Below are 113831 nucleotides of genomic sequence, written 5' to 3' on the forward strand. Positions count from 1 at the left end.
TCCGGCAAACGCGAATACTTGTCTGGCTAAAAAACTAACGCTGAATCAGCAGCTTGCGAGTTCTTCACGGACGACGAATTAGAGTGCAAAGTGCGGTTTCTCCGAACCGCGCTTTTTCTTCTCCGGGCTTCGCTACGTCTCGCGCTTCGAAGTGATAGCGGCAAACCGCAAGACGCTTCAGCCGCCGCAGCCTCCGCCACCACCGCAACCGCCCCCACCACCATCACCGTCACCGTCACCTCCCCCGCAGGAGCCGCCGCCAGCCTTGGCGGCCAAGGCCGGCTGGCTGGTGACAAACAGCGAAAACGCCGAGAGGCCGAGGCCGGCCAGCCCGACATGGCCGTGCAGGGCAACCCATTCGGTCAAGCCCGGACTGCCGGCGGCGGGCTTGCCTCTGGCTTGCAGGGTCCGCTCGACTTGCCGGAGCAGCTTTCCGCCGGCCCGCGTGCGCGGCGGCTGCCTCATCGCCGCGACCGCAATCACGACAGGCGTCACCACCAGGCAGAAGGCCAGCAGGGCAATCGGGCGCCCATGGCCGATGCCGAAGAAAAAGCGAATGAGGGCCAGCAACAGCAGCGGGCCGATCAGCAGGAGGGGGATTTGCTGCGTCCGGGCCAGTTCGTCCGGCCCCGGCACCAGACCGGCGGCAAGCAGATCCCGCCGGATCGGTTCGACCGCAATCTCGATGGTGGTGGTTCCTATCCGCAGCGGCCCCTCGGCCAGCTTGTCGCCGATCAGGCGCTCCACGGCAGGGGCCTGCCGCGGAACCGGCCGAAGCAGCACCGCCTCGTCCGACTGCATGGCGATCGTCCCGTCAAGATAGAGCTGCATCAGCGCCGTCTCGAGCACCCGGTTGGCTCCGCCGGCCAGATAGGCGACATGATAGGGGCCGAGCAGAACGCCGGCATCCTTGGGCATGGCCGGACCGTTCACCCTGTCCTGCAAAGCCCGGCTGAGCATGAAGGCGCCAGCCAGAAGCACGACATAGAGCATCAGGAAGGCTGGTCCTTGCAGGGCACCGGGACTCGAAGAATCATAGATGGCGGCACAGCCCGGCACCGCCAGCAGCAAGGCCAGGAAAGCCAAAGGCTTGACGGCACGCTTCAGAAGCTCCTGCAGGCGCGCTAGCAAGGCCTGCCGGCCCGATGGTGTCAAATCCGCGGGACCTGGCGCATCCGGGTCCGGCCAGATCTCGGTCGGCGGCTCCTCGCCGAAGAAGCGCCGGTAGTCGTCTAGAGTTTGCCGGTAGAGGCGATCGAAACGCAAATCCTCCGCGATGCCGCCGCGGCCCGGCTCGTGGTGAAACTCGCGCTGCAGCACCTCGCGGCAGAACTCGCCCCAATAGCGTCTCGTATCGATCAGATGCAGGTGCCAGGCTTCGTCCACCGCCCGCGAGGGACAGGCGCCATGACCGCTGGAAAGAGCAATGGCAACGAAGCGCTTATATTCGAAAACAACCCGGCGCGCCTTCTCATAGCTCCAGCCGCACTCGGCCGCGAGCTTCGTCGAGAAGGGAATCACATCGTCAGGCTTATCGAGGTCATAGGTCTCGAGCCGCGTCCACAATCGGGTGAAGGCCGCCTGCCTCTCGGCTTCGGAGAACTTCACGGTCGTTCTGGCTTCACCGGCATCCGACAAGAAGCACCGCAGCGGCTCTGGGACGTGAGAGATATTATATCATATGCCACGAGCGTGGCTATATCTGCTGCCGAGACGCGCTTTGCCGGATGCGCCGATATTTCAAGCTGTTCGCAATCGCGTCGGGCCAGTTGCGAAAGCCATGGCGCATCCTATGGTCAGCACGGTGCCGCATGGGAGAATCGTCATGATCGGCCGCAGGGCATTCCTGGCGAATATCGCCGCCAGCGTGGCGGTACCGGCCTTCGCCCGGGATGCAACCCCTCTGGATTCGAACCGCACCGTGCTCGGCCCCTTCCGGGTAGAGCCTCTGGAGGGGCTCGCCGACATTCCCGCGCCGACGCTCGAGGCGTTGAAGGACCAGGTCACCGTCCTCAACTTCTGGGCCTCCTGGTGCCAGGCTTGCCGCGAGGAGCACCGCTACCTCGTCGATCTCCAGAGCAAGGGCGTTCGGATTGCCGGTGTTGCCGTCCAGGATCGGGCCGAGGCGGCGTTGCATTATCTGGAAAAGGCGGGCAATCCCTACGGCCTGGTCGGTCTCGACAACAAGCGGGAGCTCGTCACCATGCTGTCCTTGCGTTCGATCCCGCAGACCTTCCTGATCAGCCCGCATTGCGAGGTCGTCTGGGAGACGGACGAAGGCCTCGACAATGGTCTGGCGACCGAACTCCTCGACAAGATCGGGGCGATCAGCGGTTAGCACGACAGTCGTAATTCGCTCGCAATGACGCGAGAAAATCGACTGAAAATCTAAATTCCAGCTGGAGGGCGGCCGTGCCTTCTCACAGCGCCGCGACCTTGCGCCGGATCTCGGCGATCTCGTCGGCGTGGTCGCCGCTTCGGGAGAGCAGGTCGATCAGCGCCTCATAGGCGTCGGCCTGATTTTCGACCGCGCCACCGCGCAGGCGCGCCAGCCTTTCCAGAAGCTCGATCTGGCGACGCCGCGTGGCGATGGCCGGCTCGACGCGGCCCAGCTCCTGCTCGGCCCTGGCGATCTTGTCGAGAATGCGGGCACGGCGGCGCAGGAGGCTGTTGTTCTCCGGATCGTCGGCGACGCTCTTGTCGCTCGCCTCCAGCGCCTGGCCGAGATGGGTCAGCGCCGCCTGGTATTTGCCAGCTTCCAGATAGGTGTCGCCGATATTGATGCTCGACACCGCAAGGAAGTCCTGGTCGAACTTCTTGTCGCCGAGCCTGTCGAGATGGGCAAGATTGGTCGCCTGCGCCCGCTTATAGTGAATGAGCTTCATCATGGTGGTGCGAGCCGCATGGCCCATCGCGACCTGGATTGCCGACATCGCCTCATAGGAGCCCCCCTTGTCGGGGAAGCGCTCGAGCAACATCGCCCCGACCTGCGCCCCCTCCTGGTAGCTGGCCTGCGCGCCCTTGTCGTCACCGACATGGCGCTGCTCGTCGCCAAGATCGCGCAGAGCCCAGACATAGTCGCTGAGTTCGTCGAAGCCGGCCGGATTCTTCTCCTTCTGCTCGCGCCGTATCTCCGCGCGCTTGCGGGCGTGGTCGAGCGCCTCCTTCTCCCGATTCGCCGCATCGAAGGCGTCGGAGAGGTCGCGATAGGCATTTGCCAGGCCTTCCAGGCGGCCTGCCCGCAAAGCGGGATCGCGCACCAGCGGCTCGCGCAGGGCGACCTCGCGCTCCAGCAGGCCGATGCGGGGCGCTTCGATGCCGGCCTCCTCCAGGCGTTTGGCCAGGGTATGCAGGGCATCGGCGATCTGCAGGAGCAGGTGTGCCCTCTCCTTGCCGTCCTGCCCGTCGAGCGCCCGCAGGCGGGGCTCGGCGGCATAGTCCAACAAGAGGCGCGCATGCGCGTCGGCATCGAAGCTGCGGGCATCCCGCCGGCCGAGATCGAACAGGCTTCGCGCCGCAGCGAAAAAGCGCCAGCTCCGCTCTGCGTCGAGCGGCACGGCCGCCAATTCGGCCATGGATTGGCGATAGCGCTGCATCGCGGCCTCGATCTTGCCGTTCGCCTGATAACGGCCGGCGATCATGTCGCGCAATTGCGCCCGGCGCCCGGGTTCGGCTAGCACGGAGAGCAGCTTCGTTTCGATGGCTTCGGCCGCAACCGGATCCTGCTTGTCGATGCGCTCGCCCGCCTGCGTCACGGCTGTCAGGATCAGCTCGCCGCCACTATTCAGGGCGGGATCGTCCTGCGTCTTCACGCGTAGCCGCTCCAGCCCCTCGGCGAGGGTCGCGGCGGCCTGGACAGGCTCGGCCTTGCCCTGCGCCGTCGCCCTGACGCGATAGCTGGCGACGAGCGCCTCCACCTGAATCTCGTCGAGGCGCAGCGACCCCGGCGCCGGCTCGGCCAGGACGGCGAGCGCCTCGGCGTCGGCGAGGGCCAGAGCTGTCCTGTCGGCGGTGTTGCGTTCGTCGGCCCGCGCCGCCAGCGCGCTCACCAGGAACCTGCGCGCCGTCGGATCAGCGGGCGCGATGCCGGTCCAGCGGCGGCAGATCTCGACGAGGCGATCATGCCTGCCCTTGTCATAGTAATTGTCGCGTAGCGCCTCGGCCAGGAGCGGGAAGCGCGCCGGGTCGCGCGGGGCCCGTTCGAGCCGGGCCGAGAAGGCTTCGATCGCCGCCTGCAGCATGGCTGCATGGGCCTTGCCGACATCGCGGTCATAATCCTCGATCGCTTCGTCGAGATCGAAAACCGCCCGGCGGGCAATCAGGCCAGCCAGCAGGTCGGCGTCATCCGCCGTCAAGGCGGCCTGTCCGCCCCGTGTGGCACCATTGCGTATGGCGCGGAGATCGGCGCGCGCCGCCTCGACCACTGCCGTGATCTTGGCGTCGGCTTCCTCCCCTTCCGCATCGATGGTGGGGACGCTGAGCAGGCGTGCCAGCGCCGCGACCGCCGGATCGCCCGCCTTGCCGGCCTTGGCGAGGAGATCGGCCAGGGAGGCGGCGATGGCGTCCTGCTTGCGGTCGTCGCCGCCCAGCATGATCAGCTCGAGCCGGGCAATGTCATCCGCGGGATTGGCCTCGAGAGCCTTGCCCAGACGCTCGATCCGGGCCTTCCGGTCTTTCGCGTCCATGTCCTGGAGGATGGTGAACGCCGTCCGATAGGGCAGGCCAAGCGCTGTTCCGCCCGTCGTCACGCAGCCCGCCGGCTCCCCCGCATAGGACGCGGCGAATGCCGGATACGCCGTGAAGGTCAAGCCCAGAACCAACCAGACGCCAACTCGCCACTCGGACCGCATATATCCCTCCCGCAACCGCAGAACGTTAAGTCATCGTGAGGGCGAATGGAAACAGGAGCGTGACCCCGGTTCAGGAGAGACGGCGCGCCGCGTTGCAGGTGTCGAATCGCACGGAAACGCCGGTGCCGCAGTGGCATCGTCATGCCATCAGAGCAAGCGCAACCAGCGCAAGATGAGAGATGGGAACGAGACGATGTTCAAGAAGATCCTGACCGGAGCCCTGGTTGCCGCTACATTGGCCGGCACCGCCATTGCCACCACCGGCACCGCCGAGGCCCGCAACGGCCGCCATGGTGCCTTCGCCGCGGGCGCCGGCATCGGCCTTCTGGGCGGCCTGCTGGTAGGTTCGTCCTACAATGGCGGATATTATGGCGGCGGCTACTACGACGACTACCGTCCCGTCTATTATCGCGAGTATCGCCGCTGCACCATTCAGAAGCGCTGGGTCGAAGATTACTATGGCGGCCACTGGGCCCGCGTACGGGTCTGCTACTGAGTTGCGTTGCGTTTGAGTTGCGTCAAGTGGCGTTGCATCATGTCGCATTGTGTTTTTGGGCCCCGCCACGGCGGGGCCTTTTGCTTGCCGGCCTCGGCACTTTCGCTCGGCGCAGCGCGCTGCCCTCGCCGCCAGGCGATGGGGCTGACCCCCGTTAGGCGCAGGAATTCACGGTTGAAATTGGACTTGCTGAGAAAGCCGGCCTCCATCATCACCTGGATGACGGAGCTATCGGTGGTCGCCAGCAGGTGGCAGGCCTCCTCGATCCGGTATTTGTTGACATAGTGAGACACGCTCATGCCGTGGACGCGGTTGACGGCCGAGGAAACGCGCCGCGCCGGCAGGTTGAGCCGCCGGGCGAGCCGGGCAAGATTGAGATCGGCATCCTTGTAGAGCTGGCGTTCCGCCATCAGGGCGTCGAGCGCCAGCGCCACCGTGCGGTCTTCGTCACTGCCCGGCCGGGTGGGCGGCTCGACCGCCGATGGCTCGTCCTCTTCCACAGGCGCCGCCGATCCCGCGGAGGCGGCCGCCGCTCCCAGCACCAGCAGCACCACGACATTGCCGCCGGACACCATGGCCTCGGACATGAAGCCTCCCATCCAACGCATATCGAGGCTGATGACGATATCCATCACTCCGGAGAGAAGGCAGGCCACGGCGGTGATCTGCAGCGCGCGGTGCGACCGCAGCACACCGTCCAGCCGGGGCGCTATCAGCACGTCCGGGCCGGCCAGCGCCAAGCGGGTAAGGGCAAGGCCGTAGCCGAGGAACGCCAGGATGACCACGAGGTCGATCGAGACGGACGAGATCGTAAAGAGCAGCCCGACCAGGCCAGCAGGCACGAGATGGGGCCAGACCTTGGCCCAGCGCAGCGCCGGACCTTCGGCGGTGAGACCGCGAAAGGCAAGCCAGGCCAAGGCCGGCGTCAGCGCGGCCAGCGTGGTCTGCAGCGGGATGAAGGTCCTGATCCCGTAGCCCCAGCGCAGGCCCAGCAGCACCGAGAGCGCCATGAAGCCGAGCAGCAGCAGGAAGAAGGCATTGTCGCGCCAGGGACGATCGCCCTGTCGCACCATCTGCACGAGGAGGATGGCAAAGAGCAAAGCGCTGACGAAGGGCAAGGGCACGAAGATCATTTGGTGCTTCCGGGACGGGACGAATCTACACCATTTCTGGCCCCGATCACGTTCGCATTCGTCCCCGATCGCGATCGAGGTCGCCGAATGTGGCGAATTCCGGCCTGGTCTTTCCATGATTCCTCGAGGAAAGACAGCCATGCGCACGCTTCTGATCATTGCCGCCTTGGTCATCGCCGCCAGCTGGATGGCCCCCGGCGGGGCTCGGTCCAGCCTTGGCCAGCTCGATGCCGGCTCGGTGACTTCGGTGACCATCACCGGCCCCGCCGGCTTGATCCGGCTGAGCGCCGGTCGCGACGGGCCCTATCGCGCCGAACTCCGCAGCCGGCCCGAGGGCTGGTTCGCCTTCTGGCGCTCGAGCTGGGCTTCGAGTGGCTGCGAAAATGCCGGATCGATCCGGCTCGATGGCACGCAGCTGCGGGTCGACACCGGCAGCCGGACCTGGTTCGGGAATTCCGATTGCCGGCTCGAACTCACCGCCACCCTGCCCGAGAACGTCGCCGTCTCCATCGAGCAGGACGCCACATCGAGCCACCTGTCGGGCAGCTTCGCCTCGCTCGACGTCAAGAGCCGGGCCGGCGACATCGCGCTGGACGGGCATGCGCGCCACGTCTCGATCGAGGGCAATGCCATCCGCGCCCGCCTCTCCTACACCCGCATCGAGCAGGACGAGGACATTGACCTCGGCGGCAACGCCATCGACGCCGAACTCACCTTCGCCGGCGCGGAGGCGGTGAACTACGCCGTGAGCGGTCATGCCTCGCTGGTCGACAGCACCCTGCCGAACAGGCCCGGCGCCAAGCCGAGCATCGCCATCAAGGGCGATTTCCTGCGGGTGCGCATCGGCGGCTGAGGCCGGCCTCTTTCGACATGGGTCCGGCCAGGAACCCAGCCAGCCCCGTTACTTCTTCACGCCATAGGCGGCCATGAACATCCGCACGGCCGACTGCGCCACCTCCCGGATGCGTGCTTTGGTCGGTGGTGTGTTGTTGGCCATGAAGAACATCGGCTTCAGCAAGGGACCGTGCGACATTTCAAGGAACTGGGCGGCGGCCAGCTCGGTATCGTCGATCTCGAGCTGCCCGGCGGCCACGCGCAGATCGAGATATTTCGCCAGTTGCTTGCGGGAATGGCCGGGCCCCGAATTGTAGAAATGCGCTCCGATGTCGGGCATGCGCTCGGTGATGCCCATCACGGCTCGCATCGCCGAGATGATGCGCGGCTGGCAGATGAAGGCGGTGATGGCGGTGGAGAGCTCCAGCAGCGTGCCTTCGACGTCGGGCGAGTTGTAGTCGAACTCGAAGATGCGCTCGACATGGGAAGAGCGCTCCTCCTCGACGATCGCCGCGAACAGACGCTCTTTATTCTCGAAATAGACATAGAGAGTGCCCTTGGAGACGCCTGCCTCCTTGGCGATATCGTTCATGCTGGCGCCCTCGAAGCCATGGGCCAGAAAGACGCGACGGGCGCCATCGACGATCTGGCGGCATTTGGCATTGTCGGTGGCCGGCGGATCGGTAGCCGGCTCTTTCGTAGGCGCCGGGCTCGCGGCGAGCATGGCTGGAATCCTTCCAAAAAAATGACTGAACCGTTCGGTTCGATTTTTATTGCGTATCGCAGCGCAACATGATAGTCAACGAAAACTGACTGAACCGTTCGGTTCGATCCTGACAGTCCCAGCCAGACGGTATTGATCTTGTCGACCGGAGCAAAACGCGTTTCCCACGGAAGCGAATTTTACTCTAAGCCTTTGTTCTAATGCATATTTGCGATCCTCGGTATAGCTAACCAAATCGTAGAATGCTTCGGGGCAAGATCAACACGGTCTGGTTTTGCAGGCAACTTTTTCGAGTTGTCCAGGGGCGTCTCACCTTCCGGTTGGGAGACCACAATGGACGCAGCTCGCGATCACAATGCCATGTCGGGTGGCCAGGGGGCCACCGGCTCGGTTGATGCCACCGACAATGTCGTGACCTTGGAGCGCCAGCGGACCGACGCGCCTGCGGCGCCCGAGCCCGGGAAAGCCGAGCCCCCGAAGGCCGAGGCTCCGGCTGCTCCGGTACAGTCCAAGCCTGCCGCCACTGCCGGCAAGAAGAAATCCAAGGCCCGCACCGTCCTGCCGATTCTGCTGGTCGTCGCGCTCGCCGCCGGTGGCTGGTACGGTTACGACTGGTGGACCAATGGCCGCTTCATGGTCGAGACCGATGACGCCTATGTACAGGCCGACGTGTCCACCCTGGGCGTGAAGGTCTCGGGTTATGTCGACAGCGTGCCGGTGCAGAATGGCGACAGCGTCAAGGCCGGCGACGTCATCGTCAAGCTCGACGATACCGATTATCGCACCGCGCTCGAATCCGCCAAGGCCAAGCGCGCGACCCAGAACGCCACCATTGCCCGTATCGACCAGCAGATCCTAGCCCAGCAGGCGGCGATCGAAACCGCCAATGCCGGCGTCGCCTCGGCCAAGGCGGGCATCGAGTCGGCCCAGGCCGGCGTCGCCTCGGCCAAGGCCGAAATCGTGCGTGCCAATGCCGCCTTCGACCGCGCCGACGCCCTGGCGGCCCGGGATTTCGGCTCCAAGGCTACGCTCGACCAGGCCACCGCCGACCGTGACAAGGCCAATGCCGGTCTTGCCAGCGCCAATGCCGCCCTCACCAATGCGCAGGCGAGCCTGAACAGCGCCGAGGCCAGTGTGATCGCGGCCAAGGCCAATCTCGCCGTGACGCAGGCCCAGAAGGCCGAGGCCGAACAGGGCGCCAAGGAGCTCGACGTCGCCATCACCAAGGCCCAGAACGACCTCGACGCCACCGTGGTGCGCGCGCCTACCGACGGCGTGGTCGGCAACCGCGCCGCCCAGCCCGGCCAGTTCGTCTCGCCCGGTTCGCGCCTGATCGCCCTGGTGCCGCTCAAGAGCATCTATGTCGCCGCCAACTTCAAGGAAACGCAGCTCGCCCCGCTGGTTCCCGGCCAGAAGGTGGAAGTCTCGGTCGATTCCATGGACGGCGATACCTTCGAAGGGGTCGTCGGCAAGTTCTCGCCGGCTTCCGGCTCGGTCTTCAGCCTGTTGCCGCCCGAGAACGCCACCGGCAATTTCACCAAGATCACGCAGCGCGTGCCGGTGCGTATCGAGGTTCCCGCCGACATCGCCCTCAGCGGCAAGCTGCGTCCCGGCCTGTCGGTGGTGGTGACGGTCGACAGCCGCACAGGCCCGAAGGGATAAGGCAACAAGAAGCCTTCTCCCCTTGCGGGAGAAGGCTATCTGCTTCCAGGGAGGCCGCCATGGCCACCGCAACAGCAACCGCCATGCCCGTTCCCGCCGAGGACAAGATCGACAAGCGCAAGCTGGTCGCCTTCCTGGCCATGGTGTTCGGCATGTTCATGGCGATCCTGGACATCCAGGTCGTATCCGCCTCCCTGCCGCAGATCCAGGCCGGCCTCGGCGCCTCCGGCGACGAGATCCCCTGGGTTCAGACGGCCTATCTGGTCGCCGAAGTGGTGATGATCCCGCTCTCGGGTTTTCTCTCCCGCGCCTTCTCGACGCGCTGGACCTTCGCGGTGTCCTGCGCCGGCTTCACCTTCATGAGCTTCATGTGCGGCACCGCGACGAACATCAACGAGATGATCATCTACCGCGCGCTGCAGGGCTTCATCGGCGGCGGCATGATCCCAACCGTGTTCGCGGCCGCTTTCACCATCTTCCCGCGCTCCAAGCAGGCCATCGTCTCGCCGATGATCGGCCTGGTGGCGACACTCGCCCCCACCATCGGCCCCACCGTCGGCGGCATCCTCACCGACGCGATTTCCTGGCATTGGCTGTTCTTCATCAACGTAGTGCCGGGCGTCATCGTCACACTGATGACCTTCGCCATGGTCGATTTCGACGAGCCGGACCTGTCGCTGCTCAGCAATTTCGACTGGACGGGCCTGATCTCGATGGCGGTGTTCCTGGGCGGCCTCGAATACGCGCTGGAGGAAGGACCGGGGCATGACTGGTTCGCCGAGACGCCCGTCCTGGTGATGTCGGTGCTCGCGGCCATCGGTGCCGTGGTGTTCTTCGCCCGCGTGCTGCTGGCGAGGCAGCCCATCGTCGATCTCTACGCCTTCAAGGACGGCAACTTCGCCACCGGCTCGCTGCTGTCCTTCGTGCTGGGCGTCGGCCTCTACGGCCTGACCTATCTCTTCCCGGTCTATCTCGCCGGCGTGCGCGGCTATGATTCGCGCATGATCGGCGAGACCATGTTCGTCACCGGCCTGTGCATGTTCTTCACCGCGCCGATCGCGGGCAATCTCACCCGCTTCGTCGATCCGCGCCTGATGATCGCCGGCGGGTTCATCGGCTTTGCCGCCGGCACCTGGATCATGACCGGCATCACGCATGACTGGGATTTCTACGAGATCCTGCTGCCGCAGATCCTGCGCGGCGTCTCCTTGATGATCTGCATGGTGCCGATCTCCAACATCGCGCTGGGCACCCTGCCGCCGGCCCGCATCAAGAATGCCTCCGGCCTGTTCAACCTGATGCGCAATCTCGGCGGCGCGGTGGGCCTTGCCATCATCAACACCGCCCTGAACAAGCGCCAGGACCTGCATCTGTCGCGCCTGGGCGAAGCGGTGAACTGGAGCCGCGACAATGTCCTGCAGACCTATGAGAACATGAAGGCCGGCTTCGTCGCTTTCGGGGCGGCTGCCGACCAGATGACCGTCTCCAGGCTGGTCGGCTTGATGCGGCGCGAGGCGCTGGTGATGGCGTTCTCCGATGTCTTCTTGCTGCTGACGCTGCTGTTCGGCCTGCTCAGCCTCTCCATCTTCATGCTGAAGAAGCCGCAGATGGCGGGCGGCGGCGGTGGCGGCGGGCATTGAGGAGTATGTCATCCCGGACGCGATGCGTCACGCAGTGACGCTTCGCAGATCCGGGATCGCGAGATGAGTGAGTCTTATCCGGCATGCGGTCCCGCATCTGCATCGCACCACTTCGTGCTGCAATGCGTGCGGGATGACCCCAAACCCTTGCAACCACCGTCGATCCGGCCTAACCACGTCAGCCTGATCTTTTGAAAAACCGACAGGGTGAGCCATGCCCGACGAAAACCGGGGAATGGAGGACGGCAACGTCATTGCCGTCATGCGGAAAGTGGGACAGGCGGCCCGGTCGGCCGCACGGATCCTGGCGCTCGCCCCGGCACCAGCCAAGAATGCCGCGCTCGAGGCGATGGCCAAGGCCATCCTCGCCAATGAGGCCGCCATTCTCGCCGCCAATGCACAGGACGTCGCCGATGCGGTGGCGCGCGGCCAGATCGCCTCCTATGTCGACCGTCTCACCCTCGACGAGAAGCGCGTTGCCGGCATTGCCGCGGCCATCCGCGAAGTCGCGGCCCAACCCGATCCGGTCGGCCGCGTTTTGGCAAGCTGGACGCGTCCGAACGGCTTGGAATTCGAGCGGGTCTCGACCCCGCTCGGCGTTGTCGGCGTCATCTTCGAGAGCCGCCCCAACGTCCTGGCCGATGCCGGCGCTCTCTGCCTGAAGGCAGGCAATGCCTCGATCCTGCGCGGCGGCTCGGAAAGCTTCCGGACCTGCGCCGAAATCGCCAAGGCCCTGCGGGCCGGCCTGCAGGCCGCCGGCTTGCCCGAGGCGGCAATCCAGATGGTGCCGACCGCAGACCGCGCCGCCGTCGGTGCCATGCTGGCCGGGCTCGACGGCAATCTCGACGTGCTGGTGCCGCGCGGCGGCAGGAATCTCGTCTCCCGCGTACAGGCAGAAGCCCGTGTGCCGGTCTTCGCCCATCTGGAAGGCGTCAACCACACCTATGTCCATGCCGGCGCCTCGCTCGACATGGCCGTCGCCGTGGTGCTCAACGCCAAGATGCGCCGCACCGGCGTGTGCGGCGCCACCGAAACCCTGCTGGTCGACCAGGCCGTGGCTCCCGTCTTCCTCAAGCCGCTGGTCAAAGCGCTGCTGGAAGCCGGCTGCGAGGTCCGGGGCGATTCGCGCACCCTCTCGGTCGATCCCCATGTGAAGCCGGCGGACGATACCGACTGGGCCACCGAATATCTCGACGCCATCATCTCGGTGAAGGTCGTGTCCGGCCTCGACGCGGCGCTTGCCCATATCGAGCGCTATGGCTCGCACCATACCGACGCTATCGTCACCGACGACGAGGCCGCGGCCCAGCGCTTCCTCGGCGAGGTCGATTCGGCCATCGTGCTGCACAACGCCTCCACCCAGTTCGCCGATGGCGGCGAATTCGGCTTCGGTGGCGAGATCGGCATCGCCACGGGCCGCATGCATGCCCGCGGCCCTGTTGGTGCCGAGCAGCTCTGCTCGTTCAAATACCGGGTGAAGGGCCAGGGCACGGTCAGGCCATAGGCTGAAGACAAGGCCTCTTCCTGAAATCGCGGCATCTCAGCCCATAGGCACTGGCTTTGCGGAGTCTGGCGCAAATTTGGTGGGTCGATCTCCAGATCGACCATCTCCGAGATGCCACGTTTGCCGGCAGGACGATGCCGATCCTGCAATCTCAGGGAATGACTGCATTGCCCGGAAGCTGGCAAAACCGGCCGGCGATTGCTACATATCGGCGAGAGGTTTTCATGGCCCACCGCCACGCCCACGATCACGAGCCAAAACCGGTCTTCGCCGAACCCGGCCATGATCACAGCCATTGCAGTTCCACCGTCCTGGCGCGGGCGGAAACCCTTTCGGCCGAGCGCGGCGTCCGCCTGACCCAGATTCGCCGACAGGTGCTGGAGGCGCTCGCCGCCACCCATCAGCCGATCGGCGCCTATGAGCTGATCGAGAAGCTGGAGGATGGCGAGGGCAAGCGCCCAGCGCCGATCACGATCTACCGCGCCCTCGACTTCCTGCTCGAACAGGGCTTTGCTCATCGTATCGAAAGCCGCAACGCCTTCATCGCCTGCGCCCACGACCACAAGGACGGCAGCGTGGTGATGTTCCTGATCTGCGAGAGCTGCGGCACCGTGGGCGAGGCCGAGTCCGAGGCTGTCGGCAAGGCGCTCACCGCGGCCGCCAGCGCCATCGGCTTCCAGCCGCGCGGCCAGGTCATCGAGCTCGCCGGCATCTGCCGCCACTGCCGGGCCAAGGCCCAGCGTTAGCCGGGCTCTCCGCTTGCCAGCTCCACCGGACCCGCACCACTACTCCCTCGCTAGATCGCTGCTGCGCTCGACGAGGTCCTTGAGGTCCTGCCCGAGTTGCTCGAAGCCGAAGCGCAGGGCGTAGAGGCGGCCGACCTCCTCGCTCTGCAGATCCCTGAGCACGCCGGCGCCGCGCAGCTTGTCCATGGCGGCGACATAGGCGGAAAGGCTGGCATCGAAGCTGGCGGCATCCGGCCCGAGATAGCCGCGCCGCAGGGCTTCGGCGATACCGCGCAGCAAGGCGACCGTGGCATCCCGCATCGCCTCCAGCGGCTGGGTCAGGGTCGGCGCCACCCGCTCCGGCAAGGCGCGTACGCAGACCCGGGCGATGATGACGAGATCGTGCCGGACACGGTAGAGCGTACGGGCCATCGGCTCGGGATCGATGGCGGCGCTGAGATGGGCGCTGCGCTCGCGCACCGTCTCCTCCACCGCCGCATCGATCTGGCGCAGGCCGGCACGGATGCGCTTGTTGATGCCGGCAAGCTCCGGCCGGCCCTTGCCGTCGAGAAGGCTGCCCGCCAGGGCGAGGAGAAGCTCGGCGTTGAGATCGGCGACGCGCGCGGCCGCAGCGGCAAGCGCGCCCTGCGCCCTCGCCGGCAGCACGAAGAGAGCAACGCCGACGCCCACCACGATGCCGAGCGCGATCTCCGCCACGCGCTCGGCCGCATAGGCATAAGGCGGCAGCAGCGTGCCGCCGGCCGGAATCAGCACGATCAGCGCGGTGATCGGCGCCACCCGGAAGCTTGGCCTGAGCGCCGAGGCCACCGCCATCGGCGCCACGGCGGCCAGCACCGCCAGGCCGAGCGCGACATTGCCCTCGTGATGCGGCAGCACCACCGACACCACGGCGCCCCACAGAGCCCCGAGCAGCGTGCCGGCCATTCGGTCCATCGCCGCCTTGACCGAGCCGCCGAGGCTTGCCTGCATGACGATGATGGAGGTGATCACCGCCCAGCTCGACTGGGAAAGATCCACCAGCTTGACCGCGACGAAAGTCAGGCCCGCCGCCACCGTGACGCGTATGGCCAGGGCCAGTTCCATACGCTTGGCCGCGAACCATTTGAACAGGCGAGCCCTGGCACCGGCGCCGATCATCATCAACCCATCACATCATTTGCAATATGCGATGGTAGAAAGGTTCGAGCGGAGCGCAAGGGCCGGGATCGCAGTCCCCGAGATGCCTGCGACCCAAGGAACCTTGACGTGCCTGCCGGTGAGGTCCATGTCATCCCCAAACGAAACCAGCGGTGCCCGATGATCCCGTCCTATGCGCGCTTTGGCCTGATGTCCCGTCGCCCTACCGTCCCCGTCGATGTCGGCGGCATGCAGGTCGGCGGCGGCGCGCCCATCGTGGTGCAGTCGATGACCAATACCGACACCGCCGATATCGACGGCACTGTGCGGCAGGTCGCGGCGCTGGCCCGTGCCGGATCTGAAATGGTGCGCATCACGGTCGACCGCGACGAAGCCGCCGCGGCGGTGCCGCGCATCAAGGAAAGGCTGATGCGCATCGGCGTGACCACGCCGATCATCGGGGATTTCCACTATATCGGCCATAAGCTCCTGGCCGACCATCCCGCCTGTGCGCAGGCGCTCGACAAATATCGCATCAATCCCGGCAATGTCGGCTTCAAGGACAAGCGCGACCGCCAGTTCGGCGCCATCATCGAGACGGCGATGCGCTACGACAAGCCGGTGCGCATCGGCGCGAACTGGGGCTCGCTCGACCAGGAACTGCTAACCCATCTGATGGACGAGAACGCGAAGAGCGAGGCGCCCGTCGATGCCCGCACCGTGACCTGGGAGGCGCTGGTGCAATCGGCCCTGCTCTCGGCCGATCGCGCGGTGGAAATGGGGCTGCCCAAATCCCGCATCATCATCTCGGCCAAGGTCTCGGCCGTGCAGGACCTCATCGCCGTCTATAACGAGATGGCCAGCCGTTCCGACTATGCCCTGCATCTCGGCCTCACCGAGGCGGGCATGGGCTCGAAAGGCATCGTCGCCTCGGCCGCCGCGCTCTCGCCGCTGCTGCAGGCCGGCATCGGCGACACCATCCGCGTCTCGCTCACGCCCGAACCCGGCGGTGACCGCACCCAGGAGGTCAAGGTCTCCCAGGAGATCCTGCAGGTGATGGGCATCCGCACTTTCGTGCCGCTGGTCGCCGCCTGCCCCGGCTGCGGACGCACCACCTCGACGGTGTTCCAGGAACTCGCCCAGAGCATCCAGGGCTTCATCGTCGAATCGATGCCGGAGTGGAAGACGCGCTATCCGGGCGTGGAGACGCTGAAGGTCGCGGTGATGGGCTGCATCGTCAACGGCCCCGGCGAAAGCAAGCATGCCGATATCGGCATCTCGCTCCCCGGCACCGGCGAGACGCCGACCGCCCCGGTGTTCATCGACGGCCAGAAGGCCGCCACCCTGCGCGGCCCCGGCATCGCCGACGAGTTCAAGCAGATGGTGATCGACTATATCGAGAACCGCTACGGGGTCAGGCCGGCCGCGGAATAGTCCCTGGGAGCGCGGACGTCACAGCGCTTACCGGTACCGATCGATCAGGTCCCGTGCCGAGAAGGCGGTCTGGTTTCCCTCGCTCCGTGCAACGTAACCATCGAGCATGCCGATATCCCGCAGCAGATGGTACGAAAGATCGTAGAGGCCGGCGAAACGGGGCCGTACGAACGCCTCACTCCGCTTCGCGACGCGTGCGCTATCCCCATGACTGCAATAAGACTGCCCTATGTGATTGAATTGAACGGCCGTCATGGCCAAATCTCCTGAGCGACAATTGGTAATATTTGCCAGGGATATTCCCATTTCCCGCCGGATGTGGCTAATTGAAGCTCGATTTGGAGCCATAAAACAGGCTTATCGCAATGACGCTTCCGCTCCCTCCCCTCACGGCCATCCGGGTGTTCGAGGCCGTGGCGCGGCACCAGAGTTTTACCCGTGCTGCCAACGAACTTGGCATGACCCAGGCCGCCGTCTCCTATCAGATCAAACTGCTCGAAGAGCGTTTCGGCGGCCCGCTGTTCCTGCGCCGCCCGAAGCAGGTCGAACTGACCGAAGCCGGCCAGCGCCTTGCGCCGTCGGTGAGCGAAGCCTTCTCCCTGCTTGCCCAGGCCTATGCCTCCGCCCGCGGCGATGCGGAGGGCGTGCTCACCGTCACGGCCTCCATCACCTTCGCCACGACCTGGCTGGCCCGTCATGTCGGTGCCTTCCAGATTCGCTACCCTTCCCTGGCCGTGCGGATCGACGCCACCAATCAGGCGGTCGACTTTGCGCGCAGCGACATCGATCTCGCCATCCGCCATGGCGACGGCAACTGGCCGGGCCTGTGCAGCCACCGCCTGCTTTCGGGCGAATACTCGCCCATGCTCAGCCCGAAGCTCGCCGCCACGATCGGCGGCGTGAAGCAGCCTGCCGATCTCCTGCGCCTGCCCCTGCTCGATCCCGGCGATATCTGGTGGGACGACTGGTTCGATCTCGTCAAGGTCGCCCGCCGTCCCAGAGGTCCTGCACGCGGCGAAGCGCAGGCCTTGCCGGCGATCACGCGCGGGCAGGATCGCTTCGGCAGCATCCATCGCGGTCCCGTGGAAATCCCCTGCATCGGCTCGCAGGCCTTTGTGGGAACCGCCGCGCTGGACGGCCAGGGCGTCGCCATCCTCTCCTGCGCCCTCTGGGCCCAGGACCTGGCGGAAGGGCGGCTGATCCAGCCCTTCCGCCAGGTCGCCGGCGAACATGCCTTCTATCTCGTCTATCCCGAAGCCCGCCGTAACCTGCCGAAGATCCGCGTGTTCCGCGACTGGATCCTGGAGGAGGTCGGCAGAACCGCCGGCATCGGCAACAGGGGCGAAGAGGCCATGGCGTCATAAGACGATCCGGAACCTGCGTTCCTTCCTCGTCCCCCTCTATCGATAGCGGTCGATCAAATCGCGGGCGCTAGCGGCCGGCTGGAGCCGATCCTTCACCGCGTGGCCGTCGATAGCGCCGATGTCGCGCAACAGATGATCGGAGAGTTCGCTCAACGCCTCCTTCCGCAGAGCCGGCCGACTGGCCGGCGGCGGTTCGCGATGCACCATATCGGCCTTGTATGAATAAGCTTGCCCTATACGTCCAATCCACGCCATTATCACGGCCAAATCTCCAGATCGGCCTCCATTCCGGCCGTTTCATCCGCAGATTTTTCATGAATCTCGGCTACTGACGAATTGAAGCTCGAGCAGTACCCATAAAGAGAGCTGATGCATCGTGAGCACTGCGCTGCCGCCACTGGCCGCCATCCGGGTCTTCGAGGCCGTGGCGCGGCATCTCAGCTTCACCCGCGCCGCGGCCGAACTCGGCATGACCCAGGCTGCCGTCTCCTATCAGATCAAGCTCCTCGAGGAGCGCTTCGGCGGCCCGCTCTTCCTGCGCAAGCCGCGCCAGATCGAGCTCAGCGCGGCCGGCCAGCGTCTGGCGCCGGCGATCACGGACGCCTTCGCCCTGATGGCCGAGGCCTATGCGGCGGCGCGCGGCGGCATCGAAGGCGTGCTCACCGTCTGCGCCAAGGTGAGTTTCGCCACCAGCTGGCTCGCCCGCCACATCGGCGCTTTCCAGCTCGCCCATCCCGCGCTGGCAGTGCGCATCGACGCGACCGACCGTGCCATCGACTTCACCCGCGAGGAAACCGATCTCGCCATCTTCTTCGGCACCGGAGACTGGCCCGGCCTGCAGGCCCACCGCCTGCTCGCGGGGGACTACACGCCAATGCTCAGCCGCGATCTCGTCGCTCGTCTCGGCCCGCATTACACGCCGGCCGATCTCCTGCGCATACCCCTTCTCGACCCCGGCGATTATTGGTGGCGCGAATGGTTCAAGGCAGCCGGCGTCAACTATGAGATGCCCAAGCTCGTCTATAATCTCAGCAGCCAGGCGGTGATCAACGCGGCAGCCAAGGCCGGACAGGGCGCCGCCATCCTGTCGACCGCCCTCTATGACGACGACCTCGCCGCCGGGCGCCTGATCCAGCCTTTCGATCTGGTGATGCCGAGCGACCGAGCCTTCCATCTCGTCTATCCCGAAACGCGCCGCAACCAGCCCAAGATCCGCGCCTTCCGTGACTGGATCCTGGCGGAGTTGGCGAGCGGGTAATGCCGGCGCGATCAGCCGTCTCCCCTGCGCTGCAGGGGCTTGTCGCGCTTATTTCGGCCTGAGCCCTCGGCGGCGGACCGGCTCGGCCGCAGGCCGCACCAGCTCCGGCGGCGTCGGGCTGACAGGTCCCTGATAGCCGAGCGCCGCGAGATGCTCGCCCATATGGTCCGGGGGCGGCGCCTCGGCCGTGACGGCGGGCTTCTTGGGCAGGATCGGCACGCTCACGCCGCGGGCATGCAGATGCAGCACCGGGCCGCCTTCGCGCGGCGCACTGCCATAGATCGGATCGCCGACGATCGGAAAGCCGGAAGCTGCGCAATGCAGGCGCAGCTGATGGGTGCGGCCGGTACGCGGCTTCAGCTCCAGCCAGGTATGATCCCCGGTCCGGCCGAGCACGCGGAAATCGGTCTGGGCCGGCAGCCCGTCCTCGGCGGGCTTCATCCACCAGCCGCGCTCGGGGGAACGGCGGGCGATCGGCATGTCGATCAGGCCGCTTTCCCCAGCCGGGCCGCCCTCGACCACGGCCCAATAGGTCTTCTCGACACCGCCCTTGGCAAAGAGGTCGTTGAGGGTGCGCAGCGGCCGGGCATGCCGCCCGAGCACCAGGCAGCCGGACGTATCCTTGTCGAGCCGATGCGCCAGTTCGGGATTGCGGGGCAGGCCGAAGCGCAACTGCTCCAGCATGGCCGTGAGATTGGGCCCGCCCTTCGGTCCGGCATGCACGGGCAGGCCGGCGGGCTTGTCGAGGATCAGGATGAGGGCGTCGCGGTGGATCAGCCGCGTGGTCAAATCGAGCGATATCATCGCTTAGCGCTATCGTGATCGGGCATTGTCGGCTAGAGGTTCCTTCAACATGCGACCATTTTTCGGTGGCAGGCTTGCCGCCAGGAGCAAAACGCGTCACCACCGAGCGCATTTTGCTCTAACTTCTTGTTTTGATGCGCCTTTGCGATTCTCGGCGATTCCGCCTGATCGCAAACGCTTTTGGGAACCAGACCGTTTCGATGACTGAGAGCGAAAAGCAAAAGCCCGGCTTCTTTTCACGGCTGTTCGGGCGAGGCACCCCGACGCCCGAGACCGAAACCAGGCCCGAGCCAGCAGCCGAACAGGCGGCGCCGGCCCCCGCCGAGGAATCCGGCGCGGCGGCGGAGCCAGCGCAGGCGCCGCTCGCGGCCCCGACCGAGCCTTTGCCCCTGGCCGCGGCCGAGCTGATCGTTCCCTCCGAACCCGAGCCGCCCGCCCCGCCGCCTCCCCCACCGGAGCCAACCCTCGCGCCCCAGGCCAGCGAGCCGCTGCCGGCTCCTGCTCCCGCCGAGAAGAAATCCTGGTGGCGCCGCCTGCGCGACGGCCTGTCGCGTTCCTCCAGTGCCATCAGCCGCGGCATCACCGACATCGTGCTCAAGCGCAAGCTCGATGCCACCACGCTCGAGGAGCTGGAGGATGTGCTGATCCAGGCCGATCTCGGCGTCGACGTCTCCACCCGCATTGCCGCCGCGATCGGCAAGGGGCGCTTCGACCGCCAGATCTCGCCGGAGGAAGTCCATGAGGTCCTGGCCAGCGAGGTCGAGGCCATCCTTACGCCGGTGGCCAAACCCCTGGAAATCGATCGTTCCCGCAAGCCCTTCGTGCTCCTGATGGTGGGCGTCAACGGCTCGGGCAAGACGACCACCATCGGCAAGCTCGCCGCCAAGTTCAGCGCCGACGGCCTCAAAGTGACGCTGGCGGCCGGCGACACCTTCCGCGCCGCCGCCATCGAGCAGCTCAAGGTCTGGGCCGAGCGCACCCACTCGCCCATCGTGGCCCGCGAGCAGGGTGCCGATTCCGCGGGCCTGGCCTTTGACGCACTCAAGACCGCGCAGGAAAACGGCTCGGACGTGCTCCTGATCGACACCGCCGGGCGGCTGCAGAACAAGGCGCAGCTGATGGACGAGCTCGCCAAGGTGGTGCGCGTGATCAGGAAGATCGACGAGAGCGCACCGCATGCGGTGCTGCTGGTGCTCGACGCCACCGTCGGCCAGAACGCCATCTCGCAGACCGAGATCTTCGGCAAGACGGCCGGCGTCACAGGCCTGGTGATGACCAAGCTCGACGGTACGGCGCGCGGCGGCATCCTGGTGGCGCTGGCCGCCAAATTCGGCCTGCCGGTACATTATATCGGCGTCGGCGAGGGCATCGACGATCTCGAGCCCTTCTCCGCCCGGGACTTCTCCCGCGCCATTGCCGGGATGGAGTGAGCCATGAGCATTGAAGCCGCCGCCAAGCCGCGCCAGAAGGTCAACCCTCTGCTCAAGCTGGTGCTGGAAATGGGACCGCTGGTCCTGTTCTTCATCGCCAATTATAAGCCGGAATTGTTCAAGCCCCTGGTCGAGCGCTTCATGGCGCCGGCCCTGTTCGAGGGGTCGAGCGGCAACATCTTCACCGCCACGGCCATCTTCATACCCGCCACGCTGGTCGCGCTCATCGCCGGCTACGTCCTCACCCGCCATATCCCGGTGATGCCGCTGGTCTCCGGCATCTTCGTGCTGGTCTTCGGCGTGCTGACATTGTGGCTGCAGGACAAGACCTTCATCAAGCTCAAGCCGACCATCGTCAACACGCTGTTCGGCCTGATCCTGCTGGGAGGCCTCGCCTTCGGCAAGCCCCTGATCCGCATCGTCCTCGACGCTGCCTTCGACCTCAAGCCCGAGGGCTGGCGCAAGCTCACCTTGAACTGGGGCCTGTTCTTCCTGTTCCTGGCGGTGCTCAACGAGATCGTCTGGCGCAACTTCTCGGATAATTTCTGGACCAATTTCAAGGTCTTCGGCACCATGCCAATCACCCTGATCTTCGCCGCCACCCAGGTGCCGATCCTGATGAAATACGAGGTAAAGCCGGACAGCCCGGACGCAACCGATCAAAACAAGATCTAGGTCGATCATGCGTCTTTGGGTCTTGTCGGATCTCCACGTCGATAACAGCCCCTATACGCTTGCTCCAACACCGATCGGGGCCGATGCCGTCGTCATTGCCGGCGATGTCTGCAACCGCCTGCATGACCGGGCCCTGCCTTGGCTCGCGCAGCATGTCCAGCCCCGTGGCCTGCCGTTGATCTATGTCCCCGGCAATCACGACTTCTATCGGGAGAACGTGGAAACGGAACTGCGCAAGGCCCGCGATCGGGCGCGGCTGGAAGGCATTCACCTGCTCGCTGAAGGGGAAACTCTCACCGCCGGCGGGGTGCGTTTTATCGGCGCCACGCTGTGGACCGACTATGCTGTCGGCGGCAGCTCCTTCCTGGGGCAGGTCGCGGCCGGCATGCAAATGAACGACCACAAGCTGATCCGGACAGGGCCCAACTATCGGCGCTGGCAGACCAGGGACGCCTTGCTCAGCCATGGCCGCCACCGTTTCGCGATTGCCAATACCCTCGCCCAGCCGTTCGACGGGCCCAGCGTCGTGATCAGCCACCATGCGCCGCATCCCCATTCGCTATGGAACAATACAGTCACCGAGCCGATCGACGCCGCCTATGCCAGCGACCTGACGTCCCTGATCGCCGAATACAGGCCTCGGCTGTGGATCCATGGCCATATTCACGCAAGCCGTGACTATCGCGTGCACGACACCCGCATCGTCAGCAATCCGCGGGGCAATATCTATGCCTATCGGAGGGGCAAGCAATCCATCATCGAGGTGGAGAACCCTGACCATGATCCGAGCCTGACCGTCGAAATTTGAGCCAGGGCAACGCTGCCGGCCTTGAAACTGGACGAATACGCCCGATACGATGCCAGGCCCGCCTCTAATCCGGGATGACAACAGTGACCAGACAGTTTGCATACACGGTATTTCAAGGCCGGGCCGGCGATCACAACGATCTGGCCATGCCAGGAGCCCGGGCGATCGGCGAGGCGCTGGCACGGCGGACGGGCATCGCACCTTTCGTGGTCGGCACGCCGGAGCCTGCGCTGAATGCAGGCTGGCGCGAGGAACTGGACGTAGCCCTGCCGGCGCTCAGGCAGCTGCAGGCCCGCTTCGATGAGGTGCTGGCGAGCGGGGCCGTTTCCATTGCGGCCACCAGCCGCTGTGCGGTCTCGCTGGCGACGTTGCCGGCCGTCGCCAGGCACCGTCCGGATGCCTGCATCGTCTGGTTCGACGCTCATGGCGATCTGAACACGCCGGAAGCCTCGACGTCGGGCTTTCTCGGCGGTCTGGCCATTTCCGGTCCTGCCGGACTGTGGAACTCCGGCCTGGGAGCAGGCCTGAGCCTCGACCAGCTCGTTCTCGTGGGCCAGCGCGATCTCGACCCCTTCGAACAGGATTTGATCGACAGGCGCGGCATTCCGCTCGTCGAGGCACGTGGCAACCTGGCCACCGAATTGCGCAAGGCGATCGCCGGGCGTCCTGTCTATGTGCATCTGGATTGCGACGTGCTCAATCCGGGCGTCGTTCCCACCGATTACGCCTGCGAAGGCGGCCTGTCGCTTGCCGATCTCCGCACCTGTTGCGAGGTGATCGCGGAGCACGCCTTCGTCGGCGTCGAGATCGCCGAGTTCCAATATGCTTGGGAAGCGGGAGGAGAAGCCTTTTCTCCAGACCCGCTGCTCGATGCCCTGGCGCCGATCCTGGCACGGTAACTCGATCCGGCCTATCGGCTCATACCCGGCCGCAGAAGGACTGCCCTGCCATCCCCTTCGCGCCGCCTGCGGCGGCGCCGGGAATGACAGCCCCCCCCTTTACCGGCATACGTTAGACACTGTCCGGCACGGCGCTACTTGAACCACTTGTCGTAGATCTTCTGGTAGGCCCCCGTCTCGATCGACTGGTGCAGCCACTGGTCGACAAAGCCCTTCAGACCGATGTCGCGCTGCAGCCAATAGGCCTTCTCCGCGAAATTGAAGGGCTTGTCGGGATGCACGGCGCATAGAACGCCGGGGTGCAGCTTTTCCTGATAGAGGGTTTCGGAAGCATCCGTCATCATCAGATCGGCCCGGCCGGCCGCCACCTCGTCGAAGATCTTGGTGTTGTCGGGAAAGATTACGATCTTGGCCTGCTTCAGGCTGGCGCGGGCGAACTTCTCGTTGGTGCCGCCCGGATTGGCGACGACCGTCACCTCGGGCTTGTCGATATCCTGAAGCGTCTCGAACTTGCCCTTGTCGGCGCAGCGGGCGATCGGCGTCTTGCCCTCGCGCATATAGGGGCTGGAGAACAGGCCCTTCTTCTGCCGGTCGAAGGTCACCGACACGCCGCCCATCGCGACGTCGAACTTGCCGGCCTCGAAATCGGCCGACAGGTTGGACCAGGTCGTCGGCACGATCTCGAGCTTCACGCCGAGTGTCTCGGCAAGGCTCTTGGCCTGATCGATGTCGAAGCCGGAGAACTCGCCGCTGGCGGGATCTTTGTAGCTGAAGGGACGGTAATCGCCGGTGGATCCTACCCGGAGCACGCCGGACGCCAGCACGGCATCGAGCCCGCGAACCGACGACATGTCCTTGGCAATGGCTGAAGGGGCAAGGCACAGCAGGCTGAGACAGACGAGAAGCGCGCGGACCATGTGATTCCCCCTAATGGTTTGTTGCGCGCAGCATAAAGCTGCGCGCCCGTCGTTCAACCCAAGAGGGGGATCGGTTGTCGCGGCGCGCCTTCGCCTCTATTCCGGCAGGAACAGGCGCGGCAGCTTGAGGCCGGGCAGGAAGGCGCCGGCGCGGACCTTGCCGTCTGCGATGGTCAGCGGCACTTCGACCGCCGCCTTGCCATCGATATTGCTGGGTTTGCCGAGGACCGGCAGGCCGACGGTGAGGGTCGTCGCCACCATGTCCGGCACGCGGCCCGATTGCTTGAGCGTCTGGGCAAGCTCCGGCACGCCGGCGAGGGCCACCGTCAGCTCACCGGAGGGAAAGCCGCTGGTTTCCAGCCCGATCGTGCCGGTTGCCTTGACGATGCTCGGGCCGCGCTCGACCTGGGCCTGGCTGATGCTCAGCGCTCCGCCGGCGGCAGCCCAGTCGCGCAGGCGCTCCGGCATCGGCATGGGCCTGAGGTCGATCTTGGTGATCAGCCCGCGAAAGGTGGCTTTCATCGGCGAGGGAGAGCCAAGGAAATCATCCAGCGGCGCGACCGCCTTGGCATCGACATCGGCGGCGAGATCATAGGCGCCCGGCGCGGCATTGGTACCCTCGGCGAGGCGGATATGGATCTCGACATTGCCCTCCTCGACCAGATTGACAGCCTGGTCGCCGCGCTTGACGTTACCGCTGAGGCCCTTGATCACCACCGCGGCGTTCTGGGGCCCGGAGGTCCAGATCGACATGCTCGCCTCGGCGCTCTTCCAATCGGCGGTCAGGGTCGCGCCGGCATCGCTCTTGTCGACCAGTGTCACCGGTCCCTTGGCCTGGAGCAGAACCTTGTTGGGCTGATACACCTGGGCCACCGCATTCACCTCGGCGAGTGCAGCACTGAAGGGACGCCCTCCCCTGAGGCTCTCCACCGTCGCCTGGCCACAATGCATTTCCAGGCGGAACGGATAGCCGGCGATGGTCTGCTCGCCGCATTTGATCTGGCGTCCGAGCTCAGCCTGCTTGCTCACAAAGCGGTTCCACTCGGCTTCGAGCCGGGTGGAGGCATACCACCAGAAGCCCGACCAGGCGATCGCGACCAGGGCGAAGAGGATGGTCGGCAGATAGATGCGGCGGGAGGAACGGCGCGGGGCGGGATTGATCAGGTCAGTCGGCACGAAAGGGTCTCGCTAGAGCGTTTTGCGATTTGACGGAGGTCACCAAGAATCGCAAAGACGCGTTGAAACAGAAAGTTAGAGAAAATGAGCGCTCAGTCATGAACGCGTTTTGCTCTAGGATTGGCCGGGTCGCGGATAGATGCATCGGCCTTGCATCGGCCTTGTTTTAGCGCAGGAATAACGTGATTCGAGACGAGGCCTCTCTATCGCGGAGAATTGGGCCGAAGTCAGGGCAATAGGAAACCTGCGAACGTGTCATCATCCATCCAAGATCTGATTGAAACCAGTCTCCAGGCCGCGCTTGCACCCGAACGCCTGGTGGTGCTGGACGAATCGGCCGCTCATGCCGGCCACGCCGGTCATCGCGAAGGCGGTGAGAGCCATTTCCGAGTGAGAATCGTCTCGCCGCACTTCAGCGGACGCAGCCGTGTCGAGCGCCATCGCCTCGTCAACGAGGCCCTGAAGCCCGCCTTTGCCCGCGGCGTTCATGCTCTGGCGATCGAGGCCAGCGCACCGGGCGAACCGGTGCGCTGGTAAAAGCTCTGGCTTAGTTGGAGGCGATCGAGCCGGTGAAGATATCCGGCATCGGCGTGAAGCTGGCGACGCGCAGAGGCTTCACCGCGGCGCCGGTGAACTTGTCGGCCCGCAGGTCCTGATAAGCCGCCACGCCGAAGCGTACCACCACCGTCTTCGACGGCGCCGCGATCAGCGAAGCCGTGGTGCGCAGATCCGGCTTGACCAGGGTCGCTTGTTGCTTGTTGCGGGCGGCGGAAACCGGTGCCGACAGCGAAGCGAAATTCTGCTTCTCGAAGCGCGTCGCGATCAAAGCCGGCCGCGGCGGGCGGGCGGTATTGGTCACCGGCGCGGTGTCGGCAAAGCCGAGCGCGCGCTGCGACTGGCGGTTGGCGCTGCGCTTCATGAAGCCTTCGCTGCCCTGAGAAAGGTCGGCGAAGATCGGCGGCTTGGGATCGACCACGGGCCGCGTCGCCGGCACCGAGGGCGGGGCATCCAGGGATGCGAGCTGCACGGGAGCCGCCTGGCTCTCCTCGGCGGCCGTGCCCGGACGCAGCGGCGGCAGCGGCACATTGGCAGCCGTCTCGCCACCCGTGCCATTCGGCCCGGTCTGCCAGATCATGCGGGGGCCGGTGTCGGCCGAGGCAAGCTGGGCCGTCGCGGCATCGGCGGCCTGGACGGCATCGATATCGTTGGGACGGCGTTCCGGCAGCGGCACGGGAGCCATGCGACGGGGCGACGTCGCCAGTTCATCGGCCATCGCCATCTGCTGCATCACCGGAGCAGGCTGCGGCGGCGCGGCCGGTATGCGAGCATTGCTACGCGTCGTCGGCGCATAGGCCTGGGCCACCTCGACCGGCGGGGCGCTGGTGGTGGTGGTGCTGTTGCTGCGCGAGCCGAACAGGGCCGCGAAGAAGCCGCCGCCGCTGGTTTCGGCAACATCATCCTCGCCGGCGCCACCGCCAGCCGAACCGCCATTGCGGCGAATTTCGTTCATCGCCAGCTGATAGCCGGGCATCGGACGTCCGTCCGAAGGCAGCAGCACCGTCTTGCCGTCGGGGAAGACGGAAGCGAGTTCGCTGCGCGACATGCGCGGCCACATGCGTACGCCGCCGGAGTCCATGTGGACGAAGGGCGAGCCAGACGAAGGATAATACCCCACGCCGCCACGCTGCAGGCGCAGACCGGCGACACGCAGCTTCGACAGCGGCACGCCGGGGATGAAATAGTCGATCGCCTTGCCAAGCGTGTGCTGGCTGAACTTGGCGACACCGCGCGAACGCCGGCGCAGCATGCCGTTGGTGCCGGGCGAGCGGTAGCCGCAGACGATGTTGATCGGCTGGGAGGCGCCGACCTGGCGATAGACCAGCCAGAGCGTGTCGAGCGCCCGCGGATCCATGCGCACGGCCTGGTTCTGGCGCCAGTCGCGCATGAACCAGTCGATCTTCTTCAGCGCAGCGGAGTCGTAGGAGCCGTTGCGCTTGTAGGTGATGTTGATGGTCTCGCCCGTATGCAGGTGGCGCATATAGAGCGAGCGGGTATCGCCATTGGCAATCGCGTCCTGCGTCGGCCCGACCAGAACCGTCGTCATCACCGTCGATGCGAGGGAAATGGCCAGAATGCGACCGGTACGCGAAACTTTGATCCGGGGCAAAAGGCTGAGTGGGTTCTGCACGATTAGCACTCTCGGCAAATAGGCGAGGGAACCAGCGCAGAGCGTATTTCCATAAATGGGACGCTCGGCGCCAGGTCCGGATTGCCGGAGTCTTGCCGAGATTGGTTAAAGCACCGTTGATGCACCGTTCGACCCCTAAGTTCTAGCCGTTGAAACCGGCCTTGGGAGTGGCCTTTTGCTTGGGAAACGTGGCAAAAAGACGAACGCGGGTTGGCAAACGCCAACCCTTACCAAACATGGTAAATCGTTGCATAACAGATTTCAGCCGGGAAGGCCAAGCGCCGAAATCACCTTCCGGTCATATCCGTAGATGTCATTGAGGCGCTGCAATTCGCCGTCACCGTCCACATAGGCGGTGAAATAAGCGATGTGGACCGGAATTTTCCTCTCCAAATCAATGCGCTGCTCGTCCCCGCCCTGCAGACCGCGGACACTGTCCTCAGTCCAGCCATTGCCCATCACCAGCTCGGCAAATTTATAGGGGTTATCCACACGCACGCAGCCATGGCTGAAGGCCCGTTCGTCACGCGAGAACAGGTTGCGCTGCGGCGTGTCGTGCAGATACACCGAGAAATTGTTCGGGAACATGAACTTGATGAAGCCGAGCGCGTTGCGCTCGCCAGGCGGCTGACGCACCTGCATCTGGCCGCCGACATAGCTCACCTCGTAGCCCCGGCGCTCGAGATAGCCGGGGTCCTGGGCGAGTTTGGGCATGTATTCCTTCTTGATGATCGACTGCGGCACGTTCCAGGACGGATTGACGACCACGAAGCTCATCATGTCCGAGAAGATCGGCGTCGGCGTATTGGCCTTGCCGACCACCACCCGCGCCTCGTAGCTCAGCACGCCGTCCTTGGTAAACCAGACCTTGTACTCGGGAACGTTCACGAAGACGTTGGTCAGCCCCATGTCGTGAGGAAGCCAGCGCCAGCGCTCCATATTGGCGATGATCTCGCTTTCCACATTCACGCGCGGCTGGCGCAAGGCCGCATTGAGGGCGACCACGGTGGCCGGTCCGAGCGTGCCGCTGGCCTTGAGGTTGCGAGCGGCCTGGAAGTCGCGGACCGCCGCCTGCAGCGCCTCGTCATAGACATCGCTGTCGGCGTCGCTGGCCGTCAGCCCCAAGCGGGTGCGCAGCACCGCCACCCGCGTATCGGTCATGCCCACCTTCAGCGTGGGACCGGCGGGAACCACGGGCAGGGAGGCTTCGGCGGCGGCGGCATTGGCGGCCCTGACGTCGGCCAGCTTCTGCTTCAGCGCCAGATATTGCGGCGAGGACGGATTGTAGCCGTCGAGCACCGCGACCGGATTGGAGGCGATCGCCACCGAAGCGAGCGCCGCCACCGGATCGGGCATGTTGGGAGCCTTGGCGATGTCGCGGCTGATCTGCCTGGTATCGACCCGGCCCGAGGAAGCCTGGCGGACATAAGTGAGGATGGCCGCACTCAGTGCGATCTCGGTATCGGCCTGGACATCGGCGCTGGCGCCGCTCAGGCTATCGATCCCGGGGACCCGGAAGGCCGCAGCATCGAGGCCGTCCTCGGCGGCGCGGCTCATGCGGTCGACCAGCGCCTTGGCCGCGGGCGTGAGCGCACCATTGTCGATCCACAGTGGCGTCAGGCCCCGCAGGGCGTAGAAGTCGCTGATGGCCTGCGCATCGGCGCCGCGCTTGGCTACGTAATCGGCAAGCCTGGCGGAAAGATTCATGGTGACCGTGGCAGGAGCGACCGATGGCGCGGGTGTACTGGCCTCGGCCGGCGGCATGGGCTCGGTCTTGGGTTCAGCCTTGGGCTCGACCTTGGGGGCCGGCGTCTCGCTGGGCACGGCGGCCGGGATTTTCGGTGTCGGCACGGCGGCGGGAGCGGGCTGTCCGGCGGGCGAGGCGGCTGCCACGGACTGGGTACCGGCCCGGGCCGCCTCATCCTTAGGAGCCGTAGCGGAGATCGAGGACGGCGTATCCGGAGCCACTGCCGTCTCGGCAGGCTTGGGGGCCATTTCGACGGGAGCCGGCACCGGCACGGGACCTACCGGTGCAGGCGCAAGCGTCGCGGTCGAGGCCGGCGCATTGTCCGGCTTGACATGCTGCACGCTCACCCTCTCCTGCGGCGAGGCGGCGGCCGGCGCGGTCTGCGGCGTCGCCGGCGCGAAGGCACTCTGCTTTTCGCCGGCACTCAGGCCGGGAACCGGCGGCGCTACGGGCACGGGGCTGGCTGGCGTACCGTTGTCTTGGGCATAGGCCGGGAGCAATATGGCGCTCAAGCTCAAAGCCAGAGCGACCGAACTCAACAAATTAGCGCGGTAACTCATAAGATTCCTCAATCCCCGGCGCCCAATGTCCCAACGCCGCCTGCAAATGTGTCGATAGTGACAAGTACCATGCCAGATTCAAGACAAATTCTGGTGTGCAATTGATCACGCCGCCGTTCAAGCCGCTCGGTGAGACTCGCCCACCTCTCCGGCTCTCACGCCGATCGACGCTTCGTCAAGTCCAAGTTCCTTGAGCTTGCGATAAAGCGTGGATCGCCCGATGCCGAGCTTGCGCGCGACCTCGGTCATCTGCCCGCGGTGATGGCGGATGGCAAATTTCAGCATGTCCGTTTCCAGTGATTCCAGCGTGCGCACGTCCCCCCGCGCATCGAGCATGGTCATGGTGTGGGGTTCACGCACCGTAATGATCTCGCGCAGCGGCGCCCCGGTGATCATGGCCGGGCCGGTGTGAACCGGCTTGGGCGGCAGCAGCGGCGCTGAGGGGATGCGCACATCGAACCCGTCCACGCGGGCAGCGATCTGCGGCAAATCGGGCACGCCGATCTCGTCGCCATCGGCGAGGATCACGGCGCGATACATCGCATTTTCGAGCTGGCGCACATTGCCCGGCCAGTCATAGGCGGCGAGCAGCGCCAGGGCCTCGGCACTGATGCTGCGTATGGCCTTGCCCTCCTCGGCTCCGAAGCGGGCGAGAAAATGCCAGGCGAGATCGGCGACGTCCTCGCGTCTCATCCGCAGTGCCGGCAGCATGATCGGAAAGACATGGAGGCGGTAGTAGAGATCCTCGCGGAACTGCCCTGCCTTGACGAGATCGATCAGATTGCGGCTGGTCGAGGAGATCAGGCGGAAGTCGGTGCGCACCGCCCGGCGCGCGCCCAGCGGCTCGATTTCGCCGCTGCGCAGCGCGTCGAGCAGCTTGACCTGCAAGACGGGCGACAATTCGCCGACATTGTCGAGGAAGAGCGTGCCGCCGTGGGCCTCCGCCAGCTTGCCGGCCTGCTTGTCGACGGCACCGGCTGCGTTCTTGTCCTGGCCGAACAGGATGCGTTCGGCCTCGGCCTCCGGCAGGGTGCCACAATTGACGGCCACGAAGGGCCGGCCGCGGCGTTCGCCCCCGCCGTGGATCGCGTGCGCCACCATCTGCTTGCCGGTGCCCGTCTCGCCCTCGATCAGCACGGGAATGGTCGAGCCGGCCGCTTTCTCGGCGAGGCGCACCACCCTCTCCATCTCCGGGCCGCGGGCGACCAGGTCCCTCAGGCCGAGCTGGCCCGCGGCGCGCTTGGCGAGCACGCGGACCTCGCGTTCCAGCGCGCGGTGCTTGAGGGCATTGCGGATCGACGCCTGCAGGCGCTCGGCGCCGACGGGCTTGACCACGAAATCGGCCGCTCCGGCCTTCATCGCCGAGATCACGGCATCGATCGAACCATGGGCCGTCTGAACGATCACCGGAACCTGCAGGCCGCGGGCCCGCATGCGACCGAGCACGCCCATGCCGTCGAGATCAGGCATCACCAGATCCAGAACGAGGAGATCGATCTTGCCGCCTTCGAGTTCGCGCAGCGCTGCTTCGCCGCTGTCCACGAGGCGGGCATGATAGCCAAAGCGCCTCACCATGGCCTCGAGGAGCCGGCGTTGCACCGGATCATCGTCGGCGATCAGAACAGTCGAGCCCATCAATCCCCCGTCCCATTTCATCCGATGCAGCGATCGGATCGCGATCCCTGCGGAAACCCTGACATCACTGCGTCAGCGCGAGGCTGCCTTCCGGCGAGGCCTCATAATTTCACCCGGGCGAAGCACCCCGTGTGCCGTTTCGGATCATCTAGGAGCAGAAGCGTGAAGGACTGCTTAACGACGTTTCATCGAAGTCACATTCGGCTGAGACGGTTGAAACCACCGCCGCGAACGGCGATATGTGAGACCATCACGGGGCCGCATCGCTGGCCCGGCTACAGCGTCTTTCGATTTGGCGGCGAGCGCCGGAACCGCAAAGGCGCATCGGTGGTCTCAAGGAGTTTTCATGGCCGGCCAATCTTTTTCCGCATCCTCGGGCTCCACCTCATCCGGGGTGGCCAAAGCCGATTCGCCGCAGACCAAGCCCGACCGGAAGGGCGGTGAACTCGGCCGATTGCCGGAATGGAATCTCGCCGATCTCTATCCGGGCATCGATTCGCCGGAAATCAGCGCCGATCTCGACCGGGGGCAGGCCGACTGCCTTGCCTTCGAGGAGGCCCATAAGGGCAGGCTCGCCGAGATCCTGGCAGGCACGGATGGCGCCCGCCGTCTCGCAGCCATCATCAAGACCTATGAAGGCATCGAGGACAGGCTGGGGCGCATCGCCTCCTTCGCCGGCCTGGTCTATGCCGGCGACACCACCGATCCCGCCCGCGCCAAATTCTATGGCGACGTGCAGGACAAGCTGACCACGGCGTCCTCCCACCTCCTGTTCTTCACGCTGGAGCTCAACCGTATCGACGATGCTGCCTTGGCCGAGGCGGTCAAGGACGAGGCGCTCGCTCATTGGAAGCCCTGGCTCGACGATATCCGCATCGAAAAGCCCTACCAGCTCGAGGACCGCGTCGAACAATTGTTCCACGACAAGTCGGTGACCGGGCGCGGGGCCTGGAACCGCCTGTTCGACGAGACGATCTCGGGCCTGCGCTTCCGGGTGGAGGACAGCCAGGAACTGACGCTGGAGCCGACCCTGAACCTGCTCCAGGACCCCTCCCCGGCCAAGCGCGAGAAGGCGGCGCATGCCCTCGCCCGCACCTTCAAGGACAATCTCAGGCTGTTCACCCTGATCACCAACACGCTGGCCAAGGACAAGGAGATCTCCGATCGCTGGCGCGGTTTCGAGGACGTCGCCGATTTCCGCCATCTGTCGAACCGGGTCGAGCGCGAGGTGGTGGACGCCCTGGTCTCGGCGGTGCAGGAAGCCTATCCGCGGCTGTCGCATCGCTATTATCGCCTCAAGGCCAGGTGGTTCGGGCTCGACCAGCTCAACCATTGGGATCGCAACGCCCCGCTGCCCAAGGTCGAGAGCACGCCGATCAAGTGGGAAGATGCGCGCAGCACCGTGTTGGAAGCCTATGCTGGTTTCTCACCGCGCATGGCCGGCATCGCCCAGCGCTTCTTCGACGAGAACTGGATCGACGCACCCGTCCGCCCCGGCAAGGCCCCCGGCGCCTTCGCCCACCCGACGGTGCCCTCGGCCCATCCCTATGTGCTCCTCAACTACCAGGGCAAGACGCGCGACGTGATGACGCTGGCCCACGAGCTCGGCCACGGCGTCCACCAAGTGCTGGCGGGCCATAACGGCGCGCTGATGGCACCGACGCCGCTGACCTTGGCCGAGACCGCCTCGGTGTTCGGGGAGATGCTGACCTTCCGCGCTTTGCTCGCCCAGGCTGCAAGCCCGGCGCAGAAGAAGGCCATGCTCGCCGCCAAGGTGGAGGACATGATCAACACGGTCGTGCGCCAGATCGCCTTCTATTCCTTCGAGCGCAAGGTGCATGTCGAACGCCGCCAGGGCGAATTGACCGCCGACCGCCTCGGCGAAATCTGGCTGTCGGTGCAGACGGACAGTCTGGGACCGGCCATCAAGATCGGGCCGGGCTACGAGACCTTCTGGACCTATATCCCGCACTTCATCCATTCACCCTTCTACGTCTATGCCTACGCCTTCGGCGATTGCCTGGTGAATTCGCTCTATGCCGTCTATGAGAAGGCCCATGAGGGTTTTGCCGAACGCTACCTCGCCATGCTGGCGGCCGGCGGCACCAAGCACCATTCCGAACTGCTCGCACCCTTCGGCCTCGACGCGCGCGACCCGGCCTTCTGGCAGATCGGGCTCAATCTGATCGAGAGCATGATCGTCGAGCTCGAAGGCATGGAGTGATGTTTCGTTTGAGGGATGCCGCCAGCGTTCCTCGGCCGGCAATGGGAGTCTCCGGCCGCGGCTAGGAGGGGCGGAGCCCTGAAGGAAGTATGCGCCCTCTCCTGGCCGGACAGCCGGATGCGAACATGGCGATTCTTCTCGGCCTGGCGGCAGCCCTGTGCTGGGGCGGCACGGATTTCCTCGGCGGCGCGGCGGCGCGGGCGCTCGGGGTGCGCTGGTCCCTGTTCTTCAGCCAGGCCGTCGGTTTTGCCGGCCTGTCGCTGCTGATCGCATTCCTGCCCGCCATCCGCAGCCAGATGGCGTCGGCGCCGCCGGAGGCTTGGCTGTGGGGCCTTGCCGCCGCTCTCAGCAACTTTCTGGCCATGCTTGCTCTGATGTCGGCCCTGGCCCGGGGCAAGGCCGCCCTGGTGGCACCCCTCACCGCCACCTATGGCGTGGTCACCACCTTGCTGTCGCTGGCGACCGGCGAGATTCTGGACCGATGGGCGCTGGCGGGCCTGGCGCTCTGTTTCATCGGGGTACCCTGCACGGTTTATGCGCCGGATGACGGCAGGGCTTCGGCAGGCTCGAAGGCTCCGCTGCGCCTGGCACTGGCGGCGGCCCTGCTCTTCGGCGTCGGCTTCTGGCTGCAGGGGCACCTGGCCCTGCCCAGGCTCGGCACCCCCGCGACGCTGTGGCTGCTCTATGCCACCAACCTGGTCTGCCTCGCCGGCCTGCTGACGGCGCAGCCGGCCGAATTCCGGCTGCCGCCTTCATCGCTCTGGCTTCTCGTCACCGCGATCGGCCTGCTCAGCCTGTGCGGCTTCGGCGCGCTGGCTCTGGGCGCGCTCACCGGGGCGGTCGCGGTGGTCACCGTGCTGAGCACCCTGTCCGGTGCCGTGACCGCCGCCCTGGGCGTGGTGCTACGTGGCGAAAGATTGTCGCCGCTGCAATGGCTCGGCATCGCCGCCGCCCTTTTCGGCGTCCTCCTGCTCAGGATTGGGAGCTAAAGCGTTTTGGGATTTGGCGGAATCGGTGCCGCCGCCTCGTTCCGCCGCAACGGCGACCAGCCGAGCGTCATGCCGGCGGCCGCGACCAGGATGGCGCCGGCGCCGGCCATCTGCAGCCAGTCCAGGCGATGGTCGAAGGCGATGAGGTCGACCAGGATCGCCACCACCGGATAGATGAAGGAGAGCGCGCCGGTGAGGCTGGTCGGCAGTTTCTGGATGGCGCCATAGAGCAGGATATACATCAGCCCGGTATGGACGATGCCGAGCGTGCCCAAAATCGCCCAAGTCTGCATCGACCAAATCTGCACGCCCGTGGACGGATGGGACAGGTCAGCGAGCGGGGCCAGCATCGCCAGGCCGACGATCACCTGAATCAGCGCGATCAGATGCGGCGGCACCCCCTTGAGCTTCTTGGCGGCCAGAGCGGCGATGGCATAGAAGAAGGCGGCGCCGAGCGCCAGGCCAATGCCGGCCAGATAGTCGGTGCCGTCAGCGCCGCTTTTGGCCTGCACGATACCGAGCATGCCGGCAAAGGCGAGGCCGAGCCAGAACGCTTTGGAGGCCGTCAGCTTCTCCGCAAAGAACAGCACGCCGAAGCCCACCAGCATGAAGGGCTGGGTGTTGTAGACCGCGGTGGCGATCGAGATCGAGGCACGCGGATAGGCGGCGAACAGCATCAGCCAGTTCGCCACGATGGCGACGCCGCCGATCACGGCCAGCCCGATCTGCCGCCCCGTAATGACGTCGCGCTTGAAAAGGCCGAGCCCCAGGCAGATCAAGGCGAGCGTACCGGCACCGAACAGGCAGCGCCAGAACACCACGTCGATGACCGGCTGGCCCGACAGGATGACGAACCAGCCGATCGTCCCCGATATGATCATGGCCGCCGTCATCTCGGCCGTTCCGCGGAGCTTGTCCATGACATCACCTCTCAATGGAGATCGGAGTCTATTCGGACGCTTTGCGGATTTATATGGATCGGATTAGGCCAGCTATGGCATTGTCCTAAATTACGAAGGATAAATTGCGAATTGGCATCATGCTTGATGAAATGGATAAGCGCATCGTCGACATCCTGGTCGAGAATGCCCGCATCTCGCTGAAGGAACTGGCGAGCCGGGTGAACCTGTCCTCCCCCTCGACCTCCGAGCGGCTCAAGCGCCTGGAGGAGCGCGGCGTGATCCGCGCCTTCACCGTGGACGTGGATTCGCAGGCCCTCGGCTATACGCTGCAGGCGATCGTCCGCATCCGCCCTTTGCCCGGCCAGTTGCCCCGGGTGCAGAGGCTGATCGAGGAAATCCCGGAATTTTCCGAATGCGACAAGGTCACGGGCGACGACTGCTTCGTCGCCCGGCTGCATCTGCGCTCGATCGAGCAATTGGACGAAATCCTCGACCGCCTGATCGACAAGGCCGAGACGAACACCGCCATCGTCAAGTCACAGCCGGTGAAGCGGCGCCTGCCGCCGCTGTAAAGGCACGTCTCATCGAGCCGAAATCACCGCGCGAACAGCAAGGCGCCCGTCGCCACCAGCAACAGCCAGGTGACCCCGTCCCATTCCGTCAGCGAGGAGGATGGGGCGCGACGGCATGCGCCGAGAGCGGCCATCACCTGTATCACCGCAAGAAAGGTGAGCAGCACGGCAAAGGTCGGCGCAAAGGCTTTCGAACCAGAAGCCGCCAGCAGAGCCGCGAAGAGGACTTCGGCGGCGAAGACGTGAATGGTTACCCTGGATACCAGATCCAGTTTTCTCGAGACTGACTTCGACATGATGGATGCAGTTCTAAAAATGCCTCGTTCTTGCGGCGGCACTGGAGCGCATTCGCCGGCGAAGAGGAGAAAGGCGTCGTCAGGCCTCGCCGACGATTGGTCGACGAGACTGACATCGATGGCATTTTACGAAATACGGCGCATATTATACAAATAAATATTGTATAATATTTTGAGCGTGACGCGTAAGGAAGTTATAAGGGCGCCCTTCGCGGGACCGCTGGGGCTCAGTCGCAGCGCAACAGGGACGGCGGCGTACCGATATCGCTCACTACCGCCTCGAAGCGGCGGGTCTTGGGGTCGCGCACCAGCAGGTGGCCGGAAGCGATACCGAAATAGGCGCCGTGAAGCTGCAGCTCGCCGGCATCGACGCGACGGCGCACGCTGCCGAAGGTCATCAGATTGGCCAGGCTCTGCTCCACCGCGGCCAAGCCGAGCCGGGTCACATAGTCATCGGACGGCGTCTCACCGGGGTCCTCGAGCGTGTCGAGCGCCGGTGCGATGATCGACATCCACTTGCCGATGAAGTCACCGGAGGAGAGCGGCGCCCGCTTCTCGGCGAAGGAGCGGATACCGCCGCAGCTGGCATGGCCCATGATCACGATATGCTTGACCTTGAGCGCTTCGACCGCGAATTCCAGCGCGGCGCTGGTGCCGTGGAACTGGCCGCCTACTTCGTAGGGCGGCACGATGTTGGCGACGTTGCGCACCACGAACAGCTCGCCCGGCCCTGCATCGAAGATCACTTCGGGCGAGACGCGCGAGTCGCAGCAGCCGATCACCAGGACTTCCGGGCTCTGCCCTGTGGTCGCCAGCGACTCATAGCGCTGCCGTTCCCGGGAAAAACGATCACCGAGGAAGGACTTGTAACCGGCTATGAGACTGTCTGGGAACATGGGATCTCCTTGAAGCGTGGACCACTCGGCCAATACCCTCCCCTGGTCCGCAACTCTCTCGAGTTGCGCGGGGAGGGTAAACCAGGATTAGGCCGCCAGGTTCCGCAGCACGAACTGCAGGATGCCGCCATTCTTGAAGTAGTCGAGCTCATCCAGCGTGTCGATGCGGCACAAAAGCGGCACCCTGACGGTCTTGCCGTCGGCGAAGGTGATCTCGGCCTCGATGGTGGCGCGCGGCTTGATCGTCTCGATACCCTCGATCGTCACGGTCTCGTCGCCCTTAAGGCCGAGCGTCTGCCAGGAAGTGCCTTCGGCGAAGGTGAAGGGCACCACGCCCATGCCGACCAGGTTGGAGCGGTGAATGCGCTCGAAGCTCTGGGCGATCACGGCGCGCACGCCGAGCAGCTTGGTGCCCTTGGCGGCCCAGTCACGCGAGGAGCCGGTGCCGTATTCCTTGCCGGCGAATACCACCAGCGGCACGCCCTCGGCCTTGTAGCGCATGGCGACGTCATAGATCGGCGCTTCCACGCCATCGGGATAGTGGATCGAGAGGCCCCCTTCGATACCCGGCAGCATCTGGTTCTTGATGCGGATATTGGCGAAGGTGCCGCGCATCATCACCTGATGGTTGCCGCGGCGGGTGCCGTACTGGTTGAAGTCCACCGGGCGGACCTGGTGGTCGCGCAAATATTCGCCCGCCGGGCTCGCCGCCTTGATCGAACCGGCCGGGGAAATGTGGTCGGTGGTGATCGAGTCGAGGAAGAGGCCGAGGACACGGGCCTTGTGCACGTCGGTCGGCGGCACGGGCGTCTTGGTCATGCCCTCGAAATAGGGCGGGTTCTGCACATAGGTGGAGCGCTCGTCCCAGGCATAGGTCTGCCCAGCCGGTGCGGAGATCTTCTGCCAGTTTTCGTCGCCCTTGAAGACGTCGGCATATTTGGACTTGAACATCGCCTGCGTGACGAACTCGTCGATCACCGCCTGGATTTCGGCGCCATCGGGCCAGATATCGGAGAGGAAGACAGGCTTGCCGTCGCTGCCGGTGCCGAGCGGCTCCAGCGTGAGGTCGACCTGAAGCGAGCCGGCCAGGGCATAGGCGACCACCAGCGGGGGCGATGCCAGGTAGTTGGCCTTCACGTCCGGATTGACCCGGCCTTCGAAGTTGCGGTTGCCTGAGAGCACGGCGGCGGCGACGATGTCACCCTTGTTGACGGCCTCGGAGATCGGCTCGGGCAACGGACCCGAATTGCCGATGCAGGTGGTGCAGCCGAAGCCCACGAGGTTGAAGCCGAGGGCATCGAGGTCCTTCTGCAGACCGGACTGGCTGAGATAAGCCTCCACCACCTGCGATCCCGGCGCGAGCGAGGTCTTGACCCAGGGCTTGGACCTCAGACCCTTGGCCGCAGCCTTGCGGGCGAGCAGGCCGGCCGCGACCAGCACCGAGGGATTGGAGGTGTTGGTGCAGGAGGTGATGGCGGCGATGGTCACGGCGCCATGGCCAATGGCATAGTCGGTTCCGGCGACGGCCTGGGTCTTGCCGGCTTCGCCCGGCTTCTTGAATTCGCCTTCAAGGGCGGCGAGGAAGCCAGCCTTGGCGTCGGAGAGCAGCACGCGGTCCTGCGGACGCTTGGGACCGGCGAGCGAGGGCAGCACGGTGGCCAGATCCAGCTCGAGGATGTCGGTGAACACGGGATCGAAGCTCGAGGCTGTGCGGAACATGCCCTGTTCCTTGGTATAGGCCTCGACCAGGGCGATACGGTCGGCATCGCGGCCCGACTTGTCGAGATAGCGCAGCGTCTCGGCATCGACAGGGAAGAAGCCGCAGGTCGCGCCATATTCCGGCGCCATATTGGCGATGGTGGCCTTGTCCTCCAGCGTCATGGCGTCGAGACCCTGACCGAAGAACTCCACGAACTTGCCGACCACGCCCTTCTTGCGGAGCATCTGGGTGACGGTGAGCACGAGGTCGGTGGCGGTGACGCCGGCCGGCAGCTTGCCGGTGAGACGGAAGCCGATCACTTCGGGGATCAGCATGGAGTTGGGCTGGCCGAGCATGGAGGCTTCAGCCTCGATGCCGCCGACACCCCAGCCGAGCACGCCCAGGCCGTTGACCATGGTGGTGTGGCTGTCGGTGCCCACCAGCGTGTCGGGGTAGGCGACGGTGGTGCCGTCCTCTTCCTTGGTCCAGACCGCCTGCGCCAGATATTCGAGATTGACCTGATGGCAGATGCCCGTGCCCGGCGGCACCACGCGGAAATTGTCGAAAGCCGACTGTCCCCATTTCAGGAAGCGGTAGCGCTCCTGGTTCTGCTCATATTCGCGGGCGACGTTGTTCTTGAAGGCGTCGTTGTTGCCGAAATAATCGACGACGACGGAGTGGTCGATGACCAGGTCCACCGGCACCAGCGGGTTGATGCGGGTGGGATCGCCGCCCAGGGCCTTCATGGCATCGCGCATGGCCGCGAGATCGACCACGGCCGGCACGCCGGTGAAGTCCTGCATCAGCACGCGGGCGGGCCGGAAGGCGATCTCGCGCTCGGCCTTGCCGCGATTGGTGAGGAAGGCGGCGATGGCTTCGATATCGCCCTTGGAAACGCTGCGGCCATCCTCGAAGCGCAGGAGGTTCTCGAGCAGGACCTTCATGGAGACCGGCAAGGCGGAAATGCCGGGAAGACCGTTCGCTTCCGCTGCCTTCAAGGAATAGTAGGTATAGGTCTTCGAGCCCACCTGAAGTGTCTTGCGGGCTTTGAAGCTGTCGAGAGAGGCCATGGCAGGTTCCCTGAAAAAGGCCGAGGAAGGTCCCCAAGCCTATGATAGGTCAGCGGAATTCGCGCTCGCGAGGCGATTTGTGCGGCGCGGGATGGTGCGTTTATAGAAGGATTCCAGTCAGGCCGCTACTGCCTATTTGGCGCCGGCAGCCATGCCGGGAATGCGGGATTTGGCGCCTCGAAGGCAGGGTTCGGCAGGGACGGCCAAATCGGCTCGATTTTTAACGCTTTATTAAGGCTGATCCCGGATTCCCGGGCCTGACACCACGATTCCTCGCGATTTCCGCCGTGTGACCATCGACACGGCACGCTCGCGCCGCAATCGGCATCTACTCCGCCAACCTCAGCTTTCAGAACGCGGCCGAACTATTGCTCTTGAGGATATCATGCAGCCATTTGCCCCCTTGCTCGCCAAGCTTCGCACCGAGTTCCGGCATGCCTGGTTTCCGACCTTGCTGATCTGCAGCATGGTGATCCTGCATGACCTGGCCACCGGCATCCAGCATGGCGGGCTGGTGGTGGCGCTGCTGATCGCTGCCTTCATCCTCGCCCGCCCCGCCTTGCTTCGCCAGCGCTCGCCGCTGCAGAGCTGGCGCCACAGCCTGATCTATGCCGGCGCCATCCTGGCCGCGACTCTGATCTCCCTGGGCACGCTCGACTGGCTGAAACTCTGAAGTCGATGCCGCTGACGATCGGGCGCTGCGGCAACCGGCGTCACCGCAGCTTTATCCAAAGCGGGCTCTTCCAAGCCTTTAGGGCATCGAGGAAGGCCTGCAGTTTTGCTGGAAGGAAGCGTCGCGTCTGGTAGACGGCATGCACGAAGATCTCGGGCGAAGACCAATCCGGCAGGAGGCGCACGAGTTCGCCGCTCTCGATGCGTTCGTCGCAATAGGTCGAGGGCAAGAGCCCGATCCCGTGCCCCTTATAGGTGAAGGCACTCACGGCCTGGAAATCGCGGCTGGCGATCGGCCCGGAAACCTGGATTTTCACGGCCCTGCGGCCATTGACCAGATGCCATTCGGCTTCGTTGTTGCGCCCGTTCATCAGCACGCAGCGATGGCGGGCGAGATCTTCCGGCTTGGCCGGCCGGTCGCGCCCCCCCAGATAGCCCGGCGTCGCCACGACATAGCGCACGCTCTTGCCGATGCGCTGGGCGATGATGCTGGAATCCTGCAGTTCCCCGAAGCGGATGGCCACATCGACATTCTCGGCGATCAGGTCGAGAAAGACATTGGTGACGACGAGATCGACCTGGATCTGCGGAAAGGCCTTCAGGAAGGACGAGATGAAGTCGTAAAAGGGCTCCTGCCCCATGATCACCGGCACGGAAATCCGGAGCAGGCCCTCCGGCCTTCTCTGCGCCTGGACGAGCACCCGCTCGGCATCCTCGAGCTGGACGAGTGGCTCGCTGCATTGCTGGTAATAGGCTCGCCCCTGGCTCGTGAGCGTCAATTTGCGCGTCGTCCGCTGCAGCAGCGTCACGCCCAATTGTTCCTCGAGCGCGCTCACCTTGCGGCTGACGGTGGAGACCGGCATGCCGAGCGCGTGGGCGGCGCGGCTGAAGCTTTCGAACTGCGCCACCTTCGCGAAAACGGCGATGTCGTTGAGATCGGCCATTCCGGGATTTTTGCATGGATGGAAAATTGATTCCATATATTTCCATCTAATCAAAAGACTGGCGGCAGCGCAAATTCTTCCCACGAGAGCAAACCAACTCGTGGAGAACTCAAATGACAAACAAAGTCGTCATCGTCACCGGTGCTTCGCAGGGCATCGGCGCAGGCCTCGCCAACGCCTTCCTCGACCAAGGCTACGCCGTCGTCGCGACATCGCGGCGGGTTTCCGAAACGGATGAAATCCGGGCTTCCGAGAGGCTGGCCCGCGTCGACGGCGATATAGCCGACCCCGCCACCGCTCAGCGCGTGGTCGAAACCGCACTCGCCCGCTTCGGGCGGATCGATGCCCTGGTCAACAATGCCGGCATCTTCTTCACCAAGCCCTTCGTCGACTACACGCTGGAGGATTACCGCCGGCTCGCCGCCACCAATGTGGAAGGCTTCCTGCACCTCACCCAAGCGGTTGTCCGGCAGATGCTCACGCAGAAGAGCGGCGGCAGCATCGTCAGCATCACCACGCCCCTGGCCGATCATCCGATCGCCGGCGTCAACGCCTCGGTCGCCATGGCGACCAAGGGAGGCATCGAGGCGTTGTCCAAGAACATCGCCATGGAATATGCGGGCGAGGGCATCCGCGTGAACACGGTCGCCCCTGGGGTGGTCGACACCCCGCTTCATAAAGACAGCCCAAGGGATTTCATCAATGCCTTGTCGCCCATGCCCGGCATTTCCGCTGTCGAGGAAATCGTCGGGGCGGTTCTCTTCCTGACCGAGGCTCCGCGCATAACCGGGGAGGTGCTGCACGTCGACGGCGGCGCACATCTGGGCAAATGGTAAGGCCGGATATAGCGGCGGCTGCCGGCGCGGAACGGCGGCTGGAGGAACTCGGCATCGCTCTTCCCCCGCCTCCCGCGCCGTTCGGCGCCTATGTCGAGGGCGTCAGGATCGGCCGGCTGCTCTTCCTGAGCGGAATGCTGCCGGTGATCGACCGCAAGCCGCAATTCATCGGACGCCTCGGCGGCGAACTTACTGCCGAGCAGGGCTACCAGGCTGCCGAACTGGCCGCCCGCAGCGCCCTCGCCGTCATCAGGCAGGAGCTCGGTTCGCTCGACAAGGTGACCGGCGTCGCCAAGCTCGGCGTCTATATTGCCACGCAAGGCGATTTCCGGGAGCATCCGAAAGTTGCCGACGGCGCCTCCGAGCTTCTTCTCAAGGTCTTCGGTGCCGAAATGCTGTCGGGCCGGGTCGTGCTCGGGGTCGCCAGCCTGCCCCTCGGCCTGCCGGTCGAGGTCGAGCTGGTGGTCGAAATTGCCGATTGAACCGGCTCCCCGCGGAGCGGCGCTCAGGCGCCGCTCGCACTGAAACTCGCTTGCGCCATGTCGAGAAAGGCCGCCGGGCGGCAAGGACGAGCATCACAGCCCTCCATCAGGCCTGCCCCACGCTGCCATAGACCATGCGGCCCTGGTGGAAGGTGGCCGTGCGCGCCGGCATGCGGGCCACCGCCTCGGCCGAGCAACTGGCGGGAACCAGCGTGAAGGCCGCGTCGTCGCCGGCCTTCGGCCAGGCGCGCTTGCCGCTGTCGTCCAGCGGCAGCACGCCGCCGGTGGCGATCGACAGCGAGCGCGAGAGATGGAATTCGTCGGAGCCCCGGTAGAGCTGCGCGTAGAGATTGGCCTTCTCCAGCATATCGCCGCTGCCGAAGGGCGACCAGTGATCGATCACGCTGTCGGTGCCGGTCATCACGAAGACCCCCTTCTCGCCGAGCTGCGGCAGCGGCATCATCAGACTGCCGATCGGCACCGTCGAAGCGATGGTGATGCCCTGCGCGGCAAAGCGTGTGGCGAGTTCGGACAGCGCCTGCGGCGAGAGCGTGGTAAGTGCGAAGGCATGGCTGATGGTGAGCTTGCCCTTGAGCGGCGGGTTCTTCTCCACCGTGTCGACCATGTAATTGATCGCCGCCACGCCGGCCGGGCTGGTCTCGTGCAAATGGATGTCGACCCCCTTGCCGGTGTCGAGGGCGATCTGGAACATGGCGTCGATCGATTTTTCCATGGCGCCGTCGACATTGGTCGGGTCGAGGCCGCCCACATGCTGTACGCCCATGCCCATCGCTTCGCGCATCAGGCCGTCGACCTTGGAATGCAGCAGACCGTGCTGGGGAAAGGCAACGATCTCGCAGGTAAAATCGCTGCGGTGGTTTTCCAGCGCGCGCTGCAGATGTTCCAGGCTCCTGAGGCCGCTGACCGGATCGATGTTGCAATGGCTGCGCGCCACCGTGCTGCCCTTGGACTGCAGCAGGGCAATCAGTCCCTCGGCGCGCTGCTGGGAGGTCGGCAGCAGCTCAGGCAGCAATTTCTGCTCCAGCGCGATCATATCCATGATGGTCTTGCCCTGGCGCGGCCGCGGGGCCTGCCAGGGTCCGCCATAGAAGGTCTTGTCGAGGTGGATGTGCATGTCGCGCATCGCCGGCAGCAGGAGCTGGCCATGGGCCTGGTAGCGCGGCAGGTCGTCGGCCAGCCCGGCACTGGCCGCATGCAGGGCCGCGATCTTGCCGTCCTTGATCTCCAGCGTGTAGAGCGCCGTGCGGGTACCGATCACCGTCTCGCCATCATATTCGAAGCCTTCTTCGAGGCGCACGCCGGCGAGATAATAATGGCGATCGGTGAGCGCGCTGGCCCCGGCCTCACCGGCGGCATGGCTCGCACCGGTAGTCGCAGCCAGGGCGCCGCCGCCGGTCATGCCGATGGCGGCCCAGGCGGTGGTGAGTGTTCCGGTTCGGCTGAGAAAAGCCCTGCGGCTATGCTGCTGGTGGTTTTCCACGGTGGTTTCCTGCCCTCGCTGGATGGTCTGGCTCCCAATTTACGAGGGGGCCCGCGACGATGGCAGCGACATTTGCCAATGCTGATCATTCGATTCGGCAATGACGAAGCCAGCGCAAGGACAGCCAATGAGGGCCAGGCCGTTCATGCGAGAAGAACCCGGGATTTTCGGGCCTATGCTTCCAGCCCGCAGAAGGCGATCAGCCGCTCCGCCAGGGTGACGACGGCATCGGCGGCACCTTCGCGATAATAGACCGCCAGTTCGAAATCGGTCACCGGCTGCAGACCTTCGGCTTCGCCCAATATGCGGTGGCTGGGCAGCCGGCAGCCGGCGGGCAGCAGGGTGACGCCGAGACCGGCAGCCGAAGCGGCCATGAGCGCGGCCAGGCTGGCGCTGCTGTAGCCGACACGCCAGCGCCGGCCGAGGGCGTCGAGCGCCTGGCACAGCTCCTCGCGATAGAGGCCGTTGGGCGGGAATACCGCCAGCGGAACCGGGGCCTGCTCGATGGCTGGAAAGGCAAGGCTGTCGAGCCAGAGCAGGGGCTCGGGCCTGGCAGCACGCGGCGGTTGACGGCGGCGCTGCTTGACCAGGATGAGATCGAGCTCCTCCCGCGCATAGGCATTATGCAAGTCCGCGCTCAGGCCGCTGGCGACGTCGAGCCGGAGATGGGGGTGCTCCCTGCTGAAGACGGCCAGCAATTCGGCGGTCGGGACGGTATAATCCTCGGGCATGCCCAGCCGCAGCACGCCGTCACGCCACAGGCCGGTCAGCGCGTCATGCGCTTCCTCGTTCAGGGCGATGATGCGTCGGGCATAGCCCAATAGCTTCACGCCTTCCTCGGTGAGCTGCACCTGATGCGAGGAACGTTCGAACAGCGGCTTGCCGAGCATCTCCTCCAGCCGGCGGATCTGCTGGCTCACCGTGGACTGCGACAGGGACACGCGTTCCGCCGCACGGGTGAAGCTCATGGTGTCGCACACCGACACGAAGCTGTTCAGCAGCTGCGGGTTGAACATCGGATAGCGATTCATGCGCCCACCGCCGGCACCTCTGGGTTCGATCCCTCGACCATAGACCACAGTCGGGCTCATCATGTGCATGCCCGAGGCGCACGCAAAAGAAAACGGCGCGGTGAAGCCGCGCCGTTTTCATCAAACTCGATGGAGAACGCCTCAGTCCTTGCGGCGCAGGCGCACGATCACGTCGACGCGGGCAACTTCATAGCCTGCGGGCACCTGCGGCATCTCGGCCATGTTGACCTCGCCGGGAATGTCGAGCACCTCATTGTCGCCTTCGACGAAATAATGATGGTGCTCGTGCACATTGGTGTCGAAATAGGTCTTCGACCCGTCCACGGCGAATTCGCGCAGCAGGCCGACTTCGGTGAACTGGTGCAGCGTGTTGTAGACCGTGGCGAGGGAGACGGGCACCCGGGCCTTGGAAGCCTCGTCATGCAGCATCTCGGCGGTGATGTGGCGATCGCCCTTCTGGAACAGCAGCCAACCCAGCGCCAGGCGCTGGCGGGTGGGCCTCAGGCCGACGTCGCGCAGCATCGAACGCACGTCATGGAACGGGCAGCCCGTGCGCTGGTGGTCGCGGGAGGAAATCTCGCGCGAAGGCGAAGTTTCCGGCGTGGCCGCCTTGGCGGAACGATCGAAATGAATGACTGTGGTCGCTGACATGATGCGGTTCTACAACTTTTTTCGCCGACATTCTAGGCCAAGTGATACCGCTGACGCAATCATCATAATGGTTGATGCCAACTAGCCCCCGGAAAAATAGTGCTTTTTGACGATCACCCTCGCTTCAGGGCAGTCAAGACCTGCAACCCAGGGTGGCCGGTGACCGGCAGGCCGAGCCGGCGCTGCACGTCGCGGATGGCCTGGATGGTCTTGTTGCCGATCGAGCCGTCGGGCGTGCCGACATCGTAGCCCTTGCGAGCCAGCAGGGCCTGCAACTCCTTGCGCTGCGCCCGCGACAGGCCGGGATCGTCGGTCGGCCAGGGCGTCGCGAAGGGACTGCCACCCCGGATGCGGTCCGACAGGTGGGCGATCGCCAGGGCATAGGATTCAGCGGCGTTGTAGGAATAGATCGCATCGAAATTGCGGAAGACCACGAAGGCAGGCCCCTGCGGCCCCGCCGGCAGCAGGATCGCCGCCCGGGCATTGCCACCCTGCAGCGGAGCGCCGTCGATGCGGGTCACACCCATCGCAGCCCAGGCGCCGAGCGGGCGTTTCTTGGTGCGGCCGGCCAGCCCCGCCTTGAAACCGGGCGGCAGGCGCACCTCATAGCCCCAGCGCGTGCCGGCGGTCCAGCCGGAGCGGGCCAGGTAGTTGGCGGTGGAAGCGAGCGCATCGGGCACGGAATCGACCACGTCGCGGCGACCGTCGCCGTCGCCGTCCACGGCCAGGCGCAGGAAGGTCGATGGCATGAACTGGGTGTTGCCGAAGGCGCCGGCCCAGGAGCCGACCAGATGATCGGGATTGACGTCGCCGCGCTGGATGATCTTCAGCGTGGCGATGAGCTCACCCTGGAAATAGGCCTGGCGCCGGCCGGCATAGCAGGAAAGCGTGGCGAGCGACTGCACCAGCGGGCGTGTGCCCTTGCTCTCGCCATAGTTGGATTCGACGCCCCACACCGCCACCACCACGGCCGGATCGACGCCGTAGCGCCGCTGCACGCCGGAGAGCACCGAGCCATATCGGGCCAGCATCTGCTTGCCGTCGGCCACGCGCTGCGCATCGACCAGCGAGGCCATATAGTCCCAGATCGGCGTCTTGAACTCGGGCTGCTTGTTCATCGCGTCGATCACGGTCATGTCCGGCTGCAGGCCGCCGAGCTGCCGGCTGATCACCGATGACGACACACCCGCCGCACCGGCGCGCGCGCCGATGGCGGAAAGGCACTGTTGGAAGGAGGCGGCCGACGCCGGCAGGGCGGAGAGGGCGAGCAGCGCAAGGGCGGGCAGGACTGTCTTTTTCATGGCCTCGATCATGATTCATCAAGGTAAATGAAAGATGGCCAAACCGGCCGAAATGGGGTGCGGCAGGATTAATTACGCGCAATGATTGCGCAGACATGACGGCAGATCGGGCGAATGCCTTCTCCCCCTTGCGGGAGAAAGGCGCTGCCTACCTGTTCGCCCCCGGCACCCAGAGCACGTCGCCGCTGGCCTTGTGGTTGAGGTAGCGGCTGGCCACGAACAGATGATCGGAAAGGCGGTTGACATAGGCGAGCGCCTCGGCGGAGACGAGTTCGCCCACCGATTGCGACAGCGCCACCATCACCCTTTCAGCCCGGCGGCTGACGGTGCGAGCCAGGTGCAGATAGCTGGCACAGGGCGTGCCGCCCGGCAGCACGAAGCTCTTCAGCGGCGCGAGATCGGCATTCATGGCATCGATCTCCTGCTCCAGCCGGTCGACCTGGGCCTGCACGATACGCAGCGGCGTCCAGGTGATCTCCTTCTCGCCGCCCTCGGGCGTGCACAGATCCGCGCCGAGATCGAACAGATCGTTCTGAATGCGGGCGAGCATGGCATCGACGTCCGCGTCCTCGCGGGCGCTGTGCTGGCGGGCGAGGCCGATCACGGCGTTCGCCTCGTCGACCGTGCCATAGGCCTCGACCCTCAGATCGGCCTTGGAGCGGCGCTCGCCGGTGCCGAGCCCGGTGGAGCCATCATCACCGGTGCGGGTGTAGATCTTGTTGAGACGAACCATTGCGCTTGCCCGACCTCGTTTGGGTTTCAAAAATCATTGTCATCGCAGGCGCAGCGACGCAATCCAGGGACCGGGAAGCACAAGGCAACTGCCTCAAGTGGCCCGGCCAGGAGAGCATCCGGCCGGGCCTTGTGCCGGCACCACGTTATCCCCAACAGGTACCGGACGGGCGGACCCTAGGGGGCGGATGTAACTCAAACGTAAACACGAGGCGGTTTGCCCAACGCTCCGCTAGCGATGGGCAAAATAGATCGCCGCCATGATGATGATGATCGCCACTGCCTGCAGCAGGACGCGCATCTGCATCAGGCGCTGGGAGCGCCAGCCATCGCCGCCCTTGAGCATGTTGTGCAGGCCCATGCCGAGCACGATGGCGACCGCCAGGATGGCGAAGGGCACGAGAATATAGAAGAACTTGGCCATCCGGCGGTTCTATGCCTTCGCTCAGCCGGCGTCGAGGCCGATGTGGCATGCGGTCGAAAAAGTCGCGGCGCCGGCCGGACGGCGGTCTTCCACCGCCCGCCCTGGCAATGCTATGACAAATGCGATCATCCGCTCGAATACCGCGCTGCGGCCTCCTTCGTCCGATGACGTTTTTCATCGCGCAGGGAGAGAGCGGTGCCTGAGTCAGCCGGCAAGATCGTGCATGTGGTGTGCTGCGGCGCCTCTTCCTTCGATTCGATCTTCCAGCTCGACAGCCTGCCGAGCGGCCCCGGCAAGGTCCTGCCCAGCCGGGTCACCGAGGTGGCCCATGGCATGGCCGCCAGCGCCGCCGCCGCGATTGCCCGGCTGGGCGGCCGCAGCGCCCTGCTCTCGCGCGTCGGCGACGACGCGATCGGCGAGCGTATCGTCGCCGACCTGACGGCGGCCGGCATCGACTGCCGCTTCATCCGCCGGGCCCGAGGCGCACGCTCGCCGATCTCGACCGTGCTGGTCGACCGCCATGGCGAAAGGCTGGTGGTGCCCTATTACGATCCGGCGCTCGGCCAGGACCCATCCTGGCTGCCGCTCGAACTGGTCGCCCGCGCCGACGCCGCGCTGGTCGACATACGCTGGCCCGAGGGCGCGGCCGCCGTGCTCAAGGCGGCGCGCGCCGCCGGCCGTCCCGCCGTGCTCGACGCCGATACCGGCCCCGCCGGCGTGACGGTCGAACTTGCCGAGCTGGCCAGCCACGTCGTCTTCTCCGAACCGGCCGCGCTGGCGCTGAGCGGCGCATCGAGCCCCGGCCCAGCCCTGCGTGCGCTGGCCGGGCGTTTTGCCGGCTTTCTCGCCGTCACCGCCGGCCCGGACGGCTGCTTCTGGCTCGACCGCGAAAGCGACCGGGTCGAGCAGTTGCGCCCGCCTGCGGTCGAGGCGGTCGATACGCTGGCGGCGGGCGACGTCTTCCATGGCGCCTTCACCCTCGCCATCGCCGAGGGGGCGCCCATCCCGCGGGCCATCGCCTTCGCCAATGTCGCTGCCGCCCTGAAATGCCGCAGTTTCGGCGGGCGGCTGGGCACGCCCGACCGGCCCGAGGTGGAGGCGGTGCTGTCGGGTCTGGAAAGAACAGGTCTGGAGGAAAGATGACAAGTGTTGCCGAATTGCGGGCCCGCCTCGCCGAAACCCCGATCCTGCCGGTGATGGCGATCAAGGATGCGGATGAAGGCCTCGCCGACATCGACGGCCTGGTGGCAGCAGGTGCGCCGGTGATCGAGATCCTCTTCCGCACGCCCGAAGCCCCTGCGGTATTGAAGGCCGCGAAGGCGCGCTATCCGCATTGCCTGTTCGGGGCCGGCACCATGCTGCTGGCGCGCCATGTGCGCCTGGCCCTCGACGCCGGTGCGGACTTCACGGTCAGCCCCGGCCTCACGCCCGCCTTGCAGGCCTCGGTGGCTGCCAGCGGTCTGCCGCATATCCCGGGCGTACAGACGGCCTCGGAGACGATGCAGGCCTGCGAATATGGCTATTCTCTGATGAAATATTATCCCTCCGAGGCCTCCAACGGCCCCGTGGTGCTGGCCGACTACGCCAATATCTTCGAGGGCGTCGGCTTCGTCACCACCGGCGGCATCGAGACAGCGTTGCTGCCGGCTTATGGCGCGGTGCGCAACATCGTCGCCGTCGGCGGCTCCTGGATGCTGCCCTCGCACCACACGCCCGGCTCGCCCTGCCTGCAGCAGCAGGCCGCCATCTTCAAGGCGGCGCGGGCGGCGATCGAGCGGTAGGTGGCAAGCAACTTCCCGGGTGCGCGGACGTCTCGTCCGCCTCTTTCTTACCCCAAACGTCGTGGTTCCAAGAGCGGACGGGACGTCCGCCCCCCGGGGCCGAAGCCTTTATTCGTCGTCCTCCTGGCTTTCCTCCTCGCCATTCCTGACGTCGCGGCTGTAGACCAGGATCTCGCGCTTGCCCGCATGGTTGGCCGGGCCGACGATGCCTTCCTTCTCCATGCGCTCCACCAGAGAGGCGGCGCGGTTGTAGCCGATCTGCAGGCGGCGCTGGATGTAGGAGGTTGAGCACTTCTTGTCGCGCATCACCACCTTGAGGGCCTGGTCGTAGAGGTCCCCGCCATCCTCCGAGCCCATCGCCGTCTTGTCGAACACGGCGCCGTCGGCGGCTTCGTCGTCGCCGCCGTCGTCCTCGTCCGCCGTGATGGCGTCGAGATAATCGGGCCGGCCCTGGGCTTTGAGATGGGTGACTACCTTCTCCACCTCCTCGTCGGAGACGAAGGGGCCGTGCACGCGCGAGATGCGCCCGCCGCCGGCCATATGCAGCATGTCGCCCTGGCCGAGCAGTTGCTCGGCGCCCTGCTCGCCCAGGATGGTGCGGCTGTCGATCTTGGTGGTGAGTTGGAAGGAGATGCGGGTGGGGAAGTTGGCCTTGATCGTGCCGGTGATGACGTCGACCGAAGGACGCTGCGTCGCCATGATCAGGTGGATGCCGGCGGCACGCGCCATCTGTGCCAGGCGCTGGATCGGCCCTTCGACGTTCTTGCCTTCCTGGATCATCAGGTCGGCCATTTCGTCGACGATGATGACGATGTAGGGCACCGGCGAAAGATCCATCTCCTCCTGCTCGTAGAGGGCCTGGCCGGTCTCCTTGTCGAAGCCGGTCTGCACGGTGCGCATCACCGTTTCGCCCTTGGCCTTGGCCTCGGCGGCACGCTGGTTGTAGCCGTCGATGTTGCGCACGCCGAGCTTGGCCATCTTCTTGTAGCGCTCCTCCATCTCGCGCACCGCCCATTTGAGCGCGAGCACCACCTTCTTCATGTCGGTGACGACGGGCGCCAGCAGGTGGGGGATGCCGTCATAGATGGAGAGTTCGAGCATCTTCGGATCGACCATGATCATGCGGCATTCCTCCGGCTTCAGCCGGTAGAGCAGCGACAGGATCATGGTGTTGATGGCGACCGACTTGCCTGAGCCGGTGGTGCCGGCGACGAGCAGATGCGGCATCTTCTCGAGCTGGGCCATCACCGGCTCGCCGCCGATGGTCTTGCCCAAGGCGAGCGCCAGCTTGAACTTCGACTTCTCGAAATCCTCCGAAGCCAGAAGCTCGCGGAAATACACCATCTCACGCTTGGAATTGGGCAGCTCGATGCCGATGACGTTGCGTCCGGGTACCACGGCGACGCGGGCCGACAGCGCCGACATCGAGCGGGCGATGTCGTCGGCGAGGCCGATGACGCGCGCAGCCTTGATGCCGGCGGCCGGCTCGAGCTCATAAAGGGTCACCACCGGGCCGGGGCGGACATTGATGATCTCGCCGCGCACGCCGAAATCCTCCAGCACACCTTCGAGCAGGCGGGCATTCTGTTCGAGCGCCTCCTGGGAGACGCCGACGCCGGTCTGCTTGCGCGGTTCGGCCAGGAGGGAAAGCGGCGGCAATTCGTAGCGGTGCTCGAAGGGAAAATCCGGCTCGCTCTCGCGCTGGAGCCGTTTGCCCGGCTTCACCGCCGCGCTCGGCTGGGCCACCCGGGTGGTGGTGATGGCGGGCTCGACGCGGCGCGCGGCTTCTTCGGCACTGATCAGTGGCCGGCGCGGCGGCGGCATCGGTGGCAGCTCATCCTCGTCGTCATAGGGCGCATAGGCCGGCTGGCTGCCGGAATATTGATCGATCGCTTCCGGCAATTCCTCGCCGTCCAGCGAAACGGCCTCATGCGGGCGCCGGGCATCGGCGCGCGGGGCGGTGCGCGGCGTGAAGGCCGGTTCGCGGCGAGGGGGTTCGGGTTCGGCCCGCGCAGCCACCGGACGGGCGAGGAGATGGGCGGCCGCCTTGACGCGGGCGAAGAGGTCCGAGATGCCGCCGGGTGTGTGCATCGGCGGCTCGCGGCCGTCGCGATCCAGCCTTTGGCGGTCGATCCTCTGATAGTCTTGTCGGCTCGGCGTGACCTTGACGCGCTTGCGGAAGAGCGCGCTCTTGGCCATCAGGCCCCAATGCATCAGGGCGCCGAGCACGGCGGAACGCTCGTCCTCCTCCTCTTCCTCCTCACGGACGCGGCGCGGCTGGCCGCGGATGCGCATCGGCATCTCCGGCGCCGGGCGCTCCTCCTCGCGATACTGGAAGAAGAAGCCGGCGGCGATCGCCAGGCTGAAAAAGGCGGCAAAGCCGAGCACCAGGGTCAGCACGAACTGGCCGATCATCGATTTGCCGGCGAAGAACAAAGGCGTGAACAGATAGAACACCCAGTCGCCGCTAGCGCCGCCCAGGCCCGTGGGCAGCGGCCAGCTCGAGGTGGCAGGCAGGCCCGAAAAGCAGCCGGCCGCCAGCAGCACGCCGACCACAAGGCAGATCAGGCGCATGCGCTGGGAATCGAAGGCTTTGTGCGCCAACAGGCGCCAGCCGAGAAAGGCGAGCGGCGCCAGCAGCGCGATCGAGGCGATGCCGAACATCTGGGTGAGGAAATCGGCGGTGACGGCACCGGAAAAGCCGAGCCAGTTGCGGATCGGGAGGGCGCCGCCGACATGGTTGTAGCTGGCATCCTGCACCGACCATGTCGCCAGCGCGATCGCAGCCAGGCCGGTCGCTCCGATCAGCGCCATGCCGAGCAGTTCGTTCAGCCTGCGCGTCAGCATGCTCTTCAGTTCGTCGGGAAGAGCGTAGCTTTGTGCAAAGCCGCGTCGCATGGTCCGCATTGCCGTAACCTCAAAGTTGCAAGGTGCGGCAATCCGGATCGGATCGAGACGTCCTTTCGGAAATCTGACGGGAACGCAACACCAATAGCCCAGGCTCACGCTAGGCAAGGCGGGTTAAGGGCCGGTTTATGGCAGGGGAGCGCCAATTTCGGAGGGTGTGGCGGTGTTTTCTGTTGTTTTCCAGGCTTCCGCCGCGTTTCCAAGAGACGAACGGGACGTCCGCGCACCCGGGATAGGAGCCTGCCCTTCCCGCTTCGGAGCCGGAAGTTACGGGGATGGTTTATGTGGCGTAAATTTGGCACGCTTCCCATGGGCGCGGACATCACAGCGACAGACAAGCATGTCGCTGTGTGATGTCCGCGCTCCAATTTCCTACACCGGCTGCGCCGAATCGAGCCGATAGGTCCAGGTCTCGGTCAGCGTCTCCGAGCCCAGGCGCAGGAAGGCGCGCAAATCGATATCTTCGCCGGGAGGCGGTTCGGCGTCGAAGCTCGCCCTCACCCCGTTGATGGCGGGATTGGCCACCACCGAGGGCGCCGACACCGTGCCGCCGGAGCCCCAGATCACCAGTTCGATCTTGCCGACGTCGAGGGCGACCTCCTTCAGCCGGTCGCCGACGAAATCGATCAGGAAACGGGTGACGCTCGGCTTGCCCGCCGTGGTGGCGGCTGCGTTGTGGGTCTCGAAGGTGGCGTAGACCTGGCCGCCCTGATGCTGCGGACCCGAGACCGCGTGGATGACATAGGAAATCTGCGTCTCGCTGCCGGCCTTGGGCTGCACGTCCGGCACCCAGGAGGCGACGATGTTGTCGTCGGTCTCGGCGTTCGAATGCAGTTCCACCAGCACCACGCGTCCCTGGCCGAGCCGGCTCTTCATCTCCACCCAATAACCCGGGCGCTTGTCGTAGAGCGCCTCCAGATCCTGATAGCTGCCGAAGGCGCGGTCGCGCTGAATCAGGCCGAAGCCCTTGATGTCCTTGGAAAAGAAATTGGCGACGGAGTTGCGGGTCGGGTTTCGCAGCGGCCGCCACAACCATTCCCCGTTCTCGGACTGGACGGCAAGGCCGTCGGAATCATGCACTTCGGGGCGGAAGTCACGCGGACGGTTCAGCGTGTTCTCGCCATAGAGGAACATCGAGGTCAGCGGCGCCAGGCCCATCTCCTTGAGGTCCTTGCGCGCGAAGAGCGTGGCCTGGACCTCGACGTCGTCGCCCTCGCCCGGCTCGAAGATAAAGCGATAGGCACCGGTGACCGAAGGCCCGTCCAGCAACGCGTGCACGGCGATGCTGCCCTTGCCCGGCTGCGGCGTCTCCACCCAGAACTCGACGAAATCCGGGAACTCCTCGCCGGGGCGGCCCGAGCCGAGCGCAAGGCCGCGCGCGGAGAGGCCGTAATGCTGGCCCTTGCCGAGGAAGCGGAAATAGCTGGCGCCGAGAAAGGCGGCGAGTTCGTCCATCTTGCCACTGTGGTTGAGCGGATAGAGCAGGCGGATGCCGGCAAAGCCGAGCGAGGTCGGCAGGCCCTGCGGTGCGCCCCGATCGCCGAAATCGAACAGATCGGGCGAATAGAACAGCGGCTTGACCTGGCCGTCCGTCACCAGATTCACCCGGGCCTGATGCTTGAAGATACTGCCGCGATGGAAGAGCTGCAGGCCGAAATTCGAGCCATTGTCGCGCAGCAAGGTACGGTCGGTGCGGAAATTAATGCGACGAAAATCGTCATAGGAGAGCTGGCTCAGGCTCTCCGGCAAGGTCTCTCCGGGGCCGACATAGGGCTTGCCCGCCAGTTCGCGCGCCCTGGCGATCACCGTCTCCGGGCCGAAGGCATCGCTCGCCGCCAGGGCCTTTCCCATCCCGCTCCATCCGGTCGCCAGGCCGGCACAGGCCGTTCCGGCCAGTTGCAGGGCGGCACGTCTGGTCAGATCCATTTCAGAGCATTCCCATTTCAAGGCCGGCGCGCCGGTGAAGGCATTCGCGGCCGCAATTTTACGTTGCGGCAATTGGGCCCTGCCAAAATGGCTGGATTTTGTTGCAAAAATGACGGGGCGGGGGTGCTGTTCCCTACGGATCGGCCGAGCACCAGGCTTGGCGCCGAGCCTCACAGGACTCGCGCGGCCATCGCCCGAAAACGCTGTCAATTCCGGGCCGTTTTTTCTAGTTTCCCCGAACACCGCGACGATCCCTGGGAAATGCGCAGCCTGAGACGGGTTTCCCGAACTGCAAGGACCCCGATTCATGCCTCATACCCGCCGCCGATCCTTCCTCAGGAACTTCCTCGCGACCGAGGCTGCCGGCGGCATCATCCTGATGGCGGTGGCGGCGCTCGCCTTGATCGTGGCCAATTCGCCGCTGGGCGAGGCCTATTTCCATACCCTCCATCTCTATGTCGGCGGCCTCAGCCTGCTGCACTGGGTCAATGACGGGCTGATGGCCCTGTTCTTCCTGCTGGTGGGGCTGGAGATCAAGCGCGAGGTGCTGGACGGGCAACTATCGAGCTGGCCGCGCCGGGCCTTGCCCGGCATCGCGGCGGTCGGCGGCATGGTGGTGCCCGCCCTGATCTTCGTGGCGATCAACTGGCGGGCCGAGGGCACGCTGCAGGGCTGGGCCATCCCCTCGGCCACCGACATCGCCTTTGCTCTCGGCGTGCTGGCCCTGCTCGGCCCGCGCGTGCCGGGCTCGCTCAAAGTCTTCCTCACCGCGCTCGCCATCATCGACGATCTCGGCGCGGTGGTGATCATCGCCCTGTTCTACACCGCCTCGCTGAACATCTGGATGCTCAACGGCGCCTTCGTCGTCCTGGTGGTGCTCTCCATCATGAACCGCCGCGGCGTCACCTTCCTGCCGGCCTATCTGGGGCTCGGCGCCGTGTTGTGGGTGCTGACCTATCTGTCCGGCGTCCATGCCACCCTGGCCGGCGTGGCGCTCGCCTTCACCATTCCGCTGCGCCGCAGGGGCGGGCACGACCATGACAACACGCCGCTGCACAGGCTGGAGCATGGACTGCACCCCTGGGTAACCTATCTGATCGTGCCGATCTTCGGATTTGCCAATGCCGGTGTGTCGCTGGCCGGCATGTCTCTCGACAAGCTGGCCGATCCCGTCACCCTCGGGGTGACCCTCGGCCTGTTCGTCGGCAAGCAGATCGGCGTCTTCGCCTTCGCGGCCCTCGCCATCAAGGCCGATTGGGCCGAACTGCCGGCCAATGCCAATTGGGGCCATCTCTACGGCGTGGCGCTGCTCTGCGGCATCGGCTTCACCATGAGCCTGTTCATCGGCGGCCTCGCCTATGCGAACGCGCCGGTCCTGCTCGACGAGACCAAGATCGGCGTGCTGCTGGGCTCCATCCTTTCGGCCGTCTTTGGTGCAATCTTGCTGCGAACCACCAAACCGGAACACTAAACGTTCAATTGCATGCGGCGGCGCACAATGATATTCCAGCGCGCCGTCCCCATATGGGAACCGGTTGTACATCCGACAATTCACGGAGAAGGACTTAAGACAGTGGGTTACAAGGTCGCCGTCGTGGGCGCCACAGGCAATGTGGGCCGCGAGATGCTGAACATTCTGGCCGAGCGGGCGTTCCCCGCCGATGAAGTGGTTGCGCTGGCTTCGCGCCGCAGCCTGGGCACGGAAGTTTCGTATGGCGACAAAACGCTGAAAACGCGGGACTTGGCCACTTATGACTTCTCCGACACCGACATCGCGCTGATGTCGGCCGGCGGTGACGTATCCAAGGAATGGTCGCCGAAGATCGGCGCGCAGGGCTGCGTCGTCATCGACAATTCCTCGGCCTGGCGCTACGACGCCGACGTGCCGCTGATCGTTCCGGAAGTGAACGCCGATGCGGTCGCGGGCTTCTCGAAGAAGAACATCATCGCCAACCCCAACTGCTCCACCGCCCAGCTCGTGGTGGCGCTGAAGCCGCTGCATGATCGCTTCGGCATCAAGCGTGTCGTCGTCGCGACCTACCAGTCGGTCTCCGGCGCAGGCAAGGAAGGCCTCGACGAGCTCTTCGCCCAGACCAAGGCTGTGTATGTCAACGACACGGTCGAGCCGAAGAAGTTCTCCAAGCGCATCGCCTTCAACGTGATCCCGCACATCGATGTCTTCATGGAAGACGGGTACACGAAGGAAGAATGGAAGATGGTGGCCGAGACCAAGAAGATCCTCGACCCCAAGATCAAGCTGACCGCGACCTGCGTGCGCGTGCCGGTGTTCATCTCCCATTCGGAAGCCGTGAACATCGAGTTCGAGAAGCCGGTAACGGCCGACGAGGCCCGCGAGATCCTGCGCTCGGCGCCGGGCTGCCTGGTGATCGACAAGCGCGAGCCCGGCGGCTACATCACGCCCTACGAGGCTTCCGGCGAGGACGCCACCTACATCTCCCGCATCCGCGAGGACATAACGGTGGAGAACGGCCTGGACATGTGGGTTGTCTCGGACAATCTGCGCAAGGGCGCGGCGCTCAACGCCATCCAGATCGCCGAGGTGCTGATCAACCGCAAGCTGCTCCCGGCCAAGAAGAAGGCGGCCTGAGGTTTTGAGGTTTGAAAGCCGCCGTTCGGGCAACCGGACGGCGGCTTTTGTTTTTAGAGCAAGGTGCGATTTCTCCGAAACGCACTTTGCTCCAACTCATTGTTTGATGCGTTTTCTTGATCGAAAAGTCTGTCGGCTTTTCCGGGAAGCGTTCCAGAGCAGCCATGTCCAGCGCCGATTCCGCCATTCACCGCCCCGCTCTGCCCTCCTCCGTGCTGGCGGCCCTGTTCGTGCCCCTGTGGTCGACGGGCTTCGTCACGGCGCGGCTGGTGGCCCCCCATGCCGAGCCGCTGACCTTTCTCGGCCTGCGTTTCGTTGCAGCGGGCCTGCTGCTCGGGCTCTATGCGCTGTGGAGCGGCGCTTCCTGGCCCCAGAACGGCAGGGCGTGGCTGGACGCACTCGTGGCCGGCCTGCTGATCCACGGCCTCTATCTCGGCGGTGTGTTCTGGGCCGTCTCACATGGCCTGCCCTCGGGCATATCGGCTCTCATCGCCGGCTTGCAGCCCCTGCTCACCGGCCTGTTGTCCAGACCGCTGCTCGGGGAGGAAGTCTCGCGCCGGCGCGCGCTCGGCATCGTCATCGGTGCGGCGGGCGCCGGACTGACCCTCATTCCCAAACTCGGCGCAACCGGGGATGGCGGCATTCCGCTTGTGCCTCTTCTGGTCTGCCTGGCGGGCATGGTGGCGATCACGCTCGGCACCATCTGGCAGAAACGGCGCGGGCGCAGTGCCGACCTCGCCACCAACACCGCCGTGCAATATGCCGGCGCCATGGTGCCTATCGTCGTCGGCGGCCTTCTCACCGAGAGCGGCCAGTTCGACTGGAGCTCCGCCGCGGCCTGGACGGGCCTTGCCTGGTCTGTCTTCGGCATGTCGATCGGTGCCATCCTGCTACTGATGGTGCTGATCAAGCGCGGCGCGGTGGCCCAGGTCGCGGCCCTGCTCTATCTGGTGCCGGGCGTTTCCGCCCTGATGGCCTGGGGCATGTTCGGCGAAGCCCTCACCCCCATCCAGATCGCCGGCCTCGCCATCGCGGCGCTCGGCGTGGCGGTGGCGAACAAGGGGTAATGGAATGCAGGCATCCTCGCCTGCACCCTGCTTCCTGCCAGTGTCGCGTCTGAAGCGCGGCGGTCGGCCACTTCTTCCAAGGGGGAAGATGTCCGCGCCTCCCCCGGGGCCTCAGCCGCCCTGATAGATATAATAGCGTACGCCGTTGCCTGGATCGACGAAACTGGTCTTGGTGCGGTCGCGCACCTTCTGCCCGGCCGTGAAGCGGCGGCAGCGCCCATCGGCCATGTGGTTGTCGAACTCGCGCTGGAATTGCTCACCGGAGGCATGCAGAGTGCCGACATGCTGCTGGGTGCGGCAAGCCACGATGGGCCGCTCCAAGGCGCGCGTCACCGACTCCACCTTCGGCGGCGTGGTGGAGCAGGCGCCCAGCATGGCGAGCGGGGCAAAGAGCGTGCACAGGCGGAGCATCGGAAGTCCTTGAGCGAGTGGGGGGCCTATTTCGCCTCGAACGCATCATGGCAGCACACGCAAAGCTTGTTGCCATCGGGATCGCGGAAATAGACGCCGTAATAATTGGCATGATACTCGGGCCGCAGTCCGGGCGCACCCTCATCCGTGCCGCCATGGTTAAGGGCCACTTGCCAGGCCCGACCCACGGCGAGCCGGTCGGCTGCCAAAAGAGCGACCATCGGGCCATTGCCGGGCGCCGGCGCCTGCCCGTCGAAGGGCCGGCCGATCAGGAAGATCGGGCGTGGAACATCAGGCCTGACCCAACCCGCCCACGGCCGTTCGTCCTCTCGAAAGCGCAGCACCAGCCCGAGTTCGCCGAATACGGCCTCGTAAAAACGGAAGGCCGTGTCGAAGTCACCGACGCCGAGAAAGGTGTGCGAGATCATCACCCTATTCCACCGTCACAGCGCTGAGATCCTCGAAGCGACTGAAAAGGGCCATATCGTCACGATGGATCATCTCGCTGGGGCCGGCCCAGCCGAGAATATCCTCGATGCTGCGGCTCTTCTTGCCGGCGATCTGCGCCGCCTCGCCAATGTCGTAAGCCACCAGGCCGCGGCCGATCTCGGCGCCGGAGGGATCGCGGATGATCACCGCGTCCCCCTGCGAGAAAGTGCCCTCCACCCGCTTCACCCCGGCCGGCAGCAGGCTGGCGCCCCCGCGTAGCGCCTTGGCGGCGCCGGCATCCACATGCAGCGTGCCCCGCGGTTCGAGATGGCCGACGATCCACTTCTTGCGGGCGGTGACCGGATTGGAAGGGGTGAGGAACCAGGTGCAGGGCCCGCCTTCCTCGATGCGCAGCAGGGGCGAATCCACCTTGCCCGAGGCGATCACCATGGTGGTGCCGCCGCCGACCGCGATCTTGGCCGCCTCGACCTTGGTGCGCATGCCCCCGCGCGAGAGCTCGGAGCCGGCATCCCCGGCCACGCCCTCGATCGCGGCGGTGATACGTTGCACCACCGGGATCAGGGTGGCGGCGGGATCGAGATGCGGCGGGGCGGTATAGAGGCCATCGATGTCGGAGAGCAACACCAGGCAATCCGCCCCGGCCATGGTGGCGACGCGGGCCGCCAGCCGGTCATTATCGCCATAGCGGATCTCGGTGGTGGCGACGGTGTCGTTCTCGTTCACCACCGGCACGCAGTTCATTTCCAGGAGCTTGTCGATGGTGCGCCGGGCGTTGAGATAGCGCTTGCGCTCCTCGGTATCGCCGAGCGTGACCAGGATCTGGGCCGCCGTCAGGCCCTGCGCGCTCAAGGTCTCGGCCCAGGCCTGCGCCAGGCCGACCTGGCCGACGGCCGCCGCCGCCTGGCTCGATTCCAGCGCCAACGGGCCCTTGGGCAGGTGCAGGAGCGTGCGCCCCAAGGCGATGGCGCCTGAGGAGACCACGATCACCTCGGCACCGCGTTGGGTGTGACGGGCGAGATCGGCGACCAGGGAAGCCAGCCAGTCGCGGCGCAACTTCCCCTTGGCCTGGTCGACCAGCAGGGAGGAGCCGATCTTGACGACGATGCGACGGAAGGAACTGAGTTCGGGCATGGCGGGACGGAGCTGAAGCGTGATGGGAGGCGCGCTGGCAAGGCCACCGTGCCGGTCAACACGGCCTAATGCGGCAAGCGCCGTTCGACAAGCGCAAACACGAAGCAGCGCGCGGAGCGGCCGGCATCGCAGCGTTCTTTCCGATCCGCGTACGGCCCGGCGATTGTCTCATCTGCGCGAACACCGTGTTCGAGCCAGCGGCCTTCCGCGCGTCAGGAGGCCGTCGCTAGATGTCCCCCAGGATCATCCGCCAGGTGGCGGGCAAACATCGAAGGGCTATCCGCACATGTCCGTTTCCAGTTCCTCAATTCACCTCGATGCCACGCCGGCGGCGATTTGCTTCGAGCCGGCGAAAAGTGCCGTCATCGTCGTCGACATGCAGAATGATTTCTGCAGCAAGGGCGGCATGTTCGATCTGGCAGGCCATGATATCGGCCTTGCCCGCGACACCATCGCTCCCATCGCGCGTCTGCTGGCCGGCGCTAGGCGTGCCGGCATGCATGTCGTCTATCTGGTCCATGGTTTTCTGCCCGATTTGTCCGACGCCGGCGGCCCGCGCAGCAGGAATTGGCTGCTGAACAAGGATCTGAACATCGGCAAGGAGATTTTGGCTCCGGACGGATCGAAGGGCAGGATCCATATTCGCAACACCTGGAACACCGGGGTGGTAGACGAGTTGAAGCCAGAACCCGCCGACCTCGTGGTCTACAAGAACCGCTTCAGCGGCTTCTATGCCACCGATCTCGACGAGCAATTGAGGGCACTCGGTATCGACACGCTGTTCCTTGCGGGGACGACCACGAGTGTCTGCGTGGAATCCACGCTTCGGGATGCAAGTTTCAGGGACTACACCGCCGTGCTGCTTGCCGACTGCATGGGCGAGGCCCTCGGCGAGGAATTTCATGTCGCGTCGCAGAAGGTGATCGCGGCCCGGCTGGGCTGGGTTTCCCAGTCAGCCGACCTGGTTAAGCAGTTGCAGCGCAGAGATGCGGCAAGGCGTGAGGCAGCTGCCTGAAATCAGCTGTCCGAACCCAACCGGAAGGTTGCGATGCACACTATTTGCTTTGCCGCCATTGAAGAAAGGAGGCTGGATCAGGTCAGCAACGCGCCCTCCTTGGCGCCCGCAGCGACCAGGTCACCTCACTTTCTCTCCTCGCTCACCAGCAGCAGCACCTTGATGTCGGTCTTGGGCACGTAGTTCTTCACCACCATCTCGAACGTGGTCGGACCGATCTTCTTCACGCCGTCGCCGCAGAAGGACACCAGCGTCTTGGGATCGCCCTTGTCGACCACCAGGCGGAAATCGCCGATCGGGCCGGCCCAGTTGCCGCCGGAAGTGATGATATAGGCCAGATATTGCTCGTAGCTGACGAAGGTCTTGCCCTCATCCGCCGAAGCGCGCTTGTACAAGGCAGCGGCCGCCTTGGTGAAGGCCGCATCGGTGCAGAAATCCTTCTCGTAGGACTTGCGCTGCCTGGCATCGAGATCGGGCGAGCCGAATACGAGAGACGAGACACCGCCATGGCTGGGCACATAGTCCTGCTGGACGATCACGTCCTTGCCGGCCGGGAACACCTGTTTGCGCCAGAATTTCGAGCGCAGGGTCCAGAGCGGGTAATAGACTTGGCGCTCACCCTTGTCGTCGGCATTGTAGCTGTCCTGATAGACGATGTCGGCATCGGCCAGAGCCTTGCGATCGGCCTCGCCAAGGGCATTGATGGCCTTCTCCGTCGCCTCGATGGTCGGCAGCATCGGAATCTTGAGGGCTTTCAGCCTGTCGGTGATCTCGACATCGGGCTTGCCGTCCGTGCCCTTCATGAAGGCGCGCTGCTCGACCTGCGATTCCACCGACTTGCCGTCTACCTTGGTGGTGAATTTCAGGAAATTGTCGCTGGTGGGGTCGGGAATGTCGGTGATGCCGCCCGGCCCGTCGCCGGTTATGTCGGGCATGGGAAAGGCCACCAGGGCCTCATAGTCGGCATTGGTAAGATTGCGGAAGCGGTAGCTGATCTTCACCGCCTTGATCGAGAGATAGAGGTCTTCGGAGACGAGCGCGATCTTGTCGGTCTTGGTGAGCACCAGTCCGCCCGCATCGAGGGAGGCCAGGGTGTCGTCGGCCCGCGCGGGCGATGCCAGCAGGGCGGCAAGAACGGCAATGGCCGGAATGAAACGAGGCACGTCGACTCCTAACGACAAAACATCAATCAAATGCGGCGAGCATATATGTGTCGCCCCGCCGGACACAACGTCACTTCATGGCACAAGGGAGTGTTTGCGCGTGGTGATCGTGATCACAGCCCAGATCCGAACCCCTCTATTCTTTGCGACTCTATCCTGTGGCTAAGCTCAGAGGAGCAATCTTAGGGCTTGGCTGTATGGTAGGAGGAATGCAACAAATAGATTGGGGAACATGAAACGCTGGGTTTCGGCGGACGATGATACCGACAGATCGGACCAAGTCTGTTTCGAAGAAAACAAGGGGTCGTCTATGGCACGTAGCGCAAGCCGCTCTCGCTCCGGTGCAACGCAAACCCGTCACAGTCAGGCGGCTGCGCTGATCGGTCAGCGCATCGTCGCCGGCGAATGGGCCGTCGGCATGGCGCTGCCCACGGAGGCCGACCTCTCGCGCGAACTCGACGTTTCCCGCGCCTCGCTACGCGAGGCCATCAAGCTCCTGGCCGGCAAGGGCCTGCTTTCCTCCACACCGCGCCGCGGCACCATCGTGCAGCCTCATGCCAATTGGAACCGGCTCGACGTCGACGTGCTGGTCTGGCAGACCTCGGGCGGTGCCACCAAGAGCTTCGTCAAGGATCTGTTCGAGCTGCGCCGCATGATCGAGCCCGAGGCGGCGGCCCTCGCCGCGCTGCGCGCCACGCCGGAGCAGCGGGCGGCCATCGCCGAGAGCTTCGAGGCGATGGCCAATGCCGAGGACATCCAGCTTTCCATCGACGCGGACCTCGCTTTCCACCGCGCCATCGTGCGCGCCACCAACAATGTGCTGCTGGCCGCCTTCCAGCCGGCGATCGAGGCTTCGCTCGCGGTGTCGTTCAAGGTCTCGCGCGCCGGCAACGTGCTGTTGCCCTATACGGTGCCGATGCACCGGGCCGTGGCCGAGCCGATCCTCGCCGGCGATGCCGACGGCGCCCGCAAGGCAATGATCGCCCTGCTCGACCGCTCCGAGACGGATGCGGAAAGCGCGGCCGTCGAAGACAAGAACTGAGATAGGCGAGAAAAAAGGCCCAGGCCGTCTTCACCCCCAAGGGGAAGACGGGCTGGGCCTTTTCATGGATCCGGAGATTCGGCCCGATCAGTAGGGGTTGACCACCTGCGCATCGGCGATGCGCGAGGCCGAGCCGAAGTCGAGATTGTAGATATCCGGGCGGAAATGGGCGGTGCCGTCGGGTGTGACATAAGCGGTCATGTAGACCCAGTGCACCGGCACGCGGTCCGGAATGGCCTGGTCCTTGCGGGCACCAGTGGCGATTTCCTGGCCGACGCGCTTGGCGTCCCAGCCCGGGCCGAGCAGCCAGGCGGCAAGATCGTTCACGCCCTGCACACGCACGCAGCCATGCGAGAAGAAGCGGTCCACCGAGCCGAACAGCCGCTTGGAGGGCGTGTCATGCATGTAGACCGAATCCGAGTTCGGCATCTGGATGCGCAGCTGGCCGAGCGAATTGCCGGCGCCATAGGCCTGGCGGATGGTGTAGTTGGCGGCCTTGCCGCTCGACCAGTCGATGGTCTTGGGATCGACGGTGCGGCCCGCGCCGTCGATCACAGACATCCTCTGGCGCGAGAGATAGGAGGGATCGCGCACCATATGCGGGCCGATTTCCTTCTTGATGATGGATTGCGGCACCGTCCAGGTCGGGTTGAAATTGATGGCGCTGATGGTGGCGTCGACCTCGGGAGACGGGTTCTGCGGGCGGCCGACCACGGCGATATAGCGGCGCGCCACCTCGCCATTCTCGATGGCTTCGACCTGCGCGCTGGGGATGTTCACCACCACGTAGCGGCGATTGAAATCGATGAAGCGGGCGCCGACGCGCTCCATGTTGTGGCCGATCTGGACGAGACGCTGCTGCACGGAGACCGCCATCTGGCTGCGGGTGCGCTCATCGATCTTGCCGGTGGCCTGCAGGCCGTAGCGCTGCTGGAAGCGGCTGACGGCGGTGGTCAGCCTGGCATCCCATTTGGGGTTGTCGCGCTCGGATTCCGGCAGGTCGTTCTCCATCACCAGGCGCTGGCGCAGCGCCAGCACGGCGCTGCCCGTGGCGCCCTGGGACAGGCCGGCAGGCGGGGCGGCCGGGAAACCGCCATTGCGGGCGATCTGGGCATAGTATTGCGACAAGCCGTTGAGACGGTCGAGCGAACCGGCATCGAAGGTCGGCATCGAGGACCAGGGCGTGGCCGGGATCTTGACCGGCGTCGAGGCGGCATAGGAAGGCCCGGCCGGAACCGCTTTCTTGGCGACCTTGGGCTTGGCCGGCGTGGCGGCAGGCGCCGCCGGGGCAGCATTATCTGCAGCGGGAGCCGTCGGAGCCGCAGGAGCCGCAGGAGCTGAAGCATCGGGAGCCGCGGCGGTCGCCGGGGCGGGAGCGGCCGGTTCGGGCGTGGCCTGCGCGGCCGGTGCCGGAGCGGCTGGCTGTGGCGCTTCCGGAGCAGCGGCGGGAGCGGCCGGGGCAGCAGGTGCCGCCGGCGCGGCAACCGGAATGTCGGCCGTGGGCGCAGTGCTGTCCTGGGCCAGGGCCGGCGAGGCCAGAACCAGGGCCAAAACGGAAACGGCGGCCAGAACAAGAGGGGTAGACTGCTTCATAGCAGGAACTTCCACGCTGGTTGCCGAAACGTAAGGTCCGGCACAAAAAGGGATCATTGGCAGCCCTCTATCATACGGTCCGGCCGCACGGTATGGCCGCCACAGTCTTGCCGCACGATTGTCGGACGGCGTGTCCGATTAACCACATCAGCACTAAGTGCTCCGAACCTAATCCGAAGTTTTGGCCTCAAAAGGGCAGAGCTTCTTCATAGCCGAGCAGGGTTAACAGAAGATATGCCGATCAGGAGCGCTCTCCCTCCCGCGCAGCCAGGGCATAGAAAAGGCGCGGTTGCCTTCTCCCCCTTGCGAGGAAGGACAGCCGCGCCTTTTGAGATTGGGGAAATGGCGCCCGAGGTCAGCGCGTCGCCACCGGCTTTTCGCCGCGATAATCGTAGAAGCCACGCTTGACCTTGCGGCCGAGCCAGCCGGCCTCGACATATTTCACCAGCAACGGGCAGGGCCGGTATTTGGAATCGGCCAGGCCCTCATGCAGCACCTGCATGATCGACAGGCAGGTATCGAGGCCGATGAAATCGGCGAGCTGCAGCGGGCCCATCGGATGATTGGCGCCGAGCCGCATCGCCATGTCGATGGATTCGACCGTGCCGACGCCCTCATAGAGCGTATAGATCGCCTCGTTGATCATCGGCAGCAGGATGCGGTTGACGATGAAGGCCGGGAAATCCTCGGCCACCGCCACCTGGCGGTCGAGCTTGGTGATGAAGGCCTTGGCGGAATCGAAGGTGCCATCATCCGTGGCAATGCCGCGGATGATCTCGACAAGCTGCATCACCGGCACAGGATTCATGAAGTGAATGCCGATGAAGCGCTCGGGCCGGTCGGTCGCCGCCGCCAGCCGAGTGATCGAAATCGATGAGGTGTTGGTGGCGAGGATCGCTTCCGGCTTCAGATGCGGACAGACATTGCCGTAGATCTTGACCTTGACCGCCTCGTTTTCGGTTGCGGCCTCGATCACCAGATCGCAGACGCCCAGGCCTTCCACATTGGGCTCGGCCTTGATGCGGGAGAGCGCTTCGTCGTTCTGGGCCTGGGTGATGACGCCCTTGGAAACCTGACGCTTGAGATTGCCGTTGACGGTGGCCAGGCCATTGTTGACCCGTTCTTCCGACACGTCGTTGAGCACCACGTTCAACCCGGCCAGGGCGGCGACATGCGCGATGCCGCTGCCCATTTGCCCGGCGCCCACGATCCCGACCGTCCTGATATCCACCGTCATTTCCAGTTCCCTGCCATTTGCTCGATCTTATCGAGGCAATCGGCGCGTGGGAAGACCGCAGTCGCAGCTTTCCTGCAGGCCTGCCGGTCGAAATGGTCGCATTCGGAGCTTGTGCTCGCGAGCAGGAACGCGTTCCCATGCGGCCCGACCTGATGGGAGAATAACACGAAACGGGGTGGCTGGAAAAACGCGGCTCGATGAAACCGCTATTTTCCCTAGATCAGGCTGTGCCCGCCATCGATATGGATGGTCTCGCCCGTCGTGAAGGCGCTCGACATCAGGTAGAGATAGGCGGGAGCGATATCCGCGGGCGCCGCGATCCTGCCCGCCGGCAGGCGGCCCGCCATGCCGGCGAAGAAATCCGATTTGGCCGCCCCGACGATCTCGTCCCACATCGGCGTATCCACCCAGCCCGGCGAGACGATGTTCACGCGCGTCGGCGCCAGTTCCAGTGCCAGGGCGCGGGCGAAGAAACTGAAGGAGCCGGCAACCGCCGAAACGACCGCACCTCCGGGAACCGGCGGCCGGTCCTTGTTGATGCCGGAGGTGAAGGTCATGGAACCGCCGCGCCTCAGGGAGGTCACGGCATGCTTGGCCAGCATGACGGCGCCGATCAGCTTGTTGTCGACGAAGCGGCGGACCACCGCCATGTCGGTGCGTTCGATGGGATCTCCAGGCGGCGGCGTTCCGGCTGTCGATACCAGGTGATCGAAGGCGCCGGCTTCGCTGAAGAGCCGGGCAAGATCGGCCTCCTCGGTCATGTCGGCCACGACGGATCGCACCTGCGGGCCGGCATCGAGGCTTTGCTCTGCGGCCCGCAGCTTGTCGGGCGAGCGGCCGACGATCACCACCTCCGCGCCGCTCTCGAGTGACGCCTTGGCGACGCCGAGGCCGATGCCGGAACTGCCGCCGACGACGATGATCTTCTGGCCCGCGAGCCCCGCCATGGGAGGTTTCCTGCTGTCTGCGATCATGGGGATGATTCAGGCGTTGCCGGCATAGGCCGCTTCGAGATCGGCCACGATGATCTTGGTCATCCCGTACATGGCCTGCCGCACCCGATCCGCCTTCTCGCGGTCTGGGTCGCCCATCAACCGCAGCGTGACCTCCGGAATGACCTGCCAATAGACGCCATATTTGTCCGTCAGCCAGCCGCAGGGCTTTTCGGAGCCGCCATCGGCCGTGAGCGCCTGGTAGTAATAGTCGGTCTCGGCCTGGTCGGAGGTCTCGATATAAAGAGAGAGCCTTTCATTGAAGGCAGGCATGGAGCCGGCATTCAGCGCCGTCAGGCGCAGCCCTTCGAGTTCGAAGTCGAAGGTGGCATGCGGAACCGTCCTGTTCGTTCCGGAGACCCAGTCGGTAAATTCGGTTTCGCCGAGCGCCTTGGCGTTCTTGAAGACCGACAGATAGAAGTCCCGGGCTTCCCTGGCATTCAGGTTGAACCAGAGAAAGGGGTGGATGGTCGCCATGCTGCCCTCGTGAGGATTCATCACAAATCCTGGCCATTGTGAGCAGGAGATTCTCGACAGACAAACCAAAATTCGGCATATTTCTGTGATCGAGACTCACAGATATCATGCCGCGCAAACTTCCTCCCCTTCACGCCCTGCCGAGTTTCGAGGCCGCCGCCCGGCATCTGAGTTTCTCCAGGGCGGCGCAAGAGCTCAACGTCACCCATGGCGCCGTCAGCCGGGCGGTCAAGAATCTGGAGGACCAGCTCGGCGTCCTCCTGTTCGAACGCACGAGCCGCACGGTGCGCCTGACCACTGTCGGCGAACCCTATGCACGGGCGGTTCGCGACATGCTCGACCAATTGGGGGCGGCCACCGCCGCGGCGACGGCCCACCAGTCGGGCTCGACCCTGAACGTCAGCACCTCCGATGGGTTTGCGGGGCGATGGCTGGTGCCGCGCCTCTATCGTTTCCATCGCGCACATGGCGATATCGACGTGCGGGTTTCGACCACCGGCAGGCTGACCAACTTCCTGGGCGACGGCATCGACATCGCCATCCGCTATGGCAGCGGCAGCTATCCGGGCCTCGTCTCCGAATTCCTCGCCGACGAAGAGGTGTTTCCCGTCTGCAGCCCCAGGCTGCTGGAGGGGGAGCATCCACTGCGCCGGCCCGAGGATCTCAGGCATCACACCCTGATCCATGATGGTTTTCCGATCAATTGGGCCGGCTGGCTTGCCAGCGCCGGGGTCGGGGGCGTGGACCCGCATGGCGGGCTCACCTTCGATTCCTATTCCTTTGCCGTCGAATCCGCCGCGCAAGGTGAGGGAGTGGTGCTGGGCCGCACCATGCTGGTCGCAGCCGATCTCAGAGCCGGGCGCCTGGTGCGCCCCTTTGAGCACGCCCTCAAATCCCTCTCCAGCTTCTATGTCGTCTATCCGCCCGACGCCATCCGCCAGCGCAAGGTGAAGGCCTTTCGCGACTGGTTGTTTGCGGAGATGGCGCCGCCGCCGGCTTGACCACGCCCCCAGGCCTTGCAGCAGAGGCTCGGCGTGCCCTATTTAGGGCAGCAGGATCTCGAAGCGGCGATGCGCGCGAAGCGAGCGGCCAGACAGGAAACCAGGAGGTTTCGGCCGCTTCCTTGTCTTCCGATACGGGGAGCCGGAACGACGGACCCCTTTCCTTTTCTCCAATTTCTTTGAGAACGCACGGCATATCATGACGGTTTCGAACGAAGACGAATTGCTGAAGCTCAAGGAGGTCGGCCGCATCGTCGCCAATACGCTGGCGGCGATGGGAGCGGCGCTCGAGCCCGGCATGACCACGGCCGAGCTCGACGCGATCGGCCGCAGGCTCCTCGAACAGGAGGGCGCCCGCTCTGCGCCCGAGCTTTGCTACGGTTTTCCCGGCGCGACCTGCATCAGCGTCAACGAGGAAATCGCGCACGGCATCCCCGGCCAGCGCCGGATCGAGCCGGGCGACCTCGTCAATATCGACGTCTCCGCCGAGAAGGACGGCTTTTTCGGCGATACCGGTGCGTCCTTTGCCGTGGAGCCGGTCTCCAAGGCCACGCAGCGCCTCCTCAGGGACGGCAAGCGGGCAATGTGGACGGGCATCCGCCAGGTGGGCGCCGGCCTGCCGCTTGCCAATATCGGCAATGCCATCGGCGAATTCGCGCGCAAGAACCGCTATACGCTGGTGCGCAATCTCGCCAGCCACGGTGTCGGCCGGTCCCTGCATGAAGAGCCTAAGGAGCTCGCGACCTGGCCTGACAACTCCGAGCGTCGGAGGATGCAGGAAGGCCTGGTGTTTACGGTGGAACCGTTCCTTTCCCTGGGCGCCGAATGGGCGGCGGATGGCGAGGACCCCTGGACGCTGTTCAGCGAGCCCCGCGCCCCGACCGTGCAGTATGAGCATACGGTGGTGGCGACCCGCACCGGGCCGCTCGTCCTCACGCTGCCGGCGTGATGCCACCCCCCGACGATGCGAGGAGCAAGCGCGATGGAAGCCACAACTCTCGCCGACCTCTACCGGGCCTATATCGCCTGCCTCAACCGGCAGGACTGGAACGAGCTCGGGCGCTATGTCGATGAAGGGGTCGAACATAATGGCCGGCGGCTGGGCCTGTCAGGCTACCGCGGCATGCTCGTCAAGGATTTCGAGGACATTCCCGATCTTGCCTTCCATATCGACCTCCTCGTTTGCGAACCGCCCCGGGTGGCGGCCCGTCTTGCCTTCGACTGCACGCCGAAACCCGGCTTCCTCGGCCTGAAGCTCGATGGGCGCAAGGTCGCGTTCACGGAGAACGTGTTCTATGCCTTCAAGGCGGAGAAGATCGCCTCGGTATGGTCGATCATCGACAAGGCCGCGATCGAGGCCCAGCTGGGTCGCTGACGACCAGCTCGCGCAAGGGGCGGGAACATGCCGTGGCGCCGCGCCCCGGTCTGCGACAGGCTGAAAATCCGGTGCTATGGTCGCCACTCCGATCCCGCAGCCGATGGAAGCCGCCACCATGCCCCCCTATGACGTGTTGCTCGCCTTCATCGTCACGACGGCGCTGTTTTCCGTGCTGCCGGGCCCCTCCATGCTCTATGCCGCAGCCAGGACCATGGCGGGCGGGCGCCAGGCCGGGCTGATGGCGGCGCTCGGCCTGCATCTGGGCGCCTATGTCCATGTCGCCGCCGCGGCCGCCGGTCTGTCGGTGCTGTTCCACGCGGTGCCCATCGTCTATGCCGGCGTCAAGCTCGCCGGCGCTCTCTACCTGATCTGGCTCGGCATCACGCTGTTCCGGACGCGGCAGGGCGCCGATGCCGGGGCGATCGGCAGCGGCGGCCGCTCGGCCCGCCAGGCCTTCGTGCAAAGTATCACCGTCGAGGTGCTCAATCCAAAGACAGCGCTGTTCTTCCTGGCCTTCCTGCCGCAATTCGTCGATGGCGCCGCTCCTTTTCCGCTCTGGCTGCAATTTGCCATCCTCGGCACGGTCGCCAATGTCCTGTTCGGCCTCGTCGACATCGTGGTCGTGATGCTGGCCGCCGTGATCATCGGCCGGCTCAAGCGCTCCTCCGGCGTGCAGCGGCTGATGCGCCGCATCGGCGGGGCGATCCTGGTCGGCATGGGCGTCCACCTCGCCTTGCAAAGAGGCTAGCGAAAGCCCTCCGGCCTTGATCATGAAGGCCGGAGGAACTCAGCTGCATTGCTGCGCCACCAGCCCTTGATAGAAGCCGAGTTCGGTCACCCTCGCCGACCGGTCGGCATCGGGATTCAGTTGGGCCGTCCCGCATCGCCGCATGACGGGGGCCGCCGTTTTCAGCGCGTCGACCCGCCGTCGGTAGACCAAGCAGATGGCGGCCTTGTCGGTCGCACTGACAGCCCTCAGTTCCCGGTCTGAAGCCCGCATGGCCTGTTCCGCCTCCACGACCTCGGTGGTGCAGGCGGATCTGTAGGGCGAGAGAACGATCCACGACGCCAGAAAGGCGATCGCAGCCACCGTCACGAGAAGGGGTGCCTTCCACTTCCTGAGTAACGGCATGGAGACGGCCTCCGATTCTGGTTTTCTCCATCAACCGGATTCGTACGCTTCCTCCACCCCAAATCAAGGACGCCTTTCGTACGCGGGCGCCGAGGGCGCAAGAAACCCTCGGCGCCCGCGCGGCATAGAAGCCCTCACCCGGCCGGTGCCAATTGCTCCCGCGACCTGGCGAAAGGCCGGAAGGTCAGGGCAATCAGCGTGGCCGCAATGCCCATGCCCCAGGAGCCGACATAGAGCCACAGATAGCTGTTGAAGTGATCGTAGATTACGCCGCCCAGCAGCGGTCCCATTGCCATGCCCAGGCTGCCGGCCATCGCAGTGCCGCCGATGATGGTGCCCATCATCTTGAGCGGGAAATTCTCGCGCACGATCACGGCGTAGAGCGGCATCACGCCGGCATAGATGAAGCCCACCAGCACCGCCACCGCATAGAACTGGCCGAGCTGGCTGGCGAAGACGTAGAACAACACGCCGAAAGATTGTCCGAACAGGCCGATCACCAGCATGCGCTGAGCGCCGAAGCGATCGCCCATCAGACCGAAGCCGATGCGCCCGAACATGCCAGCCAGCCCCTCGACGCTGTAGATGGTGACGGCGGCGATCATCGGGATGCCGCAGGTCACGGCGTAGCTCACCGTGTGGAAGATCGGCCCCGAATGCGTGGCGCAGCAGAAGAAATTGGCCAGCATCAGCACGATGAACTGCGGCGAGCGCACCGCCTGACGGGTGGTCATCTCCGATTGCGGCTCGTCGGCCAGTGCCGCTTCGTTTCCCTGCTCCAAAGCAGGCGGACGGCGCAGCAGCAGGGAAGTCGGAATCATGGTGACGGCGGCGATGGCTGCGATGATCAGCATCGACGTCCGCCAATCATGGATGGTGACCAGCCAGGCGGCAAGCGGCGCCATGGTCATCGGCGCCATGCCCATGCCGGCCGAGACCAGCGAGACGGCAAGGCTGCGCTGGGTATCGAACCAGCCGGTGACGCAGGCCATCATCGGCGCGAACATGGCCGCCACCGCCACGCCCACCAGCACACCGAAGACGAGCTGGAACTCGACCAGCGATCCGACCTGGCTGGCCAGGGCCAGGCTGGCGGAGAGCAGGATAGCGCCGGCCAGCACCACCGGGCGCGGGCCAAAGCGATCGGACAGATTGCCCCAGACCATGCTGGCCAGCGCCATCGCCAGGAAGCTGAAGGTCATGGCGGTGGAAATGCCGGTCACCGACCAGCCGGTCGCCGCCGACATGGGTTTGAGGAAAACCGGCAGCGAAAACATCGCGCCGATGGCAACGCATCCAAGCAAGCCGCCAGCGGCGACGATCACCCAGCGATAGGAATTCTTGTCCATCATGGTCCACCCGTTCCTGTGCCGCGGGCTGCATCGCGTCTAGCGCTCTGCCGGAAAGGACAGAAACGCAACGACGTGACGGTACAGGGTTTGGGAGCCGGAAACGCTCCACATCCGAGCGCGTTCTGCCCCAGGCCTGTCGCGGCGATACCTCAAGGACGCACGAGCAGCCGTCGATCCGACATGCGGTTGCAAATTTATTCTGGTTGCATAGTGCTATCAGAAAATTCGCTCCGCTGAAACTCGGCATGACGGGCGAGGACAGACCTCGTCAGCCTCTTCCTGCCGTGCCCCGTTTCCGGCCGAAATCGTGGTTGCAAGCCTCCCCTTTGGCCGAGCTTCGTCTCGGCCCGCGACCGCAACTCTGCCACTGGCAGCCGGGAGGACGGGAGTAACAAATCCGGCGACATTCCGGGACGAGGGAACAGGTCTAAGCTTGGCGCAGGCCCGTCGCCAAGGCGCGAAAAGCCTCCACGGCCTTGGGCAAGACCTTCTCCGGATCCTCGCTCGCCGCGATCCACAGGGCGGCGTTGAGCGCGGCCGCGCTCAAGAGCCGGGCCGCGGCCTCGGCATCCAGCGGTTTCATGATGCCCTGCCCGATCAGGCGTTCGACCGTTCGTTTCGTCACCTGCAGGCAATTGTCCTGGCTTGGCCATTGCGAGGGATCACCGAGGACCGCCGGCCCATCCAGCAGAACGATGCGTTGCACCTCCGGATCGAGCGCCATTTCGATATAGGCCACGCCCTCGATCAAAAGGCCTTCCCATTCGTCCCGGGCCTGGGCGGCCGCCTGATGCGCACGCTCCGCCATCTCGGCGTCGATCTGGTTGACCACGGCGGCCAGAAGCCCACGCTTGTCACCGAAATTGTGGTAAAGCGCGCCCCGCGTCAGCCCGGCATCGGCTGTCAGCTCGTCCATCGAGGCGGCGGCGTAGCCGGTTTTCGCAAACGCCCTGCGCGCGGCGGCAATCAGCTTGGCGCGGTTCTCCTCCATCGTCTCGGCCCGGCGTCTGGCAGCCATTGCAGCTCCCCTTCATATACGCATCGTATCTGACTTGACATACGGAACGTATGTCCATAATTCTAGATACGAAACGTATATCAAATGCGACGGGGCCATGTGAAGCCCTCGCGGTATCGCTCGAGATCCGCACATCGCCGCATCACCAAGAAAGGGTTGAAGACATGGCACGGCGTGAAGCAGTTTTCCCGACCGACCGGCATGCGCTTTACGAGGCGCATGGCTATTCGGCAGCGATCCGGTCGGGGGACCTCCTGTTCGTTTCAGGGCAGGTCGGCAGCCGTCCGGACGGTTCGCCGGAGCCCGACTTCGAGCGCCAGGTGCAACTGGCCTTCGACAATCTGAAGGCAACGCTGAAGGCGGCAGGCTGCGGTTTCGACGACATCGTCGATGTAACCAGCTTCCATACCGATCCCGAAAACCAGTTCGAGACCATCATGGCGGTGAAGAACCGGATCTTCGATCGGCCGCCCTATCCGAACTGGACGGCCATCGGCGTGAACTGGCTGGCTGGCTTCGACTTCGAAATCAAGGTCATCGCCCGCATTCCCGAGGAAGCCTGACCCGTTCTACGTCCTGGCGGCACCCTCCGAAAGCGTGGAGGTTTCCAGGAGCGAGTTCCACACCTACACCGTCGGGGATCTCGTGCTGCCGAAGCGTGCGCCGACCACCTGGTCATCCTGGTGCTCTCCCGAGCGGTGCCCGGGCCGATCAGGCCCGGCATGGTCCTGGACGTTCCTCGAAGCCTTAACCTGGGCCCCATCTCGCCGATGCCACCAAGGGTAGCCTGCTCTCTCCAGCTGAAGAAATCGATCAGCGCGCCATCACGCCGTCGATCCATGCCCGTACTTCGGGCAGGACATAGCCGAGGCTGAGATGGCCGGCCCCTTCAATCGGTACGAAGGTCTTGGGCTGGTTGGCCTGTTCGAACAGGGCTTTGCCGAACTCGAAGGGAATGACGCCATCGGCGGTGCCGTGCACGACGAGCAGCGGCGCCTTCACCGCGGCGATACGCTCGTCGGAGGGGAAGGGGTCCAGCATCACCCAGCGCACCGGGAACAGGCCATAGAGGCGGGAGGCCACGGCGAGAGCCGAGGTGAAGGGTGAATCGAGCACCATCGCGCCCACCTTGTGGCGCGCCGCCAGGGCGACCGCCACGCCGGACCCGAGCGACTGGCCCACCACCACGATCCGCTCGGGCGCGGCGCCGAGGGCCAGGGCCTTGGCATAGGCTGCTTCCGCATCGAGCAGCAGCCCCCGCTCGGAGGGCGAGCCGGTGGAGCCGGGATAGCCGCGATATTCCACCGCCATCAGGCCGTTGCCGCCGGCGACCAAGGCCCGCAGCAACTCGGTCTGCAAGGTGAGATTGCCGCCATTGCCATGAAAATAGAGCAGAAGGGGTTGCCCCGGCGCGGGCGCGACATGCCAGGCGATCAGCGTTTCGCCATCCTCGGTGCGCAGCTTCACGACCTCGGCACCGGCGATGGCTGGCGGGAGTACCTCGCCCCCTGGCTGGAAGACGAAGGAGCGCTGGGCAAAGGCCAGAGCCGCGAAGGCCGCCAGATAGAGCGTCGCAGCCAGGGCGGCGACGAAGATAAGGAATTTCGACACGGACCGGATTTCCAGCGGCGGCACATGAAACGCAATTCGCCACGAGCCGGTAGGGAAGGCAAGAGCGGAGGGGACAAGTAAGGGTGGGATCGACGGCCACTTCATACAAACGTCATTGCGAGCGCAGCGAAGCAATCCAGTGCCCAGAGAACGCATCGAGTGCGGCTGCTGGATTGCTTCGCTGCGCTCGCAATGACGACCTCCACCATGTTTCCAAAGAAAATGTGCCGGCCCACGAGGACCGGCACATTGAAATCATCCGATGGGAATGGGCGGATGCCGCCCGTTCTCCCTACTTGCCGATCTTGGCAAGCTCGTCCTTGAGTTCCGGCAGGGCGGTGTAGAGATCGGCGACCAGGCCATAGTCGGCGACCTGGAAGATCGGGGCCTCTTCGTCCTTGTTGATGGCGACGATGACCTTGCTGTCCTTCATGCCGGCCAGATGCTGGATGGCGCCGGAGATGCCGACGGCGATATAGAGGTCGGGGGCGACCACCTTGCCGGTCTGGCCGACCTGCCAGTCGTTGGGAGCATAGCCCGCGTCCACCGCGGCGCGCGAGGCGCCCATGGCAGCGCCGAGCTTGTCGGCCACCGGCTCGATATAGGTGGCGAAGTTCTCGCGGTTGGCCATGGCGCGGCCGCCCGAGATGATGATCTTGGCCGAGGCCAGTTCCGGACGGTCCGACTTGGCCAGTTCCTCGCCCTTGAAGGTGGAGAGGCCGGGATCGGCGGCGGCCGCCGCCGGCTCCACCGGCGCCGAACCGCCCTCGCCGGTGGCGGCGAAGGAGGCGGTGCGCACGGTGATCACCTTCTTGGCGTCGGCCGAGGTCACGGTCTGGATGGCGTTGCCGGCATAGATCGGCCGCTCGAAGGTGTCCGCCGAGACGACCTTGACGATGTCGGAGATCTGCATGACGTCGAGCAGGGCTGCAACGCGCGGCAGCACGTTCTTCCAGGCGGCGGTCGAAGGCGCCACGATGGCGTCGTAGCCGCCGGCCAGCGAAACGATCAAAGCGGCCGTCGGCTCGGCCAGGCGGTGCTCATAGGCGGCGTCGGCCACCAGCACCTTCTCGACGCCCTGGAGCTTGGCGGCTTCCTGGGCCGCGGCCTGGGCATTCGCGCCGGCTACCAGCACATGTACCGGCCCGCCGAGTTCCTTGGCGGCGGTAAGGGCACGGTTGGTGACGTCCTTGATGCCGGTGGCGTCGATTTCAGCGATGAGAAGAGTGGTCATGATAGAGGTTTCCTTCTCGGCTCAGATGACGCCGGCTTCGTTCTTGAGCTTGTCGACCAGCTCGGCCACCGAGCCGACCTTCTTGCCGGCCTGGCGTGCCGGCGGCTCCACCGTCTTCACCACGGTCAGGCGCGGCGCGATGTCGACGCCGAGCGCCTCGGGGCTGGTCTCGTCGATCGGCTTCTTCTTGGCCTTCATGATGTTGGGCAGCGAAGCATAGCGCGGCTCGTTGAGGCGCAGGTCCGTGGTGATGATCGCCGGCAGGTTGAGCGAGACGGTCTGCAACCCGCCATCGACTTCTCTGACAACATCGATCTTGTCGCCGCCGACTTCGAGCTTGGAAGCGAAGGTACCCTGCGGCCAGCCCAGCAGCGCCGCCAGCATCTGGCCGGTGGCGTTCATGTCGTCGTCGATCGCCTGCTTGCCGAGGATGACCAGGCCCGGATTCTCGTTGCCGATCACAGCCTTGAGCAACTTGGCGACCGCCAGCGGCTCGACCGTGGCGTCGGTCTTGACCAGGATGCCGCGGTCGGCGCCCATGGCAAGGCCTGAACGCAGCGTCTCGGCAGCCTGGGCCGGTCCGATCGACACGACGACCACCTCGCTCGCCTTGCCCGCCTCCTTCAGACGCAGAGCTTCCTCCACGCCGATCTCGTCGAACGGGTTCATCGACATCTTCACATTGTTGAGATCGACACCCGTGCCATCGGCCTTGACGCGGATCTTCACATTGTAATCGACGACCCGCTTGACGGGCACGAGCACTTTCATGGGGCTTCTCCAGACGGGGAACCGGAACGATGAGCGATATGAAACGACCGCATAATGGCCTTGCCCCTTCCGCGCTATCGGCGAACCGACACGTCACGTCGCGGCAAGACCGCCGCCGCTTGAACTAGATGACGCAAGTCAGCTAAAGGGCGCGGCTTTTTGTGTCAACGCGACATTTGCGTGACTCCGGCTAGCCAAGGCATCCGCACGGCATGCCGCCGGTTGGCCAAGCTGGCCGAGACATTCGCCTCATCCGGCCACCCTCGCGTCAATTATGACGAGGTCACGATGAGCGATTGTACAGGCAGGCTCGCAAACAAAACTTGGTACCCAGCTACTACCTTTTTGAAATTTACTGCCGGAATGCTTCGGGACAGAATTCATCATACAGAACAATTCGTGAGAACAAGCTGTTGAAAACCACCTTCGGCAAAAAGATCGCCTTGTCGAAGCACGGTCTCTCGGTTGATTTCCAACATAGGTTTGCTCGCTACTCCCTAAACCTGCGCGCTACTGACGCAGCCAAGCGTTTTGGCCGCGGCTTTGCGCGGCCGAGGCATGGAGCACGAACAAGAATGAAGATCTCCAGCCAACGCCTGAACGGAAAGCAGGTTCTGAATGTTCAAGACGAGTGTGAAATTCTCCGGCGCCCTCCTCCTGGCAGCCGCCCTTGCGAGCTGCGAAACGGCGGGCATGTTCCCCCAGCCGGGACAAGCCTATATCAAGGAAGTCAGCGTTACCGCGTCGCCCTCCCGCAGCCCGGCGCCACCCGGCGCGGAAACCCGCCTTCAAGCCACCGTGGTTAACGAGGCAAGCCGCTTTCCGCAGACCGGCGCGCCCAAGCGCGTCGCTATCGTGATCGAATCCTATCATCTTAAAAATCCGGCGCTGTCGCTGTTGATTGGCGACCAGAACCACATGGGCGGCACCATGCTGGTAAGCGATGTCGGCTCCACTGCCCCGCCCAAGGCCGTGCCGCTCTATGTCCAGGATGCCTACCAGGTGCAGGGAGTGATAGGCGCGGTGCAGGCCGCAGCGCAGGACCGCTCCCTGGTCGAAAGCCGACTTGTCAGTGCTGCCAGCAGTTCCGTGCTCGAAAAATTCTACGGCACCAAGCTGCTGGGGGCCTATGTACGGACCGCGCGTTCGGCTGCCCCGGTTCCCGGTCCGGCTGCCATCCAGCCCGAACCGGCGGCCCAGCCCCAACCGGCCAAGCCACATGCTGGCAAGCCCCGGCACAGCAAACCCAAGCCCGCCGCAGCGAACTGATGGCGCATAAGGCTCTCGCGACATAACGAGAGATAAGGCTTCGCCGGCAGCGGTTGCGCCGGCTCTCAATCGAACGTGTCGCGCCAGTCGTTCTGCGCCTGGGGCGGCGCGTTGTCGAACAAGGGTGCGTCGGCCCGCTTGAGCGGCAGCACCAGAATGGCACCGGCGACCAGCCCGCCAAGATGGGCGAACCAGGCGATGTCGTCGGTCGAGGTGACGAAATAGGCGTAGAGCGCGAAATAGGCCTGATAGAGGATCCAGGCCCCGATCGCCCAATAGGCCGGCAGCTTCAGCGGAATGCGGAAGAACAGGAGTACCCAGATCTTCACCTTGGGATGCAGCAGCACATAGGCGGCCACCACCCCCGAGATCGCCCCGGACGCTCCGATCAGCGGACTGGTGGAATCCTGCGCGGTCAAGGCATAGGCGAAAGAAGCCAGCACGGCGCAGGCCAGATAAAAGAACAAATAGCGCCAGCGTCCGAGGTCATCCTCGACATTGTCGCCGAACACCCACAGGAACAGCATGTTGCCGGTCAGATGCATCCATGAGCCGTGCACGAAGGAGGAGGTGATCGGCGTCAGCCATTCCGGCACCCTGATATATTCGGGGGGCAGCTGCATCTTCTGGAACAGCACCACCGGAATCATGCCGTAGGAATAAGTGAAGCCAGCCGTATCCGCCACGAAGGTACCGGGCACATAGCCCGACTGGAAGAACACGAACACCAGCACATTGGTGGCGATCAGCCCCCAATTCACGTAAGCCCGGGTGATACGCCGGTGCGGGTTGTCGTCATAAAGCGGTATGATCATCTCGCGCCCCGTATCGCATGCCGATGCAAGTCGCGTGACGGCAACACCAATGTAAGGCGAGTAGCAGCGGGAATAAAGGTCGGACAGCGAGCAGAGCCGTTGGCGCAGGCTATTTACCGTCATCCCGCATACTATTTTGATAATGCGCGGCATTTATGCATCATCTGCCCAGGTCATTGGAGGGTGATCGCAGTCCTAGAGGAACCAGATGCTCCGTTGCTCGCGATCTCGCGCCGCTGCCCTTGCCGTCGTCATGGCCGCCCTGCCGGCCCTGGCCATCTCCGCCGAGACCAGCCCCGCCTTGGCCGCCCCACAGGAGGCCGTGCTCAAGCAGGCCGAAGCGCAGCGCCAGTCCTTGATCGATACCATGAAGGCGCTGGTCTCCATCGAATCGGGCAGCAAGGACCCCGATGGCCTGGATGAGATCGCCGCGCTGATCGCGGACCGCCTCAAGGCCCTGGGCGGAGAGGTGCAGCAGATCGAGCCGAAGGACGTCTACCGCATGCAGGATACGCCCGAGAAGCTCGGCAAGGTCGTGCTTGCCCGCTTCACCGGCACGGGCACCAAGAGAATCCTGCTGATCGCCCATATGGACACGGTCTATCTCAAGGGCATGCTGGCCCAGCAGCCCTTCCGCATCGACGGCGACAAGGCCTATGGCCTCGGCATCGCCGATGACAAGCATGGCGTCGCCCTCGCCCTCACCACCGTCGCGCTGCTGAAGGAATTGAATTTCAGGGACTACGGCACGCTGACGGTGATGATCAACGGCGACGAGGAGATCTCTTCGCCCGGTTCGCGCGCGCTCCTCACCGAAATCGGCGCCGAGCAGGACGCCGTGTTCTCGCTGGAAGGCGGGGGCACCGGCACGAACAAGATCACCCTCGCCACTGCCGGCATCGGCGCCGTCGCCCTCAAGGTCGAGGGCAAGGCCTCCCATGCCGGGGCCGCACCCGAGCGCGGCGTCAACGCGCTTTATGAACTGGCGCACCAGATCCTGCAGATGCGCGACCTCTCCGATCCCAAGCTCGGCCTCAAGCTGAACTGGACGGTGGCCAAGGCCGGCACCAACCGCAACGTCATCCCGGCCGAAGCGACCGCCCAGGCCGATGTGCGCATGCAGCGCATGGCCGATTTCGATCGCATCGAGAAGACGGTGAAGGAACGCATCGCCAAAAAGCTCCTGCCCGACAGCAAGATCGAGGCGGTGTTCGAGCGCCGCCGCCCGCCCCTGCAGCCCAGCGACGCCGGGCGCGCCTTGGCGGCCCGGGCCGGCACCATCTATGGCGAGATCGGCCAGAAACTGACGGTGATCGACAAGGCCGGCGGCGGCGGCACGGACGCCGCCTTCGCAGGGCTGAAGGCCAGGGGACCGGTACTGGAAGGCCTCGGCCTGCGCGGCTTCGGCGCCCATTCCAACGACGCCGAATATGTCGAGCTCGATTCGGTGGTGCCGCGCCTCTATCTGCTGGCGCGGCTGATCATGGACGTTTCGGCCGGCAAGGCGAAATAAGCGGAGCCCGGCCGGGCGCGGCAAGCCCCTGCCGTGCCTCCTGGCCGAGCCCCTATTCGTTGGTCTTGATGTTGGTCCAGGTCCGCGTCCACAGCTTCTGGATCTTGGCGTCCGGCGCAGTGGTGGTGAACAGGCGTGCCATGGTGGCCTCGTCGGGGAAGATGGCGGGATCCTTGAGGATCTCGGGCTTGATGAACTTTTGCGCGGCGAGGTTGCCGGTGGCGTAGGAGATGAACTCCGTGTTTCTCGCGGCAATCTCAGGGCGCATCATGTAGTCGATGAAGGCATGGGCTTCCTCGACATGCTGGGCATCCCTGGGGATGGCCCAGCCGTCGACCCAGATCAGGGCGCCTTCCCTGGGCACGACATAGCGGATGTCGACCAGGGGGCTGGCAGGCGACTTGGCGTGGGCCTCGATGGCGCGGTTGCGCGCCTGAATGACATCGCCGGCCCAACCGACGACCAGGCAGAGATCACCGGCGGAGAGCGCACTGAGATAGCCCGAGGAACTGAAGGTGCGGACATAGGGCCGGATGGCCTTGAGCAGATCCCCCGCCTTGGCAATGTCCTCGGGATTCTTGGAATCGGGGTCGAGGCCGAGATATTTCAGAGCGGGTGGGATCAGTTCGTCGGGAGTATCGAGGATACTGACGCCGCAATCGGCGAATTTGGCGAGGTTCTCCGGCTTGAACACGATGCTCCAGCTGTCGATCGGCATATCCCCCAAGCGTTTCCTGGCCATCTCGACATTGTAGCCGATGCCGGTGGTGCCCCACATATAGTTTACGGCGTATCGGTTGCCCGGATCGTAGAAGGCCAGGCGCTGGAACACCTCGTCCCAGCCATGTTTGAGATTGGGGATCCTGACCTTGTCCAGCGGCTGGAACACGCCGGCCGCGATCTCGCGCTTCAGGTTGGGACCGGTGGGATCGACCACGTCATAGCCTGAATGGCCGGCATAGAGCTTGGTCTCCAGCACCTCGTTGGAATCCATGGTGTCATAGACCACCTTGATGCCGGTCTCCCTGGTGAAGGATTCCAGGGTAGCGGGATCAATGTAATCGGCCCAGCTATAGACGTTGACGACTCTGTCGCCTGCCATGGCAAGGCTGGACGACAGCATGGCCGTCAGGGCCGCACCGGCCACTACCAAACATTGGAACGGACGGAAGCGACTTCGGCGGGAAAGCTGTTTTTGTATCTGGATGGGGCGAAACGGCATGGATATCTCCTCTGGACGTGCGTCATCATTGCCGCCGGCGCCATACGCGGACGGATGGGGTGCGGTCCCGCACGAAGGACCACGATTGCGGTGACGGATGTCGGGCGATCTCGCTGCGTCAAATGCGGGCTCGACCGCTCGCGCCGAGAAAACTTGCTCGGCGTGGCTCAGAAATCCGGATAGGCTAAGCGAGGGCGCTTCGGCGCTTCCGCACCAGCAGCCCGAGTGACGAATTCGATCAGACTATTGCCTGGAGCAAGCCACCCAGCCAGCTCTCGGGCATTTTTGTCTCGGCACTGGCAATAAGCGTTTCCTCCTTCCCGCTCGCTCAGGACGGTTGGGCTTCCGGCACGGATCGGCCCCGGGATGCTCGCTCCGTCGGAACAGGTCCCGACGGCGTGAAATGGTCGGGCAGCACGATGGCAAGATGCGAGGCCGCGACATCGCGCGCTTCTTCCCGCGACAGGTTCTTGGGCGCGATCAACAGATGCAGCCACAGGCCTTCGAGCATGCATACGATCGCGCGTGCCAGCTTGCGCGCATCGATGCCGGCGGGCACCAGTTCGGCACAGAGCTCGGCGACGACGTCCAGATTCTCCTGGTCGGTCGCGTTGCACATGCTGCGATAGGTCGGGCGCGCCTTCGCCTCGCCGCGAAAAGCGCACCAAGCCGCCAGTTTGCGGGGCGTGCAGATGCTGCGGTCGAAATCAGCCAAGACCATGGCCCAGAGCTTTTCCGGAGCCGATGGGCCGGCCTGCGCAAGCGCAGCACGCCAATGATCGCGATATTCGTCCGATAGGAAACGCAACGTCTCCAGCAGCAGTTGTTCCTTGGTCTCGAAATGGAAGTTCACGATGCCGCGGGACATGCCGACCGTCTCGGCGACGACACCGATCGTGGTGCCTTCATAGCCGTAGCGGGCCAGGCAATCGATCGTCGCGTCGATCAACTCGCTTCGGCGCTCGGCCCGGTTGATCCGCGCGCGGCTTGTCCCTGTAGCAGTACTCATCCTGGTGCGACCATCCTGTCTCGCCGCGCAATCCAAGCGCGGCGTATTTGCGGCATGCTTGGCGAGAACGGCAGGATTGTCAATGCTGTTTTTTGCTATACGTTCGTTCAGTATATTGCCTTTAACTGAACGAACGTATAGCAATTAGAGAAGTGGTTTTCGGCGAAAAGGCCGTTGATGGACCTGCCTTTGGTCATGTCGCGGCTGAAAAAGACGAGGTGACGACGATGACGACGATCGGCTCGACGGCAGTGATGATGGCGGCGGTGGAGAAGAATGTCGCAGAGCGCGCCAAGCGTCATCTGATCCAGCCTTGGCCGGTGGCGGAAACCGTGGGCGACGAGGCCCGCCCGCTGATCGGCGAGGGCGAGGGCATCTACATCACCGATGCCGCGGGCAAGCGTCTGATCGACGGCCCCGCCGGTATGTGGTGCACCAATATCGGCCATCGTCGGCGGGAACTTGCCGACGTCATGCATGAACAGGCGATGGCGCTGTCCTACAACTCGCCCTGGTACACCACGAACCCGCCCTCTGTCGCGCTGGCCGAGCGGATCGCCGCCCATGCGCCGGGCGATCTCAACCATGTCTTCTTCACCACCGGTGGTTCCTCGGCCGTGGAGACGGCGCTGCGCTTCATGCAGTTCTACAACAATGTGCGCGGGCGCCCCGACAAGAAACTGATCCTGAGCCGCGGCAGCGCTTATCACGGCTCGACCTATCTTTCCGCCTCGCTTAATGCCCGCCCGCGCGACAATGACTGGATGGACAGCGCCGGCGATCTCGTGGTCAAGCTTTCGGCGCCGAACCCGTTCCGCCGCCCCCGCGGCACAACGGTAACCGAATTCGCCGACTTCCTGGTCGACGAGTTCCGCGACACCGTCGCCCGGGTCGGGGCCGGGCGGATCGGGGCCTTCGTCGCTGAGCCCATCCAGGCCTCGGGCGGCGTCATCGTGCCGCCGGATGGCTATCTCCCGCGCATCCGCGAGATCTGCAGGGCCAACGACATCCTCTATATCTCCGACGAGGTGGTGACGGCCTTCGGCCGGCTCGGCCATGTCTTCGCTTCGAGAGAGGTGTTCGGGCTCGATCCGGACATGATCACCTTCGCCAAGGGCGTCACTTCGGGCTATTTTCCGCTGGGCGGCGTGGTGATTTCCGAACGCCTCCTCGAAGACCTCAGGCGCTCCAACCACCCCGAGGCGATGTTTGCCCACGGCCTGACCAACACCAGCCATCCCATCGGTTGCGCGGTCGCCCTGAAGAATCTCGATATCCTGGAAGGCGGTGTCCTCGACCATGTGCGCGAGGTCGTGCCCTATTTCCAGGCCCGGCTCCACAGCCTCGCGGACCTGCCCTTGGTCGGCGAGGTGCGGGGCGTCGGCATGATGGCCGGCATCGAATGTATCGCAGGACCTGCCGGCGCGGAGGGCGGTGCGCTCGACGAGACCATCGGCAAGCGCATCGACGGCCATTGCCAGGAACTCGGCCTGCTGGTGCGCCCGATCGTCAACATGTGCGTGATGTCGCCGCCGCTGACCATCACCCGCGCCCAGATTGACGACATGGCCGCCATCCTGCGCGAGGGCATTTCGCGGACGATGGACGACCTCGAACGCGAAGGCCTGTGGCGACGCTAAAGCGTTTTGCCATTTGGCGGAATCGCCAAGAAACGCAAAGACGCGCCAAACCAAGGAGCCAGAGCAAACAAGCGTTCACGCCTGAACGCGCTTTGCTCTGGGTTCGTCCATCACCGAACGAACCGAATTGGCTCGACGTTTGTCATTGCCGGGCCTGACCCTGCAATCCAGTCTCCACCCCATAAGTCGAAGGCGGGGTGCTCCTGAATGGGCGGGTCAGTCCGGGCATGACAAAGATGGCGCTTCAGTTATTTCCGGACGACGCCTTACCCCATTGCCTTGATCACGGCCGCGCCCATCTCGCTGGTCGAGACGGCATTCTGGCCGGCGCTGGCGATGTCCTTGGTGCGCAGACCCTCGCTGAGCACCGTGGAAATAGCGGCGTCGAGGCGATCGGCAGCCTCCGAAAGCCCGAAGGAATAGCGCAGCGCCATGCCGAAGGAGGCGAGCGTGGCAATCGGATTGGCAAGGCCCTTGCCGGCAATGTCGGGGGCCGAGCCATGCACCGGCTCATACATCGCCTTGCGCTTGCCGGTCTTGGCGTCCTCGGCGCCGAGCGCGGCGGAAGGCAGCATGCCGAGCGAGCCGGTCAGCATGGCGGCGACGTCGGAGAGCATGTCGCCGAACAGGTTGTCGCAGACGATCACGTCGAACTGCTTGGGCGTGCGCACCAACTGCATGCCGCAATTGTCGGCCAGGATGTGCTCGAGCTTGACGTCGGCATATTCGGCCTTGTGGACTTCGCTGACGACCTGCTTCCACAACACGCCGGACTTCATGACATTGTGCTTTTCGGAGGAATGCACCAGGCCGCGGCGCACCTTGGCGAGGTCGAAGGCGACGCGCGCGATGCGCTCGATCTCATGGGTGGTGTAGACCTGGGTGTCGACGGCGCGCTTCTCGCCGTTTTCCAGCGTGACGATCTCCTTGGGCTCGCCGAAATAGACGCCGCCGGTGAGCTCGCGCACGATCATGATGTCGAGACCTTCGACCAGTTCTCGCTTGAGCGAGGAAGCTTCGGCGAGCGCCGGATAGCATACGGCGGGACGCAGATTGGCGAAGAGGCCGAGATCCTTGCGCAGGCGCAGCAGGCCCGCCTCGGGACGCGCCTCATAGGGAACGTCTGCCCATTTCGGACCACCGACCGCGCCGAACATCACCGCGTCGGCCTGATCGGCCCGCTTCATGGCGTCCTCGGAGATCGCCTTGCCATGGGCGTCATAGGCGGCGCCGCCGACCAGATCCTCTTCCGTCTCGAAGGAGGCGAGGCCGGTCTTGTTGAGGAAGGCGATCAGGCGTTTGACCTCCGCCATCACCTCGACACCGATACCGTCGCCAGGAAGAAGGAGGAGCTTTTGCGTCGCCATGACCTGTCACCTTTGATTGGAATGCCGGCTGATTAGACGAGCAGGGGGGAAGGTGCAAGCGAGGAGGCGCCCTGCCATCCCCGGACGGCGCTGTTCCCCAGGAGACTCGACCTTTCCCCCGGGCCTGCCCCAGATTGCGCGCGAATCGCGTCCGTCGGCACGGCGACGATAGGGAGCCTGTTCGTGAACGAGCCTACGCAAGATCTCTGGCGCAATCTGAAGCGCCCCCTGGTCGCCATTCTTCTCGGCGTGCTGCCCTTCTGGCTTTTCCTGGGCGCTTCCGAGAGGCGTAAGGTCAATGGCGAGGTGGTGTTCGAATCCGACCTGAACCTGCTGGGCGTCGGGATGGCGATCATCGCCCTGGGCCTCGCCTTCACCATGCTGCGCCGCGACGGCTCTCCCGGCCAGCCGCAGCGCTGGTGGCCGCGCACCCTGCTGGTGATTGCAGCCATTCCTCTGGCCCTGTTCCAGCTCGGCTATTCCATCGGCTTCTACAGCTTCAAGGACATCGAGATCGCCGTCTTCGGGCGCCCGGCCCCACCGCCGCCTGACTATGCCGGGCTGGCTCCCGACGTGAAGAAGAGCGTCGCCGAACGATCCAAGACGCAGGACCAGGGCCACTTGCATGACGACATCGTCAACACCTTGCTGCGCATGACCGAGGCACGCAGCCGGCACAATGCCTATGCGACGGCATGCTACCGGGGGCAATGGCAAATGGCGGAAACAGCCCTGCCCGGCATGCTCGGCGAGGCTGGCCGCAGCCAGATCGCCGAGAGAGTGCGCAGCCTGGCGTCCGAACCGGCATCCCCCTGCACGCCGAACAATGCCCGCCTCTACATCACCAAACTTTCCGAGGCTTATTCGCACGACGCGGACATCCTGGCGATCCTGGTCGCCGCTTACGAGGGCCGCTTCGGCACCGCACCGGCGGCTCAGATAGTCCCCGCCACGCCTCCCGCCATCGAAGGCGTGCCTGTCACCGTGGATGCCAGCATGGAGGAAGCCCAGCGCGCCTTCGGCACCACCAGCCCGCCCCAGCCCTACACCAGCGCCGGCGGCGAACGGCTGGCGCTCTATCCGGGCAAAGGCTTCGCCCTCTATCTCTCGGACGACAAAAAGGTCGAGACCATCCGCCTCGACGCTCCTTTCGAAGGCAAGGTCGGCGGAGTCAGGATCGGCGACAGCCTGATCACCCTCAAGCGTCTGATGGGAGAACCGGTGGGGGAGCCCTTCCCGGGAACAGGGCTCGACACCCTCGCCTATCTCTACCATCTGCCCGGCGGCATCACGGCCCGCTTCGATACCAGCGCCGGCGACGGCGTGCAGGCGATCCTGCTGTTCAAGACGAACTAGCGGGAGCGAGCGGCTTGGTCGGCGTGAGCCGCCCTTGACAGACTCAGCCCCCTCCCCGACCTGTCGGGGATGATCGTGGCGCATATCCCATCGAGGCAGGCCTCCCGGAGCGCGGGGGCCCATGGCTAATCCGGGCGAAGTCGTCGAGGTGCTGCTGCCGGTGGCGCTGGAGCGCACCTACAGCTACCGCGTGCCCTTCGGCAATACGCTGATGCCGGGCGATGTGGTGCGGGTCACCCTCGGCCCGCGCGAGGTGGTCGGCGTGGTCTGGGATGGCGACGGCGTGCTGCCCGCCTCCTCCAACCGGCTGAAATATGTCGAGGAACGCCTCGACATCCCCCCGCTCGGGGCCGAGATGCGCCGCTTCATCGAATGGGTGGCGAATTGGACGCTGACGCCGCGCGGCATGATCATGCGCATGGCCCTGCGTGCACCGGAATTGCCGCCGGAGAAGCAGAGGCTCGGCTACCGCCTGGGCAAGCACGAGCCCGAGCGGCTCACGGCGGCACGCCGGCGCGTGCTCGACCATCTGTCCGACGGCTTCGTGCATGAAAAGCGTGCGTTGATCGAGGCCACCGGTGTGTCGTCGAGCGTGGTCGACGGCCTGGTCGATGCGGGCGCGGTCGAGCCCCTGGCCCTGCCGCCGGAGCCGGTTGCCGGCACCCCGAATCTCGCCTTCGGCAGCGCCAGCCTGAACGAGGCCCAGGCGCTGGCCGCTGCCAGCCTCTGCCAGGCCGTGGCGGCCCGGCGCTTCTCGGCGACCCTGCTCGAAGGCGTCACCGGCTCGGGCAAGACAGAGGTCTATTTCGAGGCGGTGGCCGACGCCGTCAGGCAGGGTGGACAGGCCCTAATCATGCTGCCCGAGATCGCGCTGACCAACCAGTTCCTCGACCGCTTCGCCGAACGCTTCGGCGTGCGCCCGGCCGAATGGCATTCGGGCGTATCGGCCAACAAACGGGCCAGGCTCTGGCACGGCATCGCCAAGGGCGAGGTTGCGGTGGTGGCCGGCGCACGCTCGGCCCTGTTCCTGCCTTTCGTCGACCTGCGCCTCATCATCGTCGACGAGGAACATGACAGCGCCTACAAGCAGGAGGATGGGCCGCGCTACAATGCCCGCGACATGGCGGTGGTGCGAGCCCGGCTGATCGATGCGCCGGTGGTGCTGGCTTCGGCCACACCCTCGATCGAGTCCCGCGTCAATGCCGATCGTGGCCGCTACGGCCATATCACCCTGCCCCAGCGCTTCGGCGGGCGGGCGCTGCCGGCCATCGCCACGGTCGACATGCGCGAAGGCGGGCCCGAGCGCGGCAAGTTCATCGCGCCTAGCCTGGTCTCGGCCGTCAGGGAAACGCTCGCGGCCGGGGAACAGGCCCTGCTCTTCCTCAACCGGCGCGGCTATGCCCCGCTGACCCTCTGCCGCAAATGCGGGCACCGCTTCCAATGCCCCAACTGCACGGCCTGGCTGGTTGAGCACCGTTTCCGCAAGAGCCTGGTCTGCCACCATTGCGGCCATACCGCGCCGGTGCCGCGGCATTGCCCGAGCTGCGAGGGCGAGGACACGCTCACCCCTTGCGGCCCGGGGGTGGAGCGTATCGCGGAGGAGGTCTCGGGCCTCTTTCCCGACGCCCACACCGTGATCCTCTCCTCCGACATCCATGGCAGCGCCGAGCGCCTGCGCCAGGAACTCGACAGCGTCGCCAGGGGCGAGGCCAATCTCGTGATCGGCACGCAGCTCGTCGCCAAGGGGCACAATTTCCCGCATCTGACGCTGGTGGGCGTGGTCGATGCCGATCTCGGCCTCGGTACCGGCGACCCGCGCGCGGCCGAGCGCACCTTCCAGCTCCTCGGCCAGGTCACCGGCCGGGCCGGGCGCGGCGAACGACCGGGGCGGGCCCTGCTGCAGAGCTACGATCCCTCGCATCCGGTGATGCAGGCGCTGGTCTCCGGCGACAAGGAAAGCTTCTATGCGCGCGAGATCGCCGTGCGCGCCAAGGCCGGCCTGCCGCCCTATGGCCGCATGGCCGCGCTGACCATTTCCGATGAGGACCGCGGCAAGGCGGAGGGCTTCGCCCGCCAACTCGCCAAATCGGCGCCCTTCGATGCCGCCTTGCGCGTGCTCGGCCCGGCCGAGGCGCCGATCGCGGTGATCCGCGGGCGCCACCGCATGCGCCTGATCCTGCAGGCCCCGCGCGACTTCGCGCTGCAGGACTATATCCGCGCTTGGCTCGCCGCCGGGCCGAAGGTGACGGGCCAGCTCGCGGTGGATATCGACATCGACCCGATGAGCTTTGCATGAGGCTCCCCTCTCCGAAGCGGGAGAGGGGGCGGAGGTAAGGGGAATAGCCCCTTATACGCCGTAATCCATCGCCTCGAGATCGGCGATCAGGCCAGGCCCGACGGGCTGCCACCCCAGCTTGCGGCGGGTCTGCTCGCTGGAGGCCGGCATGTCGTGGCCGACAAACAGGCCGAGCCAGCCGAAATGAGCTCCGGCCTCGCCGGTAGCGATGGATTTGACCGGCACTTTCAAGCCGCGGCCGATTACCTCGGCGATTTCCCGCTGCGTCACGCCTTCTTCCGCCACCGCATGATATTTCGAACCCGGCTCGGCCTTCTCGAGTACGAGGCGGTAGAGGCGGGCGACATCGAGGATGGGGGCCGCCGCCCAGCGGTTCCGGCCCTCCTCGACATAGGCCGACACGCCCTTTTCGCGAGCCAAAGCGATCGCATAGGTGACGAGGCCCTGCCTGACGGTGTCGTGAACCTGGGGAAGGCGCACCACCGAAACGTTTCCGCCCTCAGCGGCCACTGCCGCGGCGGCCTCTTCGGAGGCCGCGCGGGGGTTTACTTTCGAACTGATCACCGGGCCATCCTCCCTGGCCAGTTCGCCGGGCACCGTGCTGGCCATGGCCGTGCCCGAAGTCACGATCAGGGGTTTGTCGGAGCCGGCGAGCGCGGAGCCGAGCGCCGCGATCACGCGGCGGTCATCCTCGCAATTGGCGGCGAAGGTCGAGAAATCATGGTTGAAGGCGAGGTGGATGACGCCGTCCGAACGGGCAGTGCCGGCCTTGAGGCTGTCGAGATCCTCCAGCGAGCCGCGATGGGCTTCGGCACCCGCCGCGGTCAGGGCCGCTACCTTCTCCTCGGAACGGACGAGGCCGAGCACCTGATGGCCCGCCCCGATCAACTCCTTTACGACGGCCGAGCCGATGAATCCGGTCGCGCCGGTCACGAATACGCGCATAATCAAGTCTCCCAGCAAGATAGGAGACAAGCATCGGGCTTTGGATTATCCTGGTAAAGTAGTGACTTTATCGTATTATAATGGCTAACAGGATGAGCGGACAGACCACGCAGGAGATCCGGCTCGGCACCTATTTGAGGGATCGCCGCGCCAAGCTCGACCCGGCCGCCTTCGGCTTCGGTCCGGCGCGCCGCCGCACGCCTGGCCTGCGCCGGGAAGAGGTCGCCCAGCGGGCCAATATCAGCCCGACCTGGTACACCTGGCTCGAACAGGGGCGCGGCGGCGCGCCCTCGGCCGATGTGCTCGACCGCATCGCCCGTGCGCTCCTGCTGACCGAGGTCGAGCGCGAACATCTCTTCCTGCTCGGCCTGGGACGCCCGCCCGAAGTGCGCTACCGCAAGGGCGAGGACGTCACGCCGCGGCTGCAACGCGTGCTCGACGCTCTCCACCCGAGCCTGGCCCTGGTCAAGACCGCGACCTGGGACATCGTGGCCTGGAACAAGGCGGCGGCTGCGATTCTGACCGATTATGGCGCGCTGCCGCCGCAGCAGCGCAACGTCCTGCGCTTCATGTTCCTCGACCCGCGCGTGCGTGCCGCCCAATATGACTGGGAGAGCGTGGCCCGCTTCGTGGTGGCGACGTTCAGGGCCGACACGGCGCGCGCGGGAGCTGCGGCGGAAGTGGAGCCCCTCATCGAGGAGCTCTGCCGGCTCAGCCCCGAATTCGAGGCCATGTGGCGAGACAACGATGTCCGTGCCCATGGCGACGGCGTCAAGCGCCTGCGCCACCCCGTGCTCGGCCCGATCACGCTGGAATATTCGGCCTTCGCCGTCGACGGCCGCCCCGATCTGAGCATGCTGGTCTACAACCCGACGCCGGAAGACCGCGACAGGATCAGGGCCTTCCTCGACGGGGAGGCAAGCCCCTCTCCCGGGTCGGGAAAGGGCAGGTCAAGTTAAACGCGAGGGTTCCCCTCACCCCTGCCCTCCCCGGCGCGCGGCTCGCGCCATTCGCTCACCATCGATTCCCGCATGGCCCACGGCATTCGGGATGCCGCCTATCTGCAGCGTCTCCAGCACGAAAACGACCTCGAAAAACCGGATTTTTCCAGGCTCTGCGCCGCCGTGGAAAGAAGCTGAGAATCCGCGCGGCGCCCCGGGGGTTCCCCAGGGCCACCAAAAAAGGTATGAGCGTCGCCACATCGCGTTGAATTGAGCGAGTCATCATGACCAGTCCTGCCGCCGAAACCCGCCAGCTTCTCGAGGCTCTCGGGGTTCCGGCCAGCCGCTTCACCGGCGGCTCCCGCACCGTTCGCACCCCTCTCACCGGCGAGGCCATCGGCGCCGTCAAGGACGACAGCCCGGCCGGAGCCAAGGCCGCCATCGGCAAGGCACAGGCCGCTTTCGAAGCCTGGCGCAAGGTGCCGGCACCGCAGCGCGGCGAACTGGTGCGCCTGCTCGGCGAGGAACTGCGCGCCGCCAAGACCGAGCTCGGCCGCCTGGTCAGCCTCGAAGTCGGCAAGATCGCCTCCGAGGGCCTGGGCGAAGTGCAGGAGATGATCGACATCTGCGACTTCGCCACCGGCCTGTCGCGCCAGCTCTACGGCCTCACCATCGCCACCGAGCGCGGCGACCACCGCATGATGGAGCAATGGCATCCCGCCGGCGTGGTCGGCGTGATCTCGGCCTTCAACTTCCCCGTCGCGGTGTGGAGCTGGAACGCGGCGCTGGCCTTCGTCTGCGGCGACAGCGTGGTGTGGAAGCCCTCCGAGAAGACCCCGCTCACGGCACTGGCCGTGGAAGCCATCTTCAGCCGCGCCGCCAAGCGCTTCGGCGGCGTACCCGACGGCCTGTTCACCCTCATCCTCGGCGCCCGCGAGGTCGGCGAGGCGCTGGTGGAGGATCCGCGCGTGCCGGTCGTCTCCGCCACCGGCTCCACCGCCATGGGTCGCATCGTCGGCGAGCGCGTCGCCCGCCGTTTCGGCCGCTCGATCCTCGAGCTTGGCGGTAACAATGCCTCGATCGTCACGCCCTCGGCCGATCTCGATCTTGCCTTGCGCGCCATCGCCTTCGCCGCCATGGGCACGGCCGGCCAGCGCTGCACCTCGCTGCGCCGCCTGATCGTGCATGACAGCGTCTATGACGAACTCGTCGGCAAGCTGAAGAAGGTCTACGCTTCCATCAGCGTCGGCAATCCCCTCACCACCGAATCGCTGGTCGGTCCGCTGATCGACAAGGCCGCCTTCGACGGCATGCAGAAGGCGCTCGAGGAGGCCCGCAAGGCCGGCGGCACCGTGCATGGCGGCACCCGTGTCACGGAAGCCGGCCCGCAGGAGGCTTATTACGCCCGTCCGGCCCTGGTCGAGATGCCGGAACAGGTCGGCCCCGTCGTTAACGAAACCTTCGCCCCGATTCTCTATGTGCTGAAATATAGCGAGTTCGACGAGGCCCTGGCGCTGCAGAACGGTGTGCCGCAGGGCCTGTCTTCCTCGATCTTCGCCACCGACATGCGCGAGGTCGAGCGCTTCGTCTCCGCCCAGGGCTCCGATTGCGGCATTGCCAATGTCAATATGGGCCCGTCGGGCGCCGAGATCGGCGGCGCTTTTGGCGGCGAGAAGGAAACCGGCGGCGGCCGCGAGAGCGGCTCGGATGCCTGGAAGGCCTATATGCGGCGCCAGACCAGCGCCATCAATTACGGCCGGACCCTGCCGCTGGCGCAGGGCGTGAAATTCGATGTCGACGACGGAGGGACGAGCCCTTGAGGATGGCGGAGACGAGACGCTTGAGAAACCTTGAATTTGCGCTGGCCGGCTGTTTGACAATCGGCTTCCTCACCTTCCCCGGTCTGGCACAGGCGCAGACACAGGTCCAACAAGCCCCCTCGCAGGCCGTGGCGGTTGCAGCGCCCGGCCCGGTCCTCAAGGCCAAGGCCAAGCTCGAAAAGCGCGCCAGGCGTACCGGCACCACGCCCGCGGCCGTTGCCGCCGCTCCCGAAGCGGTGAAGGCGGGCGAAACCACGCTTGCCGCCATCCCCCTGCCGCCCACCCGCCCGCGCGACATAGCGGGGGCCAGCCTGGCGGTTCCCCCCGCGCCCGAAGCCGAGATCCAGACTGCCAGCATCCCGACGGCAGCACCGGCAGCCGTGCAGAAAGCCGCCGCCGAGCCTTTGAATCTCAAACCCATCGGCGATGTCGATTCCCTCATCACCAAGCACGCCGCCCGCTACAACGTGCCCGAGAGCCTGTTGCGCCGGGTGGTCAAGCGTGAAAGCGGCTTCAATCCCGGCGCGCGCAACGGCCCCTATCTCGGCCTGATGCAGATGCGGCTCGATACCGCCCGCGGCATGGGGTATCAGGGCGGCGCCGCCGGCCTGTTCGACGCCGATACCAACCTCACCTATGGCGCCGCCTATCTCGCCAATGCCTGGCGCGTCTCGGGCGGCAGCCCGGAGCGGGCGGTGCGGCTCTATTCCAGCGGCTATTATTACGAGGCCAAGCGCAAGGGCATGCTGCCGCATCTGATCAAGGGCAAGCCCAGCCGCTGAGGAGGCGCCTTCTCCGCGCGTCGGGGAAGGCTTTTCGATCTCCAGTGGCACCTCGCACCAAAACCGACATGTCCCAGCCTGAACTCAGCATCATCATCCCCACCAAAGACCGGCCTGAACTCCTGCAGCGGGCGCTGGCCTCGGCACAGGCTCAATCCTTCCGGGATTTCGAGCTCGTCGTGGTGGATGATGGCGACGGCAGAGGGGCGCGGCTGGCGGAGGACCTCGGCCTTGATCACCTGCAGGCCCTGCTCAGCGGGGGCAGCGGCCAGGTTCCGGCCCGCAATCTCGGCGTGGCCGCAGCGCGAGGCCGGCGCATCGCCTTCCTCGATGACGACGACTGGTGGGCAGAACCTGACCATCTCGAGCGTATGCTCGCCAAGTCCGACAGCCGTGGCCTCCTCTATGCCTCCGGCCGCATCGTTGCCGAGGGCCAGCGTGCCGATGCCGGCAGCGAACTCGCCTTCGAGGCCCATGCCGATGCCGAAGCCATCCGCCGCGACAACCGCCTGTTGGTGTCAGGCGTGATCTATCCGCGCAGCCTGCACCAGAATCTCGGCCCGTTCGACGACAAGCTGCCCTATTACTGGGATTGGGACTGGTATCTGCGCCTGTTCGCCGCCGGCGTGCCATTCTCCGGCCCCCAGGGTAATGCCGTGCGCATCTCGGCCAGGGACGACAGCGTCTCGGCTGCCGTCAATCTCGCCGCCCGCCAGGCCAATCTCGGCCGCCTGTCCGCCAAGCACGGCCTCGGCCAGCTCGTCCTGCGCAACCACGAATCGATCGCCAGGGAGGGCGGCCGGCCTTCGTGAGGAAGATCCGCCGGGCCTCCCATCCTTCCCATGAAATGCCCGCCGATTGCCGTAGCGTTTCGGCAAGCCGGCGGAGCATGCTTGCAGATCGGCGATTGCTCCCTATGATCTGCCTCAACCATAACGAACATCATTCAGGGAGATTCACATGTCCGCCATGCTCCTCAACCGTCGCGGCCTGCTTTCCGCCGGCGCCGGACTTATTTTGACGGCCCTCTCGGCGCCTGCAAGGGCCCAAAAGCGTATTCGCATGGTGGTCGCCACCGGCGGCACTGGCGGGGTTTTCTATCCCTATGGCGGCGGCCTCGCCAAAATCTTCTCCGAGAAAGTCCCCAATCTGCAGGCAACGGCCCAAGTCACCGGCGGTTCGGTCGATAATGCCAAGCTGCTGCATGCCGGCGAGGCGGAGCTTGGTTTTTCCACCCTCGATTCCACCTATGACGCGATTAACGGTCTTGGCGCCTATGAGCAGGACGGCAAGCAGGATGTCGCGGTGCTCGCCGTGCTCTACGATTCCTTCCTGCATGTGGTGGCGAGCAAGGATGCCGGCATCAACCGCATCGCCGATCTCAAAGGCAAGCGCGTTTCCATCGGCTCGGCCGGCTCTTCTACCGAGTCGATCGCAGATCGCGTCCTGGCCGCGGCCGGGCTCGATCCCAAGACCGACGTGACACGCGACAATCTCGGCGTGGCCGAATCGGTCGGCGCGCTGAAGGACGGCAAGGTCGCCGCCTTCTTCTGGATCGGCGGCGTACCGACCTCGGCTGTGCGCGACCTCGCGACCACCGGCCAGCCGCCGATCTCCTTCATCCCGGCCGATGCGGAACTCGCCGTGGTCGAGAAGAAATATCCCGGCCTCTACCGCCCCTTCCTCCTCAAGAAGGATGCCTATGCCGGCTTGAGCGGCGATGTCGCGGGCCTCGGCATCGCCAATGTCCTGATCGTCTCGGCCAAGGCCGAGGACAGCCTGATCACCACCATGCTGGACGGCCTCTTCAACAATCTCGACGAGGTCCACAAGGTGCATCCCGAAGCCCGCAAGCTCTCGCTTGCCACCGCCGCGACCAAGACGGCCGTGCCCTTCCATCCGGCGGCGGAGGCCTACTACAAGGCCAAGGGCGTGCTGAAGTAGTCCCTGGGATCGCCGGCATCCCTTCGGCTCTTTCACTTGCGAACGCGGCGGTTTCCAAAGGGGGCTGGAAGCCTGCGATCCCGGAAAGATTCCCCAGCAAAGTCAATCAGGCTCCATGCGTGAAACCGAAACCAGGGTCGAGCTGACCGAAGAGGAATTCGAGCGGCTCTCCTCCGACAATGAGGGCGGCCCGGCGACGCATCTGTCCGGCTGGCTCGGGCGGGTGACCGGCCTTTCGCTCTTCGGCCTCTCGGCCTATGTGCTCTACTGGACGCAATTCGCCGTCAACACCACGATCTACCGCGTCAGCTTTCTGGCCATCGTACTGGCACTGGTCTTCGCTCTCTTTCCGCTGGTGCGTGACCGCACGCCGCGCCCCGCCTCGATCGAGGAATGGCTCGCCGGGCTCATCGGCGCTCTCGCCTGCCTCGCCTTGGCGCTGCAGAGCGGCATCTTCGCCCGCAGCCTGCCGGCGGCGTTGCAGCTCCTCGTGATCGGCCTGTGTTTCGCCCTGATGCCGTTGGCGACACGCAGCCGGCTGCTGATCGACACCCGCGTGCTCGACTGGATCCTGGTCGTGCTCTGCATCGGCACGGCGCTGGTGCTGTGCCTTACCATCGAGGACTACAAGGCCCGCCCGACCCGCCCGACGCCGGAAGAACTGGTACTCGGCGGGGCGCTGATCCTGCTGGTCCTGGAAGCGACCCGCCGCACCGTCGGCTGGATCCTGCCGGCCATCGCCATCTTCTTCCTGATCTACTGCTATTTCGGGCCCTATATCCCGGAGCCCTTCGACCATCGCGGTTTCTCCCTGCAGCGCATCATCGGCCAGAACGCCCTGACGCTGGAGGGCCTGTTCTCGACGCCGCTCGACGTGGCTGCGACCTTCATCATCCTGTTCACCATCTATGGTGCGGTGCTGGAACGAGGCGGCGCCGGCAAATTCTTCATCGACTGGGCCTTCGCCCTGTTCGGCAAGAAGCCCTCGCCCTCCGCCCCCGGCCGCGCCGTCGTGACCTCGGGCTTCCTGCTCGGCACGGTGTCGGGCTCCGGCGTCGCCACCACGGTGACCATCGCCTCTCTCGCCTGGCCGATGCTGCGGCGCTCGGGCTATACGCCCAACGTCGCCGGCGGCATGCTTTCGGCGGCCGGGATCGGTGCCACCCTGTCGCCGCCGACTCTCGGGGCTGCGGCCTTCATCATCGCCGAATATCTCAATGTCGACTATCTCGACATCCTGATCTACGCCACCATTCCTACCTTACTATATTACCTCTCCTGCTGGCTGATGACGGAGGCCGACGCCCGCCGCCTCAAGGTCACGCCGGTGAAGACCTCCGACGCTTCGCTGTGGCAGCTGACGGTGAGCGAGGGCTATCACTTCCTCTCGCTCGGCGCGATCGCCGTCTTCCTCATCCTCGGCTTCACCTCCTTCCTGGCGGTGTTCTGGTCGATCGCCATCGCCTTCGGCCTGTCGATGATCCGCGAGCACAGCCGGTTGGTGACACCGCGCGCCTTCGCCATCGGCGTGATCGCGGGCCTCGCCGCCTATGGTTTCGGCGTGTCCGGCCTGTCGGCTCGGTTCGGCCTGGTCAACCTCTTCGACGGGCGCATCTCTGTGTGCGTCTTCTGGGGCATGGCAGCGGCCACGCTCGCCTCCGGCCTCGAAGCCTGGCTGGCCCTGCGCGCCGGGCGCGCACCCGATCCTGCCGCCACGCGCATGATCGAGGCCCTGATCGACGGTTCGCGCTCGGTACTGGGCATCGCCTCGATCTGCGCCTGCGCCGGCATCATCGTCTCCGTCGTCAATCTCACGGGTCTTGGCCTGACCATCTCCTCGATCATCGTCACGCTCGGCGGAGGCGAACGGGTGGTGGTGATCATCCTCGCCGCCATCGCCATGTGGATCCTCGGCACTGCCGTGCCGGTGACGGCGAGCTACATCATTGCGGCCGTGATGCTGGTGCCGGCGCTGACCGGCGTCGGCGTGCCGGAGCCGGCCGCCCATATGTTCATGTTCTACTACGCGGTGCTGGCGGACGTCTCTCCGCCGACGGCACTGGCGCCCTTCGCCGCGGCAGCGATCACCGGCGGCACGCCCTTCCGCACCATGATCCAGGCCTGGAAATACACGCTGCCGGCCTTTCTGGTCCCCTTCATGTTCTGCCTGACGCCAGACGGCCTGCGGCTGCTCATGCTCGCCCCCGGCGGCGGCTGGCCCGCCGATCTCGCTGAATGGCTGCAGGTGCTGCTGACCACCGCCACCTCCTGCCTCGCGCTTGTCGGCCTCGCCATGGGCGCCACCGGCTATGCCCTGCGCCATGCCAATGCGTTCGAACGCATCCTGGCCACCATAGGCGGCGCCTTGCTGCTGGCTGCCGATGCCTGGGCCGATCTCGGTGGAACCGCCTTCCTCGGCGCGGCCCTGCTGCTGCATTGGCTGCGCGTGCGGTCCACCCTCGGCGAAAGGGAGGCATAACGCCTTCACCATCGAGCATGACTTTGCCTATTCCGCCTCGGCCCGGGTGCGTTCCACCAGCAGGCGGGCACAGGTGCGAAAGGCATCGAATTCCGCCGTCAGGTCTTCGACTCCGAGGCGTTCGCGATAGCGATCGGCCAGCTTGCTGGAAAACATCCAGGTGCCTCCACCCGGATTGACCTCGATGATGTAGAGCTCGCCGGTCTGCGCCCGCAGGATGTCGCAGGCCTGCAGCGCCACTTCCGGCATGGCCCGGTAGGCCTGCGCCGCCAGGGCGAGGATGTCGGGCTCATGGGTGGCGTAGACGAAATTGTCCGGCGGTGCCGGCATGAAATCGGCCACGTCATAGGTCTCCCTGCCTAGGTCGAGCGCCAGCGGCCTGGTGGATTCACGCCCGAAGGTGAAGATGGTCTCGCCGAACAGGGTCAGGACGCGGCAAGTCATGGCATGCCCGCAATCGATGAATTTCTGCGCGATCATCGGTCCCTGCCGCCCGGGATGGTCGGGCGGATAGTCCTCCGGTGGCCGGTAGCGCACCTTGCCCCTGTGCTGGAGTTCGACCCCCTGGCCCCAGGATGCGAAGGGGTAGGATGGCTTGACCACGACCAGGGGACCGTAGGTCTCGGGCGAGAGCACCGTGTCGGGGCGGATCTCCTCGAAAGGCGGTACCGGCACGCCGGCCGTCGCCAACCGCTGCACCTCGGCGAGTTTCGACATCGGCTGGCCCTGATAGATCCTGCCCCTGTCCGGCTTGAAGCGCTGCAGCCGGATCGGCGAGAAGATCAGGGCAGGCCGCGCCGCAGCCTTCTTGCGCGTATAGGAAGACGGGGCATCGTTGGAAGCGATGAACACCTCGATGTCCGGCGCCATCTCCTGGACGAAGCCCTTGATGGCCTCGAAATCGGCGACGCTTTGCCAGCCCTGGCTATGCACCAGCACGAGATTGCGGGTCGGTTCCATCCGAAATGGCCCTCACTGGTCCACAGGCACGATGCCGCCAAAGGCCGCAGCTTTGACGCGATAGGCCAGCACGCCGGGCGCGAGGCGCGAGGCTTCGGCGAAATATCCGCCCGCCTCGGTATGCCGGCCAAGATCGAGACAGGCCAGCGCCGCCAACTCGCAAGCTTTGTCCGCGAACAGGGCCCGATCGAAGGCGAGCCAGCCGTCGGGTAGCCGGTCCGGATCGATGCCCCGCAGGAATTGCGCGACCTCGAGGGCCTCCTCCGCCTGGCCGATCACAAGGAGAGCATGGCCCTTGAGGAAATGCAGGGCATAGTCGTCGGGTTCACGCGCCAGCGCCGAAGCGATCAGGCCGGTGGGGTCGCGTCCTTGCCGCAGTTCGGACCGCACCAGAAATTGATGGAGCAGGCTCGCGGTCGCGCTGCGATTGTCGTCGTCCTGTCCCTCGGCCCGTTCGAGGCCTTGCCGGGCGGCCTTCTCCGCCTCTTCCCACCGGCCGAGCCCGGCATAGGTTTCGGCCAGATGATGCCAGTAGAACAGCCGGTCCGGATCGCCCGGCAGGGCCTGCTCCAGCAAAGCCAGATTGCGCGGATGTTTGTGCGAGATGTCGCCGTCATAGCCCAGATGATCGATCTCGACATCTGTCTGCACCACCGGCCAGCCCTCCAGCCGGCCCACCGCCTTGATGGCAGGTACCGCCGTCTCGTGGATCATGCCTGCGAAACGGATACGCCGATCGGCCCGGAACAAGCGCCATTCGCGATAGCGGGTGAAATTGGTCTTGGGCCGGAAACGGACGAAACCGGCGACGGCCACGGGATCGATATAGTCCGCAAGGCGGCCGCCCCGCGGCAAGCCGAGGCGCTCATCGGCATCGATATAGAGCACCCAGCCGGTTCGAACATGATCGAGGCCGAAATTGCGGGGGCCGGCGAAGTCGCCTCGCCAGGCCTGGTGCAGAAGGTGCACGCCCGCCTGCTCGGCGATTTCGATCGTTCCGTCGGTCGAACCGGTATCGACCACGACGATCTCATCGACCCTGCCTGCCAGCGAATCCAGACACCCCGGCAGGAAGCGGGCCTCGTTCTTCACGATCATCGCCGCCGATATGGTCACCCGGCCGTGCATCATGACAAGTCCAACGTCCTGGATAAAACAAAGCCTCCGATGCGACATTATCCGTCACCGGAGGCTCGGCATTGAGCAGTGCGCCATTCAGGAAACCGATAGTTCAGCTGTAGGTAGGAGATCGGGGGCTGTCAATCAGGCTGCACCGACAGAGATCCTTTGTTTTCCTCGCGAATCATCACCAGAAATGCGTCTCGAACCATTATTTCGAGCCCTTTTGAGCCGCGAGAGGTAGCATTGGGTTGTCGGTACCGGAATACTGTAACCCATCCGCCACATCTCGTGGCGAAAATGTGGCGGACACCCGACACGCCGGGCAATTCCTTTGACTTGGAATCACGGCTCTCCCATAGCTTCGTACATAGGAATGTTTCGGTGTCGGACGAGACTCGGTACCGGGCGAGAACGGGGGGCATCATGTTCAAGGCAGTTTTCGCACCGACCGTGGTGGCCGTGGCCCTCTTTGCGGGTGCCGTCAACGCTGCCGACCTGGCGCCCCAGGCCGTCGAGCCAGTTGCTCCAGCCTACACGCCCTTTGACTGGTCCGGTCCCTATATCGGCCTGCACGCCGGTTATGGCTGGGGTCGTGAAAGCGACAATCATTCTTCCGAGAATGGCCCGATTTTGCCGACCAATATCGCAGCCGATCATTTCGACATGAACGGCTTCGTCGGCGGTGCCCATGCCGGCTACAATTACCAGATCAATCAGTTCGTCGTCGGTGCCGAAGCCGATATCGACTACGCCGACGTCAAGGGCAGCCATCGCTACAACTATGCTGGTGGTTCCTGGACTGGCCGTCTGCAGATGAAGAGCGAATGGCAGGGTTCGGTTCGCCTGCGCGCCGGCTATGCCTTCGACAACATCCTGCTTTATGCCACCGGCGGCGTCGCGTTTGCGCAAGGCAAGCTGTCGGATCGGGGGCAGCTGTTCGGCAACGCCTACGGTACCAGCGACACCAACACGCATGTGGGCTGGACCATTGGCGCCGGCGCTGAATATGCCTTCACCCAGAACTGGATCGGGCGCGTGGAAGTGCGCTACACCGACTTCCAGAAGAAGCGCTATGTGGTCACGGATCCAAGCGTCAAGGCCGGCTGGACCCAGACGACCGCGACGGTCGGCGTCAGCTACAAGTTCTGATCCGGTCAAACGGATTTCGACGGGAACCCGGCTTATGCCGGGTTTTTGTTTTTGGGGTCCTGCTATAGAGGAGGCAGCCGAAATCGAAACGGGGTGTGATCTCCATGATGTCGCTGGAAGGCAAAAGGGTCTGGGTCGCCGGCCATCGCGGCATGGTCGGTGCCGCCCTGATGCGGCGGCTGCAAAACGAGGGGTGCACCCTGCTGACGGCCGGCCGGGCCGAGCTCGACCTCAGGCGGCAGGCCGAGACCGAGGCCTGGATCGAGCGAACGCAACCCGAGGTGATCTTCCTCGCCGCAGCCAAGGTCGGCGGCATCCTCGCCAATGCCAGCCTCCCAGCCGATTTCCTCTACGACAACCTCGCCATCGAAACCAATGTCGTGCATGCGGCCGCGCGAGCGGGGATCCGCAAACTGGTGATGCTAGGATCGAGCTGCATCTATCCCCGGGAAGCCGCCCAGCCGATCGATGAAGACCAGCTCCTGTCAGGCCCGCTCGAGCCGACCAATGAGTGGTATGCGATCGCCAAGATCGCCGGACTCAAACTGGCCCAGGCCTATCGGCGCCAGCATGGCTGCGACTTCATTGCCGCCATGCCTTGCAATCTCTATGGCCCGCACGACAATTTCGATCTGGCGTCGAGCCATGTCCTGGCCGCCTTCATCCGGCGGGTGCACGAAGCCAAACTGCAGGAGGCACCCTCCATCGAGATCTGGGGCAGCGGCACGCCCCGGCGCGAATTCCTGCATGTCGACGACTGCGCCGACGCTTTGGTGCGCCTCGCCAAGACCTATTCCGACGAGAAGCCGATCAATATCGGAGCCGGACAGGACATCACGATCCTGGAACTGCTGGAAGTGGTGAAACGCGTCGTCGGCTATGCTGGTGGCACCAGGCATGATCGCAGCAAGCCGGACGGCACGCCGCGCAAGCTGATGGATTCATCGCGTATCGCCGCGCTTGGCTGGCGCCCTCGCATCGGACTCGAGGAAGGCCTCGCCGAGACCTATGCCTGGTACCTTGCCGAGGAGAGCAGAGATAGGTCTGCGGAGCCCTAGAGCAAAGCGCGTTCAAGCGTGAACGCTAATTTGCTCTAACTCATTGTTCTGACGCGTCTTTGCGATTCTTGGTGACTCCGTCCAATCGCAAAACGCTATAGCTTTCTCGGCCCGTCTCATCCAGCCCTATTATTGCCGCGCTCGGCTTCGAGATCGGCGGTCATCATCTCCGTGACCAGCGCCTCGAAACTCGTATGATGTTGCCACCCTAACATGCTTCGCGCCTTGGCGGCATTGCCGACGAGATGGTCGACTTCGGTGGGACGGAAATAACGCGGATCGATGCTGACGAGTTCGCGCCCGCTGGCCCGGTCGACCCCCCTCTCCTCCAGGCCGGCGCCGATCCAATCGAGAGAGCGGCCGACATGAGCGAAGGCCCGCTCGACGAAATCGCGCACCGAATGGGCCCGGCCCGTCGCGAGCACGTAATCATCGGGTTTGTCCTGCTGCAGCATGCGCCACATGCCCTCCACATAGTCGCGGGCATGGCCCCAGTCGCGCCGGGCTTCAAGATTGCCGAGATAGAGCCTGTCCTGCCGGCCAGCCTCGATCGCCGCCACCGCCCGGGTGATCTTGCGGCTGACGAAGGTCTCGCCACGCAGCGGACTTTCGTGATTGAACAGGATGCCGTTCGAGGCGTGCAGGCCATAGGCCTCGCGATGGTTCACCGTGGTCCAATGGGCATAGAGCTTGGCAATGGCATAGGGGCTGCGCGGATTGAAGGGCGAGCTCTCGTCCTGCGGCTGATCGCTCCGGCCGCCATAAAGCTCGGAGGTGGAGGCCTGATAGAAGCGGCAGCGCCCTTCCAGCTTGAGAGTGCGGATCGCCTGCAGCAGGCGCAGCGGCCCAACCGCATCGATGTCGGCGGTATATTCGGGCATGTCGAAGCTGACGCGCACATGGCTCTGTGCCGCCAGATTGTAGATCTCGTCGGGCTGCACGGCATCGACCACCCGTACCAGGCTCTGTCCATCCTGCATGTCGGCATAATGGATATGCAGGCGCCGTCCCTCGACATGCGGATCCTGGTAGATCGCATCGAGCCGCGCCGTGTTGAAGGAGGAGGACGGCCGCTTGATGCCGTGGACCTGATAGCCTTTCTCCAGCAGCAGCCTGGTGAGGTAATAGCCGTCCTGGCCCGTCATGCCCGTGATGAGCGCCGTCTTGCTACTCAAGCCCCTGCCGTTCATGCCGCCTCCCTCTGCCGGCATCCCCGTCGAAGAGGCAGCCAACTTGTGCCTCCGGTATGGATCAGAGCACACGCCCCCGCAAGCCGCAGAAGGAATGCCTGCTCGCCAGTTGAGTTATGATCGGTGAGCGGGTAGCACTCGAAGCCGATCCCCTTGCGCAAACAGGCTGCCTTCGCATGTCCCAGGAACCGCCCTTTCTCAATGCCATGGAAGCCCGCGTCTTCGGCTGCCTGATCGAAAAGCAGTTGCTGACGCCGGACGCCTATCCGCTGACGCTGAACGCACTGCAGGCCGCAGCCAATCAGAAGACGTCGCGCGAGCCGGTCATGGCCCTGGAGCCGGGCGAGATCGGCCACACGCTCGCGACGCTGGAACAACAGGGGCTGGTGCGCCGCGCCTTCGGCTCGCGCGTCGAGCGCTATGAGCATCTCGCCGGCCAGCGCTTCAACCTGACCAAGCAGCAATCGGCCCTGCTGGCGGTGATGCTGCTGCGCGGCCCCCAGACCCTGAACGAGTTGCAGACCCGGACCGACCGCATGGCAAGCTTCGGCTCGGCCGACGAGATCAGGCAGGAGCTCGATCTGCTCGCCAGCGCCCGCCCGCCGCTGGTCAAGGAAATCGGGCGGGCGCCGGGCCAGCGCGAGGACCGCTTCGCCCATCTGCTGTCGGGCGATGTCGAGGTCTCCATGCTCGCTGCCCCGGCTCCGCGCCCCGCCGCAGCGTCCACATCGGCCATCGCAGAACTCGAGGAGCGCGTGCGCGCCCTGGAAGAGCAGGTTGCCGACCTCAAGGCGCGCCTCGACGCCGTGGGCGCCTAGTTAGGGGATGCTGCCGCTGGCGGCGATCCAGGACGATAGTATTTGGCAGGGCCAGCAGACGCAGACTCACGCCGGATAGTCCCTCTTCGGGTGAATCAGTTGGTTCTCGCCATCTTCCATCGCTTCCCGACCGAGAAATTCGGCGATCCGTGTGGCAAGGTCTGAATACCAGCCATAGCCGGACGGGCTGTCGGTGCCGACAGTACTACGCGATCGAACAACGGAATGAACGCTCCGTTGCTGCCCCATCCACCGGAGCCGGTGATCTTGACGATGAGCCCGTCCACCCAGGGCTTTCCGCTGCGCCGCTCACATCAAGGCCCAACCCTGGCGCATTTTCTGGAATAGTCGACAGATAGTTCGATTGGAAATCGCCTCACCCCAATATGGTTCCGCTTGCGCCGGCCTCACGCCGCCTCCCGGCGATCACGGGCGCGGTCATAGGCACTCGGCTTCTGGCACCAATGCCCTTCCACGGCCTCGGCGATCAGGGCCCCATAGACGGCGTCGATGACGAGGGCGTTGCAGATTTCGTCAAACCAGGGATCGCCCTCCCTCAGCGTCGTAAAGGATGCCTTGCGCTCCCTGGGATTCCAGACGTTGAGCTTTATGCTGTCGAAGCGCATCGCGGTGGGGGAGAGACCGAAGCCGATGTGAGCGGCGCCATCGAGAGGCCCGGCAAGCAGGCCGCCGATCTCCACGAGATGAAGCTCCTCGAAGGCCAGGGTATAGTCGGACATGGCTGACATCTCCCATTACGGCAAGCCCCGTGGCTCATGGGAACAATGTTCCCAATATGGGTACATTTTGTCAACCCAAGCTGTGACGAAATCAGAAAAAATGCCAGCCGGCGACGACCTTGCCGACGATCTGCAGCTCATCCTCGCTGCGGGCGATCTGGACATGGCCACCATTGTCGCTGATCACCCGGATGGTGTTGTCGCCGAGGATCTTGGAGGTTTCGATACGCTTGGCCTGGATGTCGCCCCAGCGGTCGCGGATGGCATAGATGCCATCGGGCGAGGGGATGCGGTGGCGGGTATCGATGATCAGCGGCGTGCCCGGTGCGATGGTCGGGCGCATGGAATCGCCCTTGGCCTCGATAATCAGCAACTCCCCCGGCTTGGCGCCGATTCCCCGCAGGAACCAGGGCGGGAACACCCACGCATCAGGCTTGACCGCGTCCCGCGTCTCGATCTTGTCGCCGTCGCGGTAATAGGCATGCGCCACCTGCCCGCCGCCCCCCATGCCGGCGCGGGCGTCGACCTCGACGATGCCATTGCTGGGAATGCGCGGCGGCGCATCGGGATCGAGCGGCTCGGGCGCCTCCGGCTCGAAGAAGCCGTCGGGCTGGTGCTCGTCGGGATCGAAGGAGGCGAGTTGCAGGCGGTTCGACATCAGATCGCCGGGATCGACTTTCAGCGCCGCGGCGGCCCGCACGATCCATATGTCCGAAAGGCGCCGCTCGCCCCGCTCCAGCTTCACGAGCTGGGTCCGGGTTGTACCCATTGCCCGGGCAAGCGCTTCCTGTGACAGGCCCTTGGCGGTGCGCAATGTTTTGAGATTGTTCCCCATACGGGTACGATGCCTCAAAAATTACAGTGTGGCCAGCGTTATTTTTGGGAACATCCTCCTTGCCTGATGTACCCATAATGGGTACATTCGAGTCATAGCCATCGCTCGCCCCAACCGACTCAGGACTAGTGACCTCGAGGAGGCGGTATCTCCCGGCAGGCAGTGCGGAAAAACAGATCAGGCAAGCGCCTTGCGCGCGCCGCATCGCCTCCCGGAAATCCGGAGGCGTCCCGCGGCGCCGTGGCGGACCGTGGCTCGACGACAGCAAGAAGGAGGCCGCCTCATGCAGCAGCCGGACGATCCGGGCATTGCCCACCACGACATCGCAGCCGACGCACGGCCGGATGCAGCTCCCGACGGTGGCAGCCGGCTGCTTGCCCTCGCCCTGTGCGCTCTCTCCGGCGGACTCCTGGCCGCAACAGTCAGCCTGGTCGCTGCCTGGCTGCGATGAGCGCCCGCCCTCCGGCTCCCCTTTTCCCCCATCCCTTTCATCGGAGATCCACATGGCGATGCCGAACAGCAAGCCCCGGCACTATCGTGCGGCGGACCAGCTCGAAACCGCGCGTGCCCTGCGCGCCAAAGGGGCCAATCTGCGTCAGATCGCCCGAGCCCTCGGTCGCAATCATCGTGCCGTGGTCGCCCTCCTGGCCCAGCTCGGCCCTTCCCAAGGCGAGAGCGAGGAGACGAGCGAGCAGGATCGCCAGGCGCAGGCCTATCGCCGGGCAGCCCTGCAGCATCTCGACGACATCCGGCGCGAACACGGCTTCGACAAGCGCTGGGAAAGCTACGCCCTGCGGTCGGAGACGGCGATGCCCCTCGACAGCTGGCGTGCCCTCGACTTTTCTCCCATCGGCTCGCCCGCCGAGATGTGTGCCGGCTTTCTCGAGCGCTGAAGCAACCGTGATCGGCAACGCCGTCATTCCCGGTGCGGGCAAAGCGGCGGGGAAGACAATCCAGGGGTCGAGCGCCACTGCCGTGTGGTCCTGGATCCCCTCCCCTTCAATGCGATCAGCCGGGGCGACACCTCATCCGCACTGAGGGGGTGTTAAATTTATAAGCCGACTTAATAACTTCGTCGACCACGATGCGCGATGTTCGCCTCTTTTTTGCTTTTCCCCTCGATCCTTTCTCTCATCAGGAGGCCGCCCCAAATGCGCCCCTCTCCTTTCTTGAAGATCCGTCAACGCGAACCGTCGGGCCGGCTCCAGCGCGAGAGCGTCGCCGAAATCACCGCCACGGCCACCCGGAACCGTATTCGCGTGGGCGTCCGGCCAGGGGACGCACGCAGCCAGCTCGCCGGCTCCGTGTTCGGACGGCTCTGCCTGCAGCAAGAGATCAATGCCCGGCAATATGAGGCGGGCTGCCGCTTCGGCGTCACCGTGGTTCGCTACGCCAAGGTCATGGGCTTTGCCTCGCTCAATCCGCGCTCGCTCGATATGCTGATGCCGGGCGGCGGCGGTCATGGCGAAGAGGCTGGCGATGCCGAGACGATTGCCAAGGTGCGCCGGTGCTATGAGGACATGTTCACCGCCCTTAACGATGCGCCTGACGGCAAGCGCTATCTCCGAGCTCTCAAGACCTGCATCCTGCAGGATCAGCACGCCGAACTCGGTGATCTGCGCTGCGGATTGAATATTCTTTGCCGACTATGGGGTTGACGCCGATCAGCCGATATGGCAAATTGAGACTATGAGAAAACGCGCCCGGCCGAAAGGTCTGGGCGTTTTTTTGTGCCCTGCGCTCGCTTTGGCGAAGAAGCTCGGCCTCCATCCCCTAGGAACTCTTTCGTCGATAACACGCATCAAATCGGCCCGGCCCTTCTCATTGCCGGGCTTGGCCGGCCCTCCAGCCTGCCTTCCAAGCATCGCAACCGGAGCTGACCCGCCCGGTCCTGCAACACTGTGACCCACTGACCACCCGCCAGAGACTGTCGGCCCCTTCCCGGGGCCGCCGCCCCCCAGCGTCCTTACGCCACGCTCGAAGGTGCGACACCAACTCCCTGCGGGCACGCTGATCGCAGCCACATGCGAGCCTGTCGCGAGACCATTCCGCTTCCGGCGAATGCAATGGTTCCGGGTCCTCGCCGGCCCCCCCCCCATCCTTGAACATGTCCCATCCCCCACCCCCGCCTTCGGCGGGGGTTTTTTGTTGCCCAAATCGGAAGCCCCGCATGCCCAATCCCTCCGGCGGCCCCGCGCGCGCCGCCCTTGCGATCAACTGGCTGGCGCTCGCCAGGCTGTTCCGGCGCGCCCGCGGCGGCGAGGCCGCGCTCAAGCTGGCGCTCGCCTATCACAACGTCTTCGATATCAGGAACGAGGACGTGCAGATCGTCCTCGCCGACCTCGCCGACTACACCGGCTTCTACCGGGTGAACGGGGAAGGCATCCCACCCGACGACCGCGCGTTTTCGGATGGCAAGCGAGCCGCCTTCGGGCGGCTCTTTCGTTTTCTCAACCTGACTGACGAGGAGAAGGCCGCGCTGGTGCAAGCCGCGCGCACCGAGGCCATCGCCAGTTCCAACGAGGGCATCATCTGATGATGGATCCGGCAAACCCTGGGGCCGCCATGGCGGGAACCCCGGCAGACGCCACCGTTCCTCCGGCCAATGACGGGTCGCCGGCCGGCGGCGCGACAGACTTCCTTGCGGGCCTGCGCAATGCAGAAAGCCGGCAATGGGTCGAAAGCAAAGGCTACAAGGCGCTTGATCCCCTGGTCGAGTCGGCGCACCACGCCGACAGGCTCCAGACGGAATACAACGAGCTCAAGGCCAGGGCCCTCATACCGCCGGCCGCCGATGCCGGGCCCGAGGAATGGCAGGCCTTCCATGCCAGACTCGGCCGGCCCGAGACGGCCGAAGGCTATGAATTCCGCATGCCCCAGGGCCTGCCCGAGGGTTTCGCCTATGACAGCGACAGCGCCGGCGCCTATCGGAACTGGGCACATGAGGCCGGCCTCACGCCGAGGCAGGCCCAATCCCTCCACGATCGCTTCGTGCAGCACCAGGCCGGGCAGCAATCGACCTATGTGCAGGCCATCGTGGAGCGCGGCGAAGCCGCGCAGGCAGCCCTGACCAAGGCCTGGGGCGACAGGAATTCGCAGGCCTTCCGCCAGAATGTCGAGTTCGCCGATCGCTTCATCCGCCAGAACGGCGGCGAGGCGCTGATCGGCGAGCTCAAGTCGAACGGGCTGTTGTCGCCCGACGGCTATGTGCTCTCCCCCGCTCTGGCCCAGGCCATGGCGCGGGCGGGCCGGGCGCTCTACGCGGAAGACCAGTTCGCAACCGGCGGTGTGGCGGCTCAGTCGAGATCGGCAGCCGAGACCCTTTATCCGGTCGATCCGTTCCGGCGGTGAGACCTTTTTTCAAGGAAGCAGACCATGGCCGTGATCGGCAACTCCTATCCCACGCTGGTGGATGTCACCAAGCGCCTCGACCCCAACGGCAAGCCCGCCGTGGTAGCCGAGCTCCTGTCCCAGCTCAACGAACCGCTGCAGGACATTCCCTGGATCGAGGGCAACCTGCCCACCGGGCACAAGACCACGATCCGCACCGGCCTGCCGCAGGCGACCTGGCGGCGCCTCAATTACGGCGTGCCGCCGGCCAAAAGCACCACGGCCCAGATCACCGATGTCTGCGGCATGCTGGAAACCTATTCAGTGATCGACAAGGACCTCGCCGATCTCAACGGCAACACCGCCGCCTTCCGCCTGACCGAGGACACCGCCTTCATCGAGGCGATGAACCAGCAATTCGCCCAGGCGCTGTTCTATGAATCGGTGGGCGTCAACCCCGACCGCATCACCGGCCTGTCGCCGCGCTATTCCAGCCTCAGCGCCGGCAACGGCGTCAACGTCATCGATGCCGGCGGCACCGGCGCCTCCAACACCTCGATCTGGCTGGTGGTGTGGGGGCCGAATACCATCCACGGCATCTATCCCAAGGGCACCACAGCCGGGCTCACCCATCAGGACGTCACCACCTCGGCGCCGATCCTCGATCCCAATGGCGGGCGCTACCAGGCCTACCAGACCAAATACCAGTGGAAGTGCGGGCTGACCGTACGCGACTGGCGCTATGCCGTGCGCATCGCCAATATCGACACCACCACGGCCGCCGGCGGCCTGCAGTCGGCGACGCCGCCCAACCTCTACCGCCTGATGGTGCGGGCGATCAACAAGATCCCCTCGCTCAAGATGGGCAAGCCTGCCTTCTATGTGAACCGAGCGGTGAAGACCTGGGGCGACATCCAGGCCATGGAAAAGTCCACCCTCGCCTTCCAGACGGTGACGGACGCCCAGGGCCAGCCTTTCCTCTCGTTCCGCGGCATCCCGGTGCGCTTGACCGACCAGCTTCTCAACACCGAGGCCCGCGTGGTCTGAGATCCGCCTGCCTTTCAGAATGAGGCGCTCAATCCTTCCCCGGCTGCGGGGAAGGTGTCGCTGCAGGGCAGCGACGGGAGGGGGAGAGTAGCGCCACGCTTCCCCTGCCGGCCCTTCGGGCCATCCTCCCCGAAACCGGGGAGGGATTGCCACGCTTCACGCGTCCTTCCCTTTCCTTCCCATCATCGGAGCCAAGTCCATGATCCTGGACCAGCAACTTCTGCTGTCGGACAAGCAGGCGATCACCGCCAGCGCCGTCTCGACCAACACCATCGACCTCACCCAGCCCCGCGATCTCGGCCCTGGCGACAGCCTGGAACTGGTGATCCGCGTCAATACCGCACTCACCGGCGGCACCTCCGTGCAGTTCGCCTATATCACGTCGGCCAGTGCGGACCTGTCGTCTCCCAGCGTCATCGTACAGACGCCGGCCATCCCCGCTGCCAGCCTCACCGCCGGTTCGGAATGGCTGCGCGTGCAGGTGCCCGCGCTCTCGCTCGACGCCCAGCGCCAGCGCTATCTCGGCGTGCAGTACACCGTGGCCGGCACCTTCGCCGCCGGCACGGTGACGGCGGGCCTCGTCGCCGACCGCGAGGCGATCGTCAACTACCCCTCCGGCCTGAATGTGGGGGGCTTCTGAGATGGCGCGCTATCTCGTCAAGGCCAAGGCCTATGTCGATGGCCGCATCATCGAGGCGGGCGAGGAAGTCGAGCTCGTCGGCAAGGTCCGCGAGGAGGACGAGCATCTCGAGCTCGTCCCGGACAAGGCCAATGAGCGCGAGGCACGGAAGGAGGCCGAGGACGTCGATGCCGCCATCCGTGCCGAGGCGGTCAAGGCCAAGCTCGTCGACGATGCCGGCAGCGCGATCGACGAGGCGACGCCGATCGAGATCGTGACCCGCCGGCTCGCCGAATACAAGCAGGCCAACGCCTTCAGGTAAGGCCACGCTTCAGATCCGACCGGGCGGCGCGCGATGTTTCGCGTCCGCGCCGCCCCGACGAGAGCAATTTTTCGCGGCCTGGAGGCCCCATGTCCGTCAATCTCGACATCACCGAGATCTGCAACCTCGCCCTGGATTATCTCGATGAGGCGCCTCTGGCCTCCATCGACGACAATTCGGCCGTGGCGCGCTGGTTTCGGCGCAATTTCTGGCCGATGGCCTGGAGCCTGATGCGCCGCCATCCCTGGAATTTCGCGATGGCACGCACCCTCCTGCCGGAATCGGCGACGCCGCCGGCCTTTGGTTGGGCCCACGCCTACGAGCTGCCGGTGGACTGCCTGCGCGTGATGCCGCTGACCGCGGACGGGACAGAGAGCGGCAAGACCGTTCCGCACAAGATCGAGGGCAGCCAGATCCTCACCGACGAGCCGGCCCCGCGCCCCGTCCGCTATGTCAGGCGTGTCGACAATACCGGCCAGTTCGACCAGCAATTCACCGATGTGCTCGCCCTGGCCCTGGCGCAGAAGGCGGCGCATTTCGTCACCGGCAAGGCCTCCTATGCCGAATCCCTCGGGCAGAAGACGCAGGTCGCCCTTTCCGAAGCGCAGGCGATCGACGCACTGGAAGGCACGCCGGATGACCCCGAAGACAATTTCTGGATCGAGGCTCGTTCCTGATGGGCGCTTATGAACTCAAGCCGGTCTTCTCGCGCGGCGAACTTTCTCCCAAGCTGCACAGCCGCGCCGATCTCGAGCATTTCAAGACCGGGCTGAAGGAATGCCAGAACTTCATGGTGATGCGCCAGGGCGGCCTCACGCGCCGCCCCGGCACGCAATTCGTGCAGGAGGTGAAGGATTCCTCCCGCCCCGCCCGCTTCATTCCCTTCATCTTCTCGGCGAGCCAGGCCTATATGCTGGTGTTCAACGCCGGCGTATTCAGGGTCTACACGCTGGGCGGGCGGGTCGGCAGCGTGGAAGTAACCCATCCCTATGCCGATGCGGACCTGTTCCAGCTCGATTTCGATCAAACCAACGACGTGCTCGACATCACGCACAAGGGCTACCAACCGCGGCGAGTGAAGCGGCTGAGCGACACGTCATGGTCGATCGAGACCGTCCCCGCAA

Annotated in this window: 105 protein-coding genes (1 of these 105 running past the window's edge); 57 read left to right on the top strand and 48 right to left on the bottom strand. The window is 65.1% G+C overall.

Features of this window, described 5'->3' with window-relative positions; all coding sequences use genetic code 11:
* Positions 1–177: 177 nt before the first annotated feature.
* Entirely contained in the window at positions 178–1608 is a 1431-nt protein-coding gene (locus J8I29_RS30455) for a TIGR04222 domain-containing membrane protein (RefSeq protein ID WP_209433101.1), read from the bottom strand.
* Between the two features lie 217 nt (positions 1609–1825).
* Here J8I29_RS30455 and J8I29_RS20710 point away from each other — a divergent pair, with 217 nt between their 5' ends.
* Positions 1826–2338, top strand: a complete 513-nt coding sequence (locus J8I29_RS20710) for a redoxin family protein (RefSeq protein WP_209433102.1) — start codon at positions 1826–1828, stop codon at positions 2336–2338.
* An 82-nt stretch (positions 2339–2420) separates the two neighbouring features.
* Here J8I29_RS20710 and J8I29_RS20715 read toward each other — a convergent pair whose 3' ends face one another.
* Positions 2421–4808, bottom strand: a complete 2388-nt coding sequence (locus J8I29_RS20715) for a hypothetical protein (RefSeq protein ID WP_209433103.1) — start codon at positions 4806–4808, stop codon at positions 2421–2423.
* Positions 4809–5043: 235 nt separating this feature from the next.
* On the opposite strand from J8I29_RS20715, the gene J8I29_RS20720 reads away from it, so the two are divergent.
* Positions 5044–5346, top strand: a complete 303-nt coding sequence (locus J8I29_RS20720; RefSeq protein ID WP_105864147.1) for a hypothetical protein — start codon at positions 5044–5046, stop codon at positions 5344–5346.
* Here the strand turns inward: J8I29_RS20720 and J8I29_RS20725 are convergent.
* Entirely contained in the window at positions 5340–6479 is a 1140-nt protein-coding gene (locus J8I29_RS20725) for an AraC family transcriptional regulator (RefSeq protein ID WP_209433104.1), read from the bottom strand. The genes J8I29_RS20720 and J8I29_RS20725 overlap by 7 nt on opposite strands.
* 139 nt (positions 6480–6618) lie before the next feature.
* On the opposite strand from J8I29_RS20725, the gene J8I29_RS20730 reads away from it, so the two are divergent.
* A complete protein-coding gene (locus tag J8I29_RS20730) occupies positions 6619–7332 on the top strand; it encodes a hypothetical protein (RefSeq protein ID WP_209433105.1) in 714 nt (237 codons plus the stop codon).
* 48 nt (positions 7333–7380) lie between these two features.
* On the opposite strand, the gene J8I29_RS20735 is transcribed toward J8I29_RS20730, so the two are convergent.
* On the bottom strand, positions 7381–8037 hold the full coding sequence (locus J8I29_RS20735) for a TetR/AcrR family transcriptional regulator (protein ID WP_209433106.1): 657 nt from the start codon (positions 8035–8037) through the stop codon (positions 7381–7383).
* Positions 8038–8370: 333 nt separating this feature from the next.
* Between J8I29_RS20735 and J8I29_RS20740 the strand changes: the two genes are divergently transcribed.
* From J8I29_RS20740 to J8I29_RS20755, 4 genes are all read left to right on the top strand, one after another.
* Complete coding sequence (locus J8I29_RS20740; RefSeq protein WP_245197210.1) at positions 8371–9699, top strand: HlyD family secretion protein; 1329 nt, start codon at positions 8371–8373, stop codon at positions 9697–9699.
* Positions 9700–9758: 59 nt separating this feature from the next.
* Positions 9759–11339 carry a DHA2 family efflux MFS transporter permease subunit gene (locus tag J8I29_RS20745; RefSeq protein WP_105864143.1) on the top strand — a complete coding sequence of 527 codons (1581 nt, stop codon included), beginning with the start codon at positions 9759–9761 and terminating at the stop codon, positions 11337–11339.
* 214 nt (positions 11340–11553) lie between these two features.
* On the top strand, positions 11554–12843 hold the full coding sequence (locus J8I29_RS20750; protein ID WP_245197212.1) for a glutamate-5-semialdehyde dehydrogenase: 1290 nt from the start codon (positions 11554–11556) through the stop codon (positions 12841–12843).
* A 224-nt stretch (positions 12844–13067) separates the two neighbouring features.
* Positions 13068–13589, top strand: coding sequence for a transcriptional repressor (locus J8I29_RS20755; protein ID WP_105864142.1), 522 nt, complete (start codon positions 13068–13070; stop codon positions 13587–13589).
* A gap of 39 nt (positions 13590–13628) precedes the next feature.
* Here J8I29_RS20755 and J8I29_RS20760 read toward each other — a convergent pair whose 3' ends face one another.
* Positions 13629–14729, bottom strand: a complete 1101-nt coding sequence (locus J8I29_RS20760; protein WP_105864141.1) for an FUSC family protein — start codon at positions 14727–14729, stop codon at positions 13629–13631.
* A 186-nt stretch (positions 14730–14915) separates the two neighbouring features.
* On the opposite strand from J8I29_RS20760, the gene ispG reads away from it, so the two are divergent.
* The 3 genes from ispG (at position 14916) to J8I29_RS20775 (ending at position 18761) form a co-directional block, all read left to right on the top strand.
* Complete coding sequence (gene ispG / locus J8I29_RS20765; RefSeq protein WP_348536115.1) at positions 14916–16139, top strand: flavodoxin-dependent (E)-4-hydroxy-3-methylbut-2-enyl-diphosphate synthase; 1224 nt, start codon at positions 14916–14918, stop codon at positions 16137–16139.
* Positions 16140–16504: 365 nt separating this feature from the next.
* The gene (locus J8I29_RS20770; RefSeq protein WP_209433107.1) at positions 16505–17503 is read left to right on the top strand and encodes a LysR substrate-binding domain-containing protein; all 999 of its coding nucleotides are present in this window, start codon (positions 16505–16507) and stop codon (positions 17501–17503) included.
* A gap of 376 nt (positions 17504–17879) precedes the next feature.
* Entirely contained in the window at positions 17880–18761 is an 882-nt protein-coding gene (locus tag J8I29_RS20775) for a LysR substrate-binding domain-containing protein (protein ID WP_105864137.1), read from the top strand.
* Positions 18762–18809: 48 nt separating this feature from the next.
* Here J8I29_RS20775 and J8I29_RS20780 read toward each other — a convergent pair whose 3' ends face one another.
* Positions 18810–19565, bottom strand: a complete 756-nt coding sequence (locus J8I29_RS20780) for an RNA pseudouridine synthase (RefSeq protein WP_209433108.1) — start codon at positions 19563–19565, stop codon at positions 18810–18812.
* Between the two features lie 200 nt (positions 19566–19765).
* Between J8I29_RS20780 and ftsY the strand changes: the two genes are divergently transcribed.
* The 4 genes from ftsY (at position 19766) to J8I29_RS20800 (ending at position 23377) form a co-directional block, all read left to right on the top strand.
* A complete protein-coding gene (gene ftsY, locus J8I29_RS20785) occupies positions 19766–20995 on the top strand; it encodes a signal recognition particle-docking protein FtsY (protein WP_209433109.1) in 1230 nt (409 codons plus the stop codon).
* Between the two features lie 3 nt (positions 20996–20998).
* The gene (locus J8I29_RS20790; RefSeq protein WP_209433110.1) at positions 20999–21670 is read left to right on the top strand and encodes a septation protein A; all 672 of its coding nucleotides are present in this window, start codon (positions 20999–21001) and stop codon (positions 21668–21670) included.
* A gap of 7 nt (positions 21671–21677) precedes the next feature.
* Positions 21678–22478 (top strand): metallophosphoesterase, encoded by an 801-nt coding sequence (locus J8I29_RS20795; protein ID WP_209433111.1) that lies wholly within the window; start codon positions 21678–21680, stop codon positions 22476–22478.
* Positions 22479–22624: 146 nt separating this feature from the next.
* Positions 22625–23377, top strand: coding sequence for an arginase family protein (locus tag J8I29_RS20800; RefSeq protein WP_209433112.1), 753 nt, complete (start codon positions 22625–22627; stop codon positions 23375–23377).
* A gap of 134 nt (positions 23378–23511) precedes the next feature.
* On the opposite strand, the gene J8I29_RS20805 is transcribed toward J8I29_RS20800, so the two are convergent.
* Together J8I29_RS20805 and J8I29_RS20810 are read right to left on the bottom strand one after the other, a co-directional pair.
* Positions 23512–24294, bottom strand: coding sequence for a transporter substrate-binding domain-containing protein (locus tag J8I29_RS20805; protein WP_209433113.1), 783 nt, complete (start codon positions 24292–24294; stop codon positions 23512–23514).
* Positions 24295–24390: 96 nt separating this feature from the next.
* Entirely contained in the window at positions 24391–25470 is a 1080-nt protein-coding gene (locus J8I29_RS20810; RefSeq protein ID WP_209433114.1) for a DUF2125 domain-containing protein, read from the bottom strand.
* A 252-nt stretch (positions 25471–25722) separates the two neighbouring features.
* On the opposite strand from J8I29_RS20810, the gene J8I29_RS20815 reads away from it, so the two are divergent.
* Positions 25723–26007: a BolA family protein gene (locus tag J8I29_RS20815; RefSeq protein ID WP_245443487.1), complete on the top strand. Its 285-nt coding sequence runs from the start codon at positions 25723–25725 to the stop codon at positions 26005–26007.
* Between the two features lie 10 nt (positions 26008–26017).
* On the opposite strand, the gene J8I29_RS20820 is transcribed toward J8I29_RS20815, so the two are convergent.
* From J8I29_RS20820 to J8I29_RS20830, 3 genes are all read right to left on the bottom strand, one after another.
* Positions 26018–27574 (bottom strand): DUF882 domain-containing protein, encoded by a 1557-nt coding sequence (locus J8I29_RS20820; protein WP_146126992.1) that lies wholly within the window; start codon positions 27572–27574, stop codon positions 26018–26020.
* A gap of 345 nt (positions 27575–27919) precedes the next feature.
* Positions 27920–29917 carry a L,D-transpeptidase family protein gene (locus J8I29_RS20825; RefSeq protein WP_209433115.1) on the bottom strand — a complete coding sequence of 666 codons (1998 nt, stop codon included), beginning with the start codon at positions 29915–29917 and terminating at the stop codon, positions 27920–27922.
* A 165-nt stretch (positions 29918–30082) separates the two neighbouring features.
* Positions 30083–31600 carry a sigma-54 dependent transcriptional regulator gene (locus J8I29_RS20830; RefSeq protein ID WP_209433116.1) on the bottom strand — a complete coding sequence of 506 codons (1518 nt, stop codon included), beginning with the start codon at positions 31598–31600 and terminating at the stop codon, positions 30083–30085.
* A gap of 346 nt (positions 31601–31946) precedes the next feature.
* On the opposite strand from J8I29_RS20830, the gene J8I29_RS20835 reads away from it, so the two are divergent.
* Together J8I29_RS20835 and J8I29_RS20840 are read left to right on the top strand one after the other, a co-directional pair.
* Positions 31947–33824, top strand: coding sequence for a M3 family oligoendopeptidase (locus J8I29_RS20835; RefSeq protein ID WP_209433117.1), 1878 nt, complete (start codon positions 31947–31949; stop codon positions 33822–33824).
* 125 nt (positions 33825–33949) lie between these two features.
* A complete protein-coding gene (locus J8I29_RS20840) occupies positions 33950–34813 on the top strand; it encodes a DMT family transporter (RefSeq protein ID WP_209433118.1) in 864 nt (287 codons plus the stop codon).
* On the opposite strand, the gene J8I29_RS20845 is transcribed toward J8I29_RS20840, so the two are convergent.
* Positions 34810–35733 (bottom strand): DMT family transporter, encoded by a 924-nt coding sequence (locus J8I29_RS20845; protein ID WP_209433119.1) that lies wholly within the window; start codon positions 35731–35733, stop codon positions 34810–34812. The two genes, J8I29_RS20840 and J8I29_RS20845, sit on opposite strands and share 4 nt — an antisense overlap.
* Before the next feature lie 119 nt (positions 35734–35852).
* Between J8I29_RS20845 and J8I29_RS20850 the strand changes: the two genes are divergently transcribed.
* Positions 35853–36287, top strand: a complete 435-nt coding sequence (locus J8I29_RS20850; RefSeq protein WP_209433120.1) for an Lrp/AsnC family transcriptional regulator — start codon at positions 35853–35855, stop codon at positions 36285–36287.
* 23 nt (positions 36288–36310) lie between these two features.
* Here the strand turns inward: J8I29_RS20850 and J8I29_RS20855 are convergent, their stop codons facing one another.
* The 3 genes from J8I29_RS20855 to acnA all read right to left on the bottom strand — a co-directional run bounded on the left by J8I29_RS20855 (position 36311) and on the right by acnA (position 40248).
* Positions 36311–36583, bottom strand: coding sequence for a hypothetical protein (locus J8I29_RS20855; protein ID WP_209433121.1), 273 nt, complete (start codon positions 36581–36583; stop codon positions 36311–36313).
* A 227-nt stretch (positions 36584–36810) separates the two neighbouring features.
* Positions 36811–37479, bottom strand: coding sequence for a carbonic anhydrase (locus J8I29_RS20860; protein WP_105864123.1), 669 nt, complete (start codon positions 37477–37479; stop codon positions 36811–36813).
* A gap of 87 nt (positions 37480–37566) precedes the next feature.
* Complete coding sequence (acnA, locus tag J8I29_RS20865; RefSeq protein ID WP_209433122.1) at positions 37567–40248, bottom strand: aconitate hydratase AcnA; 2682 nt, start codon at positions 40246–40248, stop codon at positions 37567–37569.
* Between the two features lie 385 nt (positions 40249–40633).
* On the opposite strand from acnA, the gene J8I29_RS20870 reads away from it, so the two are divergent.
* Complete coding sequence (locus tag J8I29_RS20870) at positions 40634–40921, top strand: hypothetical protein (protein ID WP_209433123.1); 288 nt, start codon at positions 40634–40636, stop codon at positions 40919–40921.
* A 40-nt stretch (positions 40922–40961) separates the two neighbouring features.
* Here the strand turns inward: J8I29_RS20870 and J8I29_RS20875 are convergent, their stop codons facing one another.
* Positions 40962–41864, bottom strand: coding sequence for a LysR family transcriptional regulator (locus J8I29_RS20875; RefSeq protein ID WP_209433124.1), 903 nt, complete (start codon positions 41862–41864; stop codon positions 40962–40964).
* Positions 41865–41977: 113 nt separating this feature from the next.
* On the opposite strand from J8I29_RS20875, the gene J8I29_RS20880 reads away from it, so the two are divergent.
* Positions 41978–42700, top strand: a complete 723-nt coding sequence (locus J8I29_RS20880; protein ID WP_209433125.1) for an SDR family oxidoreductase — start codon at positions 41978–41980, stop codon at positions 42698–42700.
* Positions 42694–43182 (top strand): RidA family protein, encoded by a 489-nt coding sequence (locus J8I29_RS20885; RefSeq protein WP_209433126.1) that lies wholly within the window; start codon positions 42694–42696, stop codon positions 43180–43182. Before J8I29_RS20880 ends, J8I29_RS20885 begins: the two co-directional genes overlap by 7 nt.
* Before the next feature lie 106 nt (positions 43183–43288).
* Here J8I29_RS20885 and J8I29_RS20890 read toward each other — a convergent pair whose 3' ends face one another.
* The 6 genes from J8I29_RS20890 to J8I29_RS20915 all read right to left on the bottom strand — a co-directional run bounded on the left by J8I29_RS20890 (position 43289) and on the right by J8I29_RS20915 (position 48822).
* A complete protein-coding gene (locus J8I29_RS20890; RefSeq protein WP_348536104.1) occupies positions 43289–44683 on the bottom strand; it encodes an amidohydrolase family protein in 1395 nt (464 codons plus the stop codon).
* 173 nt (positions 44684–44856) lie between these two features.
* Complete coding sequence (locus J8I29_RS20895) at positions 44857–45714, bottom strand: LysR family transcriptional regulator (protein ID WP_209433127.1); 858 nt, start codon at positions 45712–45714, stop codon at positions 44857–44859.
* A gap of 141 nt (positions 45715–45855) precedes the next feature.
* On the bottom strand, positions 45856–46365 hold the full coding sequence (irrA, locus tag J8I29_RS20900; RefSeq protein WP_105864115.1) for an iron response transcriptional regulator IrrA: 510 nt from the start codon (positions 46363–46365) through the stop codon (positions 45856–45858).
* A 113-nt stretch (positions 46366–46478) separates the two neighbouring features.
* Positions 46479–47666, bottom strand: a complete 1188-nt coding sequence (locus J8I29_RS20905; protein ID WP_209433128.1) for a lytic murein transglycosylase — start codon at positions 47664–47666, stop codon at positions 46479–46481.
* A gap of 148 nt (positions 47667–47814) precedes the next feature.
* Entirely contained in the window at positions 47815–48399 is a 585-nt protein-coding gene (locus J8I29_RS20910) for a cob(I)yrinic acid a,c-diamide adenosyltransferase (RefSeq protein ID WP_209433129.1), read from the bottom strand.
* Between the two features lie 231 nt (positions 48400–48630).
* Positions 48631–48822, bottom strand: coding sequence for a twin transmembrane helix small protein (locus tag J8I29_RS20915; protein WP_105864113.1), 192 nt, complete (start codon positions 48820–48822; stop codon positions 48631–48633).
* A gap of 195 nt (positions 48823–49017) precedes the next feature.
* On the opposite strand from J8I29_RS20915, the gene J8I29_RS20920 reads away from it, so the two are divergent.
* Together J8I29_RS20920 and eda are read left to right on the top strand one after the other, a co-directional pair.
* The gene (locus J8I29_RS20920) at positions 49018–49965 is read left to right on the top strand and encodes a PfkB family carbohydrate kinase (protein WP_209433130.1); all 948 of its coding nucleotides are present in this window, start codon (positions 49018–49020) and stop codon (positions 49963–49965) included.
* On the top strand, positions 49962–50603 hold the full coding sequence (gene eda, locus J8I29_RS20925; RefSeq protein WP_209433131.1) for a bifunctional 4-hydroxy-2-oxoglutarate aldolase/2-dehydro-3-deoxy-phosphogluconate aldolase: 642 nt from the start codon (positions 49962–49964) through the stop codon (positions 50601–50603). Before J8I29_RS20920 ends, eda begins: the two co-directional genes overlap by 4 nt.
* A 108-nt stretch (positions 50604–50711) precedes the next feature.
* Here the strand turns inward: eda and J8I29_RS20930 are convergent, their stop codons facing one another.
* Both J8I29_RS20930 and J8I29_RS20935 read right to left on the bottom strand, forming a co-directional pair.
* Positions 50712–53510, bottom strand: a complete 2799-nt coding sequence (locus J8I29_RS20930) for a DNA translocase FtsK (protein ID WP_245197218.1) — start codon at positions 53508–53510, stop codon at positions 50712–50714.
* Positions 53511–53882: 372 nt separating this feature from the next.
* Positions 53883–55436, bottom strand: coding sequence for a glucan biosynthesis protein G (locus tag J8I29_RS20935; protein ID WP_209433132.1), 1554 nt, complete (start codon positions 55434–55436; stop codon positions 53883–53885).
* Positions 55437–55743: 307 nt separating this feature from the next.
* Here J8I29_RS20935 and nhaA point away from each other — a divergent pair, with 307 nt between their 5' ends.
* From nhaA to J8I29_RS20950, 3 genes are all read left to right on the top strand, one after another.
* Positions 55744–56907 (top strand): Na+/H+ antiporter NhaA, encoded by a 1164-nt coding sequence (gene nhaA, locus J8I29_RS20940; RefSeq protein WP_209433133.1) that lies wholly within the window; start codon positions 55744–55746, stop codon positions 56905–56907.
* 102 nt (positions 56908–57009) lie between these two features.
* Positions 57010–58044 (top strand): aspartate-semialdehyde dehydrogenase, encoded by a 1035-nt coding sequence (locus tag J8I29_RS20945; protein WP_105864108.1) that lies wholly within the window; start codon positions 57010–57012, stop codon positions 58042–58044.
* 164 nt (positions 58045–58208) lie between these two features.
* Positions 58209–59111 (top strand): DMT family transporter, encoded by a 903-nt coding sequence (locus J8I29_RS20950; protein WP_209433134.1) that lies wholly within the window; start codon positions 58209–58211, stop codon positions 59109–59111.
* Between the two features lie 111 nt (positions 59112–59222).
* On the opposite strand, the gene J8I29_RS20955 is transcribed toward J8I29_RS20950, so the two are convergent.
* Genes J8I29_RS20955 through proB form a run of 3 tightly spaced genes read right to left on the bottom strand, consistent with a single transcriptional unit; the run spans position 59223 to position 61103 of the window.
* Positions 59223–59522, bottom strand: a complete 300-nt coding sequence (locus J8I29_RS20955; protein ID WP_105864106.1) for a hypothetical protein — start codon at positions 59520–59522, stop codon at positions 59223–59225.
* 26 nt (positions 59523–59548) lie between these two features.
* Positions 59549–59950 (bottom strand): VOC family protein, encoded by a 402-nt coding sequence (locus J8I29_RS20960; protein WP_209433135.1) that lies wholly within the window; start codon positions 59948–59950, stop codon positions 59549–59551.
* A gap of 4 nt (positions 59951–59954) precedes the next feature.
* Positions 59955–61103 (bottom strand): glutamate 5-kinase, encoded by a 1149-nt coding sequence (gene proB / locus J8I29_RS20965; RefSeq protein ID WP_209433136.1) that lies wholly within the window; start codon positions 61101–61103, stop codon positions 59955–59957.
* Between the two features lie 286 nt (positions 61104–61389).
* Here proB and J8I29_RS20970 point away from each other — a divergent pair, with 286 nt between their 5' ends.
* Complete coding sequence (locus J8I29_RS20970) at positions 61390–62118, top strand: isochorismatase family cysteine hydrolase (RefSeq protein ID WP_209433137.1); 729 nt, start codon at positions 61390–61392, stop codon at positions 62116–62118.
* Between the two features lie 125 nt (positions 62119–62243).
* On the opposite strand, the gene J8I29_RS20975 is transcribed toward J8I29_RS20970, so the two are convergent.
* Positions 62244–63281 carry a DUF4424 domain-containing protein gene (locus J8I29_RS20975; RefSeq protein ID WP_348536107.1) on the bottom strand — a complete coding sequence of 346 codons (1038 nt, stop codon included), beginning with the start codon at positions 63279–63281 and terminating at the stop codon, positions 62244–62246.
* Between the two features lie 310 nt (positions 63282–63591).
* On the opposite strand from J8I29_RS20975, the gene J8I29_RS20980 reads away from it, so the two are divergent.
* Entirely contained in the window at positions 63592–64323 is a 732-nt protein-coding gene (locus tag J8I29_RS20980; protein WP_181161281.1) for a FadR/GntR family transcriptional regulator, read from the top strand.
* 87 nt (positions 64324–64410) lie between these two features.
* Here J8I29_RS20980 and J8I29_RS20985 read toward each other — a convergent pair whose 3' ends face one another.
* From J8I29_RS20985 to J8I29_RS21000, 4 genes are all read right to left on the bottom strand, one after another.
* Complete coding sequence (locus J8I29_RS20985) at positions 64411–65916, bottom strand: L,D-transpeptidase family protein (RefSeq protein ID WP_209433138.1); 1506 nt, start codon at positions 65914–65916, stop codon at positions 64411–64413.
* Positions 65917–66271: 355 nt separating this feature from the next.
* Positions 66272–67153: a 3-hydroxybutyryl-CoA dehydrogenase gene (locus J8I29_RS20990; RefSeq protein WP_105864099.1), complete on the bottom strand. Its 882-nt coding sequence runs from the start codon at positions 67151–67153 to the stop codon at positions 66272–66274.
* 215 nt (positions 67154–67368) lie between these two features.
* The gene (locus tag J8I29_RS20995) at positions 67369–68100 is read right to left on the bottom strand and encodes an SDR family oxidoreductase (RefSeq protein ID WP_209433139.1); all 732 of its coding nucleotides are present in this window, start codon (positions 68098–68100) and stop codon (positions 67369–67371) included.
* Positions 68101–68136: 36 nt separating this feature from the next.
* Positions 68137–68643 carry a VOC family protein gene (locus tag J8I29_RS21000; protein ID WP_245197221.1) on the bottom strand — a complete coding sequence of 169 codons (507 nt, stop codon included), beginning with the start codon at positions 68641–68643 and terminating at the stop codon, positions 68137–68139.
* 86 nt (positions 68644–68729) lie between these two features.
* On the opposite strand from J8I29_RS21000, the gene gcvA reads away from it, so the two are divergent.
* The 4 genes from gcvA to J8I29_RS21020 all read left to right on the top strand — a co-directional run bounded on the left by gcvA (position 68730) and on the right by J8I29_RS21020 (position 71749).
* On the top strand, positions 68730–69623 hold the full coding sequence (gcvA, locus tag J8I29_RS21005; RefSeq protein WP_209433140.1) for a transcriptional regulator GcvA: 894 nt from the start codon (positions 68730–68732) through the stop codon (positions 69621–69623).
* 199 nt (positions 69624–69822) lie between these two features.
* Positions 69823–70572, top strand: coding sequence for a type I methionyl aminopeptidase (gene map / locus J8I29_RS21010; protein ID WP_209433141.1), 750 nt, complete (start codon positions 69823–69825; stop codon positions 70570–70572).
* A gap of 33 nt (positions 70573–70605) precedes the next feature.
* Positions 70606–70998: an ester cyclase gene (locus J8I29_RS21015; protein ID WP_105864095.1), complete on the top strand. Its 393-nt coding sequence runs from the start codon at positions 70606–70608 to the stop codon at positions 70996–70998.
* 118 nt (positions 70999–71116) lie between these two features.
* Complete coding sequence (locus J8I29_RS21020; protein ID WP_209433228.1) at positions 71117–71749, top strand: LysE family translocator; 633 nt, start codon at positions 71117–71119, stop codon at positions 71747–71749.
* 39 nt (positions 71750–71788) lie between these two features.
* Here J8I29_RS21020 and J8I29_RS21025 read toward each other — a convergent pair whose 3' ends face one another.
* The 3 genes from J8I29_RS21025 to J8I29_RS21035 form a co-directional block, all read right to left on the bottom strand.
* Positions 71789–72133 carry a hypothetical protein gene (locus J8I29_RS21025; protein WP_209433142.1) on the bottom strand — a complete coding sequence of 115 codons (345 nt, stop codon included), beginning with the start codon at positions 72131–72133 and terminating at the stop codon, positions 71789–71791.
* A gap of 134 nt (positions 72134–72267) precedes the next feature.
* Positions 72268–73485: an MFS transporter gene (locus J8I29_RS21030; protein WP_209433143.1), complete on the bottom strand. Its 1218-nt coding sequence runs from the start codon at positions 73483–73485 to the stop codon at positions 72268–72270.
* A 427-nt stretch (positions 73486–73912) separates the two neighbouring features.
* Complete coding sequence (locus tag J8I29_RS21035; protein ID WP_245197222.1) at positions 73913–74503, bottom strand: TetR/AcrR family transcriptional regulator; 591 nt, start codon at positions 74501–74503, stop codon at positions 73913–73915.
* A gap of 164 nt (positions 74504–74667) precedes the next feature.
* Between J8I29_RS21035 and J8I29_RS21040 the strand changes: the two genes are divergently transcribed.
* Positions 74668–75066 carry a RidA family protein gene (locus J8I29_RS21040; protein WP_105864092.1) on the top strand — a complete coding sequence of 133 codons (399 nt, stop codon included), beginning with the start codon at positions 74668–74670 and terminating at the stop codon, positions 75064–75066.
* A 250-nt stretch (positions 75067–75316) separates the two neighbouring features.
* Here the strand turns inward: J8I29_RS21040 and J8I29_RS21045 are convergent, their stop codons facing one another.
* The 3 genes from J8I29_RS21045 to J8I29_RS21055 form a co-directional block, all read right to left on the bottom strand.
* Positions 75317–76114, bottom strand: coding sequence for an alpha/beta hydrolase (locus J8I29_RS21045; protein WP_348536110.1), 798 nt, complete (start codon positions 76112–76114; stop codon positions 75317–75319).
* A gap of 292 nt (positions 76115–76406) precedes the next feature.
* Positions 76407–77348 carry an FAD-binding protein gene (locus J8I29_RS21050; RefSeq protein ID WP_105864089.1) on the bottom strand — a complete coding sequence of 314 codons (942 nt, stop codon included), beginning with the start codon at positions 77346–77348 and terminating at the stop codon, positions 76407–76409.
* A gap of 21 nt (positions 77349–77369) precedes the next feature.
* On the bottom strand, positions 77370–78119 hold the full coding sequence (locus J8I29_RS21055; protein WP_105864088.1) for an electron transfer flavoprotein subunit beta/FixA family protein: 750 nt from the start codon (positions 78117–78119) through the stop codon (positions 77370–77372).
* Between the two features lie 618 nt (positions 78120–78737).
* Here J8I29_RS21055 and J8I29_RS21060 point away from each other — a divergent pair.
* Positions 78738–79388, top strand: a complete 651-nt coding sequence (locus J8I29_RS21060; protein WP_209433145.1) for a hypothetical protein — start codon at positions 78738–78740, stop codon at positions 79386–79388.
* A gap of 65 nt (positions 79389–79453) precedes the next feature.
* Here the strand turns inward: J8I29_RS21060 and J8I29_RS21065 are convergent, their stop codons facing one another.
* Positions 79454–80203, bottom strand: a complete 750-nt coding sequence (locus J8I29_RS21065) for a rhomboid family intramembrane serine protease (protein ID WP_105864086.1) — start codon at positions 80201–80203, stop codon at positions 79454–79456.
* A 208-nt stretch (positions 80204–80411) separates the two neighbouring features.
* Between J8I29_RS21065 and J8I29_RS21070 the strand changes: the two genes are divergently transcribed.
* A complete protein-coding gene (locus J8I29_RS21070) occupies positions 80412–81716 on the top strand; it encodes a M20/M25/M40 family metallo-hydrolase (protein ID WP_245197223.1) in 1305 nt (434 codons plus the stop codon).
* Between the two features lie 52 nt (positions 81717–81768).
* Here the strand turns inward: J8I29_RS21070 and J8I29_RS21075 are convergent, their stop codons facing one another.
* Together J8I29_RS21075 and J8I29_RS21080 are read right to left on the bottom strand one after the other, a co-directional pair.
* Positions 81769–82839: a polyamine ABC transporter substrate-binding protein gene (locus J8I29_RS21075; RefSeq protein WP_209433231.1), complete on the bottom strand. Its 1071-nt coding sequence runs from the start codon at positions 82837–82839 to the stop codon at positions 81769–81771.
* Positions 82840–83266: 427 nt separating this feature from the next.
* On the bottom strand, positions 83267–83947 hold the full coding sequence (locus J8I29_RS21080; RefSeq protein ID WP_209433146.1) for a TetR family transcriptional regulator C-terminal domain-containing protein: 681 nt from the start codon (positions 83945–83947) through the stop codon (positions 83267–83269).
* A 254-nt stretch (positions 83948–84201) separates the two neighbouring features.
* Between J8I29_RS21080 and J8I29_RS21085 the strand changes: the two genes are divergently transcribed.
* Positions 84202–85587 carry an aminotransferase gene (locus J8I29_RS21085; protein WP_245197240.1) on the top strand — a complete coding sequence of 462 codons (1386 nt, stop codon included), beginning with the start codon at positions 84202–84204 and terminating at the stop codon, positions 85585–85587.
* Between the two features lie 266 nt (positions 85588–85853).
* On the opposite strand, the gene leuB is transcribed toward J8I29_RS21085, so the two are convergent.
* Complete coding sequence (gene leuB, locus J8I29_RS21090; RefSeq protein ID WP_105864082.1) at positions 85854–86954, bottom strand: 3-isopropylmalate dehydrogenase; 1101 nt, start codon at positions 86952–86954, stop codon at positions 85854–85856.
* 183 nt (positions 86955–87137) lie between these two features.
* Between leuB and J8I29_RS21095 the strand changes: the two genes are divergently transcribed.
* Positions 87138–88310 (top strand): hypothetical protein, encoded by a 1173-nt coding sequence (locus tag J8I29_RS21095; RefSeq protein WP_209433148.1) that lies wholly within the window; start codon positions 87138–87140, stop codon positions 88308–88310.
* Between the two features lie 121 nt (positions 88311–88431).
* Entirely contained in the window at positions 88432–90606 is a 2175-nt protein-coding gene (locus J8I29_RS21100; RefSeq protein WP_209433149.1) for a primosomal protein N', read from the top strand.
* A 51-nt stretch (positions 90607–90657) separates the two neighbouring features.
* Here the strand turns inward: J8I29_RS21100 and J8I29_RS21105 are convergent, their stop codons facing one another.
* Positions 90658–91551: an SDR family oxidoreductase gene (locus J8I29_RS21105; RefSeq protein WP_209433150.1), complete on the bottom strand. Its 894-nt coding sequence runs from the start codon at positions 91549–91551 to the stop codon at positions 90658–90660.
* Between the two features lie 92 nt (positions 91552–91643).
* On the opposite strand from J8I29_RS21105, the gene J8I29_RS21110 reads away from it, so the two are divergent.
* The 6 genes from J8I29_RS21110 to J8I29_RS21135 all read left to right on the top strand — a co-directional run bounded on the left by J8I29_RS21110 (position 91644) and on the right by J8I29_RS21135 (position 99517).
* Complete coding sequence (locus tag J8I29_RS21110) at positions 91644–92510, top strand: helix-turn-helix transcriptional regulator (RefSeq protein ID WP_245197224.1); 867 nt, start codon at positions 91644–91646, stop codon at positions 92508–92510.
* Positions 92511–92776: 266 nt separating this feature from the next.
* Positions 92777–94312 carry an aldehyde dehydrogenase family protein gene (locus J8I29_RS21115; protein WP_209433152.1) on the top strand — a complete coding sequence of 512 codons (1536 nt, stop codon included), beginning with the start codon at positions 92777–92779 and terminating at the stop codon, positions 94310–94312.
* Between the two features lie 20 nt (positions 94313–94332).
* The gene (locus tag J8I29_RS21120; RefSeq protein WP_245197225.1) at positions 94333–95094 is read left to right on the top strand and encodes a lytic transglycosylase domain-containing protein; all 762 of its coding nucleotides are present in this window, start codon (positions 94333–94335) and stop codon (positions 95092–95094) included.
* 68 nt (positions 95095–95162) lie between these two features.
* A complete protein-coding gene (locus J8I29_RS21125) occupies positions 95163–95906 on the top strand; it encodes a glycosyltransferase family A protein (protein WP_105864075.1) in 744 nt (247 codons plus the stop codon).
* A gap of 148 nt (positions 95907–96054) precedes the next feature.
* A complete protein-coding gene (locus J8I29_RS21130) occupies positions 96055–97038 on the top strand; it encodes a TAXI family TRAP transporter solute-binding subunit (RefSeq protein WP_209433154.1) in 984 nt (327 codons plus the stop codon).
* Between the two features lie 115 nt (positions 97039–97153).
* On the top strand, positions 97154–99517 hold the full coding sequence (locus J8I29_RS21135) for a TRAP transporter fused permease subunit (RefSeq protein WP_209433155.1): 2364 nt from the start codon (positions 97154–97156) through the stop codon (positions 99515–99517).
* Between the two features lie 27 nt (positions 99518–99544).
* Here the strand turns inward: J8I29_RS21135 and J8I29_RS21140 are convergent, their stop codons facing one another.
* Both J8I29_RS21140 and J8I29_RS21145 read right to left on the bottom strand, forming a co-directional pair.
* A complete protein-coding gene (locus J8I29_RS21140) occupies positions 99545–100477 on the bottom strand; it encodes a hypothetical protein (RefSeq protein ID WP_209433156.1) in 933 nt (310 codons plus the stop codon).
* A 12-nt stretch (positions 100478–100489) separates the two neighbouring features.
* Positions 100490–101608 (bottom strand): glycosyltransferase, encoded by a 1119-nt coding sequence (locus J8I29_RS21145; RefSeq protein WP_209433157.1) that lies wholly within the window; start codon positions 101606–101608, stop codon positions 100490–100492.
* 414 nt (positions 101609–102022) lie between these two features.
* Here J8I29_RS21145 and J8I29_RS21150 point away from each other — a divergent pair, with 414 nt between their 5' ends.
* Together J8I29_RS21150 and J8I29_RS21155 are read left to right on the top strand one after the other, a co-directional pair.
* A complete protein-coding gene (locus J8I29_RS21150; protein WP_209433158.1) occupies positions 102023–102748 on the top strand; it encodes an outer membrane protein in 726 nt (241 codons plus the stop codon).
* A 104-nt stretch (positions 102749–102852) separates the two neighbouring features.
* Entirely contained in the window at positions 102853–103806 is a 954-nt protein-coding gene (locus J8I29_RS21155; protein WP_280870976.1) for a GDP-L-fucose synthase, read from the top strand.
* A gap of 116 nt (positions 103807–103922) precedes the next feature.
* On the opposite strand, the gene gmd is transcribed toward J8I29_RS21155, so the two are convergent.
* Positions 103923–104981, bottom strand: a complete 1059-nt coding sequence (gene gmd, locus J8I29_RS21160) for a GDP-mannose 4,6-dehydratase (RefSeq protein WP_209433233.1) — start codon at positions 104979–104981, stop codon at positions 103923–103925.
* Between the two features lie 191 nt (positions 104982–105172).
* Here gmd and J8I29_RS21165 point away from each other — a divergent pair, with 191 nt between their 5' ends.
* Positions 105173–105814 (top strand): DUF480 domain-containing protein, encoded by a 642-nt coding sequence (locus J8I29_RS21165; RefSeq protein ID WP_105864068.1) that lies wholly within the window; start codon positions 105173–105175, stop codon positions 105812–105814.
* Positions 105815–106221: 407 nt separating this feature from the next.
* Here J8I29_RS21165 and J8I29_RS21170 read toward each other — a convergent pair whose 3' ends face one another.
* Positions 106222–106554: a hypothetical protein gene (locus J8I29_RS21170; protein WP_209433159.1), complete on the bottom strand. Its 333-nt coding sequence runs from the start codon at positions 106552–106554 to the stop codon at positions 106222–106224.
* A gap of 91 nt (positions 106555–106645) precedes the next feature.
* Entirely contained in the window at positions 106646–107389 is a 744-nt protein-coding gene (locus tag J8I29_RS21175) for a LexA family transcriptional regulator (RefSeq protein ID WP_209433160.1), read from the bottom strand.
* A 283-nt stretch (positions 107390–107672) separates the two neighbouring features.
* On the opposite strand from J8I29_RS21175, the gene J8I29_RS21180 reads away from it, so the two are divergent.
* From J8I29_RS21180 to J8I29_RS21225, 10 genes are all read left to right on the top strand, one after another.
* Complete coding sequence (locus J8I29_RS21180; protein ID WP_181161277.1) at positions 107673–107840, top strand: hypothetical protein; 168 nt, start codon at positions 107673–107675, stop codon at positions 107838–107840.
* A 52-nt stretch (positions 107841–107892) separates the two neighbouring features.
* On the top strand, positions 107893–108282 hold the full coding sequence (locus tag J8I29_RS21185) for a hypothetical protein (RefSeq protein ID WP_209433161.1): 390 nt from the start codon (positions 107893–107895) through the stop codon (positions 108280–108282).
* Positions 108283–108540: 258 nt separating this feature from the next.
* On the top strand, positions 108541–109047 hold the full coding sequence (locus tag J8I29_RS21190; protein ID WP_209433162.1) for a hypothetical protein: 507 nt from the start codon (positions 108541–108543) through the stop codon (positions 109045–109047).
* 512 nt (positions 109048–109559) lie between these two features.
* Positions 109560–109925 (top strand): hypothetical protein, encoded by a 366-nt coding sequence (locus J8I29_RS21195; protein ID WP_105864049.1) that lies wholly within the window; start codon positions 109560–109562, stop codon positions 109923–109925.
* Positions 109925–110740, top strand: coding sequence for a hypothetical protein (locus J8I29_RS21200; RefSeq protein WP_209433163.1), 816 nt, complete (start codon positions 109925–109927; stop codon positions 110738–110740). The genes J8I29_RS21195 and J8I29_RS21200 overlap by 1 nt, the downstream gene beginning before the upstream one ends.
* A 24-nt stretch (positions 110741–110764) precedes the next feature.
* The gene (locus J8I29_RS21205) at positions 110765–111766 is read left to right on the top strand and encodes a major capsid protein (RefSeq protein WP_105864047.1); all 1002 of its coding nucleotides are present in this window, start codon (positions 110765–110767) and stop codon (positions 111764–111766) included.
* Positions 111767–111965: 199 nt separating this feature from the next.
* Positions 111966–112406: a Bbp16 family capsid cement protein gene (locus J8I29_RS21210; RefSeq protein ID WP_105864046.1), complete on the top strand. Its 441-nt coding sequence runs from the start codon at positions 111966–111968 to the stop codon at positions 112404–112406.
* Position 112407: 1 nt separating this feature from the next.
* Positions 112408–112707 carry a hypothetical protein gene (locus tag J8I29_RS21215; RefSeq protein ID WP_105864045.1) on the top strand — a complete coding sequence of 100 codons (300 nt, stop codon included), beginning with the start codon at positions 112408–112410 and terminating at the stop codon, positions 112705–112707.
* An 89-nt stretch (positions 112708–112796) separates the two neighbouring features.
* Entirely contained in the window at positions 112797–113384 is a 588-nt protein-coding gene (locus J8I29_RS21220) for a hypothetical protein (protein ID WP_105864044.1), read from the top strand.
* On the top strand, positions 113384–113831 hold the start of the coding sequence (locus J8I29_RS21225) for a discoidin domain-containing protein (RefSeq protein ID WP_209433164.1). 2027 nt of this gene lie beyond the right edge of the window; only the first 448 of its 2475 coding nucleotides appear in the window; its start codon is at positions 113384–113386; the stop codon falls past the right edge of the window. Before J8I29_RS21220 ends, J8I29_RS21225 begins: the two co-directional genes overlap by 1 nt.

Source organism: Labrys sp. LIt4, from assembly GCF_017813775.1.
Classification (GTDB): Bacteria; Pseudomonadota; Alphaproteobacteria; order Rhizobiales; family Labraceae; genus Labrys; species Labrys okinawensis_A.

Excerpts from the sequence above, each read along its gene's own strand:
- J8I29_RS20820 (WP_146126992.1), bottom strand. The coding sequence starts at position 27,574 with ATGACGACGGTTCTGGTCGGGCCGACGCAGGACGCGATTGCCAATGGC.
- J8I29_RS20995 (WP_209433139.1), bottom strand. The coding sequence starts at position 68,100 with ATGGCGGGGCTCGCGGGCCAGAAGATCATCGTCGTCGGCGGCAGTTCC.
- J8I29_RS20875 (WP_209433124.1), bottom strand. The coding sequence starts at position 41,864 with ATGGCCGATCTCAACGACATCGCCGTTTTCGCGAAGGTGGCGCAGTTC.
- J8I29_RS21085 (WP_245197240.1), top strand. The coding sequence starts at position 84,202 with ATGATGGCGGCGGTGGAGAAGAATGTCGCAGAGCGCGCCAAGCGTCAT.
- J8I29_RS21070 (WP_245197223.1), top strand. The coding sequence starts at position 80,412 with ATGCTCCGTTGCTCGCGATCTCGCGCCGCTGCCCTTGCCGTCGTCATG.
- J8I29_RS20895 (WP_209433127.1), bottom strand. The coding sequence starts at position 45,714 with ATGAATCGCTATCCGATGTTCAACCCGCAGCTGCTGAACAGCTTCGTG.
- J8I29_RS20970 (WP_209433137.1), top strand. The coding sequence starts at position 61,390 with ATGTCCGTTTCCAGTTCCTCAATTCACCTCGATGCCACGCCGGCGGCG.
- J8I29_RS20735 (WP_209433106.1), bottom strand. The coding sequence starts at position 8,037 with ATGCTCGCCGCGAGCCCGGCGCCTACGAAAGAGCCGGCTACCGATCCG.
- J8I29_RS20960 (WP_209433135.1), bottom strand. The coding sequence starts at position 59,950 with ATGATCTCGCACACCTTTCTCGGCGTCGGTGACTTCGACACGGCCTTC.
- J8I29_RS21220 (WP_105864044.1), top strand. The coding sequence starts at position 112,797 with ATGTCCGTCAATCTCGACATCACCGAGATCTGCAACCTCGCCCTGGAT.
- J8I29_RS20725 (WP_209433104.1), bottom strand. The coding sequence starts at position 6,479 with ATGATCTTCGTGCCCTTGCCCTTCGTCAGCGCTTTGCTCTTTGCCATC.
- J8I29_RS21150 (WP_209433158.1), top strand. The coding sequence starts at position 102,023 with ATGTTCAAGGCAGTTTTCGCACCGACCGTGGTGGCCGTGGCCCTCTTT.
- J8I29_RS21080 (WP_209433146.1), bottom strand. The coding sequence starts at position 83,947 with ATGAGTACTGCTACAGGGACAAGCCGCGCGCGGATCAACCGGGCCGAG.
- J8I29_RS21075 (WP_209433231.1), bottom strand. The coding sequence starts at position 82,839 with ATGCTGTCGTCCAGCCTTGCCATGGCAGGCGACAGAGTCGTCAACGTC.
- J8I29_RS21050 (WP_105864089.1), bottom strand. The coding sequence starts at position 77,348 with ATGACCACTCTTCTCATCGCTGAAATCGACGCCACCGGCATCAAGGAC.
- J8I29_RS21125 (WP_105864075.1), top strand. The coding sequence starts at position 95,163 with ATGTCCCAGCCTGAACTCAGCATCATCATCCCCACCAAAGACCGGCCT.
- eda (WP_209433131.1), top strand. The coding sequence starts at position 49,962 with ATGACAAGTGTTGCCGAATTGCGGGCCCGCCTCGCCGAAACCCCGATC.
- J8I29_RS21035 (WP_245197222.1), bottom strand. The coding sequence starts at position 74,503 with ATGGCTGCCAGACGCCGGGCCGAGACGATGGAGGAGAACCGCGCCAAG.
- J8I29_RS20870 (WP_209433123.1), top strand. The coding sequence starts at position 40,634 with ATGCAGCCATTTGCCCCCTTGCTCGCCAAGCTTCGCACCGAGTTCCGG.
- J8I29_RS20710 (WP_209433102.1), top strand. The coding sequence starts at position 1,826 with ATGATCGGCCGCAGGGCATTCCTGGCGAATATCGCCGCCAGCGTGGCG.
- J8I29_RS20795 (WP_209433111.1), top strand. The coding sequence starts at position 21,678 with ATGCGTCTTTGGGTCTTGTCGGATCTCCACGTCGATAACAGCCCCTAT.
- J8I29_RS21000 (WP_245197221.1), bottom strand. The coding sequence starts at position 68,643 with ATGAATCCTCACGAGGGCAGCATGGCGACCATCCACCCCTTTCTCTGG.
- J8I29_RS21130 (WP_209433154.1), top strand. The coding sequence starts at position 96,055 with ATGTCCGCCATGCTCCTCAACCGTCGCGGCCTGCTTTCCGCCGGCGCC.
- map (WP_209433141.1), top strand. The coding sequence starts at position 69,823 with ATGACGGTTTCGAACGAAGACGAATTGCTGAAGCTCAAGGAGGTCGGC.
- J8I29_RS21030 (WP_209433143.1), bottom strand. The coding sequence starts at position 73,485 with ATGATGGACAAGAATTCCTATCGCTGGGTGATCGTCGCCGCTGGCGGC.
- J8I29_RS21175 (WP_209433160.1), bottom strand. The coding sequence starts at position 107,389 with ATGGGGAACAATCTCAAAACATTGCGCACCGCCAAGGGCCTGTCACAG.
- J8I29_RS20790 (WP_209433110.1), top strand. The coding sequence starts at position 20,999 with ATGAGCATTGAAGCCGCCGCCAAGCCGCGCCAGAAGGTCAACCCTCTG.
- irrA (WP_105864115.1), bottom strand. The coding sequence starts at position 46,365 with ATGTCAGCGACCACAGTCATTCATTTCGATCGTTCCGCCAAGGCGGCC.
- J8I29_RS21190 (WP_209433162.1), top strand. The coding sequence starts at position 108,541 with ATGCGCCCCTCTCCTTTCTTGAAGATCCGTCAACGCGAACCGTCGGGC.
- J8I29_RS21185 (WP_209433161.1), top strand. The coding sequence starts at position 107,893 with ATGGCGATGCCGAACAGCAAGCCCCGGCACTATCGTGCGGCGGACCAG.
- J8I29_RS20770 (WP_209433107.1), top strand. The coding sequence starts at position 16,505 with ATGACGCTTCCGCTCCCTCCCCTCACGGCCATCCGGGTGTTCGAGGCC.
- J8I29_RS21165 (WP_105864068.1), top strand. The coding sequence starts at position 105,173 with ATGTCCCAGGAACCGCCCTTTCTCAATGCCATGGAAGCCCGCGTCTTC.
- J8I29_RS20750 (WP_245197212.1), top strand. The coding sequence starts at position 11,554 with ATGCCCGACGAAAACCGGGGAATGGAGGACGGCAACGTCATTGCCGTC.
- J8I29_RS20910 (WP_209433129.1), bottom strand. The coding sequence starts at position 48,399 with ATGGTTCGTCTCAACAAGATCTACACCCGCACCGGTGATGATGGCTCC.
- J8I29_RS21140 (WP_209433156.1), bottom strand. The coding sequence starts at position 100,477 with ATGGAACCGACCCGCAATCTCGTGCTGGTGCATAGCCAGGGCTGGCAA.
- proB (WP_209433136.1), bottom strand. The coding sequence starts at position 61,103 with ATGCCCGAACTCAGTTCCTTCCGTCGCATCGTCGTCAAGATCGGCTCC.
- J8I29_RS20850 (WP_209433120.1), top strand. The coding sequence starts at position 35,853 with ATGCTTGATGAAATGGATAAGCGCATCGTCGACATCCTGGTCGAGAAT.
- J8I29_RS20830 (WP_209433116.1), bottom strand. The coding sequence starts at position 31,600 with ATGGGCTCGACTGTTCTGATCGCCGACGATGATCCGGTGCAACGCCGG.
- J8I29_RS21015 (WP_105864095.1), top strand. The coding sequence starts at position 70,606 with ATGGAAGCCACAACTCTCGCCGACCTCTACCGGGCCTATATCGCCTGC.
- J8I29_RS20980 (WP_181161281.1), top strand. The coding sequence starts at position 63,592 with ATGGCACGTAGCGCAAGCCGCTCTCGCTCCGGTGCAACGCAAACCCGT.
- J8I29_RS21210 (WP_105864046.1), top strand. The coding sequence starts at position 111,966 with ATGATCCTGGACCAGCAACTTCTGCTGTCGGACAAGCAGGCGATCACC.
- acnA (WP_209433122.1), bottom strand. The coding sequence starts at position 40,248 with ATGGCCTCTCTCGACAGCTTCAAAGCCCGCAAGACACTTCAGGTGGGC.
- J8I29_RS21135 (WP_209433155.1), top strand. The coding sequence starts at position 97,154 with ATGCGTGAAACCGAAACCAGGGTCGAGCTGACCGAAGAGGAATTCGAG.
- J8I29_RS21170 (WP_209433159.1), bottom strand. The coding sequence starts at position 106,554 with ATGTCCGACTATACCCTGGCCTTCGAGGAGCTTCATCTCGTGGAGATC.
- J8I29_RS20805 (WP_209433113.1), bottom strand. The coding sequence starts at position 24,294 with ATGGTCCGCGCGCTTCTCGTCTGTCTCAGCCTGCTGTGCCTTGCCCCT.
- ispG (WP_348536115.1), top strand. The coding sequence starts at position 14,916 with ATGTCCCGTCGCCCTACCGTCCCCGTCGATGTCGGCGGCATGCAGGTC.
- J8I29_RS20780 (WP_209433108.1), bottom strand. The coding sequence starts at position 19,565 with ATGATATCGCTCGATTTGACCACGCGGCTGATCCACCGCGACGCCCTC.
- J8I29_RS20905 (WP_209433128.1), bottom strand. The coding sequence starts at position 47,666 with ATGAAAAAGACAGTCCTGCCCGCCCTTGCGCTGCTCGCCCTCTCCGCC.
- J8I29_RS20755 (WP_105864142.1), top strand. The coding sequence starts at position 13,068 with ATGGCCCACCGCCACGCCCACGATCACGAGCCAAAACCGGTCTTCGCC.
- J8I29_RS20760 (WP_105864141.1), bottom strand. The coding sequence starts at position 14,729 with ATGATGATCGGCGCCGGTGCCAGGGCTCGCCTGTTCAAATGGTTCGCG.
- J8I29_RS21110 (WP_245197224.1), top strand. The coding sequence starts at position 91,644 with ATGAGCGGACAGACCACGCAGGAGATCCGGCTCGGCACCTATTTGAGG.
- J8I29_RS20950 (WP_209433134.1), top strand. The coding sequence starts at position 58,209 with ATGTCCAGCGCCGATTCCGCCATTCACCGCCCCGCTCTGCCCTCCTCC.
- J8I29_RS21025 (WP_209433142.1), bottom strand. The coding sequence starts at position 72,133 with ATGCCGTTACTCAGGAAGTGGAAGGCACCCCTTCTCGTGACGGTGGCT.
- leuB (WP_105864082.1), bottom strand. The coding sequence starts at position 86,954 with ATGGCGACGCAAAAGCTCCTCCTTCTTCCTGGCGACGGTATCGGTGTC.
- J8I29_RS21155 (WP_280870976.1), top strand. The coding sequence starts at position 102,853 with ATGATGTCGCTGGAAGGCAAAAGGGTCTGGGTCGCCGGCCATCGCGGC.
- J8I29_RS21195 (WP_105864049.1), top strand. The coding sequence starts at position 109,560 with ATGCCCAATCCCTCCGGCGGCCCCGCGCGCGCCGCCCTTGCGATCAAC.
- J8I29_RS21145 (WP_209433157.1), bottom strand. The coding sequence starts at position 101,608 with ATGATGCACGGCCGGGTGACCATATCGGCGGCGATGATCGTGAAGAAC.
- J8I29_RS21020 (WP_209433228.1), top strand. The coding sequence starts at position 71,117 with ATGCCCCCCTATGACGTGTTGCTCGCCTTCATCGTCACGACGGCGCTG.
- J8I29_RS20835 (WP_209433117.1), top strand. The coding sequence starts at position 31,947 with ATGGCCGGCCAATCTTTTTCCGCATCCTCGGGCTCCACCTCATCCGGG.
- J8I29_RS20730 (WP_209433105.1), top strand. The coding sequence starts at position 6,619 with ATGCGCACGCTTCTGATCATTGCCGCCTTGGTCATCGCCGCCAGCTGG.
- J8I29_RS21200 (WP_209433163.1), top strand. The coding sequence starts at position 109,925 with ATGATGGATCCGGCAAACCCTGGGGCCGCCATGGCGGGAACCCCGGCA.
- J8I29_RS20880 (WP_209433125.1), top strand. The coding sequence starts at position 41,978 with ATGACAAACAAAGTCGTCATCGTCACCGGTGCTTCGCAGGGCATCGGC.
- J8I29_RS20800 (WP_209433112.1), top strand. The coding sequence starts at position 22,625 with ATGCCAGGAGCCCGGGCGATCGGCGAGGCGCTGGCACGGCGGACGGGC.
- gcvA (WP_209433140.1), top strand. The coding sequence starts at position 68,730 with ATGCCGCGCAAACTTCCTCCCCTTCACGCCCTGCCGAGTTTCGAGGCC.
- J8I29_RS20935 (WP_209433132.1), bottom strand. The coding sequence starts at position 55,436 with ATGGATCTGACCAGACGTGCCGCCCTGCAACTGGCCGGAACGGCCTGT.
- J8I29_RS20985 (WP_209433138.1), bottom strand. The coding sequence starts at position 65,916 with ATGAAGCAGTCTACCCCTCTTGTTCTGGCCGCCGTTTCCGTTTTGGCC.
- J8I29_RS21040 (WP_105864092.1), top strand. The coding sequence starts at position 74,668 with ATGGCACGGCGTGAAGCAGTTTTCCCGACCGACCGGCATGCGCTTTAC.
- J8I29_RS20930 (WP_245197218.1), bottom strand. The coding sequence starts at position 53,510 with ATGCGGACCATGCGACGCGGCTTTGCACAAAGCTACGCTCTTCCCGAC.
- J8I29_RS20855 (WP_209433121.1), bottom strand. The coding sequence starts at position 36,583 with ATGTCGAAGTCAGTCTCGAGAAAACTGGATCTGGTATCCAGGGTAACC.
- J8I29_RS21100 (WP_209433149.1), top strand. The coding sequence starts at position 88,432 with ATGGCTAATCCGGGCGAAGTCGTCGAGGTGCTGCTGCCGGTGGCGCTG.
- J8I29_RS20720 (WP_105864147.1), top strand. The coding sequence starts at position 5,044 with ATGTTCAAGAAGATCCTGACCGGAGCCCTGGTTGCCGCTACATTGGCC.
- J8I29_RS21205 (WP_105864047.1), top strand. The coding sequence starts at position 110,765 with ATGGCCGTGATCGGCAACTCCTATCCCACGCTGGTGGATGTCACCAAG.
- J8I29_RS20860 (WP_105864123.1), bottom strand. The coding sequence starts at position 37,479 with ATGTTCCCAGACAGTCTCATAGCCGGTTACAAGTCCTTCCTCGGTGAT.
- J8I29_RS21060 (WP_209433145.1), top strand. The coding sequence starts at position 78,738 with ATGTTCAAGACGAGTGTGAAATTCTCCGGCGCCCTCCTCCTGGCAGCC.
- J8I29_RS20740 (WP_245197210.1), top strand. The coding sequence starts at position 8,371 with ATGGACGCAGCTCGCGATCACAATGCCATGTCGGGTGGCCAGGGGGCC.
- J8I29_RS21105 (WP_209433150.1), bottom strand. The coding sequence starts at position 91,551 with ATGCGCGTATTCGTGACCGGCGCGACCGGATTCATCGGCTCGGCCGTC.
- J8I29_RS20915 (WP_105864113.1), bottom strand. The coding sequence starts at position 48,822 with ATGGCCAAGTTCTTCTATATTCTCGTGCCCTTCGCCATCCTGGCGGTC.
- J8I29_RS20845 (WP_209433119.1), bottom strand. The coding sequence starts at position 35,733 with ATGGACAAGCTCCGCGGAACGGCCGAGATGACGGCGGCCATGATCATA.
- J8I29_RS21055 (WP_105864088.1), bottom strand. The coding sequence starts at position 78,119 with ATGAAAGTGCTCGTGCCCGTCAAGCGGGTCGTCGATTACAATGTGAAG.
- J8I29_RS20990 (WP_105864099.1), bottom strand. The coding sequence starts at position 67,153 with ATGACGGTGGATATCAGGACGGTCGGGATCGTGGGCGCCGGGCAAATG.
- J8I29_RS20745 (WP_105864143.1), top strand. The coding sequence starts at position 9,759 with ATGGCCACCGCAACAGCAACCGCCATGCCCGTTCCCGCCGAGGACAAG.
- ftsY (WP_209433109.1), top strand. The coding sequence starts at position 19,766 with ATGACTGAGAGCGAAAAGCAAAAGCCCGGCTTCTTTTCACGGCTGTTC.
- J8I29_RS21180 (WP_181161277.1), top strand. The coding sequence starts at position 107,673 with ATGCAGCAGCCGGACGATCCGGGCATTGCCCACCACGACATCGCAGCC.
- J8I29_RS20840 (WP_209433118.1), top strand. The coding sequence starts at position 33,950 with ATGGCGATTCTTCTCGGCCTGGCGGCAGCCCTGTGCTGGGGCGGCACG.
- J8I29_RS21215 (WP_105864045.1), top strand. The coding sequence starts at position 112,408 with ATGGCGCGCTATCTCGTCAAGGCCAAGGCCTATGTCGATGGCCGCATC.
- J8I29_RS21065 (WP_105864086.1), bottom strand. The coding sequence starts at position 80,203 with ATGATCATACCGCTTTATGACGACAACCCGCACCGGCGTATCACCCGG.
- J8I29_RS20955 (WP_105864106.1), bottom strand. The coding sequence starts at position 59,522 with ATGCTCCGCCTGTGCACGCTCTTTGCCCCGCTCGCCATGCTGGGCGCC.
- J8I29_RS21115 (WP_209433152.1), top strand. The coding sequence starts at position 92,777 with ATGACCAGTCCTGCCGCCGAAACCCGCCAGCTTCTCGAGGCTCTCGGG.
- nhaA (WP_209433133.1), top strand. The coding sequence starts at position 55,744 with ATGCCTCATACCCGCCGCCGATCCTTCCTCAGGAACTTCCTCGCGACC.
- J8I29_RS20885 (WP_209433126.1), top strand. The coding sequence starts at position 42,694 with ATGGTAAGGCCGGATATAGCGGCGGCTGCCGGCGCGGAACGGCGGCTG.